This window comes from Kitasatospora sp. NBC_00374 (genome assembly GCF_041434935.1).
Classification (GTDB): domain Bacteria; phylum Actinomycetota; class Actinomycetes; order Streptomycetales; family Streptomycetaceae; genus Kitasatospora.
In genome coordinates this window covers 6939654-7054385 of record NZ_CP107964.1, presented here as the reverse complement: position 1 = coordinate 7054385, position 114732 = coordinate 6939654, and the positions used below count along the sequence as shown (strand labels likewise).

102 protein-coding genes, 8 tRNA genes and 2 pseudogenes (2 of these 112 running past the window's edge) are annotated in these 114732 nt (G+C 73.6%); 41 read left to right on the top strand and 71 right to left on the bottom strand.

The features are described 5' to 3' along the window. Positions 1-551, top strand: the final stretch of a protein-coding gene (locus tag OG871_RS31350; protein WP_371501366.1) for an elongation factor G-like protein EF-G2. The gene continues 1492 nt to the left of window position 1, outside the view; the window shows 551 of its 2043 coding nt (coding positions 1493-2043); the start codon falls outside the window, past its left edge; the stop codon is at positions 549-551. A 21-nt stretch (positions 552-572) separates the two neighbouring features. Here the strand turns inward: OG871_RS31350 and OG871_RS31345 are convergent, their stop codons facing one another. Continuing rightward, positions 573-1007 carry a thiol-disulfide oxidoreductase DCC family protein gene (locus tag OG871_RS31345; RefSeq protein WP_371501364.1) on the bottom strand — a complete coding sequence of 145 codons (435 nt, stop codon included), beginning with the start codon at positions 1005-1007 and terminating at the stop codon, positions 573-575. 193 nt (positions 1008-1200) lie between these two features. On the opposite strand from OG871_RS31345, the gene OG871_RS31340 reads away from it, so the two are divergent. Further along, positions 1201-2841 carry a hypothetical protein gene (locus tag OG871_RS31340; protein WP_371501362.1) on the top strand — a complete coding sequence of 547 codons (1641 nt, stop codon included), beginning with the start codon at positions 1201-1203 and terminating at the stop codon, positions 2839-2841. 72 nt (positions 2842-2913) lie between these two features. On the opposite strand, the gene OG871_RS31335 is transcribed toward OG871_RS31340, so the two are convergent. Both OG871_RS31335 and thrS read right to left on the bottom strand, forming a co-directional pair. Next, on the bottom strand, positions 2914-3474 hold the full coding sequence (locus OG871_RS31335; RefSeq protein WP_371501361.1) for an HIT domain-containing protein: 561 nt from the start codon (positions 3472-3474) through the stop codon (positions 2914-2916). 78 nt (positions 3475-3552) lie between these two features. Then, entirely contained in the window at positions 3553-5529 is a 1977-nt protein-coding gene (gene thrS, locus OG871_RS31330) for a threonine--tRNA ligase (protein ID WP_371501360.1), read from the bottom strand. Between the two features lie 275 nt (positions 5530-5804). Between thrS and OG871_RS31325 the strand changes: the two genes are divergently transcribed. Further along, positions 5805-6578, top strand: coding sequence for an exonuclease domain-containing protein (locus OG871_RS31325; RefSeq protein WP_371501358.1), 774 nt, complete (start codon positions 5805-5807; stop codon positions 6576-6578). A gap of 65 nt (positions 6579-6643) precedes the next feature. On the opposite strand, the gene OG871_RS31320 is transcribed toward OG871_RS31325, so the two are convergent. The 3 genes from OG871_RS31320 to OG871_RS31310 all read right to left on the bottom strand — a co-directional run bounded on the left by OG871_RS31320 (position 6644) and on the right by OG871_RS31310 (position 7503). Further along, a tRNA-Val gene (locus OG871_RS31320) sits at positions 6644-6715 on the bottom strand. Between the two features lie 195 nt (positions 6716-6910). After that, a tRNA-Val gene (locus tag OG871_RS31315) sits at positions 6911-6982 on the bottom strand. A gap of 89 nt (positions 6983-7071) precedes the next feature. Beyond that, positions 7072-7503, bottom strand: coding sequence for a TIGR02611 family protein (locus OG871_RS31310; RefSeq protein WP_371501356.1), 432 nt, complete (start codon positions 7501-7503; stop codon positions 7072-7074). Between the two features lie 195 nt (positions 7504-7698). Between OG871_RS31310 and OG871_RS31305 the strand changes: the two genes are divergently transcribed. From OG871_RS31305 to OG871_RS31295, 3 genes are all read left to right on the top strand, one after another. Next, on the top strand, positions 7699-8112 hold the full coding sequence (locus OG871_RS31305) for an SsgA family sporulation/cell division regulator (protein WP_030056266.1): 414 nt from the start codon (positions 7699-7701) through the stop codon (positions 8110-8112). 359 nt (positions 8113-8471) lie between these two features. After that, positions 8472-9041, top strand: a complete 570-nt coding sequence (locus OG871_RS31300; protein ID WP_371501355.1) for a CGNR zinc finger domain-containing protein — start codon at positions 8472-8474, stop codon at positions 9039-9041. A 71-nt stretch (positions 9042-9112) separates the two neighbouring features. Further along, complete coding sequence (locus tag OG871_RS31295) at positions 9113-9613, top strand: DsbA family protein (protein ID WP_371501354.1); 501 nt, start codon at positions 9113-9115, stop codon at positions 9611-9613. Positions 9614-9625: 12 nt separating this feature from the next. On the opposite strand, the gene OG871_RS31290 is transcribed toward OG871_RS31295, so the two are convergent. The 3 genes from OG871_RS31290 to OG871_RS31280 all read right to left on the bottom strand — a co-directional run bounded on the left by OG871_RS31290 (position 9626) and on the right by OG871_RS31280 (position 12505). Then, positions 9626-10468 (bottom strand): GNAT family N-acetyltransferase, encoded by an 843-nt coding sequence (locus tag OG871_RS31290; protein WP_371501352.1) that lies wholly within the window; start codon positions 10466-10468, stop codon positions 9626-9628. Positions 10469-10521: 53 nt separating this feature from the next. Continuing rightward, the gene (locus OG871_RS31285) at positions 10522-11340 is read right to left on the bottom strand and encodes an aminotransferase class IV (protein ID WP_371501350.1); all 819 of its coding nucleotides are present in this window, start codon (positions 11338-11340) and stop codon (positions 10522-10524) included. Between the two features lie 109 nt (positions 11341-11449). Beyond that, positions 11450-12505: a chorismate-binding protein gene (locus tag OG871_RS31280; RefSeq protein ID WP_371501348.1), complete on the bottom strand. Its 1056-nt coding sequence runs from the start codon at positions 12503-12505 to the stop codon at positions 11450-11452. Positions 12506-12765: 260 nt separating this feature from the next. Here OG871_RS31280 and OG871_RS31275 point away from each other — a divergent pair. The 6 genes from OG871_RS31275 (at position 12766) to OG871_RS31250 (ending at position 13421) form a co-directional block, all read left to right on the top strand. Then, positions 12766-12838 (top strand) — tRNA-Gly (locus OG871_RS31275). Positions 12839-12878: 40 nt separating this feature from the next. Continuing rightward, a tRNA-Cys gene (locus OG871_RS31270) sits at positions 12879-12952 on the top strand. A gap of 31 nt (positions 12953-12983) precedes the next feature. Further along, a tRNA-Val gene (locus OG871_RS31265) sits at positions 12984-13055 on the top strand. A gap of 49 nt (positions 13056-13104) precedes the next feature. Beyond that, positions 13105-13176 (top strand) — tRNA-Val (locus OG871_RS31260). A gap of 49 nt (positions 13177-13225) precedes the next feature. After that, positions 13226-13297 (top strand) — tRNA-Val (locus OG871_RS31255). 52 nt (positions 13298-13349) lie between these two features. Beyond that, positions 13350-13421, top strand: a tRNA-Val gene (locus OG871_RS31250). Positions 13422-13657: 236 nt separating this feature from the next. On the opposite strand, the gene OG871_RS31245 is transcribed toward OG871_RS31250, so the two are convergent. Continuing rightward, entirely contained in the window at positions 13658-13849 is a 192-nt protein-coding gene (locus tag OG871_RS31245; RefSeq protein WP_371501347.1) for a hypothetical protein, read from the bottom strand. Positions 13850-14316: 467 nt separating this feature from the next. Here OG871_RS31245 and OG871_RS31240 point away from each other — a divergent pair. Next, positions 14317-15471, top strand: a pseudogene (locus tag OG871_RS31240) (serine/threonine-protein kinase); the annotation flags it as partial. Positions 15472-16114: 643 nt separating this feature from the next. Here the strand turns inward: OG871_RS31240 and OG871_RS31235 are convergent. Continuing rightward, complete coding sequence (locus tag OG871_RS31235; RefSeq protein WP_371501346.1) at positions 16115-16921, bottom strand: TrmH family RNA methyltransferase; 807 nt, start codon at positions 16919-16921, stop codon at positions 16115-16117. A gap of 149 nt (positions 16922-17070) precedes the next feature. On the opposite strand from OG871_RS31235, the gene OG871_RS31230 reads away from it, so the two are divergent. Next, positions 17071-17646 carry a hypothetical protein gene (locus tag OG871_RS31230; protein ID WP_371501345.1) on the top strand — a complete coding sequence of 192 codons (576 nt, stop codon included), beginning with the start codon at positions 17071-17073 and terminating at the stop codon, positions 17644-17646. Positions 17647-17668: 22 nt separating this feature from the next. On the opposite strand, the gene cobA is transcribed toward OG871_RS31230, so the two are convergent. The 19 genes and pseudogenes from cobA to OG871_RS31135 form a co-directional block, all read right to left on the bottom strand. Next, the gene (cobA, locus tag OG871_RS31225) at positions 17669-18901 is read right to left on the bottom strand and encodes a uroporphyrinogen-III C-methyltransferase (RefSeq protein ID WP_371501344.1); all 1233 of its coding nucleotides are present in this window, start codon (positions 18899-18901) and stop codon (positions 17669-17671) included. 94 nt (positions 18902-18995) lie between these two features. Then, a complete protein-coding gene (gene cobT, locus OG871_RS31220; RefSeq protein WP_371501343.1) occupies positions 18996-22664 on the bottom strand; it encodes a nicotinate-nucleotide--dimethylbenzimidazole phosphoribosyltransferase in 3669 nt (1222 codons plus the stop codon). 463 nt (positions 22665-23127) lie between these two features. Next, positions 23128-24390 carry a precorrin-6y C5,15-methyltransferase (decarboxylating) subunit CbiE gene (cbiE, locus tag OG871_RS31215; RefSeq protein ID WP_371501342.1) on the bottom strand — a complete coding sequence of 421 codons (1263 nt, stop codon included), beginning with the start codon at positions 24388-24390 and terminating at the stop codon, positions 23128-23130. A 228-nt stretch (positions 24391-24618) separates the two neighbouring features. Further along, complete coding sequence (locus OG871_RS31210; protein ID WP_371501341.1) at positions 24619-25263, bottom strand: GNAT family N-acetyltransferase; 645 nt, start codon at positions 25261-25263, stop codon at positions 24619-24621. Between the two features lie 218 nt (positions 25264-25481). Beyond that, on the bottom strand, positions 25482-26318 hold the full coding sequence (locus OG871_RS31205) for a MetQ/NlpA family ABC transporter substrate-binding protein (RefSeq protein ID WP_371501340.1): 837 nt from the start codon (positions 26316-26318) through the stop codon (positions 25482-25484). 98 nt (positions 26319-26416) lie between these two features. After that, on the bottom strand, positions 26417-27151 hold the full coding sequence (locus tag OG871_RS31200) for a methionine ABC transporter permease (RefSeq protein ID WP_371503480.1): 735 nt from the start codon (positions 27149-27151) through the stop codon (positions 26417-26419). Positions 27152-27159: 8 nt separating this feature from the next. Then, positions 27160-28185, bottom strand: coding sequence for a methionine ABC transporter ATP-binding protein (locus OG871_RS31195; protein WP_371501339.1), 1026 nt, complete (start codon positions 28183-28185; stop codon positions 27160-27162). Positions 28186-28654: 469 nt separating this feature from the next. Beyond that, positions 28655-29149 carry a GNAT family N-acetyltransferase gene (locus OG871_RS31190; RefSeq protein ID WP_371501338.1) on the bottom strand — a complete coding sequence of 165 codons (495 nt, stop codon included), beginning with the start codon at positions 29147-29149 and terminating at the stop codon, positions 28655-28657. Between the two features lie 271 nt (positions 29150-29420). Continuing rightward, positions 29421-29915 (bottom strand): RNA polymerase sigma factor, encoded by a 495-nt coding sequence (locus OG871_RS31185; protein WP_371501337.1) that lies wholly within the window; start codon positions 29913-29915, stop codon positions 29421-29423. A 257-nt stretch (positions 29916-30172) separates the two neighbouring features. Beyond that, a complete protein-coding gene (argH, locus tag OG871_RS31180) occupies positions 30173-31597 on the bottom strand; it encodes an argininosuccinate lyase (protein WP_371501336.1) in 1425 nt (474 codons plus the stop codon). Positions 31598-31669: 72 nt separating this feature from the next. Beyond that, positions 31670-32863 carry an argininosuccinate synthase gene (locus OG871_RS31175; RefSeq protein WP_371501335.1) on the bottom strand — a complete coding sequence of 398 codons (1194 nt, stop codon included), beginning with the start codon at positions 32861-32863 and terminating at the stop codon, positions 31670-31672. Between the two features lie 152 nt (positions 32864-33015). Further along, positions 33016-33564, bottom strand: a complete 549-nt coding sequence (locus OG871_RS31170; protein WP_350638527.1) for an arginine repressor — start codon at positions 33562-33564, stop codon at positions 33016-33018. Positions 33565-33587: 23 nt separating this feature from the next. Beyond that, positions 33588-34793, bottom strand: a complete 1206-nt coding sequence (locus OG871_RS31165; RefSeq protein WP_371501334.1) for an acetylornithine transaminase — start codon at positions 34791-34793, stop codon at positions 33588-33590. Next, entirely contained in the window at positions 34790-35722 is a 933-nt protein-coding gene (gene argB, locus OG871_RS31160) for an acetylglutamate kinase (RefSeq protein WP_371501333.1), read from the bottom strand. Before argB ends, OG871_RS31165 begins: the two co-directional genes overlap by 4 nt. A 13-nt stretch (positions 35723-35735) precedes the next feature. Further along, positions 35736-36908 (bottom strand): bifunctional glutamate N-acetyltransferase/amino-acid acetyltransferase ArgJ, encoded by a 1173-nt coding sequence (argJ, locus tag OG871_RS31155; protein ID WP_371501332.1) that lies wholly within the window; start codon positions 36906-36908, stop codon positions 35736-35738. Further along, the gene (argC, locus tag OG871_RS31150) at positions 36905-37933 is read right to left on the bottom strand and encodes an N-acetyl-gamma-glutamyl-phosphate reductase (protein WP_371501331.1); all 1029 of its coding nucleotides are present in this window, start codon (positions 37931-37933) and stop codon (positions 36905-36907) included. Before argC ends, argJ begins: the two co-directional genes overlap by 4 nt. Before the next feature lie 135 nt (positions 37934-38068). Further along, positions 38069-38464, bottom strand: a pseudogene (locus tag OG871_RS31145) (ADP-ribosylglycohydrolase family protein); the annotation flags it as partial. A gap of 56 nt (positions 38465-38520) precedes the next feature. Then, complete coding sequence (locus OG871_RS31140) at positions 38521-39678, bottom strand: methyltransferase (RefSeq protein WP_371501330.1); 1158 nt, start codon at positions 39676-39678, stop codon at positions 38521-38523. Positions 39679-39737: 59 nt separating this feature from the next. Beyond that, the gene (locus tag OG871_RS31135; protein WP_371501329.1) at positions 39738-40064 is read right to left on the bottom strand and encodes an antibiotic biosynthesis monooxygenase; all 327 of its coding nucleotides are present in this window, start codon (positions 40062-40064) and stop codon (positions 39738-39740) included. A 208-nt stretch (positions 40065-40272) separates the two neighbouring features. On the opposite strand from OG871_RS31135, the gene OG871_RS31130 reads away from it, so the two are divergent. Then, positions 40273-41238: a rhomboid family intramembrane serine protease gene (locus OG871_RS31130; protein WP_371501328.1), complete on the top strand. Its 966-nt coding sequence runs from the start codon at positions 40273-40275 to the stop codon at positions 41236-41238. A gap of 46 nt (positions 41239-41284) precedes the next feature. Further along, positions 41285-41806: a GNAT family N-acetyltransferase gene (locus OG871_RS31125; protein ID WP_371501327.1), complete on the top strand. Its 522-nt coding sequence runs from the start codon at positions 41285-41287 to the stop codon at positions 41804-41806. A 16-nt stretch (positions 41807-41822) separates the two neighbouring features. Here the strand turns inward: OG871_RS31125 and OG871_RS31120 are convergent, their stop codons facing one another. Next, complete coding sequence (locus tag OG871_RS31120) at positions 41823-43193, bottom strand: PLP-dependent aminotransferase family protein (RefSeq protein WP_371501326.1); 1371 nt, start codon at positions 43191-43193, stop codon at positions 41823-41825. 69 nt (positions 43194-43262) lie between these two features. On the opposite strand from OG871_RS31120, the gene OG871_RS31115 reads away from it, so the two are divergent. Beyond that, positions 43263-44204, top strand: coding sequence for an EamA family transporter (locus OG871_RS31115; RefSeq protein WP_371501325.1), 942 nt, complete (start codon positions 43263-43265; stop codon positions 44202-44204). A gap of 82 nt (positions 44205-44286) precedes the next feature. After that, entirely contained in the window at positions 44287-45786 is a 1500-nt protein-coding gene (locus OG871_RS31110; RefSeq protein ID WP_371501324.1) for an alpha/beta hydrolase, read from the top strand. 17 nt (positions 45787-45803) lie between these two features. On the opposite strand, the gene OG871_RS31105 is transcribed toward OG871_RS31110, so the two are convergent. Further along, complete coding sequence (locus tag OG871_RS31105) at positions 45804-46379, bottom strand: HD domain-containing protein (protein WP_371501323.1); 576 nt, start codon at positions 46377-46379, stop codon at positions 45804-45806. Between the two features lie 20 nt (positions 46380-46399). Here OG871_RS31105 and OG871_RS31100 point away from each other — a divergent pair, with 20 nt between their 5' ends. After that, complete coding sequence (locus OG871_RS31100) at positions 46400-47266, top strand: arylamine N-acetyltransferase (RefSeq protein WP_371501322.1); 867 nt, start codon at positions 46400-46402, stop codon at positions 47264-47266. Between the two features lie 316 nt (positions 47267-47582). Then, positions 47583-48416, top strand: coding sequence for a polysaccharide deacetylase family protein (locus OG871_RS31095; RefSeq protein WP_371501321.1), 834 nt, complete (start codon positions 47583-47585; stop codon positions 48414-48416). An 18-nt stretch (positions 48417-48434) separates the two neighbouring features. Here OG871_RS31095 and OG871_RS31090 read toward each other — a convergent pair whose 3' ends face one another. Then, positions 48435-49253, bottom strand: coding sequence for an SDR family NAD(P)-dependent oxidoreductase (locus OG871_RS31090; protein ID WP_371501320.1), 819 nt, complete (start codon positions 49251-49253; stop codon positions 48435-48437). A 252-nt stretch (positions 49254-49505) separates the two neighbouring features. Here OG871_RS31090 and OG871_RS31085 point away from each other — a divergent pair, with 252 nt between their 5' ends. Both OG871_RS31085 and OG871_RS31080 read left to right on the top strand, forming a co-directional pair. Then, positions 49506-50375 carry a 3-hydroxybutyryl-CoA dehydrogenase gene (locus OG871_RS31085; protein WP_371501319.1) on the top strand — a complete coding sequence of 290 codons (870 nt, stop codon included), beginning with the start codon at positions 49506-49508 and terminating at the stop codon, positions 50373-50375. A gap of 136 nt (positions 50376-50511) precedes the next feature. After that, positions 50512-51312: an SDR family oxidoreductase gene (locus OG871_RS31080; RefSeq protein WP_371501318.1), complete on the top strand. Its 801-nt coding sequence runs from the start codon at positions 50512-50514 to the stop codon at positions 51310-51312. Positions 51313-51725: 413 nt separating this feature from the next. Here OG871_RS31080 and OG871_RS31075 read toward each other — a convergent pair whose 3' ends face one another. The 12 genes from OG871_RS31075 to infC form a co-directional block, all read right to left on the bottom strand. Further along, a complete protein-coding gene (locus tag OG871_RS31075) occupies positions 51726-52457 on the bottom strand; it encodes a hypothetical protein (protein WP_371501317.1) in 732 nt (243 codons plus the stop codon). Between the two features lie 40 nt (positions 52458-52497). Beyond that, the gene (locus OG871_RS31070) at positions 52498-53610 is read right to left on the bottom strand and encodes a flavin-containing monooxygenase (protein WP_371501316.1); all 1113 of its coding nucleotides are present in this window, start codon (positions 53608-53610) and stop codon (positions 52498-52500) included. Next, entirely contained in the window at positions 53607-53807 is a 201-nt protein-coding gene (locus OG871_RS31065; RefSeq protein WP_371501315.1) for a hypothetical protein, read from the bottom strand. The genes OG871_RS31070 and OG871_RS31065 overlap by 4 nt, the downstream gene beginning before the upstream one ends. A gap of 122 nt (positions 53808-53929) precedes the next feature. Then, on the bottom strand, positions 53930-55588 hold the full coding sequence (locus tag OG871_RS31060) for a LuxR C-terminal-related transcriptional regulator (RefSeq protein ID WP_371501314.1): 1659 nt from the start codon (positions 55586-55588) through the stop codon (positions 53930-53932). Between the two features lie 114 nt (positions 55589-55702). After that, on the bottom strand, positions 55703-56536 hold the full coding sequence (locus OG871_RS31055; protein ID WP_371501313.1) for a chitosanase: 834 nt from the start codon (positions 56534-56536) through the stop codon (positions 55703-55705). 321 nt (positions 56537-56857) lie between these two features. Continuing rightward, entirely contained in the window at positions 56858-59371 is a 2514-nt protein-coding gene (gene pheT / locus OG871_RS31050; RefSeq protein ID WP_371501312.1) for a phenylalanine--tRNA ligase subunit beta, read from the bottom strand. Next, entirely contained in the window at positions 59371-60492 is a 1122-nt protein-coding gene (gene pheS / locus OG871_RS31045; protein ID WP_371501311.1) for a phenylalanine--tRNA ligase subunit alpha, read from the bottom strand. The genes pheT and pheS overlap by 1 nt, the downstream gene beginning before the upstream one ends. A gap of 268 nt (positions 60493-60760) precedes the next feature. Next, complete coding sequence (locus OG871_RS31040; RefSeq protein WP_371501310.1) at positions 60761-61864, bottom strand: ATP-binding protein; 1104 nt, start codon at positions 61862-61864, stop codon at positions 60761-60763. Positions 61865-61920: 56 nt separating this feature from the next. After that, entirely contained in the window at positions 61921-62787 is an 867-nt protein-coding gene (locus OG871_RS31035) for a TrmH family RNA methyltransferase (protein WP_371501309.1), read from the bottom strand. A 114-nt stretch (positions 62788-62901) separates the two neighbouring features. Then, positions 62902-63291, bottom strand: coding sequence for a 50S ribosomal protein L20 (gene rplT / locus OG871_RS31030; protein WP_371501308.1), 390 nt, complete (start codon positions 63289-63291; stop codon positions 62902-62904). 103 nt (positions 63292-63394) lie between these two features. After that, positions 63395-63589, bottom strand: coding sequence for a 50S ribosomal protein L35 (gene rpmI / locus OG871_RS31025; protein ID WP_371501307.1), 195 nt, complete (start codon positions 63587-63589; stop codon positions 63395-63397). 172 nt (positions 63590-63761) lie between these two features. Continuing rightward, a complete protein-coding gene (infC, locus tag OG871_RS31020) occupies positions 63762-64529 on the bottom strand; it encodes a translation initiation factor IF-3 (RefSeq protein WP_371503479.1) in 768 nt (255 codons plus the stop codon). Positions 64530-64978: 449 nt separating this feature from the next. Between infC and OG871_RS31015 the strand changes: the two genes are divergently transcribed. Then, positions 64979-65359: a DUF1844 domain-containing protein gene (locus tag OG871_RS31015; protein WP_371501306.1), complete on the top strand. Its 381-nt coding sequence runs from the start codon at positions 64979-64981 to the stop codon at positions 65357-65359. A 94-nt stretch (positions 65360-65453) separates the two neighbouring features. Here OG871_RS31015 and OG871_RS31010 read toward each other — a convergent pair whose 3' ends face one another. After that, positions 65454-66197: an SseB family protein gene (locus tag OG871_RS31010; protein ID WP_371501305.1), complete on the bottom strand. Its 744-nt coding sequence runs from the start codon at positions 66195-66197 to the stop codon at positions 65454-65456. A 94-nt stretch (positions 66198-66291) separates the two neighbouring features. On the opposite strand from OG871_RS31010, the gene OG871_RS31005 reads away from it, so the two are divergent. Genes OG871_RS31005 through OG871_RS30995 form a run of 3 tightly spaced genes read left to right on the top strand, consistent with a single transcriptional unit; the run spans position 66292 to position 68802 of the window. Continuing rightward, positions 66292-67089 carry a hypothetical protein gene (locus OG871_RS31005; RefSeq protein WP_371501304.1) on the top strand — a complete coding sequence of 266 codons (798 nt, stop codon included), beginning with the start codon at positions 66292-66294 and terminating at the stop codon, positions 67087-67089. Positions 67090-67111: 22 nt separating this feature from the next. Continuing rightward, a complete protein-coding gene (locus OG871_RS31000; protein ID WP_371501303.1) occupies positions 67112-68326 on the top strand; it encodes an amino acid deaminase/aldolase in 1215 nt (404 codons plus the stop codon). A gap of 59 nt (positions 68327-68385) precedes the next feature. Further along, on the top strand, positions 68386-68802 hold the full coding sequence (locus OG871_RS30995) for a hypothetical protein (protein ID WP_371501302.1): 417 nt from the start codon (positions 68386-68388) through the stop codon (positions 68800-68802). Between the two features lie 101 nt (positions 68803-68903). Here OG871_RS30995 and OG871_RS30990 read toward each other — a convergent pair whose 3' ends face one another. Next, complete coding sequence (locus tag OG871_RS30990; RefSeq protein WP_371501301.1) at positions 68904-69941, bottom strand: DUF2510 domain-containing protein; 1038 nt, start codon at positions 69939-69941, stop codon at positions 68904-68906. Between the two features lie 151 nt (positions 69942-70092). Here OG871_RS30990 and OG871_RS30985 point away from each other — a divergent pair, with 151 nt between their 5' ends. The 3 genes from OG871_RS30985 (at position 70093) to OG871_RS30975 (ending at position 72993) form a co-directional block, all read left to right on the top strand. Continuing rightward, positions 70093-70851, top strand: coding sequence for a gamma-glutamyl-gamma-aminobutyrate hydrolase family protein (locus tag OG871_RS30985; RefSeq protein WP_371501300.1), 759 nt, complete (start codon positions 70093-70095; stop codon positions 70849-70851). 160 nt (positions 70852-71011) lie between these two features. Further along, on the top strand, positions 71012-72034 hold the full coding sequence (locus tag OG871_RS30980) for a cation diffusion facilitator family transporter (RefSeq protein WP_371501299.1): 1023 nt from the start codon (positions 71012-71014) through the stop codon (positions 72032-72034). Between the two features lie 56 nt (positions 72035-72090). Next, positions 72091-72993 (top strand): 5'-3' exonuclease H3TH domain-containing protein, encoded by a 903-nt coding sequence (locus tag OG871_RS30975; RefSeq protein ID WP_371503478.1) that lies wholly within the window; start codon positions 72091-72093, stop codon positions 72991-72993. Positions 72994-73079: 86 nt separating this feature from the next. Here the strand turns inward: OG871_RS30975 and OG871_RS30970 are convergent, their stop codons facing one another. Further along, a complete protein-coding gene (locus tag OG871_RS30970; RefSeq protein WP_371501298.1) occupies positions 73080-75947 on the bottom strand; it encodes a DEAD/DEAH box helicase in 2868 nt (955 codons plus the stop codon). A gap of 676 nt (positions 75948-76623) precedes the next feature. Between OG871_RS30970 and OG871_RS30965 the strand changes: the two genes are divergently transcribed. Together OG871_RS30965 and OG871_RS30960 are read left to right on the top strand one after the other, a co-directional pair. After that, a complete protein-coding gene (locus OG871_RS30965) occupies positions 76624-76998 on the top strand; it encodes a hypothetical protein (protein WP_371501297.1) in 375 nt (124 codons plus the stop codon). 41 nt (positions 76999-77039) lie between these two features. Next, on the top strand, positions 77040-77369 hold the full coding sequence (locus tag OG871_RS30960; RefSeq protein ID WP_371501296.1) for an ArsR/SmtB family transcription factor: 330 nt from the start codon (positions 77040-77042) through the stop codon (positions 77367-77369). A gap of 12 nt (positions 77370-77381) precedes the next feature. On the opposite strand, the gene OG871_RS30955 is transcribed toward OG871_RS30960, so the two are convergent. Beyond that, complete coding sequence (locus tag OG871_RS30955) at positions 77382-78569, bottom strand: aminotransferase class V-fold PLP-dependent enzyme (RefSeq protein ID WP_371501295.1); 1188 nt, start codon at positions 78567-78569, stop codon at positions 77382-77384. A 55-nt stretch (positions 78570-78624) separates the two neighbouring features. Between OG871_RS30955 and OG871_RS30950 the strand changes: the two genes are divergently transcribed. Both OG871_RS30950 and OG871_RS30945 read left to right on the top strand, forming a co-directional pair. Continuing rightward, positions 78625-80712, top strand: a complete 2088-nt coding sequence (locus tag OG871_RS30950; RefSeq protein WP_371501294.1) for a prolyl oligopeptidase family serine peptidase — start codon at positions 78625-78627, stop codon at positions 80710-80712. A gap of 184 nt (positions 80713-80896) precedes the next feature. Beyond that, positions 80897-83215 (top strand): immune inhibitor A domain-containing protein, encoded by a 2319-nt coding sequence (locus OG871_RS30945; RefSeq protein ID WP_371501293.1) that lies wholly within the window; start codon positions 80897-80899, stop codon positions 83213-83215. A gap of 117 nt (positions 83216-83332) precedes the next feature. Here the strand turns inward: OG871_RS30945 and OG871_RS30940 are convergent, their stop codons facing one another. Next, the gene (locus tag OG871_RS30940; protein WP_371501292.1) at positions 83333-83971 is read right to left on the bottom strand and encodes a TetR family transcriptional regulator; all 639 of its coding nucleotides are present in this window, start codon (positions 83969-83971) and stop codon (positions 83333-83335) included. A 97-nt stretch (positions 83972-84068) separates the two neighbouring features. Between OG871_RS30940 and OG871_RS30935 the strand changes: the two genes are divergently transcribed. From OG871_RS30935 to OG871_RS30915, 5 genes are all read left to right on the top strand, one after another. After that, positions 84069-85571 (top strand): FAD-dependent monooxygenase, encoded by a 1503-nt coding sequence (locus OG871_RS30935; RefSeq protein ID WP_371501291.1) that lies wholly within the window; start codon positions 84069-84071, stop codon positions 85569-85571. A 421-nt stretch (positions 85572-85992) separates the two neighbouring features. Continuing rightward, positions 85993-86376 (top strand): hypothetical protein, encoded by a 384-nt coding sequence (locus OG871_RS30930; protein WP_371501290.1) that lies wholly within the window; start codon positions 85993-85995, stop codon positions 86374-86376. Continuing rightward, positions 86376-87302 (top strand): transcriptional regulator, encoded by a 927-nt coding sequence (locus OG871_RS30925; RefSeq protein ID WP_371501289.1) that lies wholly within the window; start codon positions 86376-86378, stop codon positions 87300-87302. Before OG871_RS30930 ends, OG871_RS30925 begins: the two co-directional genes overlap by 1 nt. Before the next feature lie 37 nt (positions 87303-87339). Then, entirely contained in the window at positions 87340-87795 is a 456-nt protein-coding gene (locus OG871_RS30920; RefSeq protein WP_371501288.1) for a roadblock/LC7 domain-containing protein, read from the top strand. A gap of 106 nt (positions 87796-87901) precedes the next feature. Beyond that, positions 87902-88276, top strand: coding sequence for a hypothetical protein (locus OG871_RS30915; protein WP_371501287.1), 375 nt, complete (start codon positions 87902-87904; stop codon positions 88274-88276). Positions 88277-88427: 151 nt separating this feature from the next. Here the strand turns inward: OG871_RS30915 and OG871_RS30910 are convergent, their stop codons facing one another. From OG871_RS30910 to OG871_RS30885, 6 genes are all read right to left on the bottom strand, one after another. Next, on the bottom strand, positions 88428-90809 hold the full coding sequence (locus OG871_RS30910; protein WP_371501286.1) for a collagenase: 2382 nt from the start codon (positions 90807-90809) through the stop codon (positions 88428-88430). A gap of 446 nt (positions 90810-91255) precedes the next feature. Further along, positions 91256-92233: an ABC transporter ATP-binding protein gene (locus tag OG871_RS30905; protein ID WP_371501285.1), complete on the bottom strand. Its 978-nt coding sequence runs from the start codon at positions 92231-92233 to the stop codon at positions 91256-91258. Then, complete coding sequence (locus OG871_RS30900; protein WP_371501284.1) at positions 92230-93246, bottom strand: ABC transporter ATP-binding protein; 1017 nt, start codon at positions 93244-93246, stop codon at positions 92230-92232. The genes OG871_RS30905 and OG871_RS30900 overlap by 4 nt, the downstream gene beginning before the upstream one ends. Further along, positions 93243-94232, bottom strand: a complete 990-nt coding sequence (locus OG871_RS30895) for an ABC transporter permease (protein WP_371501283.1) — start codon at positions 94230-94232, stop codon at positions 93243-93245. The genes OG871_RS30900 and OG871_RS30895 overlap by 4 nt, the downstream gene beginning before the upstream one ends. Continuing rightward, complete coding sequence (locus OG871_RS30890; RefSeq protein ID WP_371501282.1) at positions 94229-95206, bottom strand: ABC transporter permease; 978 nt, start codon at positions 95204-95206, stop codon at positions 94229-94231. Before OG871_RS30890 ends, OG871_RS30895 begins: the two co-directional genes overlap by 4 nt. A 16-nt stretch (positions 95207-95222) precedes the next feature. Beyond that, on the bottom strand, positions 95223-96962 hold the full coding sequence (locus tag OG871_RS30885) for an ABC transporter substrate-binding protein (protein ID WP_371501281.1): 1740 nt from the start codon (positions 96960-96962) through the stop codon (positions 95223-95225). A 235-nt stretch (positions 96963-97197) separates the two neighbouring features. Between OG871_RS30885 and OG871_RS30880 the strand changes: the two genes are divergently transcribed. Continuing rightward, positions 97198-98661 carry an aminopeptidase P family protein gene (locus OG871_RS30880; RefSeq protein ID WP_371501280.1) on the top strand — a complete coding sequence of 488 codons (1464 nt, stop codon included), beginning with the start codon at positions 97198-97200 and terminating at the stop codon, positions 98659-98661. An 18-nt stretch (positions 98662-98679) separates the two neighbouring features. Here the strand turns inward: OG871_RS30880 and OG871_RS30875 are convergent, their stop codons facing one another. From OG871_RS30875 to OG871_RS30860, 4 genes are all read right to left on the bottom strand, one after another. Continuing rightward, on the bottom strand, positions 98680-99705 hold the full coding sequence (locus OG871_RS30875) for a nitronate monooxygenase (protein WP_371501279.1): 1026 nt from the start codon (positions 99703-99705) through the stop codon (positions 98680-98682). Between the two features lie 304 nt (positions 99706-100009). After that, the gene (locus tag OG871_RS30870; RefSeq protein WP_371501278.1) at positions 100010-100774 is read right to left on the bottom strand and encodes an SDR family NAD(P)-dependent oxidoreductase; all 765 of its coding nucleotides are present in this window, start codon (positions 100772-100774) and stop codon (positions 100010-100012) included. A gap of 111 nt (positions 100775-100885) precedes the next feature. Then, entirely contained in the window at positions 100886-101518 is a 633-nt protein-coding gene (locus OG871_RS30865) for a response regulator (protein WP_371501277.1), read from the bottom strand. Beyond that, positions 101515-102723: a sensor histidine kinase gene (locus tag OG871_RS30860; RefSeq protein WP_371501276.1), complete on the bottom strand. Its 1209-nt coding sequence runs from the start codon at positions 102721-102723 to the stop codon at positions 101515-101517. Before OG871_RS30860 ends, OG871_RS30865 begins: the two co-directional genes overlap by 4 nt. A 181-nt stretch (positions 102724-102904) precedes the next feature. Here OG871_RS30860 and OG871_RS30855 point away from each other — a divergent pair, with 181 nt between their 5' ends. Next, entirely contained in the window at positions 102905-103975 is a 1071-nt protein-coding gene (locus tag OG871_RS30855; protein WP_371501275.1) for an FtsX-like permease family protein, read from the top strand. Continuing rightward, positions 103972-104667 carry an ABC transporter ATP-binding protein gene (locus OG871_RS30850; protein ID WP_371501274.1) on the top strand — a complete coding sequence of 232 codons (696 nt, stop codon included), beginning with the start codon at positions 103972-103974 and terminating at the stop codon, positions 104665-104667. The genes OG871_RS30855 and OG871_RS30850 overlap by 4 nt, the downstream gene beginning before the upstream one ends. 8 nt (positions 104668-104675) lie before the next feature. Here OG871_RS30850 and OG871_RS30845 read toward each other — a convergent pair whose 3' ends face one another. The 11 genes from OG871_RS30845 to tatC all read right to left on the bottom strand — a co-directional run. After that, positions 104676-105272: a Uma2 family endonuclease gene (locus OG871_RS30845; RefSeq protein ID WP_371501273.1), complete on the bottom strand. Its 597-nt coding sequence runs from the start codon at positions 105270-105272 to the stop codon at positions 104676-104678. A gap of 88 nt (positions 105273-105360) precedes the next feature. After that, a complete protein-coding gene (locus OG871_RS30840) occupies positions 105361-106071 on the bottom strand; it encodes a GntR family transcriptional regulator (RefSeq protein ID WP_371501272.1) in 711 nt (236 codons plus the stop codon). 65 nt (positions 106072-106136) lie between these two features. Then, complete coding sequence (locus OG871_RS30835; protein ID WP_371501271.1) at positions 106137-107060, bottom strand: ornithine cyclodeaminase family protein; 924 nt, start codon at positions 107058-107060, stop codon at positions 106137-106139. Continuing rightward, complete coding sequence (locus OG871_RS30830; RefSeq protein WP_371501270.1) at positions 107060-108079, bottom strand: proline racemase family protein; 1020 nt, start codon at positions 108077-108079, stop codon at positions 107060-107062. The genes OG871_RS30835 and OG871_RS30830 overlap by 1 nt, the downstream gene beginning before the upstream one ends. After that, positions 108076-109455 carry an aldehyde dehydrogenase gene (locus OG871_RS30825; protein WP_371501269.1) on the bottom strand — a complete coding sequence of 460 codons (1380 nt, stop codon included), beginning with the start codon at positions 109453-109455 and terminating at the stop codon, positions 108076-108078. Before OG871_RS30825 ends, OG871_RS30830 begins: the two co-directional genes overlap by 4 nt. A gap of 47 nt (positions 109456-109502) precedes the next feature. After that, positions 109503-110504, bottom strand: coding sequence for a proline racemase family protein (locus tag OG871_RS30820; RefSeq protein WP_371501268.1), 1002 nt, complete (start codon positions 110502-110504; stop codon positions 109503-109505). 106 nt (positions 110505-110610) lie between these two features. After that, complete coding sequence (locus OG871_RS30815) at positions 110611-111474, bottom strand: dihydrodipicolinate synthase family protein (protein ID WP_371503477.1); 864 nt, start codon at positions 111472-111474, stop codon at positions 110611-110613. Positions 111475-111599: 125 nt separating this feature from the next. Next, entirely contained in the window at positions 111600-112997 is a 1398-nt protein-coding gene (locus OG871_RS30810) for an FAD-dependent oxidoreductase (RefSeq protein WP_371501267.1), read from the bottom strand. Further along, complete coding sequence (locus tag OG871_RS30805; RefSeq protein ID WP_371501266.1) at positions 112978-113307, bottom strand: (2Fe-2S)-binding protein; 330 nt, start codon at positions 113305-113307, stop codon at positions 112978-112980. The genes OG871_RS30810 and OG871_RS30805 overlap by 20 nt, the downstream gene beginning before the upstream one ends. After that, positions 113304-114479, bottom strand: coding sequence for an NAD(P)/FAD-dependent oxidoreductase (locus tag OG871_RS30800; RefSeq protein WP_371501265.1), 1176 nt, complete (start codon positions 114477-114479; stop codon positions 113304-113306). Before OG871_RS30800 ends, OG871_RS30805 begins: the two co-directional genes overlap by 4 nt. 123 nt (positions 114480-114602) lie before the next feature. Then, positions 114603-114732, bottom strand: the 3' end of a protein-coding gene (gene tatC / locus OG871_RS30795; protein WP_371503476.1) for a twin-arginine translocase subunit TatC. Its footprint extends 764 nt past the window's final position; the window shows 130 of its 894 coding nt (coding positions 765-894); the start codon falls outside the window, past its right edge; it ends in the stop codon at positions 114603-114605.

The following is a 114732-nucleotide window of genomic DNA, read 5'->3' as shown; positions in this document are numbered from 1 at the left end:
TCTGCGACCTCACCGTCGAACCCCTGCCGGGCGGCGGCTTCGAGTTCGTCGACCACGTGGTCGGCGGGTCCGTGCCGCGCAACTTCATCCCCTCGGTCGAGAAGGGCATCCGCGCCCAACTCGCCCACGGCGTGCAGTCCGGCTACCCGGTCACCGACATCCGGGTCACCCTCACCGACGGCAAGGCGCACTCCGTCGACTCCTCCGACGCCGCCTTCCAGACCGCCGCCGCACTCGCCCTCAAGGAGGCCGCCGGCCACGCCAGGGTCCACCTGCTCGAACCCGTCGACGAGGTCCAGGTCCTGCTGCCCGACGAGTACCAGGGCGCCGTCCTCAGCGACCTCTCCGCCCGCCGCGGCCATGTGCTGGGCACCGAGCCCGGCGGGCCGGGCCTCAGCCTGGTCCGCGCCGAGGTCCCGGAGATCGAACTCACCCACTACCCGGTCGATCTGCGCTCGCTCTCGCACGGCACCGGCAGCTTCTCCCGCAGCTACCTGCGGCACTCCCCGATGCCCAGCGCGGTCGCGGCCCGCTACGAACGCGCCTCCTGAGCGCTCCCGGCCCGGACGGAATCAGGCCCGCGCGCGGCGCGGCAGCGCGCAGGCCGCCGTGCCGCCCGGCAGCTGGTGCCGGTGGCGCGCGACCAGGCGGTACCCGGCGGAGGCGAGCGGGCGCACCGGCGCGAGCGTCAGGAAGGCACCCAGGTAGGCCCACGGTCCGCCGGAGCGCAGCAGCAGCCGCGCCGCCGCCCGGGCGCCGCCGTGGACCGCCCCCGACGGGGTCACCCAGAGGATCTCCTGCTCGGCCCGCCCGACGGTGACCAGGCCCCGGCCGCCGGCCCTCGCGTCCAGCGCCGCCAGGTCGGCGAACTGGTACGGCACCGCGTCCCAGCCGCCCGAGGACAGACTCGCCCTCAGGTAGCGCTCCGCGAAGTTGACGCAGGTGGTGCAGAAACCGCAGTCGCCGTCGAAGACCAGAACCGGGTCCCGCTGGATGTCCTCAGCCATGCCCCGCATCCTGCCTCATCCGGGTACCCGCGGCAGACAACCGATCACCGGAGGATCGAAGCGCGCCGCGAACGGGCAGGATCCTGTCGACAGCGGCGGTGGCCGAGATGTGACAGCGGTTCAGACGATCATCCACGCGACCGGGCGGCGGCACGATAACCTGCCGCTGACAAGGGGAGGAGGGCCTGCCACAGTGAGCCAGCTCGACATGACCCCGGGTGCGCAGATACCCCGGACGGACGTCAGCACCCAGACCGCGGTCACCCAGGCCCTCTCCTCGGCCGCGTACCGCGACGCCGGCTACCAGGAGCTCGAGGCGCTGGCCGGGGTCAAGGTCAAGGGGGGCAAGTTCGCCCTCTTCCGGCCGAGCGCCGGCGAGGCCTTCAGCCGCGCCCTGCTCGACCGTACCCTGCCGCCCGCGCGCAACCCGCTGGTGCCCTCCTTCGGCACCGACGTCCGGATGGTGGTCGAGCACTGCCTCGCCGCCCAGGACCTGCGGGACGCCAGGGACCGGCAGCTCAGCACGGTCACCTTCCTGTGCGGCGGCCTGTTCCTGCCCGGCACCCTGATCTGGCTCGCCGCCTACCAGGTCCGCGCCCACTTCGCGAAGGCCGGCTCGGCCCGGGACGGCTTCTTCGGCACCCTGGCGCTGCTGGTGGCGGCCGGCCTGGCGGTGCTGTTCGCGCTGCGGCCCCCGGTGGGCGGGATCGGCGGGCTGTACGTCCGCGTGATGATGCTCGGCCCGGTCCTGGGCTGGTTCCTGGCCAAGCGGATCGCGCTGCGCTCCACGCTGGAGCTGCGGTCGCGCTGGGGCGGCCTGGTCGAGGGCAGCGCGGTGGCCGCGACGGTGCCCAAGGCGGTGCCCCGCGACCACCTCGACAAGAAGGCGACGGCGCTCAAGGGCGCCCTCGACCGTCTGACGGCCGAGCAGGAGACCAACGTCCACCACTACGCCGGCGGCAAGGGCATCCTCGGGGTCGGCGCCCGCTGGGCGAACTGGGACCTCTCCGAGGACCTGCGGCCGGCCGACGGACACGAGGACTTCCGGACGTTCCACATCTACGACCTCGCCCGGAAGATCGCCGACCGGCTCGGCTCACTGGCCACCAGCGAGATCCCGAACGGCGCGATGCCCCGCCCGGCCATCCACCAGTGGGTGGTGCAGGACATCCCCGAGGGCGCGGACGAGATCGGCCGCCCCGGCGGCAGCGAGATGGACGGTTTCCGGATGCGCGACTTCGCCGTCGGCGAAGTGGCCAACCGGCAGACCTACGGCAGCGACCTGCGGCACCGGGTCGCCGTCCAGTTCGTCCTGCACAAGGGCCAGCTGGTGGCGACCATGCTGGTCGACATCACCATGCTCCACAACCACCTGCGGGTCAGCGTGACCGGCCACGCGCTCGGCCCGATCGCGGGCTACTTCACGGCGAAGCCCAAGCCGAAGGAGAAGAACGTCCCCAAGACCGTGCGGTTCTGGGAGGAGCAGACCGTCCAGCTCGCCCTGGTGGACAACGACGAGGTGGTCCGGCAGGCGGTGCGTGCGCCGTTCATGCGGATCCCCACCCTGCTCACCTGGCTGGGCGGCTCGATCGGCCTGCCGGAGCCGCTCAGCCTGCGCGCGTCCTGGGCCGACAAGACCTGGCCGAGCCGGTTCAAGAGCGACGACGTGATCCAGGGCTCCACCCCGGTGGCCAACGTCATCCTCGCCGCCACCATGGACTTCCTCGCGGAGCACGACGTGAACGTCGAGCGCTTCACCAACCGCTCCAACATCATGAAGTCCGAGATGCAGGGCGCCCGTCCGTACCACGCCGACCGGTACGACGCGGGCTGACGGCGGCTCACAACGGCTCGCGACGGAGGGGCCCGGTCCCGACGGGACCGGGCCCCTCCGTCGACCTCGTTCTCAGCCCTTCGGCCAGAGGTCCGCGAGGATCTTCCGGGTGTCGGCGAGCAGTTGCGGCAGCACCTTGGTGTGGCCGACCACCGGCATGAAGTTGGTGTCTCCGCCCCAGCGCGGCACCACGTGCTGGTGCAGGTGGGCCGCGATCCCGGCACCGGCCGCCGCGCCCTGGTTCATCCCGATGTTGAAGCCGTGCGCGCCGGAGGCGGCCCGCAGCGCCGTCATGGCCCGCTTGGTGTAGTCGGCGAGCTCGACCGTCTCGGCCTCGTCCAGGTCGGTGTAGTCGGCGACGTGCCGGTACGGGACGACCATCAGGTGGCCGCCGTTGTACGGGTAGAGGTTGAGCACCGCGAAGACCGAACCGCCGCGGGCGATGATCAGCCCGTCCTCGTCGCTGAGCCCCGGGATCGAGCAGAACGGGCAGCCGTCGTCGGGGGCCGGCCCGGTGGGCTTGTTCTCACCCTGGATGTAGGCCATCCGGTGGGGTGTCCACAGACGCTGGAAGCCGTCCGGCTCCCCCACGCCCTGCTGCAGTTCCGGCTCGCTCGTCATGCAGATCAGCATATGCGCCGCGGCAGGCCGGGAAACCAGTGCGGGGCAGACTCGTCACGAGCCCGCCCCGCCCACGTCACACCGACCCGGTCAGACCTGGATCCGGCGCTGCACCGCGTCGACGATCTCCGCGACCGCGTCCGCCACCGGCACGCCGTTCTTCTGCTCGCCGCTGCGGTAGCGGAAGGACACCGCGCCGGCCTCGACGTCGTCGTTGCCCGCGATCAGCATGAACGGGACCTTCTGCTTCTGCGCGTTGCGGATCTTCTTCTGCATCCGGTCGTCCGAGGCGTCCACCTCGACCCGGATGCCGTGCTTCTTCAGCTCGGCCGCCACCTCGCGCAGGTACGGGATGTGCTCGTCGGTGATCGGGATGCCGACCACGGTGACCGGGGCGAGCCACGGCGGCATGGCGCCGGCGTAGTGCTCCAGCAGCACCGCGAAGAACCGCTCGATCGAGCCGAACAGCGCCCGGTGGATCATGACCGGCCGCTGGCGGTTGCCGTCCGAGCCCTGGAACTCCAGCTCGAAGCGCTGCGGCAGCTGGAAGTCGACCTGGATGGTCGACATCTGCCAGGTCCGGCCGATCGCGTCCCGCGCCTGCACCGAGATCTTCGGGCCGTAGAACGCCGCGCCCTCGGGGTCGTGGGTCAGCTCCAGGCCCTGCTTCTCGGCCGCGTCGGCGAGCGCCTGGGTGGCCTCCGCCCAGTCCTCGTCCGAGCCCACCGACTTCTCGGGGTCGCGGGTCGAGAGCTCCAGGTAGAAGTCGTTCAGGCCGTAGTCGCGCAGCAGGTCCAGGACGAAGGTGAGCAGCGAGTCCAGCTCGCCGGCCATCTGCTCCTTGGTGCAGTAGATGTGCGCGTCGTCCTGGGTGAAGCCCCGGGCGCGGGTCAGGCCGTGCACCACGCCGGACTTCTCGTAACGGTAGACCGTGCCGAACTCGAAGAGCCGCAGCGGGAGTTCACGGTACGACCGGCCGCGCGAGCGGAAGATCAGGTTGTGCATCGGGCAGTTCATCGGCTTGAGGTAGTAGTCGTGCTCGCCGTCGAGCTGCATGGGCGGGTACATCCCGTCGGCGTACCAGTCGAGGTGACCGGAGAGCTCGAACAGGGTGCCCTTGGTGGCGTGCGGGGTGTAGACGAACTCGTAGCCCGACTCCTCGTGCCGCTTGCGCGAGTAGTCCTCCATGGCCCGGCGCATCACGCCGCCCCTGGGGTGGAAGACGGCGAGACCGGAGCCGATCTCCTCCGGGATGGAGAAGAGGTCGAGCTCGCTGCCGAGCTTGCGGTGGTCGCGCTTGGCGGCCTCCTCCAGGAACTCCAGGTGCGCCTTCAGCTCGTCCTTGGTCGGCCAGGCGGTCCCGTACAGGCGCTGGAGCTGCGGGTTCTTCTCGCTGCCGCGCCAGTAGGCGGCGGCCGAGCGCATCAGCTTGAAGGCCGGGATGTTCCGGGTGGACGGCAGGTGCGGGCCGCGGCACAGGTCGCCCCAGCACACGTCGCCGGTCTTCGGGTCCACGTTGTCGTAGATGGTCAGCTCGCCGGCGCCGACCTCGACGGACGCGCCGTCCTCGACGGAGGCGCTGCCCTTGAGACCGATCAGCTCCAGCTTGAACGGCTCGGCGGCCAGCTCCTCGCGGGCGGCCTCGTCGGTGACCACCCGGCGGGAGAACCTCTGCCCGCGCTTGATGATCTCCTGCATCTTCTTCTCGATGGCCTTGATGTCATCGGGGTGGAAGGGCTTCTCGACGTCGAAGTCGTAGTAGAAGCCGTCCTTGATCGGCGGCCCGATGCCGAGCTTGGCCTCCGGGAAGATCTCCTGCACGGCCTGCGCCATCACGTGCGCGGTCGAGTGGCGCAGGATGTCCAGGCCGTCCTTGCTGCCGATCGCGACCGGCTCGACCTCGTCGCCCTCGCCCACCTGGTAGGCGAGGTCCTTGAGCGCCCCGCCGACACGGGCGGCGACGATCGAGCGGTCGTCGGCGAAGAGATCGGCGGCGGTAGTGCCCGTGGTCACCACGCGCTCTTCCCGATCGGGTTCGCGGTTGATGATGATCCGGACGTCGGTCACCGGTCTCTCCTGACATCTGTCTGCCACAGCACTCTGCTGCGCACCCCCGATGGTACCGATCCGTGACCGGCCGCCGCGCACCGATATCACCCCCGCGCCCCAGTGAGAACCTCCTCACCCTCTGTGACCCGCCCCCGTCGCACGGGGTGCGCGGAAGCATGGATTGAGGGGGCGTCAACTGCGGTATCACCACTGCGTAACGCCGCGCGGCGCGGCGCCCCACTGGTCCTCGGCGGGGCGCGGCGCCCCGCCCGGTGGCACCGTGAGGGGCAGTCATGCAGCAGTCTCGGCACTGGTACGAAGGTCCGCTCGCCTCATTCGACACCGAGACCACCGGCGTGGACGTCGAGTCCGACCGGATCGTCTCCGCCGCCCTGGTGCTCCAACCCGCCCCCGGCCTGCCCGCCCGGACCACCAGCTGGCTGGCCGACCCCGGGGTGCCGATCCCCGACGGCGCCCGCGCGGTGCACGGCATCAGCGACGAACACGTCCGCGCCCACGGCCGCCCCGCCCGTACGGTGGTCGGCGAGATCGCCCGCGCGCTGGCCGAACAGGCCGCCGCCGGCACCCCGGTGGTCGTGATGAACGCCCCGTACGACCTGACCCTGCTCGACCGCGAGCTGCGCCGGCACCGCGGCGGCTCGCTCGCCGACAGCCTGGCCGGCTCCGAGCTGCTGGTGCTGGACCCATGGGTGCTGGACAAGCACGTGGACCGCTACCGCAAGGGCCGTCGCACGCTGACCGACCTGTGCGCGCACTACGACGTGAGCCTGGTCGGCGCGCACGACGCCGGCGCGGACGCGGCCGCCGCCCTCCAGCTCGTCCGGGCCCTCGCCTCCCGCCACCCGGACCGGCTCGGTACGGTGACGCCGGGCGAGCTGCACCTGCGGCAGGCCGTCTGGCACGCGGCCCAGGCCCGGGGACTGCAACGCTGGTTCGACCGGTCGGGCACCCCGGAGCGGGTGGACTTCTCCTGGCCGCTGCGGCCGGCGCGCTGTGCCTGCGGCCACCGGCTGAGCGCCGACCACCGCTGCGAACTGGCCGCCTGAGGCCGGGGCCGGGCAGCAGTCAGGCCCCGACCAACATGCGGTCGGGGCCTGACTGTTGTGCTCGGTGGGCGATACTGGGATCGAACCAGTGACCCCTTCGGTGTGAACGAAGTGCTCTCCCGCTGAGCTAATCGCCCGGGCAACGAGAAGAAGACTAGCACTACTTGGCCGCAGGTCCGCAATCGCGTTCCGGCACTCCCCTCCCGACGCACCCCCAGATCCCCTTGCGCACCTGCCCGGTGAATAGGCATCAGGAGTTGCCGGGATATGGAAAAGCCGTAGGGCCCCGACCAATGAATGGTCGGGGCCCTACGACTTACTGTGCATTCCGGTGGGCGATACTGGGATCGAACCAGTGACCCCTTCGGTGTGAACGAAGTGCTCTCCCGCTGAGCTAATCGCCCGGGTGCAGGGAAAACATTACCGCATCTGCGGGGGTGCTCCGAACACTCCCGGACACCTCCCGGCGACCCGCCCCGGCGACCTGCCCCGGCTACCAGGGCAGCGCGAGCCCGTACCGCCAGAGGTACCAGCCGGCGGCGGCGGCGATCAGCACCAGCACGACCGCGGTGATCACCAGATTGCGCCGGCGGACCCTCGGGTCCATGGCCCGGTTGGCCGCCTCGGCGACCTTGCGCCTGGTCCAGCGCAGCACCCGCTGCGCCCACTCGAACTCGGTCGCCCAGATGCCCATGCCCAGGAAGATGACCACCCAGCCCGGTCCGGGCAGCGGCAGCATCACGATCCCCAGCCCGACCACGGCCAGCCCCACCAGGAAGACGATCACCCGCCAGCTCAGATGCAGGGCCGGCGAGCGGCGGATGAACAGCGGCGCCCGGGAGCCCATCGGCCGGCCCGCCGGCTCCGCACTCGCGGCGGCCTCGCCGGCCGACTCCAGCTCTTCCTTGTCACTTCGTACAGACATGCCGGGAAAAGTACCCGAGTTCCGGGCCCTGCGGGGCCGGGGACGCCCGCCGTGGCGATTCCGCAATGCGCCGGAAGGGGTACGACTCGCACCTGAATCGGGACAGACGGGTTTACAGCGGGCTTAGAGGTGGGATGGTCCGTTCGCCGACGTGCGATTCCCCGAGCGCACACTGAGCGAAAGGCCCTGGCGCTTATGAACACCACGGTCAGCTGCGAGCTGCACCTGCGCCTCATCGTGTCCAGCGAGTCCTCACTGCCCGTCCCCGCGGGCCTGCGCTACGACACCGCCGACCCCTATGCCGTGCACGCGACGTTCCACACCGGTGCCGACGAGACCGTTGAGTGGGTGTTCGCCCGTGACCTCCTCGCGGAGGGGCTGCACCGACCCACCGGCACCGGCGACGTGCGGGTGTGGCCCTCGCGCAGCCATGGACAGGGGGTGGTCTGCATCGCCCTCAGTTCTCCGGAAGGAGAAGCCCTGCTGGAGGCCCCGGCACGCGCGCTGGAGTCGTTTCTCAAGCGCACCGACGCCGCCGTGCCTCCCGGCACCGAACACCGTCACTTCGACCTCGACCGGGAGCTGTCACACATCCTCGCCGAGAGCTGACCCCGACCGAGGTGCCCGCCGCCCGCGTGCGGCGGGGCGAACCTCACTGCGTCCGTCCAACTCGGGGGCACGGACGCACTCCGGGCCGCCGTGCGCGGTCCCGGGGCCGGTCCAGAGCGAGGAGCCTGATCCGCATCACAGCATCATCGAACACGCGACAAGCAGCGCGCCCGGCGGCGCGGCCACCACCCCTGACCGGGTGGGGCCGCGCCGTCGGCGTGTCCGGGCGTCGGCCCGCCGGCCACCGGAGATGTCGCGTACGCGCCGGTTCACCGTCGGGTGACGGTGGCTGCCGGTAGAGTCACGGGTGATGACCGACGCGGGTGGCAGCAGGCCCCCGCCGCGTGAGGAGTCACCACGTGCTGATCACTCATGACACCGAGTGCGCGCTGAGCATTCTGGTCGAGTTGCTCAACACCGCGCCCGAAGCGTGCGGCGCCGAGCAGCTGCCGGACGTCGCGGCGCTGTCCGCGTTCGTGGTGCGGCAGGAGATCAGCGAGATCGACTCCCTCACCCCGGCCGACGTGGCCGCCGTCCAGGCCGTCCGCCGCCGGCTGCGCGAGGTGTTCTCGGCCGACTCCACGGACCGGGCCGCCGAGCTGGTCAACGCGGTGGTGGCGGCCGCCGGCACCACGCCCCGGCTGACCAACCACGACCACCACGGCTGGCACATCCACTACTTCGCCCCGCACGCGGCCATCGGGGACCACCTCGCGGCCGAGCTGGGGATGGCGCTGGCCTTCATCGTGATGGCCGGCGAGCGCGAACGGCTGCGCCGCTGCGAGGCGCCGGACTGCGCGCGGGTCTTCGTCGACCTCTCCCGCAACCGCTCCCGTCGCTACTGCGACAGCCGGACCTGCGGAAACCGCCTGCACGTCGCCGCCTACCGGGCCCGGCAGCGCTCGGCGGAGACCGTGGCCACGGGCTGAGCCCGTCGCCCGGGGCGGGGTGCCCCGGGGCCCGGCCGCCGGGTGAGAGACCGGGTGAGAGACTGGGCGCCATGACCGACGCTCCCCTCCCCCGCCTGGAACTCTGGTGCGAGCTCCAGTGCCCCGACTGCCGCACCGCCCTGGACGACGTACGGGCGCTGCGTGCGCAGTACGGCGACGCGCTGACCGTGGAGCTGCGGCACTTCCCGCTGGAGAAGCACAAGCACGCCTACGCGGCGGCCGAGGCCGCCCAGGAGGCCTTCGACCAGGGCCGCGGCTGGGAGTACGTGGAGGCCGTCCTGGGCCGGGTCGAGGAGCTGGAGCGGGGCGGGCAGGCGTTCCTGGTGTCCGTCGCGGAGGAGCTCGGACTGGACGCCGAGGAACTCGACCTGGCACTGATCGACGGCCGGCACATGCTGCTGGTCGACGCCGACCAGGCCGAGGGCAAGGCGATCGGCGTGAGCGGCACCCCCACCTACGTGATCGCCGGGCAGCGGCTGGACGGCGGCCGGAGCCAGGACGGGCTGCGCGAGCGGATCGTCGAGCTGATCGAGCGGCACCGGACGGCCTGACCCCCTGCCGCCTCAGTACAGCTGCTTCCCGAGCACCCGCAGGGTGGTCCGGTAGCCGAGCGAGGTGTAGAGCGCGATGGCCACCTCGTTGCGGCTGAACACGTTCAGGCCCAGGTCGTGGACGCCCGCCGCCAGGCACTCGCGCTCGGCCAGCAGCATCAGGCTGCGGCCGTACCCGAGCCCGCGGTGCTCCTCGTCCACCTGCACCACCATCACCCAGGCCAGCGGACGGCCGTCCGGCAGCGCGGCCTGTCTCAGGGCGACCCAGAGGCTGCCGAGCACGGCGCCGTCCGCCCCGCGCAGCTGCCGCAGAGCGACGCCCTCGGTGGCGTGCCGGTCCGGCAGCACCTGCTGGTGGTCCGCGTCGGACTTCGCCCTGGCCTGGGCCTCGGTCAGGCCGGAGTCGAGCAGGTCCGCCAGGTAGCCGGAGCGGGCCTCGGCCAGCCAGTCCTCGTACTCGGCCGCGCCGATCCGATGCGCCGTCAGGCCGGCGGGCAGCTCCGGCGGCGCACCGAGCCGCTTGACCATGTTGCGCATCCGCTCGGTGTACCCGAGGACCCCGGCCAGGGCCAGGGCGGCGTCGGCTCCCGCCGGCACCGGGACGTCCAGCCGCGAGCAGCCCCAGCCGCGCAGGACCTCCTCGGCGGCCAGGGCGCCGATGGTGGCCCGGCCGCGCCGCCGGCCCTCGGTGACCTCCAGCTCGGTGATCTCGCCCCACCACTGCTCACCGCGTGGCAGCGCCGTGGTGCGCAGGCCGCCGACCGGCCGGCCGTTGACACAGATCTGCCAGCGCCGGCTGCGGCCGCCGCCCGGCCAGGAGTGCTCGGCGCCCTCGGGGCGCAGGGTGGTGGTCATGGGGGCTCCCTTCCCGGTGGGAGCCCGGTTCTACCACGCCCCGCCGGGCCGGGTCAGGGGTCGAGGTCGTCGCCGCTGCGCTCGGCGAACTGGGCCATCGCCTTGAGGGTGGCCGGGCCCGGCGCGGGCAGCTCGTGGCCGTCGATCCGGGCCACCGCCTGGACGTCGCGCAGGGTGGAGGTGAGGAAGACCTCCTCGGCCTCGAACAGGGCCTCGAAGGGGAGGTCGCGCTCCTCGGCGCCGGTCCAGTCCACCGTCAGCTGCCGGGTGATACCGGCCAGACAGCCGGAGGCGAGGGTCGGCGTGAGCAGCTGCCCGTCGAGGACCAGGAAGACGTTGGAGCCGGTGCCCTCGCAGAGCAGTCCGGCGGTGTTGCCGAAGAGCGCCTCGGAGGCGCCGGCCCGGTGGGCGGCGGCGAGGGCGACCACGTTCTCGGCGTACGAGGTGGTCTTGAGTCCGGCGACGGCGCTGTGCTCGTTGCGGCGCCAGGGGACGGTCACCACCGCGGTGGTGTCCGGGCGGGGCTTGGCCGTGTCGAGGGCGACCACCAGGCTCGGGGGCAGATCGCCGCGCTCGGAGCCGAGCGGGCTGGTGCCGCCGGTGTAGGTGATGCGAAGCCGGCCGAGCGGCATCGGGTTGGCCACGAGGACCTGCTCGCAGGCCTCCCGGAGGACGGCGTGGTCCGGGTCGGGCAGACCGAGGCCGCGCGCGGAGCGGGTGAGGCGGTCGAGATGGCGGGTGAGCGCGAAGAGCCGGCCGTCGACCGCCTTCACGGTCTCGAACACGCCGTCGCCGACGGTGAGTCCGTGGTCGAGGACGGAGAGCGCCGCGGTGTCGCTCTCCGTCAGGGATCCGTTGACCCAGATCTTCATGTGGCGCTGCTCCTCGGAGCTCGGTGCAGGTGGCTCGGTACGGGATCGCCCGGTGCAGGTGGCCCAGTGCGGTTTGGACCAGTGCGGTTGGGCCGGTGCCCGGGGTCGCTCAGTACACGTGGGTGCCCGACGCTATCGCAACCAGGCGGGAGGCCTTGAGTTCGGTCTCGTCCCACTCCCGCTCGGGGTCGGAGCCCCAGGTGATGCCGGCGCCGGTGCCGAACCGCAGCACCGGCGGGCCGTCGGCCCGGTCGATCCAGAAGGTACGGATACCGACCGCCAGTTCGGCCTCGCCGCGGTCGGCGTCGACCCAGCCGACCGCGCCGCAGTAGGGGCCGCGCGGGGCGGTCTCCAGCGCGTCGATGATCCGCAGGGCGCTCGACTTGGGGGCGCCGGTGACGGAGCCGGGCGGGAAGGTGTCGGCGAGCAGCTCGCGCCAGCCCGCGTCGGGGCGCAGGGTGCCCTGGACGGTGGAGACCAGGTGGACGAGGCCGGGGTGCTTCTCGACCACGCAGAGGTCGGGGACGGTGACGCTGCCGGTCTCGCAGACCCGGCCGAGGTCGTTGCGGACCAGGTCGACGATCATCACGTTCTCGGCGTGGTCCTTCTCCAGCAGGTCGTGCTCGGTGCGGCCGGTGCCCTTGATCGGCCCGGACGAGACGGTGCGGCCGTCCCGGCGCAGGTAGAGCTCGGGCGAGGCGGTGGCGATCTCGACGCCGTGCGAGGGCAGCCGAATCGTTCCCGCGTACGGGGCCGGGTTTCCGTGGGCGAGCAGCCCGGTCAGGGCGTCGATGTCGGCGCGCTCCGGGTCGGGCAGCGGCGCGGACAGCACCCGGCAGAGGTTGGCCTGGTAGACCTCGCCGGCCGCGATGTGCTCCCGGATCCGGCGGACGCCCGCGGTGTAGGCGGCCCGGTCGAGCGAGCTGTGCCAGCTGTCCGGACGCGGGCCGAGCCAGCGCTCGGTGCGGGGCGGGGCGAGGTCGGGGCGGAGCTCGTCGAAACGGGCGCAGACCAGCCGGCCCTCGAAGTCGTGGGCGACCGCCCAGAAGCCGGCGGAGTCGAGTGCGGCCGGGTCGGAGGTCACCTCGCGCAGCCCGGTGGCGAGCAACCCGCCGAAGCGGGCCATCGGCTGGTCGGGGCTGAGGGGGGTGGTGCGGCCGGACACGGTTCTCCTGCGCGGATTCGGTACTGCCGGCCCGGGTGCGGGCGCGCGCGCCGGGGGTGGCCCCGGTGCCTGAAGTGTAGGTCGGCGCCTTCCGGGGTGCGGCTCCCGAGCTGCCGGGACGGCTGACGAACCGCCACCTCGGGGCCACCCCCGCGCCACGCTGCGGGAACGGATTTTTAGCTGGCCCGGGAATCCGCTAGAGTTCAACACGTCGCCGGGAAGCGGAGCCGAGGAAAGTCGGGGAAGCGGCCGGGAGACAGGCGGACGTGGCTCAGTTGGTAGAGCATCACCTTGCCAAGGTGAGGGTCGCGAGTTCGAATCTCGTCGTCCGCTCGATGAGGAACAGGGTAAGATCGTTCTTCAGAAGTTGCCTGGTGGAGTGGCCGAGAGGCGAGGCAACGGCCTGCAAAGCCGTGTACACGGGTTCAAATCCCGTCTCCACCTCCAAGAGGTTCCCCGGTTCACCGGGGGCCTCCCCGCGCGATTAGCTCAGCGGGAGAGCACTACCTTGACACGGTAGGGGTCACTGGTTCAATCCCAGTATCGCGCACTCGGATCCACCGGGTTCAACCCCGGGACGGCACGTGAGTGCTGGTCGAGCGCGATTAGCTCAGCGGGAGAGCACTACCTTGACACGGTAGGGGTCACTGGTTCAATCCCAGTATCGCGCACTCGGATCCACCGGGGTCAGCCCCAGGTCGGCACGTGAGTGCTGGTCGAGCGCGATTAGCTCAGCGGGAGAGCACTACCTTGACACGGTAGGGGTCACTGGTTCAATCCCAGTATCGCGCACTCGGATCTCCAAGATCCACAACAGTACGGCCGCGACTGTGACAGCGGTCGAGCGCGATTAGCTCAGCGGGAGAGCACTACCTTGACACGGTAGGGGTCACTGGTTCAATCCCAGTATCGCGCACCGCAGAACGAGAGCCGTGACCTCATCGAGGTCGCGGCTCTCGGCGTTTCGGGCCCGGACATGCGTGTTGCCGGGTACAGCGCTGCCCTCACCGACAACCTGTACCCGGCAACCACGCTCCGGGGTCGCTTGATGCGACCGCTGTGCTCCTCCGCCGCTCGCCCGTCCACGTGCCCTGCGGAGTAGGGGCGCCGCGCGGTGCGCGACCCCGGCCCCGACACCGACTTCCCCCGAAGTCAGCGTCCGATCAGATCGGCGACCGCCTGGGTCTGCGTCGCCAGTTGCTCCCACCCGCCGAAGAGCACGAGCAGCAGGACCGCGCACGGGACCGCGATGGCCAGGGCGACCGCCGGGTGCCTGGTCTCGGCCCCGGTGTGCGGGGCGTTCGGCCTCTGGCGGCGGCCGGCTCCGTTGAGCTGCATGGCCATGGTCTCTGCTCCTGCCGTCCTGCTCGGACCGGTTGGTCCCGTACGGTCTGTCCGGACGGGGTGGGACGTGGGCGCGGGGGCGGAATCTCGGGGGACGAGGGTCTCCGCCCGCCGCTGATAACCAAGGTATTCGGCGGCGCGGCGCATGACGTCATGCCCCCGTACCGTCTCCAGGCCTCCCCGAGGATGACCCCGCGCCGTGGCGTGTACTACTGGAGGCGGAGACAGGGCGGAACGGATCCCCGAGGGAACCCTGAGAACGGCCCCTAGAGCTTGCTCCGCGCCTGGTCAGAGGGGGTGCGTCGACCGGGTTCCGGGTCAGCGTGAGCGGTATCCGACAATCCGACCGGCGCCGGGGGTGTTGCGTATCAGCACACCGCAGCGGGCAGTCCGTAAGCTGTGGGCCGACAGGATCTGACGATCCCCCATCCGACGGGGGATCACCCCACAGGCTGACGGGAACGAGCATGGCGATGATGCGGCTGCGGCGTGAGGACCCCCGCATCGTCGGCCCCTACCGTCTGCACCGACGGCTCGGGGCCGGCGGGATGGGCGTGGTCTACCTCGGTTCGGACCGCAAGGGGCAGCGGGTCGCGCTCAAGCTGATCCGCGCGGAGCTGGCCGAGGACGCCGAGTTCCGTACCCGCTTCGCCCGGGAGATCGCCGCCGCCTCGCGGATCAGGGGCGGCTGTACGGCCCGGGTGGTCGGCTCGGACATCGAGACCGAGCGCCCCTGGCTGGCGACCGCGTACGTGCCCGGCCCCTCGCTGTACAAGCGGGTCGGCGAGGAGGGGCCGCTGCCCTGGCCGGAGGCGGCCCGGATCGGCGCCGCGCTGGCCGACGGCCTGGTCAAGGTGCACGAGGCGGGGGTGGTCCACCGTGACCTCAAGCCGTCCAACATCCTGCTCTCCCCCAAAGGCCCGCGGATCATCGACTTCGGCATCGCCTGGTCACGCGGCGCCAGCACGCTCACCCACGTCGGTACGGCGGTCGGCTCGCCCGGCTTCCTCGCGCCCGAGCAGGTGCGCGGCGCGGCCGTCACCCCGGCGACGGACGTCTTCGCCTTCGGCGCCACGCTGGCCTTCGCGCTCACCGGTGACACCCCGTTCGGCTCCGGCGCCTCCTCCGAGGTGATGCTCTACCGGGTGGTGCACGAGGAGCCCGAGCTGTCCGGCGTGCCCGCGCCGCTGGCGCCGCTGGTCCGCGCCTGCCTGGCCAAGGAGCCGGCCGAACGCCCGCCGGCCGCCGCGCTGCACGAGCGGCTCAGCGAACTGGCCGCGCGCGGGGCGGCGGCGGGGGCCGGCCGCGGCCGGGCCGCCGTACCGCAGCCTGCGGCGCCGGTCCGCCCGATGGCGGCGGCCCCGGCCGACCGACCGGTCCGGCGGCGGCCGGGCCAGCCCGCCACCGCACCGATGCCCCGGCCGCACCACGCGGAACAGGTACGGGAGCGCCAGCCGACGCCCGCCCCGGGCCGGCCGCCGGCCCCGAGGGACCGTCAGCACACCCCGCCGCCGGTCCGTCCGGCCGAGTCCCGGCGGCGGCTGCTGCGGCAGCGGGTGATCGTCTTCGTCACGGTGACGGTCGGCGTCGCGCTGGCGATCGCCGCCGCCCAGGGCTGCGAGAACCGCGGCGAGCAGGGGCTGCCCGCGCAGCAGCCCGCCGTGGTCGGTTCACCGCCCGCCGAGCAGCCGGCGCCCCTGTCGATCGACGGCGCCGGGGCCGCCGCACCGCTGGCCACCGCCGCACGCAGCGGCGGCGACGCCGGGCTCGGACCGGCGGTCGGCCAGCTGCCGAACGGCGACTGGCCGAACCGGCTGTACGCCGACCCGGCGGGCGGCCCGGCGATCCAGCTCCGGGACGGCCGCAGCACCGGCGAGGGTGCGCAGACCGTCCTGACCGCCGTGCTGCCCGCGCGGTACCGGGAGGCGCCGGCGATCGTGGTGGTGCTGCGGCGGTCCGAGGGTTCCGTCCCGGTCGACCTGGTGCAGCTCTTCGGCTTCAACGGCGACGTGGCGGTGGTGCGGGCCGCCCGGGCCTCCGCGGCCGACCCGCAGGCCGGTGCGGTCTGGCGGATCGAGAACGGCGCACTGCTGCGCGAGGAGCGGGTCTCGCAGACCGGCGCCGTCTCGACCACCCGCTACACCGTCCGGGGCGACGGCGGCCTGGAGGAGTCCTGGCCCGGCGCGGGCATCTCCGGCGGCGCCGCCGGGGGCACGCGCTGACGTACGGTCGCACGGGCGGCCCCCGGCCGGGCTCCGGCGGAGGTCAGCCCGCCGTGACGGCGTAGAACGCCACCGCGGCGGCGGCGCCCACGTTCAGCGAGTCGATGCCGTGGACCATCGGAATCCTGACGGCGCGGTCCGCGGCGGCCAGCGCGTGGCGGGTCAGCCCGTCGCCCTCGGCGCCGAGCATCAGCGCGGCGCGCTCCAGGCGGTGCGGGGCGGCCTCGGCGAGATCCACGGCGTGCTCGGCCGGGGTGAGCGCGAGGAGCTGGAATCCGGCCACGCGCACTGCGTCCAGGGCCGCGGGCCAGGGGTCGAGGCGGGCGTACGGGACGGCGAAGACGGCGCCCATCGAGGTCTTGACGGCCCGCCGGTAGAGCGGGTCCGCGCAGTCCGGGGAGAGCAGCACGGCGTCCATGCCGAGCGCCGCGGCGCTGCGGAAGATCGCGCCGAGGTTGGTGTGGTCGACCAGGCCCTCCAGGACGGCGACCCGGCGGGCGCCCGCGAGGATCTCGGCGGCCTCCGGCAGCGGCTTGCGCTCCATCGAGGCGAGCGCGCCGCGGTGCACGTGGTAGCCGGTCACCTGCTCGGCGAGGGCGGGTTCGACCAGGTGGACGGGGGCGTCCGCGGCCTCGATGACGTCGGCCATGACGCCGAGCCACTTGGCGGTCAGCAGCATCGAGCGCATCCGGTAGCCGGCCTCCAGGGCGCGGCGGATGACCTTCTCGCCCTCGGCGATGAAGAGTCCTTCGGCGGGTTCGCGGCGGCGGCGCAGCTCGACGTCGGTCAGGCCGGTGTAGTCGGCCAGACGGGGATCGGCGGGGTCGGTGACGGTGCTTGGTTCGGACACGGGCCCGATCCTGCCTGGTCGGCCGCGGCTAATCCAATCGGTCTCCGGGCCGGCCGGGGGCACCGGCCCCGACCGCCGACGGCGGCCGTGCGATCATCACAGCCTTACGGCGCGACGGGCGCCGGCAGCGGACGGACCGGGGGACAGCCGTGTGGAATCCGTGGCGGCGACGCCCTTCGGCGAGGGCGCGGCGGCTGCTCGACGCGACGGGCGTCGACCGACGGGAGCTCGACGACACCACCGACCCGGCGGTCTGCCGGGAGGCGGCGTTCCGGGCGGTCCGGGGCGGGGGCGCAGGACCCGGCCTGATGCTGGGCGCGATCGAGGAGCTGCTGGCCGACGAGGCGGACCACGAGTTCGCGGTGACCGCGCTGGAGTGTGTACAGAACCTGGTGTCCCACGGGCTGCCGGGCATCGTGCCGGCCCGGGACGCCGAGGCCGCGCTGGGGCCGCGCAGCGCGGTGTGCTGGCGGGCACTGGCGGACTTCTGGGCGGAGGTCGCCGCCTGGTGCGCGGACAGCGGGCGCCCGCCGAAGGCCGCCGACGAGCTGCTCCGCATCGAGCACCCGCAGCTGCGGCTGCTGCTGTGGACGTCGAACCGCTCGCTGGCGGACGGCCGCCGGATCGGCCTGGCCGACGCCGTCCACTTCGAGAAGGCGGTCGGCTCGGCCGTCCCGGGGTTCAGCCACCTCGCGCTCGCCCTGGAGGCCACCGGGCAGGGCTGACCCGCCCGGTGGCCCCGGCGGGTCAGTGGGCGAGGACGTTGACGACGTCGCCGATGACGATGACGGCGGGCGGGCGGACACCCTCCGCGGCCACCGTGGCGGCGACGGTGGCCAGGGTGGCGTCGATGCGGCGCTGCGCGGCGGTGGTGCCCTCCTGGACGACGGCGACCGGGGTGTCGGCGGGGCGCCCGCACTCGACCAGCTTGGCGGCGATGTCGCCGATCTTGTCGACGGCCATCAGCAGCACCAGGGTGCCGCTCATCCGGGCGACCGCGTCCCAGTTGGTGAGTGAGCGCTCACCGGGGCCGACGTGACCGGAGATGACGGTGAACTCGTGGGTCATCCCGCGGTGGGTGACCGGGATGCCGACAGCGGCCGGGACGCTGATCGAGCTGGAGATGCCGGGGACCACCGTCACCGGGATGCCGGCCTCGGCGCAGGCGAGCAGCTCCTCGCCGCCGCGCCCGAAGACGTACGGGTCGCCGCCCTTGAGCCGGACCACGAACTTCCCGGCCTTGGCATGGTCGATCAGGGTCTGGTTGATCGCCTCCTGGGCCATGAAACGGCCGTACGGGATCTTGGAGGCGTCGATGACCTCGACGTGCGGGGGCAGCTCGGCGAGCAGTTCGCGGGGGGCGAGCCGGTCGGCGACCACCACGTCCGCGTCCGCGAGCAGGCGGCGCCCGCGCACGGTGATCAGGTCCGGGTCGCCGGGGCCGCCGCCGACCAGGGCCACGCCGGGGATCCGCTCGCGGTACTGGCGGGCAGTCAGCGAGCCGTCCCGCAGGCTGTCCACGATGGCGTCCCGGAGCCCGGCGGAGTGGCGCGGGTCGCCGGTGAGCACGGCGACGGTGGCGCCGCCGTCCCGGCCGCTCGCCGGGGTCCAGGCGGTGGCGGCGGAGGCGTCGTCGCTGCGGGCGCAGAACACCCGCAGACGCCCGGCCTCGGCGGAGACCGCGGTGTTGACGGCCGGGTCGTCGGTGGCGACCAGCGCGTACCAGGTGTCGGCCAGGTCGCCGTCGGCGTAACCGCGCCGGTGCCAGGTCAGCTCGCCGGCGTCCGCCATGGCCTGCACGGCGGGGGTCGTGGTCGGCGATATCAGCTGGATGTCCGCACCTGCGGCGATCAGCGCGGGCAGCCGGCGCTGGGCGACCTGGCCGCCGCCGACCACGACCACACGGCGGCCGGCGAGCAGCAGACCGACGGGGTACGGGGTGAGGCCCTCGGTGCTGGGGTGGGGCTTGGGCGCGGTCATCGGCGGTGCTCCTGGGTGGGTGGAGGTTGGTACGGCGTACAGCGGTGCCCCGTACCGGCGCGCCCTCGGGCCGGTACGGGGACTGCGGGAGGCCTCAGGCCTTCTCGGTGACCCCGGCGGAGTCGAAGGTGGCTACATCGTGCATCGCGCGGGCCGCACTCTGCACCAGCGGCAGGGCCAGCAGGGCGCCGGTGCCCTCGCCGAGCCTCAGATCGAGGTCGATCAGCGGGCGCAGGCCGAGCTTGGCCAGCGCGGCCTGGTGGCCGGGCTCGGCGGAGCGGTGACCGGCGATGCAGGCGGCCAGTACCTCGGGGGCGATCGCCTTGGCGGCGAGCGCGGCGGAGCCCGCGATCACCCCGTCCAGCACCACCGGGGTGCGCAGCGAGGCGGCGCCGAGCAGGAAGCCGGCGATGGCCGCGTGCTCCAGGCCGCCGACGGCGGCCAGCACGCCGATCGGGTCGGCCGGATCGGGCTGGTGCAGGGTGAGGGCCCGGCGCACGACCTCGACCTTGCGGGCGTGGGTCTCGTCGTCGATACCGGTGCCACGGCCGGTGACCTCGGCCGGGTCGGTACCGGTGAAGACCGAGATCAGCGCGGCGGACGCGGTGGTGTTGGCGATGCCCATGTCGCCGGTGATCAGCACCTTGTTGCCGGCCGCGACCAGGTCGCGGGCGGTCTCGATGCCGATCTCGATCGCCTTGAGCGCCTCCTCGCGGGTCATCGCCGGGCCCTGGGTCATGTCGTCGGTGCCGGGCTTGACCTTGCGGGGCAGCAGACCGGTGGTGCGGCCCTGCTGGACGGGCTCCGGGAGATCGGCCTTGACGCCGACGTCGACCACGCAGACCTCCGCGCCGACCTGGGCGGCGAAGGCGTTGACCACCGCTCCCCCGGCCAGGAAGTTGGCCACCATCTGGCCGGTCACCTCCTGCGGCCAGGGGGTGACGCCCTGGGCGTGCACGCCGTGGTCACCGGCGAAGATCGCCACGCAGGCGGGCTCGGGGATCGGCGGCGGGCACTTGCGGGACAGGCCGCACAGCTGCGCGGCGATTATCTCCAGCATGCCGAGCGAGCCGGCCGGCTTGGTCATCCGCTTCTGCCGGTCCCAGGCCTCGCCGAGGGACTTGGCGTCCAGCGGGCGGATGCCGCGCAGGGTGTCGGAGAGCAGGCTGTGCGGCTCCTCGCCGGGCAGCGCGCGGTTGCCGTACTGCTCCTCGTGGACCACCCAGGCCAGCGGGCGCTTCTTCGCCCAGCCCTGCTGCTGCAGCTCGGGCTCGTCCGGGAAGGCGTCGACGTAGCCGACGCAGAGGTAGGCGACGACGTCCAGGTGCTCGGGCAGGCCGAGCTCGCGGATCATCTCCTCCTCGTCGAAGAAGCTCACCCAGCCGACACCGAGGCCCTCCGCGCGGGCGGCCAGCCAGAGGTTCTCGACGGCCAGCGCGGCGGAGTAGGGGGCCATCTGCGGCTGGGTGTGCCGGCCGAGGGTGTGCCGGCCGCCGCGGGTGCGGTCGGCGGTGACCACGATGTTCACCGGGGTCTCGAGGATGGCCTCGATCTTGATTTCCTTGAACTGCTTGGCCCGGGCCTTGGGCAGCGAGTCCGCGAAGGCCACCCGCTGGCGCTCCGCCAGCCGGTGCATCTTCTGGCGGGTCTTCGCGGAGCGGATGACCACGAAGTCCCACGGCTGGGAGTAGCCGACGCTGGGGGCGGTGTGGGCCGCCTCCAGAACGCGGATCAGCACCTCGTGCGGGATCGGGTCGGGGCGGAAACCGTTGCGGATGTCGCGGCGCTCGCGGATCACCTGGTGGACGGCCTCGCGGCCGGCCTCGTCGTAGCCGGGGGCGGCGGGGCCGCGCTCGACGGCGGGCTGCTCCTCTGCGGGGGCCTGCTCCTGCACGGGGGCCTGCTCCTCCGTGGGGGCGTGCTCGACGGCCTCGGCGGCGGCACCGTCCGCGGCCGCGGTCGGCTCGGTGTCGGCCGGCTCGACGGCCTCGGCCGGGGGCTGCTCGGCGGGCTGATCGGCCTGCGGCTCGGCGGGCTGCCCCACGGGCTCCGCCGGGGCGGAGCCGGGCTCGGCGGCCGCCGGGGTCTCGGCCGCCGGAGACTCGGCGGCGGGGGTCTCGGCGGCCGGCTCGGGCTGGGGTTGGGCGGGCTCGGGGGACGGCTCGGCCGCGGCGGGCTCGGGGCTCGGCTCGGGTACGGACTCGACGGCCACCGGCTCGGTCTCGGCCGCGACGGGCTGCGGCTGCGCCTCGGGGGCGGTCACGGCGGGGGCGACGGGCTCGGTGAGCAGGTCGCCGGTGCCGGCGGCCACCGGGGAAGCAAGGCCGGTGCCGTCCACCGGCGGCGCGGCCTCGACGACGGGCAGGCCGTGCGGCGCGGGGGCGGCCAGGAAGGCCGAGATCCTCCGGTGCTGGGGGGCGGACGGGGAGGCCTGCGCGGGGATCGTGGCCTGGACCGTCTCGACGGCGGGGGCCTCGGCCTGCTCGGCCGCGGCCGGCTGGGCCGGGGCCACGGGCTGGGACTCGGGGAGCGGCGCGGGGGTCGGCCCGCCCGCGCCGGCGAAGACCGGTTCGACGAAGACCGGGGCGACCGGCGCGACGGGCGCGAGCGGAATGGCGACGGGCGCCGGGGCCTCGGCGGCGGTCTCGGCCACCGCCTCCGGCAGCGCTTCGGTGACCGGCTCCGGCGCGACCGGTGCCAGGGGCTCGGGCCGGGGCTCGGCGACGGCCTCCACCGGCTGGTCGGCGGGGACCTCGGCGGGCGCCACCGGGGCTGCGGCCACCGGCTCCACGACCTGCGCGGCCGGCTCCTCGACGACCGGGGCCGCCACCGCGGGCACCTCGACGACGACGGGCACCTCGACGGCGGGCATCACGACGGCGGGCACCTCGACGGCGGGCACCTCGACAGCGGGCGCCGCGGCCATCGGGAGCTCGACCGCGACGGCCTCCGCCACCGGCTGGGCCGGCTGCACCGGCGCGGGCGGGGCGATCGGCTCGGCGACCGGCGGCGCCACCGCGACCGGGGTACCGAACGCCGGGGTGCCGCCCGGGTACGCCTGCGGGTCCGGGTTGCCGGAGGGACCGCGGTCGGCCAGTGAGCGGACCGGGACGTGGCCGGTCATCAGCGTCGGGTCCGGGATCGGCGGCCCGGCGTGCAGCGGCCGCCGGACGGGCTGAGCGGGCGTCATCGGTGCCTGGGCCTCGACGGCCGGCGCGGCCGGCGCGGCGGGTGCCTGGGCGGCGACCGGCTCCTGAGTCTGGGCCTGCACCTGCAGCTGCACCTGGGCCTGGTCGTACGCCTGCGGGACCACCGGTTCCGCGGCGACCGGCGGCGCCGGCGGCTCCGCGGCGAACACCTCGGCGACCGGCAGCGGCGGGTTCAGCGGCGGCCAGGACGGCTCGACCGGGACGCCCGCGGGCTGCGGCTCGGCGACCGTCCGCAGCGCCATGGTGTCGTGGACCGGCATCGCGGCCTGCGGCTGGACGGGCGTGACCACCGGGTGCTCCATCACGTTGACGGTCTCCACCGCGCCGATCAGCTGCTCGCCCCAGGAGCCCTGCGGGCCGGGCATCAGCAGCTCGTCCTCCTCCTCGTCCAACTGGTCGAGGAAGGTGTACGCGGGGCGGGGCTCGGCGGCCCAGGCCTGGCCGGGTGGCTGCGCACCGGGCATGGGGGTGCCCTCCGGCGAGCCGAGCGGGTCGGCACCGCCGTGCGGCTGCTCCGGTACTCCCGCGCTCGGGACGTGGCCGCCATCGGTCATGTCAAAGCTCCTTCCAGGCCGCTTTCGCGCCCTCGGCGGCACGGCCATGACCGCAGCGCCCAACTCCGCTGGGGCGGGACCGCGGACGGCCCGCCCCTCCACCTACTGGCGGCCGCCGCGCACACGGCGGCCGTCGGCTCCGGCGCGCTGCTCCACCCCTGGCGGCGCGACGGCCCTGCCGGGCTGGCGCACCGTCAGGAACAACGACGGCCCGGGGCAACCGGCACGATCTCACCGGAACCCTGCGACATTCTTCCGGCCCGGCCCGCATCGCGTCGAATGCGTCCAGGATGTGTCGATACAGGTTGCACCGCGTCAAATAGGTGTCAACCAGTCCGGATCGGACACGACCCACCCATGAGCACAGCCCGGACGCCACCCTACCGGCCGGGGCCGACGCTCTCCCGACCCGGCGTCCGGATGCGACGTGGATCACCGTCCGGGGCCGCGCTGCGGGGGCGGCTCATCCGGCTTTGCCCCAGAGCAGGAGGGTGTGGTCCGCCGGTCCGAAGGAGGGGCGGTCGCGGTCGGCACGCGCCGGTGCGAGCGGCGCGGACTGCAGCAGCGCGCCGTCCACCCGGTATCCGGCGGCCTCGGCGATCCGCCGGAGCTCACCGGCCTCGGCCAGGTTGCGGGCCACCGCGACCAGCCGCCCGGGCCGCCGGGCGACGACCGACCTGACCAGCTCGGCCCCACCGGACTCGACCAGGACTGCGTCGGGCTCCGGCAGTCCGCCCAGCGCCTCGGGCCCGTCGCCCTGGACGACCTCCACCTCGACCGCGTGGCGGCGGGCGGCGGCGGTGATCCGGGCGCAGACGGCCGGGTCGGCCTGGACCGCGACCACGGCCGCGCCGAAGTGCGCGATGTCGACGGCGAGCGCCCCACTGCTGCCGCCGACCGTCCAGACCAGGTCACCGGGCACGGCTCCGAGGCGGGCCAGCGCCAGCGCACGGACGTGCTCGGGCAGCGCGCGCTCCTCGTCCTGTGCGCCGTCCTCCGCGTCGGCCTGCGGCTCGGCGCCGGCGTACGCCGGGGCGGGCAGCGCCCAGCCGCGCTCCGGCGCGGGGAAACCGACCGGGCGACCGGCGAGCCAGCCGGCCGCCTCGGTGATGTTGTTCGGTACGTTGCCGCCGATCACCAGCACCACGCTCGGATCGCGCCAGTCGTGGTCCGGCACCCGGTCCGAGGTCAGGACGGTGACGTCCTCCTCCGGGGTGCCGAGCGCCTCGCAGACCACGAAGGTGCGGTGCACCCCGCGGAGCATCAGCGCGAGCTCCGCGGGGCCGGCGTCGGCGGTGGTGAGCACGGCGACCTTGGGGTGCGCCCGGCAGACGTTGGCGGCCCGGCGCAGCCGGCCGCCGTGGGCGGAGACCACCTGGGCGTCCTCCCAGGCCATCCCGGCCCGGGCGAAGGCGGTGGCCACCGAGGAGACCGCGGGCAGGACTTCGAGCTCCAGCCCGTACTCGGGGCGGCGCAGCGTGCGGACCACCCCGAAGAAACCGGGATCGCCCTCGGCCACCACCACGGCGGTACCGCGGTGCTCGGCGAGCCGGTGCGCGGCGGCGGCGATGCTGCCGAGCGCGATGCGCTCGGCGCCGGCCGGTACGGGCAACGCGTTGAGCTGGTACGGCGCCCCCGCCACCAGGGTCGCGCCGGCGAGCGCGGATGCCGCCGCCTCGGTGAGCGGGGTTCCGTCCCACCCGATGACCGTGATCCGGTCAGCCATCTGCGGCTGTTCTCCTCGCCTGGTCCGCCCCGTTGCAGGGCCCGGCTGCTGACAGTTCTCGGCGGAGCGACTCGACGCCCGGGAACCGTCCGTCCGGACCCTCGGGCGGCCGGTCTCGGCACGCCCCAGGAGAGGCTACCGGGTGCGCTCCCCCGCGCGCCGCAGGGCCGTACGGCCGTGCGCCCGGCGCACCCGCCGACCGGGCCCCTCGGCCGGTCGCCCGGCAGGTCAGTCGCTCAGCAGGTGGCGCGGCTCGGCCCAGTCCGGCTCCGGCACGTCCAGATCCTCCGGAAGCAGGCTCCAGAGGATCAGGTCGGTCCGGGACTCGCCGCCGCGGCGGGCCGTGCCCCGGTCGCCCTGGGTCCCGTCGTCCCGGACCGTCCAGGCGCTGCGCAGCACGCCCTCGCTGATGCAGCCGGTCTTCTGGGCGACCTGCTGGGCGGCGGTGTTCCCGGCGGCGGTCCGCAGTTCCAGGCGGTGGAAGCCACGGTCCTCGAACAGCCACTGCGCGACACCGAGGACGGCCTCGGGAGCGTAGCCCTCGCCGCGGGCCCAGGGCGCGGTGATGTAGGTGATCTCGGTGGAGCCCAGGCGCCAGTCGGTGCCACCGAGCTCGACCGTGCCGACCACCCGCTGGGTGAGGTGCTCGGTGACGACGAAGGCGATGCCCCGGCCCTCGGCCCGGCGGGCCGGTGACAGCTGCCGGATCCACTCCCATGCGTGCGCCTCGGTGAAGGGCTGCGGGACGGCCGTCCAGGCGTTCACCTGGTCGTCGGCCATCATCGACACCAGGCTGGCGGCGTCGGAGTCCGCGGGCGGGCGCAGCAGCAGCCGGTCGGTGCTGATGGCTGTCTCGGGGAAGCTCGCTGCCATTGCCGTCTCTCCTCGCCGGTCGTGGACACACGGTACGCCGCGCCCCTCCTCGGGCGTGCCAGGGTACCCGCTGTCCGTCGACGGCCCGTCAGGTACGCCGCCGTTGTGGCGACGGCTCGTCAGATTCGTCCCCGACCGCGCCGCGTCCCCTGCATACTGCACGACCGGGCCCCCGCCGGGTGTCGGCGGGGGCCCGGTCGTCAGGGTGTGCGGGCGGCTCAGAAGGCCGGGATGACGGAGCCCTGGAAGGTGTCGTCGATGTACTTCTTCACCTCGGCGGAGTGCAGCAGCTCGGCCAGCTTCTTGACCCGCGGGTCGGCCTCGTTGCCCTTCTTGACGGCCAGGATGTTGGCGTACGGGTTGCCCGCGGCCTTCTCCAGCAGGATGGCGTCGGTGGCGGGCTTGAGGCCGGAGTCGAGGGCGTAGTTGCCGTTGATGACGGCGGCGTCCAGGTCGTCCAGGGCGCGCGGCAGCTGGGCCGCCTCCAGCTCCTTGAACTTGAGGTTCTTGGGGTTGGTGGCGATGTCCTGGACGGTGGCGGCGGTGCCCGCGCCGGCCTTGAGGGTGATCACGTTGCTGTCGGCGAGCAGCTTGAGCGCCCGGCCCTCGTTGGTGGCGTCGTTCGGGACGCCGACCTGGGCGCCGTCCTTGAGGTCGCCGACGGCCTTGGCCTTCTTGGAGTAGACGCCGAGCGGCTCCAGGTGGACCGGCTCGACCGGGACGACGGTGGTGCCGTTCTTCTGGTTGAAGTCGTCCAGGTACGGCACGTGCTGGAAGTAGTTGGCGTCCGCGGAGCCGTCCTGGACCGCCGTGTTGGGGGTCACGTAGTCGCTGACCACCTTGATGTCCAGCTTGAGTCCCGCCTTCTGCGCCAGGTTGTCCTTCACGTACTGGAGGATCTGGGCGTGCGGGGTGGGGCTGGCGACGACGGTCAGCGCCTTGTTCGGGTCGGCCGAGGCGCCGGCCGGCGAGGAGCCGGAGCTGCCGCAGGCGGCGAGCGAGAGGGCGAGGCCGGCGGTGGCGATGACGGTGGTGGTCTTCAGGACGTTACGCACGAAAAGTGCCTTTCTGCGGGGTTGCGGTCGGCCGTCCGGGCCGTGGGTGACGGACGTGCGGCCTGGTTCTCGCCGGGCCCTGGGTCGGGCCGGCGGGGTCAGTGGGAGATGAGCTCGTCGTCGTCGGCGCTGCGGCGGCGGCGGCCGAAGAGCAGGCCGAGCGGGCTGGGGTACGAGCCGCGGTGGGAGAGGTGGCGGGCGATCCGGTCGCCGATCAGCTGGAGCACCGTCACGATGACGACCAGCTCGGCGACGATCACCCACATGAAGGTGGTCTGGAAACGCAGGTAGCCGTAGCGGTACGCCAGGTCGCCGAGGCCGCCGCCGCCGACCACGCCCGCCATCGCGGAGTAGCCGATCAGGGCGATCACCGTGGTGACGGCGGAGGCCACCAGCGCGGGCAGCGCCTCCGGCAGCAGGGTCTTGCGGACGATCGTCCAGGTCGAGCCGCCCATCGACTGGACGGCCTGGACCAGGCCGGGGTCGACCTCGCGGACGGAGGTCTCGACCAGGCGGGCGAAGAACGGGATGGCGCCGACCGTGAGCGGCACCGTCGCGGCCTGCCACCCGATGCTGGTGCCGGCGATCAGTTTGGTGAAGCTCGCCAGCGCGACGATCAGGATGATGAACGGTAGTGAGCGGCCGATGTTGACCACGGCGCCGAGCACCCGGTTCACCGGCAGGTTCTCCAACTGGCCGCCGCGGTCGGTCAGGACCAGCAGCAGGCCCACGGGCAGGCCGAGGATCACGGTGGCGACCGAGGCCACCCCGACCATCTGGAGCGTCTCCCAGGTGGCGGGCCACATCAGGTCCTGCATCTGGTCCCAGGTCAGGGTGTTGCTCATGCCACCGCTCCGTTCGCCCCAGCGAGCACGTCCACCTGCAGGCCCTGCTCGCGCAGGAAGCCGATCGGCACCACGTTGTCCTGGTGGCCGCCGGGCAGTTCGACCCGCATCCGGCCGACCATCCGGCCGGCGATGGTCTCGACCGCGGCACCCAGGATGTTGATGTCGATCTGGTAGGTGCGGGCCAGTTGGGAGATGAAGGGCTGGGCCGGGGTGTCGCCCTGGAAGGTGACCTCGACGACGGTGTGGCCGGGGTGGCCGGAGCCGAAGTCGCCGAGCGGGAAGAGTTCCCGGGCGAGCTCGGAGCCCTCGGAGGCGAGCAGGTCGGTCAGGGCGCCGGACTCGACCACCCGGCCGCCGCGCATCAGGGCGGCGGAGTCGCAGACGGACTTGATGACGTCCATCTCGTGGGTGATCAGGAGCACGGTGAGGCCGAGCTGCTGGTTGAGGTCGCGCAGCAGGGCGAGGATGGAGCGGGTGGTCTCCGGGTCGAGCGCCGAGGTGGCCTCGTCGGAGAGCAGCACCTTGGGGTCGCCGGCCAGGGCGCGGGCGATGCCGACGCGCTGCTTCTGGCCGCCGGAGAGCTGGCTCGGGTAGCTGCGCGCCTTGTCGGCGAGGCCGACCAGGTCGAGCAGCTCGGCGGCGCGGCGGCGGCGCTGGGTGCGGTCCTGGCCGATGATCTCCAGCGGCAGTTCGACGTTCTCCTGCACGGTGCGCGAGGAGAGCAGGTTGAAGTGCTGGAACACCATGCCGATCCGGCGGCGGGCCTCGCGCAGCTCGCGCCCGGCCCGGTGCTCGCTGCCGGAGAGCGCGGCGAGGTCGAGGCCGTCCACGGTGACGGTGCCGGAGCTGGGCCGCTCCAGCATGTTGACGCAGCGGATGAGGGTGGACTTGCCGGCGCCGCTGGTGCCGACGACGCCGTAGACCTCGCCCTGGCGGACGTGCAGGTCGACGCCGTCGAGAGCGGTGACCTCGCGGCCCCGGGAGCTGTAGACCTTTCTCAGGTCCTTGGTGGTGATCACAGCTGCTTCCGTTGTTCGTGGGCGGACGGCCTGGAAGGCGGCACGCCGATGGCGGTCAGCGGCATGCCGAGCACGCCGGTGCAGGTGAAAGGGGGTCAGCTTCTGTCGTACGCCGCCCGTGGCCGCCGAGCGGCGACAACGTGCGTGGAAAGGCCCCAACCGGTCATCGGTGACCGGTGGGCGGATACGCCTGGAACGGCGCGCGGGGGATTACTCGCTTCGGGGCGCGAGCGGGGGGACGGTGGCCCTCAGCAGTGACACATTCGACGGCACACGCATCGCTCGCCTGCCGGCGCGGTGCCGGTGGGGATGCATTTCGTCGTCGCAGTCATGGACGCAAGTAAATCAGACATAGGGACGCCGTCCCAATGATCAGGACTTGCTGTCCGGAATACGGACACGACCCTTGCGTACCAAGGCCGACGGCGCCCGGCCTCAGGAGAGGCGGGCGCCGTCGGCGGGGCGGAGGTCAGGCAGCGAGCGAGGTCGCGACCGGCTTCTCCAGGGTGACGATGCTGAGCCGGCGGGAGACCTCCCGCACGGCGGTCTGCCGGTATCCCTGGCGGGCGTACAGACGCAGGTTGGCGAGGCTGCGGTGACCGGTGAAGAGGGCGAACGCGCTGACCGCGTGCTCGGCGGTCAGCCGGCCCTCGACGGCGTCCAGCAGGCGGCGGCCCAGGCCGTGCCGCTGGATCCGCGGGTGCACCACCAGGCGGCCGATGTGCCCGACGCCCTGCTCGTCCACCCAGCCGCGCACCGTACCGACGACCTCGTCGCCGAGGCGCGCCACCAGGACGTGCCGCTCGGCGATCTCCTCGCGCATGCTGTCCAGGGTCTGGGTCAGCGGGTCGATCGACCAGTCCGAGTACAGCTCCGCCTCGCTCTGGTAGCCGAGGTACTGGAGCTTGAGGATCTGCTCCGCGTCCTGCTCGGTCGCTGCCGAGATGCTCACACTCATGCCCATGTGCGGGGCCTCCCCATGGATCGTGTCCGGCGCGACGAGTGAGGGTCTCGCACCGGCCGCCTGCCGAGGTGTGCCCGGACGGGGATCGGCCCGGCCCGGGGGAAAGCGCACGGACGCCCCTCCGGACGGCACAACCGCCCGCCGGGACCGGACCAGCACTCACGCTCAGTATCCGGAACCGGGGACGACCGTCAAGAGCGGCGTTCGCCACCGCTCTACCCAGCCGTCGACCGCTCTCAACCTCCCGGCTGCCCGACGTGGCGAGCGTCACTCACCCTTCACCCGGCCGCCACTCCTCCCGCCGGGCCGCCAGCAGCGCCCGCAGGCAGCCCAGGCAGCGGGATCTGGTGGGGCCCAGCGAGCCACGGGGCACGCCGAGCCGGGCGGCCAGCTGCCGGTACGTCAGCTCGGGCGACTCGGCCAGGGCCGCCAGCAGCTCCGGGCAACGGCCGGGCAGGGCGGCGAGCGCCCGTCGCACGGCGCGGCGGAGTTCGGCCCTGGCGAGCTGCAGCGCCGGATCGAGGTGACGCTGTGTCACCTTCGGGACGGGGATCTCCACCGCACCCGCGCGGGCGGCCAGGGCCTCCCGGACGGCCAGGCCGCGGAGCCAGGCGGCGGGGGCCGCCGGAAGCCGGCCGGCCGCGGCCCGTTCCAGGGCCCCGAGCCAGACCGACTGCTCCAGATCCTCGGGATCCGTCCCGCTGCCCCGGGCCAGCGCCGCCAGGAACGGCCGCAGCTCGCGGCGCAGCTCGGAGACAGGAATCACACCCGGTATGACCTCCCCCGCGGCCTGCCGGACACGGCCGGGGCCCGCCGACCACTCGCACGGGCACGCCCGGCGGCGGAGCGCCCCGGCCGGGAGCCGTCGGAGGTCCCGCCCGCCGGCGGATCGTCGGAACCCGGGCCGGGCGCGCGGGCGCGCCGAAACGCGCAGTTCCCCGCGCCCCTGGGGGCGCGGGGAACCTGACGGGTGGCCGCGGAGCGGCCGAGCCCGGCCGGGCGACGTCGGCGGCGTCCCGGGTGTCAGCCCTGGACCCACTCCTGCTGGGTTGCCAGGTCGGCCTTGATCTCGGCCAGTTGGACGGCGACGGCGCTGGGGGCGGTGCCGCCGCGGCCGTTGCGGGAGGCGATGGCGCCGTGGACGCTGAGGACGGAGCGGACCTCGGGGGTGAGGTGCTCGGAGATCTCGGCGAACTGCTGGTCCGTCAGGTCGGAGAGCTCGATGCCCCGGCCCTCGCAGACCTTGACGCAGGCACCGGCCACCTCGTGCGCCACCCGGAACGGGACACCCTGCTTGACCAGCCACTCGGCGATGTCGGTGGCCAGCGAGAAGCCTGCCGGGGCCAGCTCCTCCAGCCGCTCGCGGTGCACGGTGAGGGTGGCCATCATGCCGGTGAAGGCGGGCAGCAGGACCTCGAGGGTGTCGCAGGAGTCGAAGACCGGCTCCTTGTCCTCCTGCAGGTCGCGGTTGTACGCGAGCGGCAGGGCCTTGAGGGTGGCCAGCAGGCCGGTGAGGTTGCCGATCAGGCGGCCGGACTTGCCCCGGGCCAGCTCGGCGATGTCCGGGTTCTTCTTCTGGGGCATGATCGAGGAGCCCGTGGAGAAGGCGTCGTGCAGCGTGATGAAGCCGAACTCCTTGGTGTTCCAGATGATCACCTCCTCGGCGATCCGGGAGAGGTTGATCCCGATCATCGCCGTCACGAAGGCGAACTCGGCGACGAAGTCCCGCGAGGCGGTGCCGTCGATCGAGTTGCCGACCGAGCCGCCCTCGAAGCCCAGGTCGGCCGCGACGGCCTCCGGGTCGAGGCCGAGCGAGGAGCCGGCCAGCGCACCGGAGCCGTACGGGGAGACGGCGGTGCGGGTGTCCCACTGGCGCAGCCGCTCGGCGTCGCGGCCGAGGGCCTGCACGTGCGCGAGGACGTGGTGGGCGAACAGGACGGGCTGCGCGTGCTGCAGGTGGGTGCGGCCCGGCATCGCGGTGTCCGGGTGGGCCTCGGCCAGGCCGACCAGGGCGTGCTGGAGGTCCAGTACCAGGCCACCGATGATCTTCGCGTGGTCCCGCAGGTACATCCGGAAGAGTGTGGCGATCTGGTCGTTGCGCGAACGCCCGGCGCGCAGCTTGCCGCCGAGGTCCGGACCGAGCCGCTCCAGCAGACCGCGCTCCAGGGCGGTGTGCACGTCCTCGTCGGCGATGGTGCCGGTGAAGGTGCCGGCGTCGACGTCGGCGAGCAGCCGGTCGAGTCCGGCCAGCATGCCGGCCAGTTCCTCGTCGCTCAGCAGGCCGGCCTTGTGCAGGACCTTGGCGTGCGCCTTGGAACCCGCGATGTCGTACGGCGCGAGGCGCCAGTCGAAGTGCACCGAGGCGGAGAGCCTGGCCAGGGCCTCGGAGGGGCCGTCGGCGAAGCGCGCGCCCCAGAGTCGGACGTCTGCGGTCTGGTCGGACGACATCGCGTGGGCTCCTTGCCGGTGAGGGGGAGGTCCCGGCTGCCGGGGGGAGCAGCCGGGACCGGGAGGGGTTGGTCAGGACAGGTCGCGGCGGGCCGCGATCTTGGAGGAGAGACCGAAGATCTCGATGAAGCCCTTGGACATCGACTGGTCGAAGGTGTCGCCGGTGTCGTAGGTGGCCAGGTTGAAGTCGTACAGCGACTGGTCGGACTTGCGCCCGTTGACCACCGCGCGGCCGCCGTGCAGGACGAGCCGGATGTCGCCGGAGACGGACTGGTTGGCCTCGTTGACGAAGCCGTCCAGGGCGCGCTTGAGCGGGGAGAACCACAGACCGTCGTAGACCAGCTCGGCCCAGCGCTGCTCGACCTGCCGCTTGTAGCGGGCCAGCTCGCGCTCGACGGTGACGTTCTCCAGGGCCTGGTGGGCGGTGATCAGGGCGATCGCGCCGGGGGCCTCGTAGATCTCGCGGGACTTGATGCCGACCAGGCGGTCCTCGACCATGTCGAGGCGGCCGACGCCCTGGGCACCGGCCCGCTTGTTGAGCTCCTCGATGGCCTGGAGCACGGTGACCTTGCGGCCGTCGATCGCGACCGGGACGCCCGCCTCGAAGGTGATGATCACCTCGTCGGCCTCGCGCGGGGTGGCCGGGTCCTGGGTGTACTCGTAGACGTCCTCGATCGGGGCGTTCCAGATGTCCTCCAGGAAGCCGGTCTCGACGGCCCGCCCGAAGACGTTCTGGTCGATCGAGTACGGGGACTTCTTGGTGGTGGCGATCGGCAGGCCCTTGGCCTCGGCGAAGGCGATCGCCTTGTCCCGGGTCATCGCGTAGTCGCGGACCGGGGCGATGCACTTCAGGCCCGGCGCGAGCGAGTTGATGCCGACCTCGAAGCGGACCTGGTCGTTGCCCTTGCCCGTGCAGCCGTGGGCGACGGTGGTGGCGCCGTGCTTCTGCGCCGCGGCGACCAGGTGCTTGACGATGGTCGGCCGGGACAGCGCCGAGACCAGCGGGTACTGGCCCTGGTAGAGGGCGTTGGCCTTGATCGCCGGCAGGCAGTACTCGTCGGCGAACTCCTCACGGGCGTCCGCGACCTCGGCCTCGACCGCGCCGCAGTCCAGCGCGCGCTGGCGGATCTTCTCCAGGTCCTCGCCGCCCTGGCCGACGTCGACCGCGACGGCGATGACCTCGGCGCCGGTCTCCTCGGCGATCCAGCCGATGCAGACGGACGTGTCCAGACCGCCCGAGTAGGCGAGTACGACGCGCTCGGTCACGGCTTTCTCCTTCACAAAGGGTGCGTACAGGGCAGGGGAACGGCGCTGTGCGGGATCCCATGCGGCGTTAGGCATAAGTATGCATCACCGCGTATGAAACGCCAAACCCCGTTTCCGGCGGACGTGCCGCCCGGCCGGGCGGCCGGGCCGGGCTACTGGACCTTGGCCTGGGCCAGCTGCATCAGGTGGTCGGCCAGCGCCTGGCCGCCGGCCGGGTCGCGGCTGATCAGCAGCACCGTGTCGTCACCGGCGATGGTGCCGATGACCTCGTACACCTCGGCGGCATCGATCGCCGAGGCGAGGAACTGCGCCGCGCCCGGCGGGGTGCGCAGCACCACCAGGTTGCCGGAGGCGGTGGCGGAGACCATGAGCTCGCCCGCCAGCCGGGCCATCCGGCCCTCGCTGGCGGACTCGCCCATCGGCGCGCGCGGCGTGCGGTCGCCGCCCTCGGCCGGGACGGCGTAGATGAGCGCGCCGTCCCGGTTGCGGATCTTCACCGCGCCCAGCTCGTCCAGGTCCCGGGAGAGGGTGGCCTGGGTGACCACCAGTCCGTCGTCGGCCAGCAGCTTGGCCAGCTGGCTCTGCGAGCGGACGGGCTGACGGGTCAACAGGTCCACGATCCGCCGGTGGCGAGCGGTGCGGGTCTGCGGGACCTGCGACGTCGGCCCGGCGGCGGACTGGTCGGAGTGGGGAGCGGTCATACGATGATTCTCCTGGACTGCGCTCAGCTGTTCGCGTCGGGGGCGGACTCCCGCACCGACCGGAGGATCTCCGGCAGGGCGCTCAGGAAGCTGTCCGCCTCCTGTTCGGTCAGCACCAGGGGCGGCACCAGCCGTACGGCGTCCGGTACCGCCGCGTTCACCAGGAAGCCGGCCTGCTGCGCGACGGCCTGCACCTTGGCGGCCACCGGCTCGGTCAGCACGATGCCCAGCAGCAGGCCCGCGCCGCGGACGTGGGCGACCAGCGGGTCCCCGATCGCCTCGATACCGGCCCGCAGCCGCTCGCCGACCTTCCGCACGTGGTCCAGCAGGCCCTCGGACTCGATGGTGTCGAGCACCGCCAGGCCCGCCGCGGCGACCACCGGGTTTCCGCCGAAGGTGGTGCCGTGGTGGCCCGGGTGGAGCAGGTCCGCCGCCGGGCCGAAGGCGACCGTGGCGCCGATCGGCAGACCGCCGCCGAGGCCCTTGGCCAGGGTGACGACGTCCGGCTCGACGCCCTCGAAGGCCTGGTGGGCGAACCAGTGGCCGGTGCGGGCGATGCCGGTCTGGATCTCGTCCAGGACCAGCAGGGTGCCGGTGGCGCGGGTGATCTCGCGGGCCGCGCGGAGGTAGCCGTCGGGCAGCGGGATCGCCCCGTTCTCGCCCTGGATCGGCTCCAGGAAGACCGCGGCGGTCTCGGTGGTGACGGCGGCCCGTAGCGCCTCGACGTCACCGAAGGGCACGTGCAGGACGTCACCGGGCAGCGGGCGGAACGGGTCCTGCTTGGCGGGCTGGGCGGTGAGCGAGAGCGCGCCCATGGTCCGGCCGTGGAAGGCGCCCTGGACGGAGATCAGCTGTGTCCGGCCGGTCAGCCGGCTGATCTTGAACGCGGCCTCGTTGGCCTCCGCGCCGGAGTTGCAGAAGAACACCCGGCCCTCGCGGCCGAACAGCTGGAGCAGCCGCTCCGCGAGCCGGACGGTCGGCTCGGCGATGAACAGGTTGGACACATGGCCCAGGGTCGAGATCTGGCCGGTGACGGCCTCGACGATCGCCGGATGGGCGGTGCCGAGCGCGTTCACCGCGATGCCGCCGACCAGGTCCAGGTACTCCTTGCCGTCCGCGTCCCAGAACCGCGAGCCCGCGCCGCGCACCAGCGGCACCCGCGGGGTGCCGTAGTTGTCCATCAGCGCGCCCTGCCACCGCTCGGTGATCTCGGTGTTGCCGCCGGTCATGCCAGTCCCCCCAGTACGGGCGCCTCGTCGTCGGGGACGACCATGGTGCCGATGCCTTCGTCGGTGAAGATCTCCAGGAGCAGGCTGTGCTGCACCCGGCCGTCCAGCACGCGGGCCGTGCCCACGCCGGAGCGGACGGCGCGCAGGCAGCCCTCCATCTTCGGGAGCATGCCGCTGGCCAGGCCGGGCAGCATCTCGTCCAGCTCGGTGACGGAGAGCTTGCTGATCACGTCGTCCGAGTTCGGCCAGTCGCGGTACAGGCCCTCGACGTCGGTGAGGATCACCAGCATCTCGGCGCCGAGCGACACCGCCAGTGCGGCGGCGGCGGTGTCCGCGTTGATGTTGTAGACGTGGCCGTCGGCGCCGCGCGCGATCGAGGAGATCACCGGGATCCGGCCGTCCCCGATCAGCGCCTTCACCGCGCCGGGCTCGATGTGGACGATGTCGCCGACCAGCCCGATGTCGACCTGCTCGCCCTCCACCACGGCGTACCGCTTGACCGCGGTCATGGTGTGGGCGTCCTCGCCGGTCATGCCGACCGCGAACGGGCCGTGCCCGTTCAGCAGACCGACCAGCTCGCGCTGCACCTGGCCCGCCAGCACCATCCGCACCACGTCCATGGTCTCCGGCGTGGTGACCCGCAGACCCGCGGTGAAGGAGGACTCCAGTCCGAGCTTCTCCAGCTGGGCGCTGATCTGCGGGCCGCCGCCGTGGACGACGACGGGGTGCAGGCCGGCGTAGCGCAGGAAGACGACGTCCTGGGCGAAGGCCGCCTTCAGGTCCTCGTCCACCATGGCGTTGCCGCCGAACTTGATCACGATGGTCTTGCCGTGGAAGCGCTCCAGCCAGGGCAGCGCCTCGATCAACGTGCGGGCCTTGGGCAACGCGGTGTTGTTACGGGCCTGTTCGCCCTTGGGTGCGATCTGCACGGTGTCCCCCGGATCAGGTCGAGTAGGCGCTGTTCTCGTGCACGTAGTCGGCGGTCAGGTCGTTGGTCCAGACGCTGACCGCGGCCGGGCCGGCCTTGAGGTCCGCGGTGATGACCACCTCGCGGTCCTTCATCGAGACCAGGTTGCGGTCCTCGCCGACGCTACCGTCACGGCACACCCAGACGCCGTTGATCGCGACATCCAGCCGGTCGGGGTCGAAGGCCGCGGCGGTGGTGCCGATCGCGGCCAGCACCCGGCCCCAGTTCGGGTCCTCGCCGTGGATGGCGCACTTGAGGAGGTTGTTGCGGGCCACCGTACGGGCGACCTCGACGGCCTCCTCCTCAGTGGCGGCGTTCACGATGTCGATCCGGATGTCCTTGCTCGCGCCCTCGGCGTCGCCGATCAGCTGGCGGGCCAGGTCGGCCGAGACGGTCCGGACGGCCTCGGCGAACTCCGCCCCGTCCGGGACGACGCCGGAGGCGCCGGAGGCGAGCAGCAGCACGGTGTCGTTGGTCGACATGCAGCCGTCGGAGTCGATCCGGTCGAAGGTGGTGCGGGCACCGGCGCGCAGCGCGGCGTCCAGCGCCGGGGCCTCGACGGCAGCGTCCGTGGTGATCACCACCAGCATGGTGGCCAGGCCCGGGGCGAGCATGCCGGCGCCCTTGGCCATCCCGCCGACCGTCCAGCCCGCGGGGCTGGTGAACTCGGCGGTCTTGTGCACGGTGTCGGTGGTCTTGATGGCGATCGCGGCCGCCCGGCCGCCGTCCGCGTCGAGGGCCGCCACGGCCTGCTCGACGCCCGGCAGCAGGATGTCCATCGGCAGCCGCTCGCCGATCAGGCCGGTGGAGCAGACCGCCACCTCGCCGGCGCCGGTGTCCAGCTGCTCGGCGACCTTCTCGGCGGTGGCGTGGGTGTCCTGGAAGCCCAGCGGGCCGGTGCAGGCGTTGGCGCCACCGGAGTTGAGGACGACGGCGGTGAGCCGGCCGGCCTTCAGGACCTGCTCGGACCAGAGCACCGGTGCGGCCTTGACCCGGTTGGAGGTGAAGACACCGGCCGCGGCGAACGACGGGCCGTCGTTGACGACCAGGGCGAGGTCCGGGGTGCCGGAGGCCTTGATGCCGGCGGTGACACCGGCTGCTCGGAAGCCCTTCGCCGCCGTCACGCCTACGTTCTGACTGTCGGTCACGGTGCGACTCCGTTCAGCGGAAGGCCCAGCTCCTCGGGGAGGCCGAGGGCGATGTTCATGCTCTGCACCGCGCCGCCGGCGGTGCCCTTCACCAGGTTGTCGATCGCGCTGATCGCGATGATCCGCCCGGCGTGCTCGTCCAGGGCGACCTGGACCAGCGCGGCGTTGGAGCCGTAGACCGAGCTGGTCTGCGGCCACTGCCCCTCGGGCAGCAGGTGGACGAAGGTCTCGCCCGCGAACGCCTCGGCGTACGCGGCGCGCAGCGACGCGGCGGTGGTGCCGGGCCGGGCCTTGGCACTGCAGGTCGCCAGGATGCCGCGGGGCATCGGGGCGAGGGTCGGGGTGAAGGAGACGGTGATCTCCTCCCCCGCGATCGGGCCGAGGTTCTGCGCCATCTCCGGGGTGTGCCGGTGGCCGCCGCCGACGCCGTACGGGCTCATCGAGCCCATCACCTCGCTGCCGAGCAGGTGCGCCTTGACCGCCTTGCCCGCACCGGAGGTGCCGGAGGCCGCCACGATCACGGCCTCGGGCTCGGCGAGCCGGGCCGCGTACGCCGGGAAGAGCGCCAGGGACACGGCCGTCGGGTAGCAGCCCGGGACGGCGATCCGCTTGCTGCCCTTGAGCGCGGCCCGGTGGCCGGGGAGCTCCGGCAGGCCGTACGGCCAGGTGCCGGCGTGCGGGGAGCCGTAGAACCGCTCCCAGGTGGCGGCGTCCTTCAGCCGGAAGTCCGCGCCGCAGTCGACCACCAGCACGTTCTCGCCGAGCGCCTCGGCGACGGCGGCGGACTGGCCGTGCGGCAGGCCGAGGAAGACGATGTCGTGCCCGGCGAGCACCTCGGGGGTGGTCGGCTCCAGCACCCGGTCCGCCAGCGGGAGCAGATGCGGCTGCAGCCCGCCGAATCGCGCCCCGGCGTTGGAGCCTCCGGTCAGCGCCCCGATCTCGATCTCGGGGTGGCCGAGCAGCAGACGCAGCACCTCGCCACCCGCGTACCCACTGGCGCCGGCGACGGCGACTCGCAATGCCATGGCGTTCCTCTCTCGAACTTGGCATGAATATACGCAGCACGGAACATTCATGCAAGAACCCACATGTAAGGGTACCCTAAGTATGCACCTGGGGGTGGCTCCCGCGGACCGCTCGGAGGTCGACCGCCCGCCTGCTCAGGCCCGCTCCAGCCGGTCGGCCAGAGCCAGCAGCTCGGGCAGGCGCAGCACCCGGCCACCGGAGCCCGGCAGCGGGACGTGCAGCGGCTCGGTCCAGCGGGTGGGGACGGCGTCGAGCCCGTACACCGCACCCGCGAGGCCGCCGGCCACCGCGGCGACGGTGTCGGTGTCCCCGCCGAGGTCGATCGCCGCGCGCAGGGCGCCCTCGAAGGAGTCGGTGGTGCGCACGGCCCAGACGGCGGAGCCGAGGCACGGCCAGACCGCGCCGTTGAACTCGGTGGCCAGGCCCGGGTGCCAGTCGGGCGCGAGCACGGCCGCGTAGCGGTCACGGTGCTCGGGGTGGACGTCGTCGAGGACGGACGGCAGGGCCGCGAGCGGGTCGGCGCCGTCCAGCGCACCGCGCCGGCCGCGCGCAGGCTGCGGGTCACCGTGGCCTCCGTGGCCACCGGTCAGTTCCGCACGGCGCGCAGGACCACGAACTTCGGGTTGCTCGCCACGACTTCGCAGTTGCCGAAGAGGCGGCGCAGCTTCACGTGGTAGACCAGGTGCCGGTTGCCGACCACCCAGAGCTCGCCGCCGGGGCGCAGCGCGTCGCGGGCGCCGAGGAACATCCGCCAGGCGGTGGCGTCGGTGGTCGCCTGGTGGGTGTGGAAGGGCGGGTTGTTGAGCACCAGGTCGACCGAGCCCGGCGCGACGCCCGACAGACCGTCGCCGACCCGGAAGTCCGCCGCGGCGGCGGGGACGGTGTTGGCCCGGAAGGTGGCCTCGGCGGAGGCGACCGCCTGGTGCGACTCGTCGACGAACAGCAGCCGCGCCTCGGGGTTGGCGAGCGCGGCGGCCGTCCCGACCACGCCGTTGCCGCAGCCGAGGTCCACCACGTCCAGCGGGCCGCGGCGCTGCGGGAGGTGCTGCAGGAAGAACCTGGTCCCGATGTCGAGGCGCTCGGCGCAGAAGGTGCCCGCGTGGTTGGTGACGGTGCGTCCGGAGAGCGGGCCGATGCCGGCGGGCAGCGGGTAGCTGTGCGGCCAGGGGTTGGCGGTCGGAGCCGGCCGCGGGTCCGGTGTGCAGTGGATCAGCCGGGCCTTGCGGACCGCCAGCGAGGTGCGGGTCGGCCCGAGGATCCGTTCGAAGAGGGTGAGCGTGGAGGTGTGGATCTCGGTGACCATGCCGGTGCCGGCCACGACGGTGCCCGGGTGGACGGCCGGGGCCAGCCGGTGCAGCTGGTCCTCCAGCAGGGCCAGGCTCTTGGGCACCCGGATCAGCAGGACGTCGATCCGCTCGGGCACCTCGTCCCTGGTGGACAGCAGCCGGACGGCGTCCGGGTCGGCGCCGCTGCGCCGCAGGTTGGCGCGGGTGGCCTGCTGGCCGAGGTGGGAGTCGCTGATCTGTACCGGCCGGTGGGCGGCCAGCGCGGTGGCCAGCGCGCCCCAGCGGTCGCCGACCACGACGACGGTGCCGGTCAGGTCGGTGGGCGGTCCGTCGTCGATTCCGGCGAGGTGTCGCAGCAGGTAGTCGTCGGCGGCGTCCCAGGCGCGGAGCCGGTCGCGCGGGTCCTCGGGGAAGCGGGTGAGGTCGAGCTCGCCCCAGGGCGTCGTGAAACGGTTCATCGTGCCCTCAGGCTAGCCGAGCCCCGGGCCCGCCCGGCCCGCCGGACGGGGTCGGCGGTTCAGGGCCGGGGGACACCGTGGCCGAGCCCCGGGCCGTCCGGGACGACGCCGAGGCGGGTCTCGGTGCGGTAGTGGTCGCGGGTCCGTTCGGCGAGGCCGCGGTACTCCTCGCCGTGGGCCTCCTGGAACGCCCGGTACGCCGCCTCGTCGGCCCAGCGGTCCAGGACCAGGTAGCGGCCACCGCCGACCCGTTCGAACAGGTCGGTGCCGAGGTACCCGCGGCCGCGGCCGAACAGCCGGACCCACGCGCCCGAGGCGCCGTACACCTCCTCGAAGCGGGACCGCTGCTCCTCGGCCACCTCGTAGTCGTACACCAGGACGTACACCGCCACCTCCTCGCTCCGCTCCGCACGGTACGCCGTCCGGCACCCGATCCCGGCGGGGCGCGCGGGGGCGCGCGGGGGTGCCGGGCCGGACGGGCCGTCAGGCTGGCGCGGCAGTCCGCGAGACTCCCGCCGTTCGACGTCTTTCGCTAGTTTGTTCGCCGACACTCGCAGATCAGCCGCCCGAACACGACGGAGAGCACCGCCTTCCATGGACGCCACCCAGCCCGCCGACAGCCCGCAGACCCCCGAGGCCCGGCCGGACCCGGTCTGCTACCGGCACACCGCGCGGGAGTCCCACGTGCGGTGCACCCGGTGCGACCGCTACATCTGCCCGGACTGCATGCGCGAGGCCTCGGTCGGCTACCAGTGCCCGGAGTGCGTGAAGGCCGGCAACCAGGGCATGCGGCAGGTCCGGACGCAGTTCGGCGGCCGGGTGGGCGGCGCCCCCTACGTCACCTACGCGCTGATCGTCCTGAACGTGCTGGCCTACCTGGCGGAGCTGGCGAAGTCGACGGTGATCGACGACTTCGCCATGCGCGGGCTGGCGGTGGTCGGCCCCGACGGCGGCTACTACCTCTACCACGGCTTCGTCCTGCCGGCCGACTTCCACGCGGTGGGCGTCGCGGACGGCGAGTGGTACCGGCTGATCACCTCGGCCTTCCTGCACCAGCTGCCCACCGAGGGGCGGTTCGGGATCGCCCACATCCTGATGAACATGTTCTCGCTGTGGGTGATCGGCCGGGTCGTCGAGGAGCGCCTGGGCGCCGTCCGCTACCTGGCCGTCTACCTGCTGTCGGCGCTCGGCGGCTCGGCCCTGGTCTACCTGCTGCAGCCGACCGGCGCCGCCGTCGGCGCCTCCGGGGCGATCTTCGGCCTGACCTCCGCGTACTTCGTGCTGAGCCGGCGTCTGCACCACGATCCGCTGGGCGGCAACCGGCAGATGGTCAGCCTGGTGATCTGGCTGGTCGTCTCGGCGGGCATCACCTCGTGGCAGGGGCACCTGGGCGGGCTGCTGACCGGCCTCGCCACCGGCGCGGTACTGGCCTTCGCGCCGGCGAAGCAGCGCACCGCCGTGCAGGTGGCCGGGCTGACGGCCACCCTCGCGGTGCTGGTGGTGCTCGTGGTGCTCAAGACCGTCGACCTCGCCGACGCCAACCCCTGGCTGGCCGGCTAGGGCCGGCGGCGCCGTGGAGCCGGTGGGGCCGGGTAGCGTCGGGGACATGGACATCGTTCGGCCGACCCTGCGCGGCCACGCCGTGACCCTGCGGCCCGCCATCGAGGCGGACATCCCGGCGCTGGCCGCCGTCCGCGCCACGCCCGAGGTGTACGAGCGCTGGCGCGGCCGGCCCGACCTGGCCGCCGAGGTCGCCGAGGAGCTCGCCGACCCCGCCACCCCGACCCTCGCCGTCGAGTACGCCGGCCGGGTGGTCGGCGCGATCCAGTGGCACGCCGAGGAGGAGCCGGACTACCGGCACGCCGGTATCGACGTCTACCTCGACCCCGCGGTGCACGGCCGGGGCCTGGGCACCGACGCCGTCCGCACGCTCGCCCGGTACCTGCTCACCGACCTGGGCCACCACCGCCTGGTGATCGACCCGGCCGCCGACAACGCCGCGGCCATCGCGTGCTACCGGAAGGTCGGGTTCCGACCGGTCGGCGTGATGCGCCGCTACGAGCGCGGGGCGGACGGCAGCTGGCACGACGGCCTGCTGATGGACCTGCTGGCCGACGAGCTCACCTAGGGCGCCCGACCCGGCGTCAGGCTCCGTCGACCGCCCCCGCCAGCAGCTCGACCGCCCGCGCCAGCCGCCGCTCCGACAGCCCGCCGTAGCCGAGCGCCAGCGCCGCGGGGCCGGCGCTCAGCCGCATCGGCGCGACCGGCTCCACCCGCACGCCGCGGGCCAGCGCGCCGGCCACCACGTCCTCCTCCCGGCTGCCGGGCGGCAGTTCGAGGTACAGGTGCAGGCCGGCCGCGACCCCGCGCACCTCGGCGGCCGGCAGGTGGCCGCGCAGGGCGTTCACCAGGGCGTCCCGGCGCCGCCGGTAGCCGGCCCGGACGGTCCGCAGGTGCCGGTCGAAACCACCGCCGGACAGCAGTTCGGCGAAGGCGAGCTGCTCGATCACCCCGGTGCCCAGGTCGGCGTACCGTTTGGCCTCGACGAACTCCCCGGCCAGCCGGGCCGGCAGGACGGCCCAGCCGAGCCGCAGCCCCGGCGCGAGCGACTTGCTGAGCGAGCCGAGGTGCACCACGTGGTCCGGGGCCAGGCCCTGCAGGCAGCCGACCGGCTCACGGTCGTAGCGGAACTCGGCGTCGTAGTCGTCCTCGATCACCAGCGCGTCGTTCGACCGCGCCCAGCGGATCAGTTCGGCCCTGCGGCGGGGTGCCAGCACCACGCCCGTGGGGTACTGGTGGGCCGGCGTGACCAGGACCACCGTGGCGTCGGTGGCGGCCAGCGCCGCCACGTCCAGGCCGTCGCGGTCGACCGGGACGCCCACCGGGTCCACGCCGTACGCGCGCAGCAGGGCGAGCGTGCCCGGCGAGCAGGGGTCCTCGACGGCGTACCGGCGGTGCCCGTGCGCGGCCAGCACCCGGATCAGCAGCGCCAGGCCCTGGGCCACGCCGTCGACCACCACCGGCTCGCCCGGCCCGGCCGCCGCCGCGCGCACCCGCCCGAGGTGGCCCGCCAGTTCGGCCCGCAGCTCCGGCAGGCCCCCCGGGTCGCCGTAGCCGAGCCGGCCGTGCGGGGCCGCGGCGAGGGCGCGCCGGGTGGCGGCCAGCCAGGCCGCGCGGGGGAAGGCCGCCAGGTCGGGGGTGCCCGGCTTCAGGTCGTAGTCGGGCACCGGCTCCGGCGACCCGGCCGGCCGGGCCGGGGCGGACGCCGCGACCCCGGGCGCGACCCGGGTGCCGGATCCGTGCGCGCCCACCAGGTAGCCCTCGGCGACCAGCTGGGCGTACGCCTCGACCACCACCCCGCGCGAGAGCCCGAGTTGGGCCGCCAGAGCCCTGGTCGCCGGCACCCGGGCGCCGGCCGCCAACCGGCCGGCCCGGACGGCCGCGCGCAGCCCGCGGGTCAGCTGGCCGGTGAGGTCGCCCAGGGCATGGTCGACCGGGACGAGCAGCTCTGCCACAGTGGTCCTTTCCCCAGCATCACAAGTGGTCCTGTCCACCGGACCACTTTCGCTTCTAGCGTGCCAGACATGCCGCTCTCCCCCACCGCCTCCGGCGGAGTCCGCGCCGCCGCCGCCATGACCGTGCTCGGCTGCTCCACCGGCGCCACCGCCGGCCTGACCGACTACCCGCTGTACGGCGGGCAGACCCTGCGCTACCTGCTGGCCGCCGCCCTGCTGCTGCCGCTCGCCCGGCGCGGCGGCCCGCTGCGGCCACGGCCGAGCGGCGGCGAGCTCGCCCGGCTCGCGCTGCTGGCCGCCACCGGGCTGTTCGCCTTCAACGTGCTGCTGATCCAGGCACTGCGCCGGACCGACCCGGCGGCGGTCGGCAGCGTGGTCGGCTGCACCCCGCTGCTGCTGGCCGTGCTCGGACCGCTGCTGGCCCGCCGCCGCCCGCAGGCCAGGCTGCTCGCCGCCGCCGCGGTGGTGGTGGCGGGCGCCGCGGTGACCCAGGGCTTCGGGCCCGGCGACCCGCTCGGCTTCCTCCTCGCGCTCGGCACGCTGGCCTGCGAGGCCGCGTTCTCGCTGCTCGCGGTCGACCTGCTCCCCCGGCTGGGCCCGGTACGGGTGTCCGCGTACACCACGGCGCTCGCCGTGCCGATGTTCGGGCTGACCGGCCTGGCCCTGCAGGGCGGCCGGATGCTGCGGGTGCCGACCGCCGGGGAGGCGGCCGCGCTGCTGTACCTCGCGATCCTGCTGACCGTGGTCGCCTTCCTGCTCTGGTACACGGCGCTCGGCCGGCTCGGCCCGGAGCGGGCCGGACTGTTCGCCGGCCTGATCCCAGTCACGGCCGCGCTGTCCGGGGCCGCGCTGGGCACCGGGGGCCTGCACCCGGGCGAGCTGCTCGGCAGCGCACTGGTCGGGCTCGGGGTCTGCGCGGGACTGACGGTGCGTCAGCAGCCTTCGCCGGATGGGCCGGTGGCGGCAGAACACAAGGCGGCCGAGGCGGCGCAGGCACCGGCCGCCCGGTGATCCGACGGTGGGGAACTCCCCACCCCGGATCGGCCCGCTGGCCCGATGGGAACGGACCCCGGGCCCGAACAGACTTCTCCGCATGGGAATCATCAACCGCACGGCCGCCCTGATCGCCGCCGCCACCGCCGTCCTGACCGTCACCGCCCCCACCGCCTTCACCGCGCAGGCCGCGCAGGCCGCGCCCCGCGCCGAGCCGCTCGCCTGGGGCGGCTGCGCCGGCAACGCCGCGCAGCCGCAGCAGCAGTGCGCCACCGTCGCCGTCCCGCTCGACTACCGGCACCCCGACGGGCCACGGATCGACCTCGCGGTCTCCCGGATCGCGAGCGCCAGGCCCGAACTGCGCCGGGGCAGCCTGCTGCTGATCCCCGGCGGACCCGGCGGCACCGGGCTGAACACCCCGTCCGTGGTGCTCGGAAAGCTGCCGCAGGAGGTCCGCGACCGCTACGACCTGATCGGGTTCGACCCTCGCGGCGTCGGACGCAGCACGCCCGTCGACTGCGGGCTGGCGCACGAGGACCTGTCCATGGTGCGGCTGCGCCCGTGGCCCGCCGCCGACGGCTCGATCGACCGGAACACCGCCACCGCCCGCCGGATCGCCGAGGCCTGCCTGCGCAACGGCGGGCCGGTGCTGCGCTCGATCTCCACCGCCAACGAGGCCCGCGACCTCGACCGGATCCGGCAGGCACTCGGCGAGCGCCGGATCTCGGCCTGGGGCGTCTCGTACGGCACCTACGCCGGCGCGGTCTACGCGAGCATGTTCCCGCAGCACACCGACCGGATCCTGCTGGACAGCAACGACGACCCCGACCCGGCGAAGGTCGGCCGCGGCTGGCTGGCCGCGTACGGCACCGGTGTGGAGGACCGGTTCCCGGACTTCGCCGCCTGGGCCGCCGCACCCGGCAACCCGGACCGGCTCGCCGCCACCCCGGAGGAGGTCCGGCCGCTCTTCCTCGGCCTCGCCGCCCGGCTGGACCGTGAGCCGCTGCCCTGGCCCGGGGCCAATCCGGCCGTCCTGGACGGCAACGCGCTGCGCCAGACCATGGTCGAGAGCCTGTACGACGACGAGCGGTTCCCCGCCCTGGCCCGGCTGGTGCTGGGCGGTCTCGGCGCCCGCCCGCTGCCCGCCGTCCAGAGCCCGCCGGACGCCGTCCTGCAGAACACCGTCGCCGTCTCGGTCGGCACCCTGTGCAACGACGTGAGCTGGCCGCGCCCCACCGCCGACTACCCCCGGGCGGTCGCCGAGGAGCGCGCCGCGCACCCGCTGACGGCGGGCATGCCGGCCAACGTGATGCCCTGCGCCTTCTGGCCGCGGCCCACCGAGCCGCCGGTGGCGGTGACCTCCCACGGGCCGTCCAACGTCCTCCTGGTGCAGAACCTGCGCGACCCCGCCACCCCGTACTCCGGCGCGCTGAAGCTGCGGCAGGCCTTCGGCGACCGGGCCCGGATGGTGGCGGTCGACTCCGGTGGGCACGACGCCTACCTGGCCAACGGCAACGCCTGCGGCGACGCGCTGGTGACGGACTTCCTGGTCACCGGACGCCGCCCCGCCACGGACACGCGCTGCCCGGCGGCCGGCTGAGGCCTGTCCGGCAATCCCTACGCCCCGGTGCGTCCCGTGAGACCGAACGCCGACTGGTGGGCCAACCGCCGGTCGGCGTCGGCGCCGAGGGCGCCCAGCAGGTCGTCCAGGGGTAGGAAGACCTCCCACGGCTCCCGGCCGCAGGCCTCGGCCAGCCGGGCGACCACCAGATCCTCCAGGTCGGGCCGGCGGCTGTTCTTCCACACCTTGTCGGCCAGGCTGACCATCAGCTCCTCCAGGCTGATCCCCGGCAGCATCCAGGAGGCGTGGGTGCGGGCATAGCGCGCGTCCCGCTCCGGGACACCGAGTTCGAGCAGCAGCCGGTACCCGGCCTCCTCGTGGGCGTGCCCCGGACCGGTCAGCTCCTCGGGATGGCGGACCTTGCCGAGGTCGTGGGTGGCGGCGCCGAACAGCAGGCCCGCGCGGTCGAGGACCACCTGCGGCCAGTGGGCGCCGATGCCGTCGAGCAGCCGGACGGCCACGTCGTGGACCAGCTCCAGGTGGGCGCGCAGCCGCGGCTGCGCGCCCACCAGCATGAGGAGTTCGGCCGCACGTTCGGGGATCGGGAAAACGACCGGCGCACTGTCAGTCATAGCGGCTAGGGTGCCACGACGTGATCACCCGTGAGACCGTCGACCGCTATCTTCGCCACCTCGGCCTGCCGCACCCCGGTGCCCCCGGCCCGGCCGCCCTGCGGCGCCTGCACCGGGCCCATGTGGAGCGCGTGCCGTACGAGAACCTGGAGATCCAGCTCGGACGGCCGACCTCGATCGACCCCGAGGAGTCGATCGACCGGATCCTGCGCGGCCGCGGCGGGTACTGCTACCACCTCAACGGGGCGTTCGCGGCCCTGCTCGACGCCCTCGGCTACGAGGTCACCTGGCACCTGGCCGGGGTGCACACCCCGATCGACCCGCAGCCGCCGGGCGCCACCGGCAACCACCTGGCGCTGACCGTGCGCTGCGGCAGCGAGCACCTGCTGGTCGACGTCGCGCTCGGCGACGCGCTGTACGAGCCGCTGCCGCTGCGCGAAGGCACCTACCACCAGGCGCAGCTGGACCTCCGGATGGAACCCTCCGAGGCCGTACCGGGCGGCTGGCGGCTGCAGCACGACCCGCGCGGCTCGTTCCTCGGCATGGACTTCGCCCTCGAAGCCGCCGGACCGGCCGACTTCGCCGCCCAGCACGAGTGGCTCTCCACCTCGCCGGACTCGCCGTTCGTCCGTGCGGTGTGTGTCCAGCTCCGGACCGCCGACGGCTACCGCATGCTGCGCGGGCTGGTCCTGATCCGGCTGGACCCGACGGGCCGGCAGGTCCGTGAACTCGGCTCGGCCGACGAGTGGTTCGAGGTCCTGGACACCGAGTTCGGGCTGCCGCTCACCGAGGTCGGCCCGGCGGAACGGGCCGACCTGTGGTCCCGGGCGCACGCCGCCCACCAGGCCTGGAAGCAGGCGCAGGAGAGGGAGAAGGCCGATGCGTAGCACCCCGGTCACCCCGGCCGGCGACCGGATCCGCTGGATCGAACCACCCGGTACCGGCCCCGCCCGGATGTACCTGCACGGGCTGGGCGCGACCTCGCCCGCGAGCTGGTAGCGCACTCGATGGGCGGCGCCTGAGGATCCCCCGGACCTTCCTGTACCCGGCCGACGGCGAGCTGCCCGGGGCGGCCGGTCTGGTCGCGTCGGGCGTCACCGTGGTGGCCGTCCCCGACACCGGGCACACCATCATGCTGGACAACCCGGAGGCGTTCGCCGGTGCGGTCGCCGCATCGAGCGGCGCTGTCTAGGCTGGCGCGCGATGACACTCGACCGACGCACCGTGCTGCGGGCGACCGCCCGGCTGGCCGGGCTGACCGCGGGTTCGGCGATGCTCACCGCCTGCGGAGGCGAGCGCCTCGGACCGGGACCGGTCTCCCCCGCGGCCCGGCTCGGGCCCGCGCAGCCGCCTGCCACCGGCCCGCCCGAGGGCCCCACCGCCGGCCCCACCGCCGCGGCGAACCCGCTGCCCGCACTGCCGCCGCTGGCCGCCGGCACCCCGGCCGAGGTGGTGACCGGGCCGCGCACCCGCCCGCAGCTCGCGCTCACCTTCCACGGGCAGGGCGACCCCGCGATCGCCGAGGCGGTCCTGCGGACGGCCGAGCAGCACGGCACCCGGCTCACCGTGCTGGTGGTCGGCAGCTGGCTGGACGAGCAGCCTCAGATGGCCCGCCGGATCCTCGACGGCGGCCACGAACTGGGCAACCACACCCAGAACCACCGCAACATCTGCGCCCTGCCTGCCGCGCAGGCCCATACGGAGATAGCCGAGTGCGCGGACCGGCTGCTGCGGCTGACCGGCTCGATCGGCCGCTGGTTCCGGCCGTCCTCCGCGCAGTACACCACCGCGACCGTGCGCGAGCAGGCCCGGCTGGTCGGCTACGAGCACTGCCTGTCCTTCGACCTCGACCCGCGCGACTACGCCGACCCCGGGGCCGATCTGGTGCAGCGCCGGGTGCTGGGCGCCGTCAGGGCCGGCTCGGTGGTGGCCCTGCACCTCGGCCACCGGGGTACCGCCGACGCCCTCCCCGCGATCCTCGCGGGCCTCGACACCCGCGGTCTGACGGCGGTGACGGCCAGCCAGCTCTGCAGCTGACCTCCTCCCGCGGCCCGCTCAGCCGAGCGGGTCGTCGTCCCCGTACGGGCGCAGCCGCAGGGTCCGGGCGTCGGCCGCGCGGATCTCCTCGGCCCGGGCGACCAGCTGCTCCAGGTTGTCCCGGCCGGCATGGATGAACCGCCCGTGCAGCGCGTCGAACCGGCCGCGGGCGGCGTCGACCGTGACGGCCACCACGTACGGGACGGAGCCCCACTCCTTCATGCCCGCGAACATCGGCATCCCGGCCGTCATGTCGGTGGCCACCGCGCCGGGGCTGATGTCCAGCACCACCACGCCGTGCTCGCCGACCGAGTCGGCGATGTTGTCGGAGAGCCGGAGCAGCGCGCCCTTGGAGGTCGCGTACGCCGTGTAGCGGCCGTCCGGGCGCAGGGCGAAGCCCGAGTTGAGGTTGATCACCCGGCCGCGGCGGCGCGCCACCATCCCGGGCAGCACGCTGCGCAGCAGGTTGTACGGGCCGCGCAGGTTGGTCTCCACCACCTGCCACCACTGGGTGGGGTCGGTCTCCCAGAGCGGCACCTCGGCCGGGTCGACCTGGCCCGCGTTGTTGACCAGCAGGTCCACCGGGCCGAGGTCGCGTTCGACCGCGCGGACCGCCTCCCGGACGGCGCCCGGCCTGGTCACGTCGGCGGTGACGGCGACGCCCCGGGCGCCGTGCCGGGCGCACACCTTGAGGGTGTCGATCAACGCCTCGTGGCTGCGGCCGATCAGGCCCACCGACATGCCCTCGGCGGCCAGCCCGACGGAGATCTCCCGCCCGATCCCCCGCCCCGCCCCGGTGACCAGCGCGACCTGGCCGACCAGCGATCCCGTCGCCATCCCTGTGCCTCCTCGGTTGTCCGCATTCTCGCGCCGTCCGGACACCGTGCGGGGGAGCACGCCCGGGGCCGGGGGCGCACCACCCGGACGGCGCAGCGAGCCCGGTCCGCCGCCCGGGAGCGCCCGGAGGTGAACGTGCGTTAAGCGGGGTAGTACCGTCGTCCGGGCGGCACACCGGGCCACAACGCCAGGTGCTCCGTCCGCAGAGCAGCCGGCTGGGTCACCCCCAGCACCACCGTGAAGGGCAACTGAGTGAGTGACATCGCGCGCGTCGGAGTGATCGGCTGCGGCCTGATGGGGTCGGGCATCGCCGAGGTCTTCGCCCGCTCCGGCCTCGACGTCCTGGTCTCCGAGGCCAGTGGCGAGGCCCTGGAGTTCGGCCGTACCCGGCTGACCAACTCCCTGGAGACCGCGGTCAAGCGCGGCAAGCTGAGCGAGGAGCAGCGGGACGAGGCCCTGGCCCGGCTCTCCTTCACCACCGACCTCGCCGACTTCGCCGACCGCGACCTGGTGGTCGAGGCCGTCGCCGAGCGCGAGGACATCAAGGTCCAGATCTTCCAGACCCTGGACCAGGTGGTCCAGCGCCGGGACGCGATCCTGGCCTCGAACACCTCCTCCATCCCGATCGTGAAGCTGGCCGCCGCCACCTCCCGCCCGGAGCAGGTCATCGGCCTGCACTTCTTCAACCCGGCGCCGGTGCAGAAGCTGGTCGAGGTCATCCCGACCCTGACCACCTCCGCCGAGACCACCGCCCGGATCGAGGAGTTCGCCGTCCAGGTGCTGGGCAAGGAGCCGATCCGCGCCCGTGACCGGGCCGGTTTCGTGGTCAACGCCCTGCTGGTGCCGTACCTGCTCTCCGCGGTCCGGATGTTCGAGACCGGCGTCGCCACCGCCGCCGACATCGACAAGGGCATGGAGGCCGGCTGCGCCCACCCGATGGGCCCGCTGCGGCTGTGCGACCTGATCGGCCTCGACACCATCGTCTCGATCGCCGAGTCGATGTACGAGGAGTACAAGGAGCCGCTGTACGCCGCTCCCCCGCTGCTCTCCCGGATGGTCGACGCGGGCCTGCTGGGCCGCAAGTCCGGCCGCGGCTTCTACGACTACACCGCGACGGCCTGACCTCGCGCGCGGGGCGGCGGCCCGGCCCGGACCTCGGTCCGCGCCGGGCCGCCCGCTTCGGCCGCCGGGTCGACGCGGCCCTCGGGGTGGTGGGAGTCTCGTAGGGGGGCCGTCTCACCGGCTGGAGGTGGCGGCGATGGAGATCGTGCTGGTCACAGGCGGTACCGGGCATCTGGGCCGGGACGTGGTGGCCCGGCTGAAACCGAAGTGCCGGGTGCGGGTGCTGGCCAGGTCGCCGGGGGACGACGAAGGCGTGGAGTGGGTCCGGGGTGATCTCGCCACCGGGGTCGGGGTCGCCGAAGCGGTGTCGGGGGTGTCGTCCGTGGTGCACGCGGCGACGTACTCCCCCGCCGCGCAGCGCGGCTACCTGCGGCCGGCGGACCTCTGGCGCAGCCCGCCGGAGGTGGATGTGGACGGCACCCTACGGCTGCTGGAGGCGGCCGCCCGGGAAGGGGTCGGGCACCTCGCGTACATCTCGATCGTGGGTGTGGACCGGCCGCGCGGGCCGTACCTGCGGATGAAGCTCACGGCCGAGGAGCTGGTGCGGGAGTCCGGGGTGCCGTGGTCGATCCTGCGGGCCACGCAGTTCCACTGGCTGGTCGACCGGATGCTGGGCAAGGCGGCCAGGCTGCCGGTGCTGCCGCTGCCCACCCGGCTGCCGACCCAGCCGGCGGACTCGGGGGACTTCGCGGAGTACGTCGCCGAGTGCGTGGCCGGTGGCCCGGCGGGGCGGTGCGAGGACTTCGCCGGGCCCGAGGTGCTGACCCTGGGCGAGCTGGTCGACCAGTGGCAGTGGGCGCGCGGGCGGCCCCGCAGGGTGCTGAACCTTCCCGCGCCTGCCGGCCTGATGCGGGCCGGGTACATGATGACCGCGCCGCACGGGCGCCGCGGCACCACCAGCTGGTCCGCGTGGCTGGGCGCGCACGGGCCGCAGTGAGCGCGGCGGTGTCCGGGAACGTGACGGGACCCGGGAGCGGTATCCGGCTCCCGGGCCCCTGAGGTGCCACCCAATTGTTCGCGCCGGCACGTTTAAGAGCAGCGGATCATTTTCACAGTGCCGTGTTCTGCCTTTGAACTACCGTGCCAGGAGGAGAGGCACAGGCGGGACTTGAACCCGCATCCGACGCTTCGGTCCGCGCCCGGTCGATCCGGCGCTCGGTGACGAATACTGAGACTGGAGCGAGAGTCTGAGTTTCAAGGGGCTGCCTCTCCCGCTTGGGCCACCCCGGCCTGTGGTGCCGGGGGGAGGATTCGAACCTCCACCGTTACCCCTGTGTCAGCTTCAACATCAGTGTCAGCTTGCGCTGTTGCCAGCGCACCCCTTCGCTCGCACGAGGGGCGATCAGGAGACTACCCGAACAGGTAGCCGAAGACGGCGTCGCCGGCGCGCCGGTCGGTGACCTCGGCGCCGTTGGCCTCCTCACGGGCGAACTGCACGGCCTGCTGCAGCTTCTCGACCCGCTCGACCAGTTCGTTCACCCGTCGGGCCGGGAGCGCGCCGGAGAACTTCACCGTGGTCCAGTACCCCACCGGGACGTCCTCGTAGTACACCTCGACCTGGGCGGGGTGCTTCTCGGTCGCCTCGGCCTTGACGTGGTTGCGGGGCACCTTCTTGGTCCGGATGGTGCGGACGGCGTCGGTCTTCCAGGAGTCGGTGGACGGGTCGAGGTTCCAGGCCTCCGAGGCGTCCAGCACCGGCAGCTTGCGGACGAAGGTGTACAGGTCCGCGAGCTGCTTCTCCAGGAAGAGCAGGTAGGTGACCGGCACGTCCTTGATCAGCGGGCGCCCGTCGACGACCACGTCGGCCCGGGCCGAGCAGTTGGCCCAGTCCTTGGTGGCGGTGACGTCGAACAGCCGGGTGAGCGAGGTGGCGGTGGCCCGCAGGATGTCCTCGGCCTTGACCTGGACCCGGGTCGACTCCGGCGGGAGCTGCTCGCCCTCCTCGTCCTTGGGCTGGTACGTGCGGGAGATGCCCGCCAGCAGAGCCGGCTTCTGCAGACCGTGATGAGCCTGCGTCAGCTCCTGGAAGGACTTGGACTTGACGCCCTTTTCGACCGCGATGATCTGGTTGAGTTTCGCCACGTCCGAGAGGCTATCAGCGACCTGACGAACCGCAGTACGATTATCCGCTCGCGGCCATGGCCGCCGGATGGCCGGCCCGGTCCTCCGAGGCGGCGATGTGCCGGGCCACGATCTCCGCGTCCCTCCCCGCGCCGCCGACCAGCATCGAGCTGAACGCCCGCTGGAAGGCGAGCCCGGCGAAGTACAGCCCGGGCGAACCGGTGGCCACACCGTTGTGCTCCAGCGGCCAGCCGTCCGCGCCGACCACCGGCAGGTCGATCCAGCCGAAGTCCTGCCGGAACCCGGTGCACCAGACCACGTTGGCCACCTCCAGCACCCGGCCGCCGTCCAGCACCGGCAGCCCGTCCTGGACCCCGGCCATCCGTTCGGCGACCCGCTCCACGCCCGCGGCGGCGAGATCGGCGGCCTTGAACCGCAGCAGCGGGGCCCCGTGGGTGCGGATCTCCGGCCGCGCCGCGCGGCCGAGCGGGTTGCCGGTGGTGAGCAGCCTGCTCGCGACCTGCCAGAGCACCGGGAAGACCAAGCGCATGTACCGGGCTTCGAGCCGGAACGGCAGGTGCCCGGTGTCCCGCCCGCAGAGCACCGTGGGGTGCCGGGCGGCCACCTCGTACGCGATGTCCGCACCGGAGTGCGACGCGCCGACCACCAGCACCGGTCCGTCGCGCAGCTGGGCCTCGTTCTTGTACCGGCAGGAGTGCAGCTGGCGGATCTCCGGGCGGAGCTCGGCGGCGAACCCGGGGGTGTGCGGGGTGCGGCCGAAGGTGCCGGTGGCGACCACCACGTTGGCGGCCCGCAGATCGCCGTCGTCGGTGGTGACCAGGTACCCGGCGCCGTCCGCGGAGAGGCGGGAGACCCGGGTGCCGGTGCGGACCGGCAGCCGGAAGCGTTCGGCGTACGCGGCGAGGTAGTCGCTCACCTCGTCCTTGGTCGGGAAGGACCAGGCCGGTGCCGGGAAGGGCAGGCCGGGCAGGCCGTCGTAGCGGGCGGGGCTGTACAGACGCAGCGAGTCCCAGTGCGAGCGCCAGTTGTCACCGATCCGCGGGTTGGCGTCCAGGATCACGAACTTCCGTCCCCGCCGGGCCAGGTGGTAGCCGACGCTCAGTCCCGCCTGGCCGCCACCGATGATCACCGTGTCGTACGGTTCCGTGCTCATGACTCCTCCTGTCCTGCGGCTCCTGGGCGGTCTGGCGCAACCGGTCCGACGAGTGCGAGCACCCGCCGCAGCAGCCGTTCGGCCTCGCCGAGGCGGCCGCGGTCCGCGCACCGGGCGGCGGTCCGCAGGGCGGCCTCCGCCTCGCGGTACCCGTCGGCGCTCCGCGGGGCGGGCGCCGACGGACGGTCGGTCTCCATCACCGGCTCCCAGGCTCGATCTGTCCCGACTCCGACGTTACGCAGCGGCCCGGGGCCGCCGCATCGGCAGAACCACCCAGACCGGCCCGGCGCGGATGGGCAGTTGTGTGCAGCCGGGAGGGCTATGCCGCGGGGTGGCCGTGCGGGGGCTGGGCCAGCCCGTGGCCGAAGGCGTACGCCGCCGCCGCGGTGCGCGAGCCCACGTCGAGCTTGGCGAGGATGTTGCTGAGGTGCCGCGCGACGGTCTTCTCGCTGAGGTGCAGCTCCCGGGCGATCGCCTGGTTGGTCCGGCCCTCGGCGACCAGCCGCACCACCTCGACCTCGCGCGCGGTGAGCGGGGCGGACTCGGCCGGGCCGGCGGTGAGCCGCGCGACGAGGGCACGGTCGGGCACCGCGCCGAGCCGGTGGAAGGCCTCGGCGGCGGAGTCGAGCTCGACGGTGGCGGAGTCCTCGTCGCCCACCGACCGGCAGGCCCGGGCCACCAGCACCTGGGCGCGGGCCGCCTGGTAGGGGACGTCCAGCTCCCGCCACAGCCGCCAGGCCCGTCGGGCGGCGCCGAGTGCGGCCGGCGCGTCGCCCTCGGCCAGAGCGGTGGCGGCCCGGGCGTGGGCGGCGTGCGCGTGCAGGGCCGTCCGGTCGAGTGCCGCCGCGATGGCGGCCAGCTCGGCGGCGTCCTCCCGCGCGGTGTCGGTGTCGCCGGTGGCCAGCGCGATCTCGACGGCCGCGGGAAGCAGCCGGGCGCGGGCCGACCGCTCGACCGCCTCGGCGAGGGCCCGGCGGATACCGCCGACGGCGGGCTCGGGCCGGTGCTGGGCGAGGCGGAGCAGGGCGAGTCCCGGCTGGGCGTCGCAGCCGTACCGCCCGGCCCGGGTGTAGGTCTCGTCGGCGGCGTCCCACTCGCCGCGCAGCCGGTGTATCTCGCCGAGCTGGTAGTAGGCCGCGCCGGCCAGGAACTCTCCGAAGCCCTGGGTCAGCCGTTCGCAGGCGGTACGGGCCTGGAGGGCCGCATTCGGCCAGTCGCCGACCAGCTGCAGCAGTTCCGAGCGGTGCACCAGGCAGATGCCCGAGTAGCCGCCGGTGAACTGCGGCCGGGCGTCGGCCCAGCTGTCCAGCGCCGAGATCCACTCCTTGGCCCGCCGCAGTTCCTGCAGGTCCCGGCAGGCCGCGATCACCATGCAGTAGACCCAGCCGGTCATCCGGGGTGAGGTCTCGCCGGCCGTGACGGCGACCATCGCCTCGTCCAGCAGGGCGAGGCCCTCCTCGATCCGCTCCTGCCTGATCCGGGCCCGGCCCTGGATCTGGGCCGCGGCGGTGGCCAGGTCGCGGTCACCGGACCGGATCGCCGGCTCCAGCGCCCTGGCCGCGGTCGCGTAGGCGGCCGCGCAGTCGCCGCGGTCGAGCTGCCGGTCGGCCTCGGGGAGCAGCAGGTAACCCTCCTCCACGCACCCGGGCCGCTCCTCGGCGAGCCGGGCGGCCCGGGCCAGCCAGCCGCCGGCGTGGGCGTACTCGCCCCGCATGGTCAGTACCTCGTACAGCCAGAACGCGGACCGCAGGGCGTCGCCGACGTCGCCGGCGGCCGCCCGGGCGAGGTAGGCGCGGCGCAGCAGCTCGGTCGCCTCCGCGCCCCGGCCCAGGATGTGCGCGGCCTCGGCGTACGCGTCGAGGTCGGCGAGCTCCAGCGGGGCGAGCCGGTCGGCGGCGGCGAACCGCTCACAGGCGTCACCCCAGGCGTGCAGGCGGTGCGACCGCCTGGCGGCGGTGAGTGCGGTGGCCACGTCCATGGGTGCCTCCGGCCTGCGGAGCGCCGGCAGGGCCGGTGAAACGCCCTGTCGGCACCATTACACCGCGTCGCCCGGCCCCGCGTCGTGCGGGGCCGGGCGGCGCGGTGGCGGGGTTCAGCTGTTGATGCTGTAGGGGTCGCCGTAGACCTTCCACTTGAGCGGCGGGTTGAGGTCGAAGTTCCTGGCGTTGAGGAAGACCAGCTGCTCGGTGTCGACCCTGCTGGTGTCGGCGTGCGCCTCCTCCTTCTTCATGACCACCTTGCGGGCGTCCATGAAGGCCTTGAGGTAGGCGCTCTCGTCGCCGCCCTGGGCCGGGGACTTGGCCTTCTTGAGCGCGGCCTTGCGGATGCCGCCGAAGCTGTCGGAGTCGGTGCCGGGGCCGTGCATGACGATGGCGTCGTAGTAGACGAACTGGCCGAGCGCGCGCAGCCCGTCCGCCTTGGCCTGCTGGACGGCGGGGTTGAAGTAGACGCGGTCGCGCTCGTCGTTCTGGGCCTTCTGGAACACGGTGTCCTTGGCGGCGGTCGCCCAGTCCTTCTCGAAGGCGGAGCCGAGGCCGGAGTGCGACTCGGAGCCGTTGACCTTGCGCAGCGCGGGCAGGTACTTGGCGAGGATGTTGCCGGGCTTGAGGTCGGTGTAGTGCTCGACCAGGTCGAGCATGTCGCCGGTGCCGGAGCAGAAGCCGATGATGCCGGCCGTGTAGCCGCGCCCGTCGCCGATGTCCTCGATGTACTTGTACTGGGCCTTCCAGTCCAGTGAGGAGTTCTCCGCGCTGGACACCAGCTGCATCGCGATGTCCTTCTTGTGGGCGTCGTCCAGACCCACGCCCGCCACCGAGACCACCGAGGTCTCGGCGGCGTGTCCGACACCGGCGGTGGCGACCGCGAGCGGGACGGCGGCGAGGACGATCGCCAACGCGGTACGGGCGGTGCGGTGTTGAGATGCCATGTGACGCTCCGTCTGCCGGCTGCGGGCATGGAGGAACCCGCAGTTCGAGTTAGGAAACTTTCCTAACTGATTGAAGCGCTCCTGACACCCCACCCGCAAGACCCATACCGCAGAAAGGAGTTGATCGACATCCCGGCCCCCGCGCCGCCACCGTGCCGCCATGGGCCCCCGCACCACCGACCACCTGCACCGATGGCCCGTTCCATGCCGCCGCCGGGCCCTGCCGCCGCTCGGGCCCTGCTGCGGTTCGCCCGAAACGCCGCAGGGCCCCGCCCCCGGAACGAGTCCGGGGACGGGGCCCTGCCAGGCCGTCGGGCGCCGTCAGGCGCCGCGCAGCACCGCGCCGGTGCGCGTCCCCGCCGCCGCGACGGCGTTCGCGCGGGCGGCCGAGGCCTCGTCCGCGGTCAGCGTGCGGTCGGTGGCGCGGAACCGCAGCGAGTACGCCAGCGACTTCTTGCCCTCGCCCGCCTGCTCGCCGGTGAAGACGTCGAACAGCCGGATGGCCTCCAGGAGTTCGCCCGCACCGTCGCGCAGCGCGGACTCGACCTCGGCGGCCGGGACGGCGGCGTCGACGATCAGCGCGACGTCCTGGGTGGCCACCGGGTAGGAGGACACCGCCGGTCCGCCGACCCGCTGCCCGCCGTCGGCGAAGAGCAGGTCCACGTCGATCTCCATCGCCGCGGTGCGCTCGGGCAGGTGCAGCGCCTTGATCACCCGCGGGTGCAGCTCACCGGCGTGGCCGACCACGCGCTCGCCGACCAGCAGCTCGGCGCACCGGCCCGGGTGCCACGGGGCCCGCTGGGCCTGCCGGACGGTCAGCTCGACGTTGGCCGCGCGGGCCACCGTACGGGCCGCCTCGACGGCGTCCGCCCAGCTCGCGCCCGCGCCCTTGCCCCACCAGCCGGACGGCAGCCGCTCGCCCGCGAGGGCGACGGCGATCCGGCGCGGCTGGTCCGGCAGCGCGGCGTCCAGCTCGGCCAGCTCGGCCTCGGTCGGACGGCGGTCCACCGGCAGCCGCGGGGCCACCTTGAGCTCCGCCTTCGGCAGGAACACCGTGCCGGTCTCGAAGACCGCCAGGTCGGTGTTGCCGCGGCCGATGTTGCGGCGCAGGGCGCCGAGCAGCCCGGGCAGCAGCGTGGTGCGCAGGCCCGGCTCCTCGTCGTTGAGCGGGTTGACCAGCGTCACCGTCCGGCGGCGCTCGTCGTCCTGCTCGAAGCCGAGGGCGTCCAGCACGGCCTCGCCGATGAACGGGTAGTTGTTCACCTCGACGTAGCCAGCCCCGGCCAGCGCCACACCGGCCCGGCGGTGGAAGCGCTGGGCCTCGGTCAGCCCGCGGCCCGGCGGGACGGTGGGCATCCGGGCGGGGACGTTGTCGTAGCCCTCCAGCCGGATGACCTCCTCCGCGAGGTCGTACGGGTCGGTGAGGTCGGGCCGCCAGGTCGGCGGGGTGACCTCCAGGATGTCGGTGCCCACGACGGAGCAGCCGATCTCCTGCAGGCGCCGGGTGACGGTCTCGCGGCCGTACCCGGTGCCGGCGACCCGGTCCGGGAGGTCCGCGTCGATGGCGATGGTGCGCAGCGGGTGCGGGGCCGCGATGTCGGTGACCCCGGCCTCGGCGGTGCCGCCGGCGATCAGGACCAGCAGGTCGACGGCGCGCTGGGCGGCGGCGCGGGCGGCCTCCGGGTCGACACCGCGCTCGAAGCGCTTGGACGCCTCGGAGGGCAGCTTGTGCCGCTTCGCGGAACGGGCGATGCTGATCGGCTCGAAGTGCGCGGCCTCGATGATCACCTCGGTGGAGCCGCTGACCAGACCGGTCTCCGGGTCCAGGACCGGGTCGAGGATCTCGGTGGTGGAGCCGCCCATGACGCCGGCCAGGCCGATCGGGCCGCTGTTGTCGCAGATCAGCAGGTCCTCGGTGGACAGCTTGCGGGTGACCCCGTCCAGCGTGGTGAGGGTCTCCCCCTCGGCCGCGCGGCGGACCTGGATCGGGCCGTCCACCCGGTCGCGGTCGTAGGCGTGCAGCGGCTGGCCGACCTCCAGCATCACGTAGTTCGTGATGTCGACGGTCAGCGAGATCGGGCGGATGCCCGACTTCTGCAGCCGGCGCTGCAGCCAGATCGGGGACTTCGCGGCCGGGTCCACACCGGTGACGGTGCGGGCCACGAAGCGGTCGCAGCCGGCCGGGTCGGCGACCTTGACCAGGTGGCCGTAGGAGTTGGCCGGGGGGACGTCCAGCAGCGCCGGGTCGGCCAGCGGCAGCCCGTACGCGGCGGCGGCCTCGCGGGCCACACCGCGCATGGACAGGCAGTAGCCGCGGTCCGGGGTGACCGCGATGTCCAGCACCTCGTCGACCAGCTGGAGCAGCTCGATCGCGTCGGTGCCGGGCTCGTACTCGGGCGGCAGCACGATGATGCCGTCGTGGTCGTCGCCCATGCCCAGCTCGCGGGCGGAGCAGATCATGCCGGCCGAGGTGTGGCCGTAGGTCTGCCGCGCGGAGATCGGGAACGGGCCGGGCAGCACGGCGCCCGGCAGGACCACGACGACCTTGTCGCCGACGGCGAAGTTGGTCGCGCCGCAGACGATCTCCTGCGGCTCGCCGGTGCCGTTGGCGTCGCCGACGTTGACGAAGCAGTGCCGGATCGGCTTCTTGAACCCGGTCAGCGTCTCGATGGAGAGGACCTGGCCGACCACCAGCGGGCCCTTGAGGTCGGCGCCGAGCTGCTCGACGGTCTCGACCTCGAGGCCGGCCCGGACCAGGCGGGCCGCCACGTCGCGGCCGGTCTCACCCGCCGGAAGGTCGACGTACTCGCGCAGCCAGGAGAGCGGGACGCGCATCAGATCTCCATCCCGAACGGGAGGGTGAAGCGGACGTCACCCTCGACCATGTCGCGCATGTCGGCGACGTTGTGGCGGTTCATCAGGATTCGCTCCAGGCCCAGGCCGAAGGCGAACCCGCTGTAGCGGCTCGGGTCGACGCCGCAGGCGACCAGCACCCGCGGGTTGACGACGCCGCAGCCGCCGAGCTCGATCCAGCCCTCGGAGGAGCAGGTCCGGCACGGGCGGTCCGGGTTGCCGACGCTCTCGCCCCGGCAGACGAAGCACTGCAGGTCGATCTCGGCGCTCGGCTCGGTGAACGGGAAGTACGAGGGCCGCCAGCGCAGCTCCAGGCCGTCGCCGATGAGCTTGGACACCAGCTGCTCGATGGTGCCCTTGAGGTCGGCGAAGGTGATGCCCTCGTCCACCGCCAGGCCCTCGACCTGCCGGAAGACCGGGGTGTGGGTGGCGTCCAGCTCGTCGGTCCGGTAGACCCGGCCGGGGCAGACCACGTAGATGGGGGGCTCGCGGTCGAGCATGGTGCGGGCCTGGACCGGGGAGGTCTGGGTGCGCAGCACCACGCCGGAGTCCGGCGTGCCGTCCGGGGCCTGGACGAAGAAGGTGTCCTGCATCGAGCGGGCCGGGTGGTCCTGGTGCAGGTTGAGGGCGTCGAAGTTGAGCCACTCGGCCTCCACCTCGGGGCCCTCGGCGACCTCGTAGCCCATGGCCACGAAGGTGTCCTCGATCCGCTCGGCCAGCGTGGTCAGCGGGTGCCGGGCGCCGCGCGGGGCGCGGTCGTACGGCAGCGTGACGTCCACCGCCTCCTCGACCAGCACCCGGGCGTCCCGCTCCGCCTCCAGCTCGACCTGGCGCCGGGCCAGCGCCTGGTTGACGGCGCCGCGGGCCTGACCGATCAGCTTGCCGGCCGCCGCCTTGGCGTGCGGCGGCAGTGCGCCGATCTCACGGTTGGCCAGCGACAGCGGGGAGCGGTCGCCGGTGTGGGCGACCTTGGCGGCCTTGAGCTCGTCGAGGCTGCCGGCCGCGGCGAAGGCCGCGACCGCCTCGTCCCGGGCCTGCTCCACCACCTCGGGCTTGAGTGCCTCGACCTCTACCGGGTCGTACGACTTATTGGGTGCCGACATCTCTATCTTTCCCGTGCTCCTGCTGGTGAAGGGTCCTGATCGAACAGCTCGCCCTTGCGTCACGCCCGGCGTGGCCTGGTCGCGGGCAGCCGATCCCCGTAACCGGAGGAGGGGTGTCCGCGGCTCGGCCGCGCAGGGCGTACCACAACGCCAAAGGTCGAGTGTAGTCGTAGCGCGCGCAGGGCTGATCTCAGGCCGGGACGGCCCTCGCACGGCGAAGCCCGCCGGGCCGGCGGCTCCAGCGGCTCCCGGCGGCCCTCAGGGCCGCTCAGAGCATGAAGTCCGGCACTCCGGCGGGCAGGATAAATCGGAACTGGGCGCCGCCGCCGGGCGCGCGGCTGATCCTGATGGTGCCGCCGTGGGCCTCGACGATGCCCTTGACGATGTAGAGGCCCAGGCCCGTGCCGCCGCGCTTGGAGCCGCGCCAGAAGCGGGTGAAGACGCGCGGCATCGACTCCTCGGGGATGCCGCTGCCTTCGTCGCTCACGGTGACCGCTGTTCCTTCCAGGACCCGGGGCGGGGTGCCCGGAGGCTCCCAGCCGGCTGCTTCCACCACTTCCTTGGCGGACGCCACCTCGATGGTGACAGTCCCCTCGCCGTGCCGCACCGCATTTTCCAGCAGGTTGGCCAGTACCTGGTCGACCTTGTCCGGGTCGGCCCACAGCGGCCCGGAGAGCTCACCGATCCGGATGTGGAAGCGGTCCGCCGGGATGCCGGCCGCGACCTTGCCCTCGACGTGCCGACGGACCGCCGACGGCAGGTCGACCACCTGTTTGCGGACCTCCAGCCGGCCGGCGTCGATCCGGGAGATGTCGAGCAGTTCGGCGATCAGCCGGGTGACCCGGTCCGCGTCCGCGTCGACGGTCTCCAGCATCACCCGCTTCTGCCCGTCGTTGAACCGCTCCCACTTGGCCAGCAGGGTCGCCGTGAAGCCCTTCACACTGGTCAGCGGGGAGCGCAGCTCGTGCGCCACGGTCGCGATCAGCTCGGCGTGGCTGCGCTCGGTGCGCCGGCGGGCCTCGGTGCCGCGCAGCGAGACGACCACCCGCTCGACGCGGCCGCGCGGGTGCGCGCGCACGTACCGGGCCGAGGCCAGCACCTCACGGCCGCCGGGCAGCAGCAGGTTGCGCTCCGGCTGGCCCGTGCGGACGGCCAGGCCGCCGTAGGGATCGGTGAGCTGCCACCAGCGGCGGCCGTCGAGGTCCTCCAGCGGCAGGGCCTGCTCCAGCCGGGCGCCGAGCGCCGCGGCCGGGCTGATGCCGGTGATCCGGGCGGCGGCGCTGTTGAAGACGGTCACCAGGCCCCGGGCGTCGGCGACCACGAGCCCGTCCGGCAGTTCGTCCGGGTCGAGCTGTGCCGCACTGCCCACCATGGGTGTCCCTCCCGCTTACCCAGCGTGTTGCCGCCCCGAGGCTGACCCTAGCGCCCCTACCCCCGTGCGCGACAGCCTCCGGGCGAGCGCTGTGCGCGGGCGGAGGCGTAGAGGCACACGGCGGCGGCCGTGGCGAGGTTGAGGCTCTCGGCGTGTCCGTGGATGGGCACGCGCACCACCTCGTCGGCCAGTGCGCGGGTCTCCTCCGGCAGGCCCCAGGCCTCGTTGCCGAAGACCCAGGCCCCGGGCGCGCCCAGGGTGCCCTCGTCCAGCTCCTGGTCCAGGTCGCGCTCCCCCGCGCCGTCGGCGGCGAGCACCCGCACGCCGGCCTCGCGCAGCCGGGCGACGGCCTCCTCGATCGGCACGCCGGTGGCGAACGGCAGGTGGAACAGGCTGCCGACGGAGGCCCGGACGGCCTTCGGGTTGTAGAGGTCCACCGAGGCGTCGGTGAGGACGACGGCGTCCGCGCCGGCCGCGTCGGCGGTCCGCAGCACGGTGCCGGCGTTCCCGGGGTCGCGGACGTGCGCGAGCACGGCGACCAGCTGCGGGCGGGCGGCCAGCACCTCGTCGAAGGGCGTGTCGATGAAACGGCAGAGCGCGACGATGCCCTGCGGGGTGACGGTGTCGCAGATCTCCGCGATCACCTCGTCGGTGGCGGTGAGCACCGGCAGTCCGGCGGCCAGCGCGGCCTCGACGAGCTCGGAATGCCGCTCGGCCGCCTCGAAGGTGAGGTAGATCTCCACCACGGCGTGCTCGGCCGAGCCCGGCAGCTGCCCGAACGCCACGGCCTCCCGGACGGCCTGCGGCCCCTCGGCCAGGAAGCGGCGCTCCTTGCTGCGCTGGTTCCGCTTGGCGAGCCGGCGGGCGGCGATCACCCGCGGGGAGCGCAGGGAGGTGAGCAGGGGGGTGTCGGTGCTCTGCATGCTCTCGTTCTCTGGGTAGGGCCGGGGGTGCGCCGCCGGGGGTGCGCCAACGAATCGGACCCGCAGGCCGTGTGGCCTGCGGGTCCGGACAGCTCAGCTGTGATCCGCGCGGGATCAGGCAGCGGCGACCTTCGGCGCGTTCACGTCGGCCGGCAGCGCCTTGCGGGCAACCTCGACGAGCACGGCGAACGCACCCGCGTCGTGCACGGCCAGCTCGGCCAGCATCTTGCGGTCGATCTCGACGCCGGCGGCCTTCAGGCCCTGCACGAAGCGGTTGTAGGTGATGCCGTTGGCACGGGCCGCAGCGTTGATGCGCTGGATCCAGAGCTGGCGGAAGTCGCCCTTGCGCTTCTTGCGGTCGTTGAAGTTGTAGACGAGCGAGTGGGTGACCTGCTCCTTGGCCTTGCGGTACAGGCGCGACCGCTGGCCGCGGTAACCGCTGGCCCGCTCGAGGATGACCCGGCGCTTCTTGTGGGCGTTCACTGCCCGCTTGACGCGTGCCACTTGATTACTCCTTGGGTTGGACCGCGGACTGCTTCACGCGGTCCGTCATTCGATTGGGTCGGGAAGGATCAGCCGGTCCCACGGCGAGGCCGCGGGCGGGCGATCACTTGCCCAGAAGCTTCTTGATCTTCTTGGCGTCGGCCGGGGCCAACACGACGGTGCCGGCCAGCTTGCGGGTCAGCGTCGAGGGCTTGTGCTCCAGCAGGTGGCGACGGCCCGCACGCTCGCGCAGCACCTTCCCGGAGCCGGTGATCTTGAAGCGCTTGCTGGCGCCGCTGTGCGTCTTTTGCTTCGGCATGTCGCCGTCTCTCCTCATCGTCCGCCCCTTGGCCCCGCACACTGCTGTGCGGGCCCGGGGCACAGGCCCCTCCCCACCCGGGGTCGGGTCAGGAGGGCGGTTCTCGGTGACCGGGGCGGCTGCCCCGGTACCTGGTGGCCGGTCGCTCGGACGTTCCGTGAGCCGCTGGGGCTCAGGCGTCCTGGGCGGTCTCGGCCGGCTGCTCGACCTCGGCGGCCGGGGCCTCGACGGCCTCGTCGCCCTCGGTCTCGTCACCCTCGACGTCCTCGGCCTGGTCGAGGGCCTCGTCGGCCTCGATGTCGTCCTCGGTGTCGTCGGCGACCGAACCGGGGGTCCGGCCCTGGCGCTCGGCCTTGCGGGCGTCCGCAATGGCACGGGCCTCGGCCATGGCCTCGGTCTTCTTCTTGTGCGGGCCAAGAACCATGATCATGTTTCGGCCGTCCTGCTTGGCCGAGGACTCCACGAAGCCCAGGTCCTGGACGTCGTCCGCGAGCCGCTGCAGCAGTCGGAAGCCCAGCTCGGGGCGGGACTGCTCACGACCGCGGAACATGATCGTGATCTTGACCTTGTCGCCCTGCTTGAGGAACCGGACGACGTGACCCTTCTTGGTGTCGTAGTCGTGCGGGTCGATCTTCGGCCGGAGCTTCATCTCCTTGATGACCGTGTGCGCCTGGTTCTTGCGCGCCTCACGGGCCTTCATGGCCGACTCGTACTTGAACTTGCCGTAGTCCATGAGCTTGCAGACCGGCGGCCGCGCGGTGGCGGCTACCTCGACCAGGTCCAGGTCGTACTCCTGGGCAAGCTCCAGCGCCTTGGCGAGCGGGACGATGCCGACCTGCTCGCCGCTGGGACCGACGAGTCGCACCTCGGGGACGCGGATCCGGTCGTTGATGCGGGGCTCGGTGCTGATGGGGCCTCCTCGGTTGCACCTTTTTTCGATGCGGCCGTCGGACGGCGGTCGCACGTAGTGGCTTCGACCACTGGGCGGGGCTTCATTCATGCTGCGCTGCGAACAGCACCGCAAGCACGAAAAAAGCCCCGCACGGTGACAGGCGGGGCTCCACACAATCCTGGGCGCCGGGTGAGGGCGCCACTGGCGACCGGCAACCCTGGCGGGCGCCTGTCGCGGACCGTACCCGTCGACCGCGAGGACGAAGCGGGTGGGAGACTGTCGCGGCGGCCCTCTCGGGCCTCCTGGGTGGAGCCTCCACTTGCTGGCCACGAACCCATGCGGGAACCTGGCCGGTCAGTCTCGAAGCATACAGCCTTTCCCCCCGCACCGGTATTCCGCCCCTCCCGGGCCGGGCCCGCCGACCTGCGGCGCACCCGGCGCCCACCCCCTGGGTACGCTCGCTGTGTACCCAACCCGGCACGACGGAGTGAGCCATCTTGACCAGCCAGCCCGAGCACCACGAAGAGCACCCCGGCGACGGGGCCATCGGCTTCGACGACCTGACCCGCGACATCGCGGAGGTGCCGGCCGTCGAGGTGATCACCACCGTGGCGGTCCACCTGATGAGCGCCGCCGCCGTGAAGTGCGGGCTCGCCGAGGGCGGCGACAAGGACAAGGACCTGGACGAGGCCCGCAAGCTGATCACCGCGCTGGCCGGCCTGGTCACCGCCGGTGCCCCCGAGATCAGCAACTTCCACGCCGCCCCGCTGCGGGACGGCCTGCGCTCGCTCCAGCTGGCCTTCCGCGAGGCCTCGCTGGTGCCGGACGCCCCGGGCTCCGGCCCCGGCGAGAAGTTCACCGGGCCGGTCTACTCCTGAGCCCCGCACGCGCCGATGCCCCCGGATCCGTTCCGGGGGCATCGGCATGTCCGGCGGCCGCCGGTCCGGGCCGGCCGCGGTCGAGGGCGTCGGGTCAGCGGCGGTAGAGGGCGTCGGCGGGCAGCGCGGTGGTGGCCGGCACCAGAGCCAGCTGCAGGCCGCGGTCCAGCCTGACCCGGAGCACCGGATCGCCGGTCAGCCCGCCGGCCAGCCGCTCGACCGTCTCGCGGACCAGCCCGTCGGGCGTCCCCTCCGCCAGGGTCACCGCCAGCGTGCCGTCCACCCCCTGGCCGGGCGCCAGGTGGCCGGCCAGCACCGAGGGCTCGGCCGCGAGCAGCGCCCGGACCGCCTCGCGGACCTCCGGGTCCGCGACCGGCGGCAGATAGTGCCGGTTCTCCGCCACCGCGCGCAGCCGGGCGCCGGTGAGCTGGAAGGGGACCGGCCCGGCCGGGTCGAGCAGCAGGGTGTCGGCACGCTCGGAGTACGCCACCATGGCGGCCTGCGGGGCGGCCACCGGGGCCGGCCGGGCATCGGCGCGCCAGCGGGCCATGCTCTCCAGCGAGGTGAACGCCGGCAGCGCACGGCGCCCGTCCGGCGCCTCGACCACCGGGACGGCCATGTCGCTGGTCTTCTCGCGCCGGAGCCCGTCGGGGCCGGTCTCCACCTCGCCGAGCAGGGCGACGATCGGCACCATCAGCCGGCTCGCCGTCAGGGCGTCCAGCAGCTCGCCCTCCACCGTACGGTCGTCGGCCCAGGCCGCGAGGGCCGAGGCCAGCCGCGGGTCGGCGGTACCGTCGTCGTCCGAGAACCCGGGGTTCGGGATGTTCTTGCGCTCCACCCCGTGAGGGTATGCCACCTGACGGGCCGGTCTGCTCAGCCCGCGCTCACCCGCGGCTCAGCACCCGGCAAGGCGCGCGGCCGAGCATCGGGCCATGGCAGCAGGGCGGCGGGCCGCGCGCAGACGGCGGCGGCGGATCAGACGGACGGTGGTGGCGGCCGTGGTACTCGGCCTGACGGGCGGTGCACTGGCCGAGGCCCTCCGGGGCGTGGCCGAGGGGCACGCCGCGGTCGCCGTGCTGGACCTCGCCACCGGCACCGGCGCGAGCCACGGCGAGGACGCCTTCGTCACCGCCAGCATCGTCAAGGCGGACATCCTGGCCGCCCTGCTGCTCCGGGCCCCTGCCACCGGCCTCACCGCGGCGCAGGCCACGGCCGCCGAGCTGATGATCGAGCAGAGCGACAACGACGCCGCGAGCGAGCTCTACCGGCAGATCGGCGGCGCCGCCGGGCTGGACGAGGCCAACGCGGTCTTCGGGCTCACCGCGACCACGGCCGGTGCGGACGGCTACTGGGGGCTCACCAGCACCACCGCCGCCGACCAGCTGCGCCTGCTCCGGGTGGTCTTCGGCCCGGGCTCGCCGCTGGACGCCGATGCCCAGGCGTATCTGCAGCGGCTGATGGGCCGGATCAGCAGCGGCCAGGACTGGGGTGTCTCGGCCGCCGGGCCCGCACTGCTCAAGAACGGCTGGCTGCCGCGCGCCGACAGCGGGCTCTGGGTGGTCAACAGCATCGGCCGGGTGACGGTGAAACAGCGCCAACTGCTGGTGGCCGTGCTCTCCGACGGTTCGCCCGACCTGAGCCGGGGCATCGGCACGGTCGAGTCGCTGTCCGTCGCCGCCACGGCCTTCCTGACCGCCGAGATCTCCGGCTCGGACCCTACCCAGCGGTAGTCCCGTGTGGCAGTCTGCGCCCATGGCCATCCTGCAGCCCGCCCCGGGCCTCGCCTCGGACCGCGCCCGCTACGACCGGGCCACCGCACACCTCGACGCACCGCTGGCCATCGTCGATCTGGCGGCCTTCGACGCCAACGCCGCCGACCTGGCGCGGCGGGCGGCCGGGAAGCCGATCCGGGTGGCCAGCAAGTCGGTGCGCTGCCGGGCACTGCTGGAACGGGTGCTGGGCATGGACGGCTTCGCCGGGATCATGAGCTTCACGCTGGCCGAGTCGGTCTGGCTGGCCCGCTCCGGTTTCGAGGACATCCTGCTCGCCTACCCGTCCGCCGACCGGGCCGGCTACGCCGAAGTCACCTCCGACGCCAAACTGGCCGCCGCCGTCACCGTCCTGGTCGACGACCTGTCCCAGCTGGACCTGATCGACCGCGCCCGCGAGGGCTCGGAGGAGGTCCGGGTCTGCCTGGAACTGGACACCTCCCTGCGGCTGCTGGGCGGCCGGGTCCGGGTCGGCGCGCGGCGCGCCCCGATGCGGACGCCGGAGGAGCTCGGCGCCTTCGCCGAACTCGTACACACCCGGCCGGGGTTCAGGGTGGTCGGCCTGATGGCGTACGAGGGACACATCGCCGGTGTGGGCGACCGGATCCCCGGGCGGCCGCTGAGGTCGCGGGCGATCCAGGTGATGCAGGCCAGGGCCAGGACCGAGCTCGCCCAGCGGCGGGCCGCGGTGGTGCGGCGGCTGCGGCAGGTGGCCGAGCTGGAGTTCGTCAACGGCGGCGGCACCGGCAGCGTGGAGAGCACGGTGGCCGAGCGCGCGGTCACCGAGGTGGCCGCCGGGTCCGGGCTGTACGTGCCGCGGCTGTTCGACAACTACCGCTCGTTCCAGGGCCGTCCGGCCGCGCTGTTCGCCCAGCCGGTGGTGCGGCGGCCGGGGGTCGGCGTGGTCACGGTGCTCGGCGGCGGCTACCCGGCCTCCGGCGCGGCCGGGCCGGACCGCTCCCCCGTGCCGCACCTGCCCTCCGGACTGCGCTACGACCCCCAGGAGGGGGCCGGCGAGGTGCAGACCCCGCTGCTCGGCTCGGCCGCCGACGACCTGCTGATCGGCGACCGGGTCTGGTTCCGGCACGCCAAGGCGGGCGAACTGTGCGAGCGTTTCGCCGAGTTGCACCTGGTCGAGGGCGACCGGGTGACCGACACCGTGCCCACGTACCGCGGCGAGGGGAAAACCTTCCTCTGAACGTCGGTGGCCTGCCCTAGGCTGACGGCCAGTCGGATTGTCGATCGGAAGGGGCTGCCGTGGAGGCGGAGATCGTCGCACTGGCCACGTCGGGAGCGACCACACTGGTCTCGCTGATGGTGACCGAGCTGTGGTCGGAGGCGCGCGGCCGGTTCGCGTCGCTGTTCGGCCGCCGCAGCGAGGACGTCGGCGAGGACCTCGACCAGGCCCGGGCAGAACTCCTGGCCGCGGACGACCCGTCGGCCGTGGCGGCCGGTGCGGAGACCGAGTGGGGCAACCGGCTGCGGCGGGCGCTCGCGGCCGACCCGGAGGCCGCCGCCCGGCTCCGGGCGCTGCTCGACGAGCTCAGCCCGGCGGCGCAGGCGGCTCCCGGGCCGGCGCACACCACCGTCACCACCACCACCACCGTCAACGGCGAGTTCCGCGGCGTGTCGATCCAGGCCGGCAGCGTGGGCAGCGTGCACACCGGGCAGTGAGCGCCGGACAGTGAACGCCAGGAAGTGAGCACCGGGCAGCGAACGGCCCCGGTCCCCGGCGACGGCACCGGGGACCGGGGGGGTGCACCGCAGGCGCCGCGTCAGGTGCGGGTGCCGCCCGAACCGCCGTCCGGGCCGGGGCCGTTGTAGGCGGCGATGCCGGTGACGATGGTGTCCATCAGCTTCACGTCCGGCGCCTTGCCGTCGACGTCGAAGCCCAGGTGCACGGTGGTCAGCTGCTTGCCGTCGGCGGTGGGGAAGACCACCGTCTCGACGTAGCCGTCGTTGCCCTGCGGTGCGTCGACCTTCCAGCGGACCAGGTACCCGCCGTGGCCGGCCACGGTGACCGGCTCGGACTTCAGCTCCTCGTGCGACTTGATGTCGCCGTAGGAGTCCTTGGCCGCGGTCGCGATGTCGGCCAGGGCCGCCTGCTTGGCGTCGGTGCCGGCCAGCTTGCCGGTGACCACACCGCCCAGTGAACACGGGCTGGTGCCGTCGGCGCAGGTGTACGAGCCGACGGTGAGGGCCGCGAAGCCGTCCGAGGTGGTACCGCCCTTCCACCCGTCGGGGACGGGCAGGCTGATCCGGTTCACCGCGTCGACGGCGGGCCCGCCGGCCTTGCCGCCGCCGCCCCCACCCTGGCCCCCACCCTGGCCGCCGCCGCGGCCACCGCCGTTGCCGCCCCGGCCGCCGCCGTCCCCGTTGCCGCCGCTGGGACCGCCGTTGCCGCCCGGACCGCGCAGGTCCTGCGAGCCGGGGCCCGGGCCCTTACGGTCCACGGCCCGGCGGTCGCCGGAACGTCCGTCCATCACCAGGTACGTCACGCCGGAGCCGACCGCCAGGCCGATCAGCGCGGCCACCGAGGCGGCCAGCAGGACCACCCGGCCAGGGCCGGTCCGGGCCTTCGCCGGGGCCGCCGGGTCGGCGGCGAGCGGCAGCCCCGGGTAGTGGACGGTCGGGCCGGTGCCCAGGACGTGCCCCTCCAGCACCTGGTCCTCGGGGCCGCCCTCGGCGCCCTCGACCTGTGCGGGCCGGGTCGTGGTGGTCCATCCGGTGCCGTCCCACCAGCGCTCCGGCCGCGGGTCGGTGGTCGTGTCCTTCGGGTCCGGGTACCACCCGGCGGGAATCTGCTCGCTCACGCCAGAGAATCTAGGCGCATACGGGTAAACGCGGAATCAGCGCGACCTGAAAACGGCCTTTCCCCGATGAGATTCGGATGAGAAAGACACGCCCCTCACCCGGATCGCCCCAGCGGCCGCGCCGCGCCCCACGAGGCGGCAGAATTCCCGCATGACCCAACGGCCCGTCATCGGCATCAGCACCTACCTCACCACGGCGGCCTGGGGCCGCTTCGACCGCCGGCTCGCAGTCATGCTGCCCGAGCGCTATCCCGCCCTGGTCCGCGCCGCCGGCGGCCTGGCCGTCCTGCTCCCGCCGGACGCACCCGAGCACGCGCCCGGGGCCGTGGCCCGGCTGGACGCGCTGGTGATCGCGGGCGGCGAGGACGTCGATCCGGCCCTCTACGGCGAGCGGCCGCACCCGTGCACCGAGGCCGTCGCCCCCGAGCGCGACGCCTGGGAGGCCGCCCTGCTGCGCGCGGGTCTGGCGGCCGGGGTGCCGGTGCTCGGGATCTGCCGCGGGATGCAGCTGCTGAACGTGGTCCGCGGCGGTTCGCTGGTCCAGCACCTCCCCGACCGGGTGCATCACGAGGGCCATGCGGGTGGTGAGGGCAGCTACGGCCGGCACGCGGTCCGCCCGGTCGCCGGGACGCTGCTGGGCGGCCTGCTGCCGGAGGAGAGCGTGGTGGTGCCGACCTCGCACCACCAGGCGGTGGACCGGCTCGGCGAACGGCTGACGGTCTGCGCCCGGGCCGAGGACGGCACGGTCGAGGCGGTGGAGGACGCGACCGACGGCGGCTTCGTGCTGGGCGTGCAGTGGCACCCCGAGCAGGGCGAGGACCTGCGGGTGATGCAGGCCCTGGTCGGGGCGGCCACGGCGGTCCGCCCGGGTACGCCGGAACCGGTCGCGGTGCCCGTCCCGGTCGGCTGAACCGGACACCCGTACGAGCGCCCGCAGGACCGTCCGTACGCCCGTCCGACGGGAACGACAACGGTCACCAGTGCAGCCTTTGGATCTTCGTCTGATCTGGGGTTCACTTCGTGGACGGGCAGTTCGGCCCGGCGACCGAAGCGTGCGGGAGAGGATCTCGATGGGCGGCCACGACCACCAGCACGACCACCAGGGCCATGACGGTCACGGCGGCCACTCGCACGCGGTGGCGGCCGACGCCGACCGCCGCTGGCTGCTCGGCGCGCTGGCCCTGATCGTCGTCTTCATGGCCGGCGAGGTGGTGGTCGGCTACGCCGCCCAGTCGCTGGCCCTGATCTCGGACGCCGCGCACATGCTCACCGACGCGGCCTCGATCGTGCTGGCCCTGATCGCGATGCGGCTGTCCGCCCGGCCCGCCCGCGGCGGCTACACCTACGGCCTGAAGCGCGCGGAGATCCTCTCCGCCCAGGCCAACGGCGTCACCCTGCTGGTGCTGTCCGCCTGGCTCGGGTACGAGTCGGTCCAGCGGCTGATCCACCCGCCCGAGGTGACCGGCTCGCTGGTGCTGGTCACCGCGCTGGTCGGGATCGTCGTCAACATCGCGGCGGCCTGGTGCATGTCCAGGGCCAACCGCAGCTCGCTCAACGTCGAGGGCGCCTTCCAGCACGTGGTGACCGACCTGTACGCCTTCATCGCCACCGCCGTGGCCGGTGCGGTGATGCTCACCACCGGGTTCGTGCAGGCGGACGCGATCGCCTCGCTGATCGTGGTGGTACTGATGCTCAAGGCGGGCATCGGCCTGGTCCGGGACTCCGGACGGATCTTCCTGGAGGCGGCCCCGGCCGGCATCGACCCGGACGCCGTGGCCGACCAGATGGTGGCCGACCCGCTGGTCGAGGAGATCCACGACCTGCACATCTGGGAGATCACCTCCGGCCAGCCGGCCCTTTCGGCCCACATCCTGGTCACTCCCGGGGGTGACTGCCACGCCGTCCGCCGCCAGCTCCAGCGCCGGCTGCGCGAGGAGTACCGGATCAGCCACAGCACCCTCCAGGTCGACCACGTCGGCGAGGAGGAGACCGACGGGCTGCTGCAGATCACCGGCCCCACCGCCGCCGAACCCTGGGACCACTGCGCGGACGCCCACGGCCCCGTCCACCGCAGCGGCCCGCACGAGCACTGAACCGACGGTTCGTCACCGCCGTGCGGCATGATCTGAGGGTGACCGCACCCCGACTGATGCTGCTCGACACCGCGAGCCTCTACTTCCGCGCGTACTTCGGCGTGCCGGAGTCCGTGAAGTCCCCCGACGGGCAGCCGGTGAACGCCGTCCGCGGCCTGCTCGACTTCATCGCCCGGCTCGTCCAGGACCACCGCCCGGACCACCTGGTGGCCTGTATGGACGCCGACTGGCGCCCGCAGTGGCGGGTCGACCTGATCCCCTCCTACAAGACCCACCGGCTGGCCGCGGAGGCCACCGGGAACGAGGAGGAGATCCCGGACACCCTGTCGCCGCAGGTGCCGGTGATCGAGCGGGTGCTGGACGCGCTGGGCATCGCCCGGGTCGGCTGCCCCGGCTACGAGGCGGACGACGTGATCGGCACGCTGACCGCGCGGGCGGCCGGCCCGGTGCAGATCGTCACCGGCGACCGCGACCTGTTCCAGCTGGTCGACGACGACCGGGCGGTCACCGTGCTGTACCCGGTCAAGGGCGTCGGCCACCCGCAGGTCACCGACAACGCGCTGCTGCTGGAGAAGTACGGCGTGGACGGCGCCGCGTACGCGGACATGGCGGCCCTGCGCGGCGACGCCAGCGACGGGCTGCCGGGGGTGAAGGGCATCGGCGAGAAGACGGCGGCCCAGCTGCTCCAGACGTACGGCGACCTGGCCGGGGTCCGGGCGGCGGCGCTGGACCCGATGTCGAAGCTGACGCCGGCCCGGCGGCGCAACCTGGTCGAGGGGTCGGCGTACCTGGACGTCGCGCCGACCGTGGTGCGGGTCGCCGCCGACTGCCCGCTGCCCGCGTTCGACCCGGTGCTGCCGAGCGAGCCGCTGGACCCGATGACGCTGGAGGAGCTCGCCACTCGGTGGAACCTGGGGAGCTCGCTGGAGCGCGTCCTCGCCGCGCTGGCGCACCCGTAGGCACCACGCCGCGGGTCGACCCACAGGGGCGCGGGGAACCGCGCGCCCCTGTGGGTCGACCAGGTGCGGATGGATACCCGGCGGCCTCAGCCGACCGAGGAGTAGGCGATGATGCCCCGGCGGAGGCCGTCCACGGCCTTGCGGGCGGTGGAACGCAGGGCCGTGTCCTCGCCGGCCGCGTCCTGGATCTGGCCGAGCACGTCGATCAGCTGCTTGGTCCAGCGGACGAAGTCGCCAGCCGGCATGTCGGCGTCCCGCAGGACCGAGTCCAGGCTGTGGCCGAGCGCCCAGCGGTAGGCGGCCCAGGCGAAGCCGAGGTCGGGTTCGCGCTGGCCGACGCCCTCGGCGGTGGAGATCCGGTGCTGTTCCTCCAGCGCGTCCAGGTGGCCCCAGATCCGGACCATCTTGCCGAGTGCCTCCTTGGCCGCGCCTTCCGGCACCCGGGGGGCGGTGGCGTCGTCGGACTGCCGGGCCTCGAAGACCAGCGCCGAGGCGCAGGCGGCGAGTTCGGCGGCGGCCAGGTCGGACCAGACACCCTCGCGGATGCACTCCGAGGCGAGCAGGTCCAGCTCGCCGTAGAGCCGGCCGAGCCGCTTGCCGTCCTCGGTGACGGTGTCCCCGGTGAGGTAGCCGAGGTCGGTGAGCAGGCCGCAGACCCGGTCGAAGGTGCGGGCGATGGTGTGGGTGCGGGAGCGCATCCGGCGCTCCAGCAACTCCGTGTCGCGGTGCAGGCGGTGGTAGCGCTCGGCCCAGCGGGCGTGGTCCTCGCGCTCGTCGCAGCCGTGGCACGGGTGGCGGCGCAGCTCGGCGCGCAGCTCGGCGATCCGGTCGTCGTCGGCGGCGGCCGTCCGGCCCTTGCGGTAGCGCTCGGGCTCCAGGTGGCCGGCCTTGGTGCGCAGGGCGGAGGCCAGGTCGCGCCGGGACTGCGGGCTGCGCGGGTTGAAGGACTTCGGGATCTTGACCCGTTCCAGGGCCTGGACCGGGTGCGGGAAGTCGATCATCGCGAGCCGCTTGACCTGGCGCTCGGCGGTGAGCACCACCGGGCGCGGGCCGTCCTGGTAGTCGGGGTGGCGGCTGGTCCGCGGGGAGCGGCTGACCGGCGGCAGGCCCGGGTCGAGAACCAGGGCGAGACCGGCGAACTTGCCGGTCGGGACGTGGATCACGTCGCCGGGCTTGAGCTGCTCGATCGCCTCGACGGCGGCGGCCCGGCGCTGGGTGGAGCCCTCGCGGGCGAGCTCGTTCTCGCGGTCCTTGAGGGCCCGGCGCAGGCCCATGTACTCGTCGAAGTCGCCGAGGTGGCAGGTCATCGACTCGCGGTAGCCGTCCAGGCCCTCTTCGTTGCGCTGGACCTGGCGGGCGATGCCGACCACCGAGCGGTCGGCCTGGAACTGGGCGAAGGAGGTCTCCAGCAGCTCGCGGGAGCGGTGCCGCCCGAACTGGCCGACCAGGTTGACGGCCATGTTGTACGAGGGACGGAAGGAGGACCGCAGCGGGTAGGTGCGGGTGCCGGCGAGGCCGGCCAGGGCCTCCGGGTCGAGGCCGCGCTGCCAGAGCACCACGGCGTGGCCCTCGACGTCGATGCCGCGGCGGCCGGCCCGGCCGGTGAGCTGGGTGTACTCGCCGGGGGTGATGTCGGCGTGGGTCTCGCCGTTCCACTTGACCAGCTTCTCCATGACCACCGAGCGGGCGGGCATGTTGATGCCGAGCGCGAGGGTCTCGGTGGCGAAGACCGCCTTGACCAGGCCCTTGACGAAGAGCTCCTCGACGACCTCCTTGAACCTCGGCAGCATGCCGGCGTGGTGGGCGGCGATGCCGCGCTCCAGGCCGTCCAGCCACTCGAAGTACCCGAGGACGTGCAGGTCCTCGTCGGGGATGTCGGCGCAGCGCTGTTCGACGATCTTGCGGACCTTGGCCCGGTCGGCCTCCCGGTTGAGCCGCAGGCCGGAGGTGAGGCACTGCTGGACGGCGGCCTCGCAGCCGGCCCGGCTGAAGATGAAGGTGATCGCGGGGAGCAGGCCCTCGGCGTCCAGCCGTTCGATGACGTCGACCCGGCCGGGGGTCCAGATCCTGGTGGGGCGGCCGGTCGGCATGGAGCGGCCGCGGCCCTTGGCGAACCGGTCGCGGCCGCCGCGGTCCTGCTCGGAGCGGGCGAGTCGGACCAGTTCGGGGTTGACCGCCTTGGCGGGATTGCGCGGGGCGTCCTTGGGGCGGCCGTCCCGGTCGGGGCTGGCGAACAGGTCGTACATCCGGTTGCCGGCCATCACGTGCTGCCACAGCGGCACCGGGCGGTGCTCGGAGACGATCACCCTGGTGCCGCCGCGGACGGTGTCCAGCCAGTCGCCGAACTCCTCGGCGTTGGAGACGGTGGCGGACAGCGAGGCCAGCACGACCGACTCGGGGAGGTGGATGATGACCTCCTCCCAGACGGCGCCGCGGAAGCGGTCGGCCAGGTAGTGGACCTCGTCCATGACGACGTAGCCGAGGCCGTCGAGGGCCCGCGAACCCGCGTACAGCATGTTGCGCAGGACCTCGGTGGTCATCACGACCACGGGCGCGTCGCCGTTGACCGAGTTGTCCCCGGTGAGCAGACCGACCTTGTCGGCACCGTAGCGCTTGACCAGGTCGCCGAACTTCTGGTTCGACAGGGCCTTGATCGGGGTGGTGTAGAAGCACTTGCGGCCGCCGGCCAGGGCCAGGTGGACGGCGAACTCGCCCACGATGGTCTTGCCGGAACCGGTGGGGGCCGCGACCAGGACTCCCTCGCCGGCCTCCAGGGCCTCGCAGGCCTCGATCTGGAACGGGTCGAGGGGGAAGTCGTACAGCTGCTGGAAGCCGTAGAGGGCGGTGGCCTGCTCCTTGGCCCGGCGCCGGGCGGCCTGGTAGGCCTCGGCGGGGCTGAGCTGCTCCTGGCCGGTGAGCTGCTGGTCACTGCGGCCCGGCATGGCGCTGTTCATCGGCGTCACCTTTTCTTCCCGCGGGCGGACGGCCCCGAGGGGCGAGACGGGTGCGCAGACGGCGACGCCTGCGGCTGCGGGGCCGGGGCTTGGAAGGCCGTCGGGGCGCAGCGGATGTGGTGGGTGTTGTGGTGATCGAGCATCTCAGCCAGAGATTACCCGCCGGGACTGACATCGATAGCACCGATTTTTCGCGGGCCGGAGCCCGGGTGGCCCGCGGTGGGTCTTTGGCGCCTTGTCGACAGTAATTCGGCCGACCGTTCGGCAACCTGACGCAATCGAGCCTGTGCGGCCAGTCACAGGACTCCACGGCCGAGGTGCTCGACCCGTACGTGTCCAAGGACCCCTCGACACCGTCAGCCGGCCGGTGTACGGCGGGAATCCGAACGACAGGAACGAGTCCCGCCTCCGCGTGGGAGCGTGGCCAGCATGCCCGCAACCGGTCGCTGCGGCCGGCGGCGCGGCTGGCGGCCCAAGGGTGACGGTCATGCTTGATCAATCAGATTCGGATTTGCTGAAGTCTTCAACCCGCCTGAAATCCAACACCGATCGTTCATGATCAGTCCGGCTCGGATCAGTTCTGATCATCCCGCCGCACGCGGCCGCACCCGTCCCCCACAGTCGGAGCACTTGCCCCGCCACCGCGGCGGGACTCACCGGCTGGGAGGACCTCGCGATGGCGACTCTGGAAACCGCGCTCAAGGACGCCATGGTCATCGAGGGCGCCATCGGCGTCGCCGTGGTCGACTACGGCAGCGGCATGGCGCTCGGCACCCTCGGCGACAACACCGAGCTCGACCTCAACGTCGCGGCCGCGGGCAACACCGACGTGGTCCGGGCCAAGATGCGCACCATGGAGATGCTCAACCTCCACGACAACGAGATCGAGGACATCCTGATCTCACTGAGCAGTCAGTACCACCTGATCCGGCCGCTCACCACACAGACCGGGCGCGGCCTGTTCCTCTACCTCGCGCTCAACCGGTCCCGGGCCAACCTGGCGATGGCCCGGCACCAGCTGAAGCGGATCGAGGCCTCGATTGAGGTCTGACCCGCGACCGGCCGGCGGAGCCACGGAGAGAGGAGGCGCGGGTGCCCGTACCGCTGCACCAGGCGAAGGCCGAGTTCTTCCGCATGCTCGGTCACCCGATCCGGATCCGGGTGCTGGAGCTGCTGCAGGCCGGCCCGACGCCGGTCCGCGAGCTGCTAGCCGAGCTGGACATCGAGCCCTCCAACCTCTCCCAGCAGCTGGCCCAACTGCGCCGCGCCGGGCTGGTGACCGCCACCCGGGAGGGCTCGACCGTGGTGTACGCCCTGGCCGGCGCCGACGTCGCCGATCTGCTCCGGGCGGCCCGGCGCATTCTCACCGAACTCCTGGCCGACCAGGGCATGCTGCTCGCCGAGCTGCGCGCGGCGGACTGACCCCGGCCCGCGCTACCGGGCGATCAGCTCCCGCAGGCCGGTGGCGAGGTCGCGGTACTCCTGGGGCCGGTTGTAGAGCTGGGCGCTGATCCGCAGCACCCCGCCACCGGGCCACGGCCGCACCGCGATCCGGGCCTGCAACCGCCGGGCGACGGCCACCGCCAACGCCTTCGCGGCGTGCTCGCTCTCCGCGACCCCGGGCGGCAGCCGCAGCGCCCGCATCGCCGCGCCCGGCATGGCCGCCAGCGGGCGCAGGCCGGTCCGCTCCGCGAGCATCCGGGCACCGTACGCGGCGAGGGCCGCGTTGTGGCCGCGCACCCGGTCGACGCCGAGCTGTTCCAGCAGGGCGAACCCGGCCGGCGCGGCCAGCCAGGGTGTGTAGTCGTAGGTGCCGCGCCACTCGACCCGTCCGGGGAATCCCCGGTCGTGCTCCCAGGAGAGCGTCAGCGGTCGGATCCGGGGGCGCCAGGCCCCGCCGACGGCCAGTACGGCGGCGGCCCGGGGAGCCAGCGCCCACTTGTGCAGGTTGCCGATCCAGAAGTCCGCGCCGCCGGCCCCGTTGCCGAGCTGGACGGGGAGCATGCCCGGCGCGTGCGCGGCGTCCACCACGGTGGCGACGCCGCGGGCGGCGAGGTCGGCCAGCAGTGGTCCGCCGGCGATCTCCCGGGCGGTCGGCGAGGCGACCAGGTCGAGGACGGCGACCCTGGTCCGCTCCCCCACCGCGGCCAGCACCTGCGCCCGGACGGCCTCCGCGTCGGGGGTGTACAGGGAGAGCCGGATCCGGCGGACCACCGCACCGGTCTCCGCGGCGCGCCGTTCGGCCGCCGCCGAGACCACCCCGTAGCCGTGGTCGGTCACCAGGATCTCGTCGCCCGCTTCGAGCGGGAGGGAGTCCAGCACCACCGCGACGCCCTCGGTGACGTTGGTGAGCAGCGCGATCCGGTCGGGTTCGGCGCCCAGCGCGGTGGCGATCCGGGCCCGGGCCCGGGCGATCCGGTCGGGGAGGTCGGCGAAGAAGCCGTCCGGGTCCTGCTCCTGCTCGGCCCGCAGCCGGGCCTGGACCCGTTGCACGGGTGTGGGCACGGCGCCGTACGAGCCGTGGTTGAGGTGGGCCACCGCCGGGTCCAGGGTGAACAGTTCGCGGGTGCCCGGCAGCGGCTCGGGCGGGTGGCTCATCGACAGCTCATTGGTGTGTGACATTTCACACTGCATAGTTCTAGCCGAGTAGTGGTTCCCGGGGCAAGCATCGGTGCCCGTGACCCACACCGACCCCTTCCTCGCCCTCAGCACCCGCACCGGCCGGTTCAGCTACGGCTCGCCGCGCGCCGCCGCCTTCTCCGCCGACGGCACCCGCCTGCTCTTCCTGCGCTCCACCGGCCCGCAGGACCCGGTCGACCGACTCTGGCTGCTCGACCTGACGACCCGCCAGGAGACCATGGTGGCCGACCCGGTGGCGCTCGCCCCCCAGCGCACCGGCGCCCTGGCCGACCTGCCCGCGCCCGAACGGCGGCTGCGCGAGCGGCTGCGGCTGTGGGCTCCGGGGATCGGCTCCTTCGCCGCCACCGCCGACCTCTCGACCGCCGTCTTCACCCTCGACGGACGGCTCTTCCGTACCGACACCACCCACGGCACCACCACCGAACTGCCCACCGCCGCCCCCGCCTTCGACCCCCGGCCGGACGCCACCGGGCAGCGCGTCGCCTACGTCGCCGAGGGTGCCCTGCACCTCACCCCGGCCCCCGCGCTGCACCCCGGCGGGCCGCTCAGCCCGCGGGACGGCGCCACCTGGGGCATGGCCGAGTTCGCCGCCGCCGAGGAGCTGGGCCGCACCCGCGGCCACTGGTGGTCCCCCGACGGCAGCGCCGTCCTCGCCACCCGGGTGGACGAATCCGCCCTGCCGCTGCGCCACTTCGCCGACCCGGCGCACCCGGAGCTGGCCCCCGAGTCCTTCGCCTACCCGCAGGCCGGCGGCCCCAACGCCGACGTCCAGCTGTGGGTGCTCGGGCTGGACGGCCACCGGGTACGGCTGCACTGGGACGCCACCGCCTTCCCGTACCTGACCGCGGCCGGCTGGGAGGGCAACGGGGAGATCCTGCTCACCGTCGCCGACCGGCTGCAGCAGAACGTCCTGCTGCTGACCGCCGACCCCGTCACCGGCAGGACGGCCGAACTCTCCCGGACCACCGACGAGTTCTGGGTCGACGACGTACCCGGCACCCCGGCCCGGCTGGACGACGGCCGGCTGCTGACCGCCGCCGACACCCCGGACGGCCGGGCCCGCGGGGTGGCCCTGGACGGCCGGATCCTCAGCACCGAGCGGATCCAGGTCCGCCGGGTGGTGGGCCGGCTGCGCGGCCGGCTGCTGGTCGAGGCGAACGAGGAGGAGCCCGCCGACCAGCACGTCTACCTGCTCGACCCGGACGGCGGCGCACCCGAACGGCTCACCGCCGGCGCCGGCGTGCACTCCGCCACGGCGGGCGGCGAGACCCTGCTGCTGACCTCCGCCGACGCGGACGGCATCCGCCGCCGGATCCACTTCCGGGGGGAGGAGTTCCCGCTCGCCGACCACGCCGAACCCCTGCCGTACCGGGTCGTGCCGCAGCTCGCCCGGGTCACCGAACTCGGCCTGCCCACCGCGGTGGTGTACCCGCGCGGCCACCTGGCCGGGCAACGGCTGCCGGTGCTGCTGGACGTCTACGGCGGGCCCGGCGCGCAGGCCGTCGCCGCCGAGCCGCGGCGGTGGCAGCACCGACAGTGGTGGGCCGACCAGGGCTTCGCGGTGGTCACCACCGACAACCGCGGCACACCGTTCGTCTCGCCCGGCTTCACCCGGGCGATCTTCCGCCGCTTCTCCCGGGTCGCGCTCGACGACCAGGTGGCGGCCCTGCGGGCGCTCGGCGAACGCCACCCGGACCTCGACCTCGACCGGGTCGGGGTGCGCGGCTGGTCCTACGGCGGGTACTTCGCGGCGATGGCCGTGCTGCGCCGCCCGGACGTCTTCCACGCCGCCAGCGCCGGCGCGCCGCCGACCGACTTCCGGCTGTACGACACCGCCTACACCGAGCGGTACCTGGGCCTGCCGCAGGACAACCCCGAGGGCTACCGGGCCGACTGCCTGGTCGAGGACGCCCCGGCGCTGAGCCGGCCGCTGCTGCTGATCCACGGCCTGGCGGACGACAACGTGCACCCCTCGCACACCCTGCGGCTCTCCCAGGCGCTCACCCGGGCCGGCCGGCCGCACAGCCTGCTCGCGCTGCCCGGGGTCAGCCACCTGACGCCCAACGGGACGCACGAACAACTCGCCGCCCTGGAGCTGGACTTCCTGCGCGGCGCGCTGACCTGACCACACAGGGTCGACGGTCGCGCGCGACGAGTGACGGCCCGTCCAGGCTCTTCCATGTGACCGATGACATGTGAAATATTACGCCCGCTCACCCGACCACCCCCGTCCGGAAAGGACCGGTCAGTTGCGCAAAGCCTCCGCAGCCCTCGCGGCTGCACTGAGCACCAGTGCGATAGCAGTGACCATGCTGGGCACCCCCGCCCAGGCCCGCCCCGTCCCGCCCGTCACCGTCTCCGGCCACCAGGCCACCACGGGCGCGCCGGCCGCCGACGGCCAGGAGGGCCCGCAGCAGGACCTCGCACCGCAGGAGCGCAAGCGCCAGGCGCTGCGCGGCCTCGCCCTGGAGCAGGTCAACAGCGGCGCCGTGGCGAAGACCGCCGCGGGTACCACGCCGGCGAAGGTGAAGATCGGCAACGACTACGTCCAGCTCGCGCAGCAGCGCAAGGACAAGGTCTTCGTGATCCTCGCCCAGTTCGGCGACCAGGTCGACAACTCGACGCTCTACAACGGCCAGCCCCGCTACGGCGGCACCCCCGGGCCGCAGCACAACGCGATCCCCCAGCCGGGCAAGGACGACACCCACACCTTCTGGAAGAACGACTTCAGTCGTGACTACTACCAGCAGATGTTCTTCGACGCCTCGCCCGGCGCCAACTCGATGCGCAACTTCTACCGCACCCAGTCCTCCGGCCGGTACGACATCGAGGGCACCGTCAGCGACTGGGTGACCGTCCCGTACAACGAGGCCCGCTACGGCAGCAACAAGGGCCCGCAGGGCAGCGGCGCGTGGACCCAGGCGCAGGAGTTCGTCCGGGACGCGACCAAGGCCTGGTTCGACGGCGAGGTCGCCAAGGGCCGTACGCCGGCGAGCGTCCGCGCGGAGCTGGCCCAGTACGACACCCAGGACCGCTACGACCACGACAAGGACGGCGACTTCAACGAGCCGGACGGCTACCTCGACAACGTGATCGTGGTGCACGCCGGCGTCGACGAGACCTGGGGCGGCGGCGCCCAGGGCGCCGACGCGCTGTGGGCGCACCGCAGTTGGGACCTCCCGGACCCGACCGGCCAGACCGGCCCGGAGGGCAACCGGATCGGCGGCGCGCCGGTCGGCGACACCGGCCTGTACGTCTACGACTACCTCCAGGCGGGCGAGAACAGCGGCGTCGGCCTCTTCTCGCACGAGTTCGGCCACAACCTGGGCCTGCCCGACCTCTACCCGACCAGCGGCGGCGACAACGCCGTCAACTTCTGGTCGCTGATGTCCTCCGCCTCGTACCTGGGCAAGGGCAAGAACACCACCGGCGAGTTCCCCGGCGACCTCGACGCGTGGAGCAAGCTGCAGCTCGGCTGGCTCAACTACGACGAGGCGCAGGCCGCCACCCGCTCCAGCCACGCGCTGGGCGTCAGCGGCTACAACACCGACCAGGCGCAGGCCGTCCTGGTGCACCTGCCCCCGTCGCAGACCACCACCTCGCTGGCCACCCCGGCCGAGGGCGGCTCGCAGTGGTGGAGCGACACCGGCGACAACATGGACGCCTCGCTCACCCGCACCGTCGACCTGCGCGGCCGGTCGACCTCGGCGGCACTGGACGCCTCCGCCTGGTACGACATCGAGCAGGACTACGACTTCCTGTCGGTCGACGCCTCCACCGACGGCGGAAAGACCTGGACGCCACTGCACGGCACCGTCGACGGCGCACCGATCGGCAACACCACCTCGCTCACCCCGGGCCTGAGCGGCAGCTCCAACGCCTGGACCCGGCTGCACATCCCGCTGGACGCCTACCTCGGACAGCAGGTGCAGGTCCGCTTCCACGTCACCTCGGACGGCAACACCCACGGCCGGGGCGTGCTGATCGACGCCGTGAAGGTCGCCGCCGACGGGGTGGAGATCGTCAACGACGGTGCCGAGCAGGGCGGTCAGGGCTGGGCGCTGACCGGCTTCTCGGTGATCAAGGGCAAGGACGCGGTCAAGGACCACCCGCGCGCCTACCTGGTGGAGAACCGCCGCTACGTCGGCTACGGCGCCTACCTCAAGACCGGCCCGTACAACTTCGGGTACTCCGGCATCTACGGCAAGGCCGGCATCATCGACACCTACCCGTACCAGGAGGGCGTCCTGGTCTGGCTGTGGGACACCGCCTACGAGGACAACAACACCAAGGACCACCTGGGCGGCGGCCTGATCCTGCCGGTCGACGCGCACCCCGAGGTGAACTACTTCAACGGCGGCACCCCGGTCAACGGGCGGATGCAGAGCTACGACGCGCCGTTCTCGCTGAAGCCGACCACCGCGTTCCAGCTGCACAACGTCAGCGCGGTGACCAAGTTCCCGGCGAAGCCCGCGGTGCCGGTCTTCAACGACCGCACCGGCGGCTACTACAACCCCGCCGCCCCGCAGTTGGGCGTGCAGGTCCCGAACACCAACACCAGGATCGAGGTCGTCCGGGAGACCCAGGGCGGCAAGCTGACCACCATCAAGGTCGGCCCCGCCTCCTGAGCCGCCCGGCCGCCCGACCGGGCGGTCCGGCGACAGGAGCAGAGCCCCGGTCCCGCTTCGGCGGGGCCGGGGCTCCGGCGGGTCCGGGGCTCGGTGACGGCCGCCGTGTCCCGGGCGTCAGTAGCCGCGGGCTCCGGCGCCGCCGCGCAGCAGCGCGAAGGCCTCGGCCGTCTCGGCGACGGCGAGCCGGTGGGCCTCCTCGATCGGCGTGCCGGCGGAGAGGCGGCGCCAGTTGGCCAGGGCCAGCTCCTGACGGACCCCGATGAACTGGACGGCGATCAGCCGGGGCGCCAGGGCGCCGGTGTCGGGCCGCGCGTCGGCGAGGGCCGACGTCAGGGCGTCGGTGTCCTCGGCGATGTAGTCCCGCAGGTGCGAGGACAGGCTCGGGGTGTCGTAGACCAGCCGCATGAACGCGAGCACCTCGGGCGCGTCGTTCAGGCCGGTCACGGGGTCGTGTGCGGCCAGCCGCTCCAGCTCGTGCCGCTCCAGCGCGGCCAGCGGCGCGAGGCCCGCCGGCCGGTCGCGGACCACCCGGGCGGACTCGCCGAGGTGGTCGGCGAAGCGGTGCAGGACCAGCTCCTCCTTGGTGGCGAAGTACCGGAACAGCGTCGGCTTGGAGACCTCCGCGGCGGCGGCGATCTCGGCCACCGACACCTGGTCGAAGCCGTTGGTCAGGAACAGTCCGATCGCGGTGTCGGCGATCGCCCGGCGGGTCCGCTGCTTCTTCAGGGCCCGCAGGCCCTCCGGCTCACTCATACATCAATCATAACCCGGATACTTTTGTTACCCGGTTGCTTTTCTTACCGGGTTGCTGTTCTCTGGAACTCCGACACACCGACGACGGGAGAGTCAGATGGCAGCCGTGGTGATCGCGGGCGCAGGACCGACCGGGCTGACCCTGGCCTGCGACCTCGCCCGGCAGGGCATACCGGTCCGGGTGCTGGACCGCGCGGAGGAATTCCCGGCCGGCTCGCGCGGCAAGGCGCTCAACCCGCGCAGCCTGGAGATCCTGGCCGACCTCGGCCTGGCGCAGCGGCTGGCCGCCCACGGCCGCACCCACCTGCCGTTCCGCAAGTACTACGCGGGCGCGTTCGTGAACGACACCGACCCCTTCGCGGACGCCCGGCCCACCCCGGACGCCCCGTACGAGGCCGGCATGTTCCTGCCGCAGTGGCGGGTCGAGGAACTGCTCCGCGAAAAGCTCGCCGAGTACGGGGTGAAGGTCGAACTCGGCACCGAGCTGGCCGGGTTCGAGCAGGACGAGGCAGGCGTGACGGCGCTGCTCACCGGCGGCGGCCGGATCGCCGCCGACTACCTGGTCGCCTGCGACGGCGGCCGCAGCACCGTGCGCAAGCAGCTCGGCGTCCCGTTCGAGGGGAACAGCGAGCCGGAGTCCACGATGGTCTGCGGCGACGTCGAGGTCGAGGGGCTGGAACCCGACCGGTGGCACCAGTGGTTCAGCCCGGCCGGCGCCTTCATGCTCTGCCCGTTCCGGGACGAGCCCCGCTGGCAGTTGCAGTCCTCCCCCGAGCTGGACGCCGACGGCGCACCGGTGCCGCCCTCGCTGGAGAGTTTCCGGCGGCTGGCCGAACTGCACACCGGCCGCACCGACATCCGGCTCTCCAACGCGACCTGGCTCTCCACCTGGCGGATCAACGTCCGGATGGTGGACCGCTACCGGGTCGGGCGGGTGCTGCTCGCCGGGGACTGCGCCCACGTCCACCCGATCGCGGGCGGCCTGGGCATGAACACCGGCATCCAGGACGCCTGGAACCTGGGCTGGAAGCTCGGCCACGTCCTGCGCGGCCTGGCCGGCCCCGGCCTGCTGGACAGCTACCAGGAGGAGCGGCTGCCGGTCGCCGCCTGGACGCTCGGCATCACCCACGCAGGCATGGCCGCCGTCGCGGAGGGCACCAGGACCCCGGGGGTGGGTGTGGAGGCCGGGCGGGTCGGCGACCTCACCGGCCTCGCCATCGACTACCGCGGCGGCCCCCTGGCCGACGACCGGCTCGGCGGCCCGCTGCGGGCCGGCGACCGCGCGCCGGACGCACCCTGCACCGCCCCGGACGGAACACCGGTGCGACTCTTCGAGGCGTTCGCCGGGAGCCACTTCACCCTGCTCGGGTTCGGCCCCGGCGCACTGCCCGCACTGTCGGGCCTGCCCGCGCACGTCCGCCCGCTCGCCGTGGACGCGGGCCCCGCCGGCCTCGGCGACCCGGACGGCCACGCCCGCCGCGCGTACGGGGTCACCGGTGACGCGCTCGTGCTGGTCCGGCCCGACAACCACGTCGCCCTGACCGTGGCGGCCGGGCCGACGGCGGGCGACACCGCCCTGGCCTACCTGACATCCCTGTGAAGGGTTCGTTCTGGCCTCCGGAGCCTATCAGGCGGTCAACTACGGTGTCCGGCCGGTCGGTTCACTGCTCGACGGCACCCTGGGCAGCATCCTCGGACTGCGGCCGACCCTGTGGCCGGCGGCCGGCGGCGCGGTGCTGTCGTTCCTGTGGCTGCTCGGCTCGCCGATCCCCCGGCTGCGGGACCTTCCGACCGAAGGACCGGACGCCGACGAACCGCCCGGCCCGCCGACCGACCGTCAGAAGGTCCGCTCCGCGCGGCCGGTGACCCTAACAGATTCGGGCATATGCCCGACGAATATGTCGGATTCCGACCCCAGGTCGAACGTTCAGGGTTAGCGTTACGCTCCGAAGAGGTTACCGCCAGTGAGCGCGGTGCCGCGCGCGGGCCCCCCGTGGGCCCGCAGGAGGGGTGCGTATCGAGTGCCGGGGATCGATGACTGCCTTACCGAGGCGATGGGCGTGCCGGGCGCGCTCGGTGCGAGCCTGGTCGACTGGACCAGCGGGCTCGCACTGGGCACCGCCGGGGAAGGGCCGGGCGGCGACCACGAGGCCGGCGCCGCCGACGCGACCGAGCTGGCCAGAGCTGTGACCCAGAGCACCTCGTTCGCCGACCCGGCGTCCGGGACGGCCCCGGCCGAGGACGTGATCCTCAGTTCGGCCGGGGCCTACCACCTGGTCAGGTTCCTCGACACCGCCTTCGACAGCAACCTCATCCTGTACCTGCGGCTCGACCGGGAGCGGTCCAACCTCGCGATGGCCCGGCTCAGACTCGCCGCGATCGCCGAGCAGTTGGTGATCGACTGATGGCCGTCACACTGGACGCCCGCACCTTCGACGCGCCGGTCGCGCACGCCCCGCGGCTGCCCCGCCGGCGCCGCTCCGGCTGCTCGCCCGCCACCGTCTTCGAGACCGCACTCGCCGACCTGGCCGCGCAGCGCGCCACCGGCGCGATGGTCGGTGCCGCCGGCACCCTGCACCTGGTCGGCGGGTTCGTGGTGCACGCCGAGAGTCCCTCCGCCCCCGGCATCGAGGCGCTGCTCACCGGCTGCGGCCGGCTGACCGGCACCGACTGGGCCCGACACCTGGCGAGCGGCCTGCCGATGTCGGACGAACTGGTCCGCACCGGCCGGGTGAGCGCCGGCGAGCTGCAGCTCTGCCACCTGACCGCGCTGCTGGACGCGGCCTACTTCGCGCTCGGCCAGAACCAGGGCGAGATCCGCTTCGAGGCCGCCGCCCGGCCGCTGTTCACCCTGGCCCGTCCGATGGGCGTACGGGAGCTGCGCGCGGCGGTGGGCCGGCGGCGCGCGCTGCTGGACCGGGTCTGGCCGTGCCCGCAGCTGGACGGCGCGGTCGTCCGGCGCCGGCCGGTGGCGGTGCCGCGCGGCTGCACCAGACGGCGGCGCGCCGTCCTGGAGGCCGCGGACGGCCGCCGCACCCCGGCAGAGATCGCCCTCCTGCTGGGGCGCTCGGCGTTCGGGACCGTGCTGGACATCCGGCACCTCGCGGCGGGCGGTCTGATCGAGTCCACCCCGTCGCTCCCACCGCCCCCGGTGCCCCTGCAACCACTGCTGGCTCCGGTGCCGCCACCGCTGCCGCCGCCCGTCGAAGCGCAGCGGGTCGTGTTCCCCACCCGGACGCGGCCCGCCGCCACCACTCCGTCCTACGACCCGTCAGATCCGCACGTCGCCCTGCTGCTCAGGATCCGAGCCGGCCTGGAGGCCCGACTGTGAGTGTTCCGCCCGTCCTTACCCCCCGTCCCACCGAGTCATGAAGCGCACCTTGCGACAGTTCACCGCCCGACGGCCTCCCGTACTGCTCGACCCCGAGGTGCTCGCCGAGCCCGAGGTACTCACCGAGCTGCGCGGGCTACGAGCCCGCGTCCCCCATCTGACCGGCAGCCTGGTCGCGACCACCGACGGCCTGGTGGTCGCCCATGACACCACCGGCCTGGAGCCCTCCGGGGTGGCCGCGCTCACGGCGGCCGCCCTCGGAGTCGGCGCGCGGCTGGCCGAGGCGACCGGCCAGGGCGGCTTCCGCGAGCTCATGACCAGGGGCGAGTTCGGCTACACCGCCACCTACGCGGCCGGCGCCTTCGTGGTGCTGACCCTGCTGGCCGGGCCGGACGCCAACATCGGCCGACTGCACCTGGAGGCCCGCCGGGTCGGGCGCCGGATCGAGGCGCTCACCGAGGCCGCGCTGGAGCGCCAGGACCAGCGGGACTGACCCCGAGCCGCCTCCGTACCGACCCACCGACCGACCGACCATCCGCACCACAGCACGACACCCACAACAAACCAATCCGCGACGAAACATCACGAAAGAGGACACCATGGCCAGCACCGAGAGCGCACTCAAGGACATCATGAACTCGATCGACGGCACTATCGGTGTCGCTCTGGTCGACTACAACAGCGGAATGGCGCTCGGCACCCTCGGCGGTTCGCCCGATCTCGATCTCAATGTGGCCGCCGCGGGCAATACCGATGTGGTCCGCGCCAAGGTCAGGGCGATCGAACTGCTGGGTCTCAAGGAGGCGATCGAGGACATCCTGATCTCACTCAGCAGCCAGTACCACCTGATCCGGCCACTCACCAGCCGCTCCGGCAAGGGCCTGTTCCTCTACCTCGCCCTCGACAAGGGCCGTGCGAACCTGGCGATGGCGCGCCACCAGCTGAAGCGGATCGAGGCCGACCTGGAGGTCTGACGCCCGCCGGGGCACCGGCGGGCCCGCACGGGCCGGGCGCGGAAGCGGTCAGGACGTCCGGCCCGTGCGGGAGTCGGGGATGGTCGGTATGAGGCCCGGTCGGGCGCGGCCCGCTGTTACGGTTCCCCGCCGTCGCCCGACCGGGGGCTTGTCACCGGCGGAGCGGACCCTCGCAGGTGTAGTCGGCGGTGCCGGCCCGGCCGCCCGGCCAGATGTCGACCGCCCCGAAGGAGCAGTTCATGTCGTCGAGGTTGTTCGCGACGCCCTTCGTCCGCTCCAGGATGAAGTAGTCGACGGTGGACGACATGTCCTTGAACACGGCGTCGGCGCTGGTGGAGTCGGCGAGGTTGGCGGTGATCCGGCCGGTGCAGACGAAGCGCATCGGCTTGTTGTCCCAGTCACCGTTGTCCTTGCAGGACGGGGTGGACTGGGTGGCGCCGGCGAACGCCGCCTGCACCTCGGCGGGGTAGGCGAACTTCAGGTACCCGTTCGGGGTGAACGAGGTGTTCGGGACGTACAGGTCGGGGATGTTCGCGATCCGGGCGTCCAGGAAGGCGTTGTACTCGGTCTGCAGGCCCGCGTCGGCACCGACCCTGGTGCGCCAGGCGTCGAAGCCGGCCGGGTTGTCGGCCCGCAGGTAGCCGTACATCTCGCGCAGCTGCGAGGGGTGCTTGAGCCACAGGAACTCGAAGAACGTGCCCGCGTAGTTGTAGAAGTGGAACGCGGGGGTGTCGGTGTAGCGGGCGTGGATCAGCTCGTTGATGCTCATCCGCGGGATGCCGGCGGCCTCGTCCTGGGCGAGCCTGTTGACCAGCGACCTGCGGACCAGGATGCCCTGGTCCCGGGTGGCGCCGTCGAAGAACTCGGCGGTGCCCTCGTCCATCGCGGTGGTGAGGTCGTTGGCGTACCAGCGCGGCTCCCCGAAGGTGCCGGGGGTGGCCCAGCGACCGTTCAGGTAGTGGGTGTACTCGTGCCGGAACAGCTCCTCGAGCGTCAGGCTGGAGTCCTGCGGCACCCGGCGCTGATAGGTGTAGAAGGTGGCGCCGTTCTCGATGTAGATGCCGCCGTTGTTGGTCGCCATGCCGGTCAGTAGCGGGTGGTAGACCTCGTAGTCGGCGCGCGACGCGTACAGGTGGATGTGCAGCGTGGAGTTGACGTCGCCGGCCAGCGGTGCGTCGGTGCCCAGGACCCGGAAGAACTGCGTCTTCACCTGCTTGCTGGCGTAGTACATCTGGTCGACGGTCGCCCGGTCGAGGGCGGTGTGCACCTCCAGCGCGCCGTTGTCGTACCGGTAGGTGTAGGGGAAGAGGGCGGCCTCGATCTGGCTGGTGCAGACGCCGAACTGGGCGCAGACACCGTAGTAGTTGGCCCAGCCGACCGCCTTCACCCAGGGTGCCGAGAACTCCCCGAACACCGACTTGGTGGTGTCCAGCAGCGGGCCCAGGTCAGCGCTGACCGCGGCACGCAGCGAGGGAATCTGGCCGAAGCGGCCGTACTCGGCCACCGCGTCGCGGGCGACCCAGGCGTTGGCGGTGCCCTTGAGCTGTGCGGCCGAGGCGAAGGCGCGGAACACCGCGCGGTAGTCGGCGTCGGCGGCGACGGCCGCCATGAAGGCCGGGTCCTGGTTGTAGATGCCGAGGTAGTTGACGTTCAGCGCGGCGAGGCCTGCGTTGCCCCACTGGACGCTGCCGGCCACCCGGGTGCCGGGGCCGAACGCGGCGAGGATCCGCTTGACCAGCGGCAGGTTGTTCTGGCGCAGCCCGACGCTGCCGGCGGTGATGGTCATCTCGCGCAGGATCGCGGCGGCCTGGTCGGTGCTGTCGAAGGCGCGGGGGTTGGCCGAGTAGGCGTTGATCGCCTGCTGGATGGTGGCCAGGGTGGCGGCGTCGGTGACGTCGATCTGGTCGTGGTTGAAGTCGAAGTAGACCGTGGCGTGCAGGAACGTCCACAGCTCGTACAGGTGGGCACCGTTGGTGCCGTCGTGGCCGGCCGCGAGCTGGGTGATCCGGTTGGCGACGGCCTGGACATGGGCGTCGTCCATGGCGGTGGCGTACCGGGCGTCCCAGGTCCACAGGAAGCCGGCGAGACAGCCGTCGGCGGTGACCGCCGGGTCGGTGAGGAAGGCCACCAGCTGGGCCGGGTCGAGGCCGGCCATCCCGGCGGCGGTGCAGGGCACCCCGGCCGCGGTGGAGCCGGGGGCGCCGACGGGGGCGCTCGGCCCGGCGACCGGGGCGGGCGCGCCGACCCGGTCGGGCAGCCGGCCGGGGAGCAGCGAGTCGCCGAGCGAGCCGCCACCGGGCGCGGGGGCCGCGCCGCCCGCCTTGGCGGTGGCGGCGGCGAGGTGGTCGACCTCGTCGTAGGCGCTCGGGTTCGACGCGGGGGCCGGGGCCGGCGAGGCCGGGGACGTGCCGACGGGGGCCGCGGGAGCCGCGGCCGCGCCGATGGCCTGCGCGGTCTGGACGGCCGGCAGCGTGAGGGAGGCGGCCAGCGCGGCGGCGAGCAGGACTCGACGCGCAGTGCGGGGAGTTGACACCTGTGCTCCTGAACATGTGGGGGGAGAGAGTGGGGGGTGGGGGCGCCCTGGGGCGCACCCGGGGCCGCACCGCCGCCCGGCGCCCCTGGGGAGAGGGCGCCCGGAGGCGAGCGGGCGAGCGCCGGAGCGAGGAACGTCGGTATCGGATCGGGAGCGCCCGGAGGCGAGCGGGCGAGCAACACAGCCCCCGCCCCGAGCCGAAGGGCGCGCCGATGCCGAAAGCGACGAGTGACCAGCGAGCGCAGCGAGCGCCGGAGCGAGGAACGTCGGTATCGGATCGGGAGCGCCCGGAGGCGAGCGGGCGAGCAACACAGCCCCCGCCCCGAGCCGAAGGGCGCGCCGATGCCGAAAGCGACGAGTGACCAGCGAGCGCAGCGAGCGCCGGAGCGAGGAACGTCGGTATCGGATCGGGAGCGCCCGGAGGCGAGCGGGCGAGCAGCAGCGGGTCAGGCCTCGGGGAAGTGGCAGGCCGCCTTGCGGGCGGTGTCCGGGGCGGTGATCTGCAGGAGCGGTGCCTCGGTGCGGCAGATGTCCTGTGCCTTGGGGCACCTGGGGTGGAAGGTGCAGCCGGTGGGCGGGTTGGCGGGGCTCGGCGGGTCGCCGAGCAGCACGATCCGCTCGCGCCGGCGTTCGGCCAGCGGGTCGGGCAGCGGTACGGCGGAGAGCAGCGCCTTGGTGTAGGGGTGTGCGGGGTTGTCGTACACCTGGCGCTTGTCGCCGATCTCGACGATCCGGCCGAGGTACATCACCGCGACCCGGTGGCTGATGTGTTTCACCACGGCGAGGTCGTGGGCGATGAACACGTACGCGACGCCGAGTTCCCGCTGCAGGCGCTCCATCAGGCCGACGATCTGCGCCTGGATGGACACGTCGAGGGCGGAGACCGGCTCGTCGGCGACGACGAGTTCGGGGCGGGTGGCGAGCGCGCGGGCGATGCCGATCCGCTGGGCCTGGCCGCCGGAGAACTGGTGCGGGTAGCGCTCCAGGTGTTCGGGGGCGAGGCCGACCAGCCGGACGAGGTCGCGTACCTCGGCGGCGGTCCGTTTCGGTTCGGTGCCCTGGGCCCGCAGCGGGGCCGCGATGATTTGCTGGACGGTCTGCCGGGGGTTGAGCGAGGCGAACGGGTCCTGGAAGATCATCTGCAGCTTGCTGCGCAGCGGCCGCAGTTCGCGCTGGCCGGTGCGGGTGATGTCCTGCCCGCGGAAGCCGATCCGGCCGGCCGTCGGGTCGAGCAGTCGGACCAGCATCCGGCCGGTGGTGGACTTGCCGCAGCCGGACTCGCCGACCAGGCCGAGGGTTTCGCCGGGCCGGACGTCGAAGGAGACCCCGTCGACGGCCCGGACGCCGGGACGCCGGCGGAAGGTGCCGTTCGGGCCGGGAAAGGTCATGCCCAGGTCCTGCACGGTGAGCAGGGGGTCCGTCATGCGGTCGCCTCCTTCTGGGGGCCGCGGCCGTCGGACGGCGAGTCCAGCAGGCAGGCGGTGCGGTGGTGCTCGGCGACCAGGCGCAGCGGCGGGCGCTCGTCGGTGCAGGCCCGGCGGCCTTCCTCGGAGGCTGCCTCGTAGACCGCGCAGCGCGGGTGGAAGGGACAACCGGCCGGCGGGGCGAGCAGGGAGGGCGGGCTGCCGGGGATGGAGACCAGGGCGTCGCCGTCGGCGGCGTCCAGGCGGGGCAGCGAGTCCAGCAGGCCGCGGGTGTAGGGGTGCCGCGGTGCGGTGAACAGCGTTTCGGCGGGGGCCTGTTCGGCGGCCGAGCCGCCGTACATGACCAGCACCTCGTCGGCGACCCGGGCGATCACGCCGAGGTCGTGCGTGATCATGATGATGCCCAGCCCGCGGTCCTGCTGGAGCTTCATCAGCAGTTCCAGCACCTGGGCCTGGACGGTGACGTCCAGGGCCGTGGTCGGCTCGTCGGCGATGATCAGGTCGGGCTCGCAGGACAGCGCCAGCGCGATCATCGCCCGCTGCCGCATGCCGCCGGAGAACTGGTGCGGGTACTCCCCCGCCCGGCGGGCGGGCTCGGGGATGCCGACGTCGCCGAGCACCTCGACGGCGCGTGCCCAGGCCGTGCGGCGCTTGCCGCCGAAGTGGGCCTGGTAGGCCTCGGAGATCTGGTCGCCGATGGTGAAGTACGGGTGCAGCGAGGTGAGCGCGTCCTGGAAGACCATGGCCATCCGCCGGCCGCGCAGGGCTCGTACGGTCTCCTCGGGGGCGCCGATCAGTTCGGTGCCGTCGAAGCGGACCGATCCGGTGACCTCGGCGCCGCGGTGCAGGCCCATGACGGCCAGCGAGGTGACGGACTTTCCGGAGCCGGACTCGCCGACGATGCCCAGTGTCCGGCCGGCCTCGACGGTGAAGTCCACTCCCCGTACGGCTCGTACGGTTCCTTCCGCGGTGCTGAACTGCACCGCGAGGTCCTTGACTTCGAGCAGGGTCACGACAGCCTCGCCCTCGGGTCGATCCAGGCGTAGACCATGTCCACGATCAGGTTGGAGGTGACGATGAAGAAGGAGGCGAGCAGGGTGATGCCCATGATCACCGGCTGGTCGGCCTTGTTGAGCGAGTCGGCGAAGAGCTTGCCGACGCCCGGGAGGCCGAACAGCGACTCGGTGATCAGCGCTCCGGCCAGCAGGCCGCCGAGGTCCATGCCGAGCATGGTGGCCACCGGGGTGAGGGCGGGCCGCAGGCCGTGTTTGGCCACCACCCGGCGCTCCGGCAGGCCCTTCGCCCGGGCGGTGCGCACGAACGGCTCGGCCATCGTCTCGATGACGGAGTTGCGGGTCATCCGGGCGTAGATCGCGGCGGACATCAGGGCGAGCGTGATCCAGGGCAGGACCAGGTTCTCGATCCAGCCGAACGGGTCCTCGCCGAAGGCGATGTACCGGGGGTAGGGGATCAGGTCCATCACCGAGACGACGAAGTAGAGCAGGATCATCGCGGTGAAGTAGACCGGCAGGGCGGCGACCCCGATGGTGCCGACCATGACGGTGCGGTCGAGCCAGGTGTTGCGGCGCAGCGCGGAGACCACGCCGGCCGTGACGCCGAGCACCAGCCACAGGACGGCCGCGCCGACGGCCAGCGAGGCGCTGGCGGGGAGGCGGTCCATCATCAGGTCCCAGACCGGCTGGGCGCTCTGGTAGGAGTAGCCGAAGCAGGGGAAGTCGCACTGCACGGCGTAGCTGCCGCTGCCGAGGGTCTGGCCGGCGAAGATGCCGACCAGGTAGCGGCCGAACTGGACGATCAGCGGGTCGTCCAGGCCCATCTGCTGGCGGACCAGCAGGATCCGTTCCGCCGAGCAGTCCTTGCCGCAGAACTGGGCGGCCGGGTCGGTCGGCAGGAGGTAGAAGACGGCGAAGGTGATGGCGCAGATCACCACGAGGGTGAGGACGATGCCGATCAGCCGCCGGACCAGGAATCCGATCATGCCCGGCTGCCCTTCGGGTCGAGGGCGTCGCGCAGTGCGTCGCCCAGCAGGGTGAAGGCCAGCACGACCAGGAACAGGCAGACGCTGGGCAGGACGAAGAACATCGGGTCGACCTTGTAGTAGGGCACCGCGTCCGAGATCATCTGGCCCCAGGAGGGCGTCGGGGGCCGGACTCCGACGCCGAGGTAGGTCAGCGCGGCCTCGGCGCCGATCAGGCCGGGGATCGCCAGCGTGACGTACACGATGATGGTGCCGGTGAGGTTGGGCAGGATCTCGGTGAACAGGATCCGGGCGCTGGAGGTGCCGCAGGCGCGGGCGGCCTCGACGTACTCGCGGTGTTTGAGCGAGAGGGTCTGACCGCGGATCACCCGGGCGATGTAGGGCCAGCCGAACACGCTCATCACCGCGATCAGCAGCAGGATGCGGTTGGCGTCCCGGGCCACCGAGAGCAGCGCGATCATGAAGATCAGGCTGGGGAAGGACATCATGATGTCCATGAAGCGGCTGATCACGGTGTCGGTCCGGCCGCCGAAGTAGCCGGCGCTGATGCCCAGCAGCACGCCGATCACGGTGGTGATGAGTGCGGCGCTGAAGGCGACCAGCAGGCTGATCTGTCCGCCGTACAGGAGCCGGGCGAAGATGTCGCGGCCCAGGCCCGGTTCGACGCCCAGCCAGTGGTCGGGGCCGATGCCGCCGAGCGGTTCCTTGGGTACACCGCCGAGGTAGAGGTTGAGGGCCTTCTTGTCCGTGTCGGACGGGCCGTGGCCGCTGATCGCGGTGAGGACTGGGGCGAGCAGGGAGCACAGGACGAAGAAGACGATGATGCCGAGGCCGACCATGGCGGCCTTCTGGCTGCGGAGCCGGTGCCAGGTGAGGCGCCAGGGCGAGGCGGGAGGCGCTGCGGGAGCGGGGGCGGCGGGGCTGACCGCCGCCCCCGCTCCCCGGGCGGCTGCCTCGGAGAGCGGGGCGGTCATGGGGTCAGGCTCCTGACTACTTGACGGACTTCAGGCCGATGGCCGCGTAGTCGATCTGGCCGGACCACACCGGGTGGGCGTAGGCGCCGGCGATGTTGGAGCCGACCAGCAGCGGCTTCTTCTGCCAGGTCAGCGGCACGGCCGGCGACTTGTCCATGATCTTGGCGTCGAGGGCGAGCCAGGAGGTGTTGGCCTTCTGCAGGTCGTCGAGGCCGGCGATCCGGTCGAGCTCGGCGATGGTCTCCGGGTCGTTGAACCGGCTGTTGTTGCCGTTGTTGCTCTTGTCCTTGATCGAGCGGCCGTCGAAGATCATTGGCAGGAAGGTCGCGGCGGACGGGTAGTCGGGGCACCAGCCGCTCATCGACAGGCCGGGCTGCTTGTCCTTGTCGCCGACGATCGAGTTGACGGCGGTCGGGTCGACGGTGGTGACGGTGACCTCGACGCCGACCTTCTTCAGCGAGGCCTGGATCGACTCGGCCTGTGCCTTGGCACCGGTGGAGGTGACCAGCTCGGTCTGCAGCCCGTTGGCGAAACCGGCCTCGGCCATCAGCGACTTGGCCTTCTCCGGGTCACCGGCCGGCTTGATCATGAAGTGGTCGATCGGCGCACCGGCGGTCAGCACCGGCGGCAGGAAGGTGGTGGCGACGTCGTTGAACGCCGGACCGCCCACCGCGGCCGCGAAGGCCTCCTTGTCCACCGCGTACTGCAGGGCGAGGCGGAGCTTGGGGTTGTCGAACGGCGCCTTGCTGGTGTTCATCACCAGCATCGAGGTGCAGCCGGAGTTCTCGCTGATCAGACGCTTCTTCAGGTCCGGGTTGGTGAGCACCTCGCTGACCTTGGCGGAGACCAGGTCGACGTAGGAGATCGCGTTCTTGTCCTCGCCCTGGTCGGCGATCAGCCGGTCCGCGATGCCGGCGCCCTTCAGGGTCTGCTCGACCACGATCCGGTCCGGGTACGCCTTGCGGACCGGGTCGCTCTTCTCGTCCCAACTGGTGTTGCGGACCAGCACCATGCGCTTGCCGCGGTCGTACTCCTCGATCTTGTACGGGCCCGAGGAGACCGGGTGGTTGCTGTAGTTGGCACCGGTCTCCTTCGCCTTCGGCACCGGCGAGAAGGTCGGCAGGGTCACGGTGTAGCCGAACTCCGCGACCGGGCGCTTGAGGTGGAAGACGATGGTCTTCGCGTCCGGGACCTCGATGGCCTCCTTGCCCAGCCGCTCGCCCTTGAGCGGGCCCTGGTAGCCGTCGGGGGCGTTCAGGTAGCGCACGGCGTAGTCGGGGCCGCCGGCCAGCTCCGGCGAGAAGGAGCGCTCGACGTTGTACTTGACGTCGTCGGCGACGATCGGGGTGCCGTCCTCGTACTTGAGGCCGTCCTTCAGGTGGAAGGTCCAGGTCTTCGCGCCGTCGCTCGGGGTGCCGAGGTCGGTGGCCAGGTCGGGCTCGATCTTCAGGCCCTCGGCGCCCGGGGCCGCCTTGAACGTGGTCAGGGTGCGGTAGAGCATCCGGACGCCGACGTCCATCACCGGCATGGTCCAGTTGCGGGCCGGGTCGAGCTGGTCGAAGTCCTGGTTGGACAGGATGGTGAGGGTGCCGCCCTTGACCGGCGTCCCGCCGATGACGCCGTTGCCCTCGGTGGTGACGCCCGCCTGGTCACCGGCCCCGCCAGCGCTGCCGCCGTTGCTGCTGCACGCCCCGAGGCCGAGGGTGAGGGTTGCTGCGATCGTCGCCGCCAGGGCGACGTGGGTACGCCTGTTCATGGTGAACTCCGAGATGGGGGGCCACTGCTGAGGCCCAGTCCGCCCCGGGGCTGATCCGGGGCCACACCGGAGGGGCGACCAGGGGTCTAGCCCCTCCGGGATGTGACCCGTAACATAGTAATGTGAAATTGCACTGGCAAGAGCTGGTGCCGCCCGTTACCGAGCCGTGTCCTCCCCGGGCCCGGCCCGGCCGCCAGTCCCCGCAGTTCCACCCCAGGTCAGAGGAGTCGCAGCAGTGACCGCCGAGCCCACCCCCCGCCTCAACACCGGCAGCCACGATCTGCCCGTCTCGCCCGCCCTCGACGCGTTCATGGGCACCGCATGGGCCGCCACCCCGCTGCCCGCCGGCGAACGGGTGCCCGGACACGACGCCACCCCGGCCCGGCGCCGCCGGCTGGCCACCGCCTTCCCCGGTGAGCGACTGCTCGTCCCCGCCGGGCAGTTGAAGGTCCGCAGCAACGACTGCGACTACCGCTTCCGCCCGCACAGCGCCTACGCCTGGCTCACCGGCCTCACCGGCGAGGAGCAGGTCGGCCACGTCCTGGTGGTCGAGCCCGACGGCGAGCCGGTGCTCTACCTGCGCCCGCGCTCCCCGCGCGGCGGCGGCAGCCCGTACGGCTCGGAGTTCTACCGCGACCGCCGCTACGGGGAGTTCTGGGTCGGCCGCCGACCCGACCTGGCCGAGGCCGCGCAGCTCACCGGCGTCCGCACCGAGCACCTGGACGACCTGGCCAAGCTGTTCACCGGCCCGCAGCCCGTCACCCGGGTGCTCGCCGGCGTCGACCCCGCGCTGGACGCCCTCGCCGGCCGCCCCGACACGGCGGCCGACCCGCTGGACACCCGACTCGCCACCGCGCTCTCCGAACTGCGCCTGATCAAGGACGCCTGGGAGGTCGGACAGCTCCAGCTCTCGGTCGACCTCACCACCACCGGCTTCGAGGACGTGGTCCGCGCCCTGCCCGCCGCACTGCGCCACGGCCGGGGCGAGCGCTGGCTGGAGGGAACGTTCAACCTCCGCGCCCGCGCCGAGGGCAACGGCCCCGGCTACGACACCATCGTCGCCTCCGGCGCCCACGCCTGCGTCCTGCACTGGATCCGCAACGACGGCGCCCTCGACCCGAACAAGCTGCTGCTGCTCGACGCGGGCGTGGAGACCGACTCCCTCTACACCGCCGACATCACCCGCACCCTCCCGCTCTCCGGGACCTTCTCCCCCGTCCAGCGCCAGGTGTACGAACTGGTGCTGGCCGCCCAGGACGCCGCCATCGCCACGCTGCGCCCCGGCGCCAGCTTCCGGGACTTCCACCGGGCCGGCATGCGGGTGATCGCCGAGGGCCTGGCCGAGTGGGGCGTCCTGCGGATCTCCGCCGAGGAGGCCCTGCGCGAGGACAGCGGCCTCTTCCGCCGCTACACCCTCTGCAGCAGCGGCCACATGCTCGGCCTGGACGTCCACGACTGCGCGAAGGCCCGGTCCGAGACCTACCTCGACGGCGTGCTGGAGGAGGGCATGGTCCTCACCGTCGAGCCCGGCCTCTACCTGCAGCCCGACGACGAGACGCTGCCGCTCGAACTGCGCGGCATCGGCGTGCGGATCGAGGACGACCTGGTGATCACCGCCGACGGCGCCCGGCTGATGTCCGGCGCGCTGCCGCGCACCGTGGCCGGCATCGAGGAGTGGATGGGCACCCTGCTGGGCTGACCGGCGGCGGCGTCCGCGCTACCGCGTGCCCGCCGCGAACGCCCGGACGACGTCCGCCGCCGGGCCGGTGCGGGCGAGCCGGTGACCGGTGCCGGCCCAGAGGTGCATCGCCCCGAGGTCGCCGCGCCCGGCCGCCGCCGCGCGCAGCGGCTGGGTGAGGTGGTGCACCTCCGGATAGGCGGTCGGCGCGTACGGCTCGTACCGGTCGATGAAGGCGTTGCGCAGACCGCGTGCCGGCCGGCCGGTGAAGGTCCGGGTGACGGCCGTCTCGGTGAACCGCTCGTCCACCAGTGCGCCCTGATGCGCAGGCGAGGCGCCGGACTCCGTGCAGCGCAGGAAGGCGGTGCCGAGCTGGGCGGCCACCGCGCCGGCCCGCAGGACGGCGGCCAGGCCCGCGGCGTCCGCGATGCCGCCGGCGGCGATCAGCGGCAGGGCGACCTCGGCCCGGACCTCGGCCAGCAGGTCGGGCAGCGGCACCTCGCCGGGCGCCGCCCCGGCCCGGTGGGTGGCCCGGTGGCCGCCCGCCTCGGGGCCCTGCACCGTCAGCAGGTCCATGCCCGCCTCGGCCGCCGCCCGCGCCTCGGCGGGCGTGGTCACGGTACCGACCTGGGTGATCCCGGCCGCGCGCAGCGCCTCGGCCTCGGCCGGGGAGGGCAGACCGAAGGTGTACGAGACCAGCGGCACCGGGTCCGCCAGCAGCAACTCGATCTTGGCGTCCCAGTCGTCCCGGTCGGGGGCGATCGCGGTCGGCAGGTCGACGCCGTACCGCTCGGCCTCGGGGCGCAGCCGCTCCCGGTAGGCCGCCACGGCCGCGGGGTCGCCGGGCGCGGCCGGGACGAAGAGGTTGAGGCCGAACGGCCGGTCCGTCAGCTCCCGGGTGGCCCCGATCTGCTCGGCCACGGCGGCGGCCGTCCGGTAGCCGGCGGCCAGGAAGCCGAGCCCGCCCGCCGCGTTCACGGCCGCCACCAGCTGCGGCGTGGTGGCCCCGCCCGCCATCGGCGCGGCCACCACGGGCACGTCGAGGCCGATCGCATCCACCGTCATCCGCCACTCCCCTCGGGCCGGTTCGCCCCCACCCTAGCCGCTGTGCGCGGGCCGGCCGCGGCAGCCGTGTCAGGTCACCCGGGCGGGCACGGTTCGGCCGCGACCGGCGGCGTCGGCGCCTCCCGGCCCGTCCCGCGGGGATGACTTCGCGGACGAACGCGGGCGTCGAACCGCGCGGCCCGCGACCGTCCCCGATGGAGAGCCCGTGCGGATCCCCGCAACCCTGGCCGCGGCCCCGACGGCCGTCCCCGTCCGGTGAGCCCGCCGCGGGCGCGCTCCGTCAGGCCCCCCGGCGGCGGAGCGTCTACCGCCCCAGCACGGCACCGCCGTTGAGGCCGATCACCTGCCCGGTGAGGTAACCGGCCGCCGGAGAGGCGAGGTAGCCGACCGCGGCCGCCACGTCGGCCGGGGTGCCGGCCCGGCCGACCAGCGTGTCGGCGATCTTTCCGGCGTGGAAGTCGGCGGTCGCCCGGTCGCCGAAGATCGGGGTGTCGGCCACGTAGCCGGGCGCGAGCACGTTGACGGTGATGCCGTCCGGCCCCAACTGGCGGGCCAGACCGAAGGCCCAGCCGTGCAGGGCCGCCTTGGCCGCGGCGTACGAGCCCGCCGAGTGGGCGCCCGCGCCACCCCGCTGGGCCGCCGCCGAACTGATCAGGACGAGTCGGCCGCCGGGGCGGCGCAGCCGGTCGAGCAGCGCGCTGGTGAGCAGTACGGCCGTCAGCAGGTTGGTGTCCAGGTCCCGCCGCCAGGCCTCGGCGAGCGCGGCCAGGCTGTCGTCCGCCGGTGCGGTGACGATGGCGCCGGCGTTGTTCACCAGGACGTCGACCGGGCCCAGGGCCGCGATCGCCCCGGCCGCACGGGTGACCTGCTCCGGGTCGGTCAGGTCCACGGCGAGCGGGAGGACCCGGGGTGCGCCGACCTCCCGGTCGATCTCGGCCCGGGCCCGTTCGAGGATCTCGGGCCGTCGGCCGAGGATGACGACCCGGTCCCCGTCCGCCGCGAAGGCGTGGGCGATCGCCCGGCCGATCCCCGTACCGCCGCCGGACACCACCGTGAGCCGATCCGCCATGAGTCCCCCGTTCGCGCCCGGCGACAGTCGCCGGGCGCCACCCTACTGGCCGGTAGCCGGGTGGTGCAGACCTCCTGCCGCTGCCCGTCCGCCGCTCCGGCCGTCGGGCGGTCAGGCGGGCCGGATCAGCCCGGAGCCGAGCCCGGCCGCGATCGCGCCGGTGCGGCTGTCGACGCCGAGCTTGCCGTAGATGTGCACCAGGTGGGTCTTGACGGTCGCCTCGCTGATGAACAGCCGCTTGGAGATCTGCCGGTTCGCCAGGCCCTCGGCCAGCAGTTGCAGGATCTCGTGCTCGCGCGGCGACAGGGTCGGCCGGCCGGAGCGGACCCGGCCGAGCAGGCGGGCGGCGACCGGCGGCGCGAGTACCGTCTCGCCGCGGGCCGCGGCGTGCACGGCGGCCGCGACCTCCTCCGGCGGCGCGTCCTTGAGCAGGTAGCCGGTGGCACCGGCCTCGACGGCGGCGAGGATGTCCGCGTCGGTGCTGTAGGTGGTGAGGATGAGGACGGCCGGCGGGTCGGGCAGCGCGGTGATCCGGCGGGTCGCCTCGACGCCGTGCATCCCGGTGCCCATCTGCAGGTCCATCAGCACCACGTCCGGCCGCTGCGCCGGCTCGTCGAGCATGCGCAGCGCCTCGGCGCCGTCCGCGGCCTCGCCGACGGCCGTCACCTCGGGCAGGTCGTCGACCATGGCGCGCAGCCCGCGCCGGACCACCGGGTGGTCGTCGACGATCAGGACGCTGATCACCGGGCACCCGCCTCGGCGAGCACGGTCGCGCGCAGCGGCAGCGCCACGGCCACCACCGTGCCCTCGCCGGGGGCGGACTCCACGGTCAGGCCGCCGCCGAGGGCGGCGATCCGTTCCCGCATGCCGTGCAGCCCGAAGGTGCGGCGTTCGCCGCCCGCCGGGGCCTGCGGGTCGAAGCCGACGCCGTCGTCGAAGACGTCCAGGGTGACCTCGTCGTCGAGGTAGGTCAGGGTGACGGCGATCCGCTCGGCCCGGGCGTGCCGGACGGCGTTGGCGAGGGCCTCCTGGGTGAGGCGCAGCAGCGCGACCTCGGCCTCGACGGGCAGCGGGTAGGGCTCGCCGTCGAGGTGGAAGTCGGCCCGCGCACCGCCGGCCAGGCGGCGCAGCGCCTCGGTGAGCGTGGTGTCGTCGAGGGCGGGCGGGGTGAGCGCGTGGACGAAGCGGCGGGCCTCGTCGAGGTTGGCGGACGCGGTCCGGCCGACCTCGCGGATCCTGCTCGCGGCGGTCTCCGGGTCGACGGGCAGCGCGGCGTCGGCGGCCCGGGCGAGCAGCACGATCGAGGACAGGCCCTGGGCGAGGGTGTCGTGGATCTCCCGGGCCAGCCGCTGCCGCTCGGCGAGCCGCCCGGCCTCGCGCTGGGTGGCGGCGAGTTCGTCGCGGGTGCGGACCAGGTCGTCGATCAGCCGCTGCCGTTCGCGGCTCTCCCGGTAGAGGGCGGCGTAGCCGTACGCGGTGAGCAGGGCGACGGCCGCGCCCGCGACCGGGCCGAGGACCTTGGCGGTGGTGAGCCCGCCCTCGGTGCCGGCCTGCGCGGCGACGACGACGCCGGTGAGCGCGGCGACGGCGAGCACGGCGCGGCGGGTGGGCAGCAGGTGCAGGCAGACGAAGTGCAGCGGGAAGGCGAGGTAGCAGAACTCGGGGTGGAGCAGGGTCAGCGCGATCCAGATCAGCACCACCGCTCCGAGCCAGAGCCCGGCCCACTGCCGGGTGGTGCGGATCCGTTCCACCACCCCGCCGGCCGCGTACACGGCGGCGAGCAGGCCGGCCGCGGCCAGACCGCCGGGCCCGAGGCCGCCGCCGAGCACGCCGCGGACGGCCAGCACGCCGAGCAGGGCGAAGAACAGCCCGTGCAGGGCGAGGTTCATCAGCCGCAGGGCGGGGGTGTCGGCGGTGTGGCCCGGTGCGGGCGGTTCGGTACGGGTCACGCCTTCCGAGGGTACGGGGTGCCCCGGGCGGGGCCGAGCGGCCCGGCATCAACCGTTCGATGGATTTCGGTGTGCACCGCACGGCCGAGGGCGGTCCGGTTCCTCTCCACGATGGCAGCGGCGGCCCGCGCGGCCAGGGTGGTGGGTGGAATCGGAACGTCCCCTCCACCGGAAGGTCCCCGTGTTCGTCGCACTGCGTGACATCCGCTTCGCCAAGGGCCGGTTCGCGCTCATGGGCGCGGTCGTCACCCTGATCACCACACTGGTCGTCTTCCTGTACGGCCTGACCGGCGGCCTGGCCTCGGCCGCCTCCTCGACCGTCGCCGACCTGCCCGCCGACCTGGTCGTCTTCGGCGCACCGGCCGGCGCCGCCCCGACGGTCTCGTTCGCCAACTCCACCGTCTCGGCCGGGCAGCAGGCGGCCTTCGCGGCCGCCCCGGGGGTGACGGCCGTCCACCCGCTGGGTATCGCGATGACCAGGCTGACCGCCGCCGACGCGGCCGCCTCGGTCAGCGTGGTCGGCTCCCCGGCCGCGTTGCTGCCGCCGCTGCGCCGGGGCGCGGCCCCGCAGGACGGGCAGGTCGCGGTCGGTGCGGACCTCGCGGCCAGGTACCACCTGTCGCCGGGCGATCAGGTCCGGGTCGGTCCGAGCCCGCTCACCGTCGCCGGGATCACCGAGGACCGCTCGTACTCGCACGCGCCCGGGGTCTGGACGACCCTGGCCACCTGGGAGCAGCTCAGCGGCCAGGGCCGGCCGACGGCGCTGGCGCTGACCGGCTCGCCCGCGGGCCTGGCGGCGCTGGACGCGGCGCAGGGCACCGCGACGGTGGCGCTCGCCGACGCGCTGTCGGGGATCAACGGGTACGCGGCCGAGCAGGGCAGTCTGCAGCTGATCCAGGGCTTCCTGTTCGCGGTCAGCGCGCTGGTGGTGGGCGCCTTCTTCACGGTGTGGACGGTGCAGCGCCGCCCGGACATCGCGGTGCTCAAGGCGGTCGGTGCGAGCAGCGGCTACCTGGTGCGGGACGCGCTGGCGCAGGCCGCGGCGGTGCTGCTGGCCGGGGCGCTGCTCGGCGGGGCGGCCGGCGCTCTGGGCGGACTGCTCGCCTCCGCCTCGGTGCCCTTCGACGTCGGCCCGGCGACGGTCGCGGTCCCGGTGGCCGCGATGGTGCTGCTGGGCCTGGCCGGGGCCGCGCTCGCGGTCCGCCGTATCACCTCCGTCGACCCGCTGGCCGCGCTGGGAGCCTCCCGATGACCACGACCGTGCAGACCACCCGTACCGGCCTCGCCCTGCGCGGGGTGACCCTCAGCTACCCGGACGGCGAGAGCCGGCTGACCGCGCTGGACGACGTCTCGCTGACGGTCGCCCCGGGCGAGTTCGCCGCCGTGGTCGGGCCGTCCGGCTCGGGCAAGTCGAGCCTGCTGGCGGTCGCCGCCACCCTGCAGCGGCCGGACCGGGGCGAGGTGCTGGTCGACGGCCAGGACGCGGGCGCGCTGGGCGACCGGGCCCGGACGGCGCTGCGCCGGGAACGGCTGGGGATCGTCTTCCAGCAGTCCAACCTGCTGGCCTCGCTCACCGCCGTCGAGCAGTTGCTGGTGCTGGAGTCGGTCCGGGGTCGCCGTCCGGCGGCGGCGCGGGGCCGGGCCGAGGAGCTGCTGGCCTCGGTCGGGCTGGACGGGCCGAAGCAGCGGCGCCGTCCGCACCAGCTCTCGGGCGGCGAGCGCCAGCGGGTGAACATCGCCCGCGCGCTGTTCGGCCGGCCCTCGGTGCTGCTGGTGGACGAGCCGACGTCTGCGCTGGACCACGAGCGGGGGGCGCAGATCGTCACGCTGCTCGCCGAGATCACCCGCACCCACGGGACGGCGACGGTGATGGTCACTCACGACCGCGACCTGCTCGGCCGGGTGGACCGGGTGCTGGAGATGCAGGACGGCCGGCTCGGCTGACGCCGGGGCTACTTCTCCGGGCCGAGGACGGCGTCGACCTCCAGCGTGACCGCGGCCCCGATCGACGCGGGCAACACGAAGACCTGCCCGGGCCGGTGGACGGCGTGGACACGGTACTCACCGTCGCACGGCTCGGTGAGCACCAGGACCCTGCGGTTCCGCCGGTCGACGACCACGTAGACGGGGATCCCGGCGGAGGCGTATGCGGAGGGCTTCTTCTTGAGGTCGTCGCCGAGATTCGACGAGGTGACCTCCAGGACCAGCCGGAAGGCCGCCGGATCGTAGCAGTTGTACTCGATCACATGATCGTCGATGTCCGCGTCGGTGACCGAGAGGTCGGGAATCGCATAGGCCGACGGCCCGTCCGGAAGCCACACGCCCACAGCCTGGTGCACCTCGGAGCCGTCGCCCTGCAGGCCGGCCGCGATGAGTGCCGCCATGATGCGGGTCAGCGCTCGGCTGTGCGGGGCGTCGGCGGGCGGTGTCACGGTGATCTCGCTCCCGATGATCTCGACCCGGTGCCCTGGCAGTCGATCGGAGATCAGATCGGCCGCCTCGAGCAGCGTCGGCTGCTCGAACGGGTGCTCCACTGCTGCGGCGGACATGGATTCCTCCTGGCTGCCGATGTCGGGACCATCATCGTAGGCGCGGGCACCCGGAGCAGGCCGAGGACGGCCCGCTCACCCGGACGGGTCAGCGGGCGCCGAGGCGCAGGGCGGTGCGCTCCTCGACGGCGTTCTCGGCGCCGGAGGCCCAGAGCGAGCGGATGTGGCCGAGGTGACGGCCCATGCACTCCTCGGCCTCGTCGGCCCGGCCGGCGATCATCAGGTCGAGCAGCTCCAGGTGCTCCTCGGCGGAGGAGACCAGCTCGCCGCGCTGGTCGAGCCGGTTGAGGCCGTACAGGCGGGAGCGCTTGCGCAGGTCGCCGACGGTCTCGACCAGGCGGGCGTTGCCGGCCAGGCCGAGCAGGTCGAGGTGGAACTGCCGGTCGGCCTCCAGGTACCCGATCAGGTCGTGCTCGCGGGCCGCGACGACGATGGCCTGGGCCTCCGGGCGCAGCGCCTCCAGTTGGTCGCGGGTGGCGGTGCGGGCGACCCGGCCGACGGTGGGCACCTCGATCAGGGCGCGGATCTCGGTGTACTCGTCGAGGTCGCGCTCGCTGAGCTCGGTGACCCGGAAGCCCTTGTTGCGGACGGCCTCGACCAGCCCCTCGCGGGCGAGGTCGAGCATCGCCTCGCGGACGGGGGTGGCGGAGACCCCGAAGTCGGCGGCGAGGGCGGGCGCGGAGTAGACGACGCCGGGCCGCAGCTCACCCGAGATGAGCCCCGCGCGCAGTGCGTGCGCGACCTGGTCGCGCAGCCGCTCCTGAACCGAGATGAGGGTGCGGGGCTTTCGGTCCGCCATGGTGTTCCTCCGGAGGTTTGCAGGACACCATTGTACAATGTCACGTTACTCAAATTGTGGAAGATTCAAACGCAATCCGCACGGCATTCGTATTGCCTGGCAGCGACTGCCAGATCCTGCCACGCCATCCCGACGCTTTTGAAGAACCGCGGGCGGTCGAACGGAACAACTGCCCCATCGTTCACCAGTTCTGAGAGGTTCGCAAGGGCCGTCGGAAGCCCCGCCCCGACCTCCGAAAAGGCCATCACCAGATCGCCCGCCTCGCGCCGCGCGGTGGCCCTGGACTCGGTGAAAAGCGCGGACCGCCGCACCAGCGCACCGTCCACCTCCCGGGCGTCCGGCTCGTGCGAACCGACCGCCGCCACCGCCGCCCGGTCGGGCACCAGCCCGCCGTCGAACAGCGGCGTCCGGGCCGTGGTGCAGCACACCACCAGGTCGGCGTCGGCGACCGCGCCGGCCTCGCCGCGCGCGGCGGTGAGGCCCAGCGAGCGCGCCCGGTCGCACAGCCGCTCGGCGGGCCCGGCGCTGCGGCTCACCACGGTGACCCTGGTCAGCGGCCGGATCGCCGCCAGCGCGTCGAGGTGCCCGGCCGCCTGCGGTCCGGCGCCGAAGAGCACCAGGTGCTGCGCGTCCGGCACGGCCAGCCGGTCCAGCGCCAGCGCGGTGACCGCCGGGGTGCGCAGGGCGGTCAGCGCGGCGCCGTCGAACAGCGCGAGCGGGCGCAGCGTCGGACCGTCCAGCAGCAGGTAGCTGCCGGTGATCCGGGGCAGGCCCCGGCCGGGGTTGGCCGGCGCCACCCCGGCGATCTTCACCCCCACGTAGTCGGGGCCGGCGGCGGGCATCAGCAGCAGCTCGCCGGCCGGGACGGGGATGCTGGTGCGGGCCGGGCAGGCCTCCGGGTCGAGGCCGCCGATCAGCGCGCGCTCCAGGGCCTCGACGGCCTGCTTCGGCGTCAGGTCCAGCGCCGCGGTGGAAAGGCTGTCGGTCATCAGAGCAGGAAACCCGTCCCGAGAGTGTCGTACGGATCGAGCACGAAGCGGTGCTCGCCGGTGCGGTGAGCCGTGCCGGTGACCTCGGTGACCACCCCGTCGGGGTGGTCGGCGGCCACCCGGCCGGTGAATACCGTACCGATGACCGACTCGTGCCGCAGCTCGCGGCCGTCGCCGAGCCGGCCGTCGGCGGCCAGCAGGGCGAGCCGGGCGGAGGTGCCGGAGCCGCACGGCGAGCGGTCGATCTGGCCGTCGGCGAAGACGGTGACGTTGCGCTGGTTCGGGCCGGACGGGGTGTCGGGCAGTTCGTCGTACAGGATGACCCCGTAGACACCGGACAGCCTCGGGTCGGCCGGGTGGCGGGTGGCCGGCTCGTCGGCCAGCGCGGCGCGGATCTCCCGTCCGGCAGCGGTGAGTTCGGGCAGTTGCCCAGGCTCGACGGCGAGCCCGAGGTCGGCGGCGCGCACCGAGGCGTAGCAGGCGCCGGCGTGCGCGAGGTCCACGGTCACCGTCCCGCGTGCGGTCTCCACCGGCAGGCCGCGGGCCGCGATCCGGGTGGGGACGTTGCGGAAGGTGATCGCGGTGGTCCGGCCACCGGTGCGGTGGACGGCGGCCGAGACCCGGCCGGAGGGAACGTCGATGCGTACCCACGCGGTGCCGTCGGCCGGGGCGGCGACCAGCCCGGAGTCCACGGCCCAGGCGCCGAGCGCCATGGTGCCGTGGCCGCAGGCCGTCGAGTAGCCGTCCTTGTGCCAGAACAGCACGCCGAAGTGGGCCTCGCCGTCGTCGGCCGGCACCACGAAACCGCCGTACATTCCGGCGTGTCCGCGCGGTTCGCGGGTGAGCAGCCGGCGGATGTCGTCCAGCGCACCGGGGCGCGGTGCGGTGGCGGTGCCGCCGGCGCCGAGCGCCACCGCGCGGCGCTCGGCGACGGTGTCGCCCGGGACGGGCGGCAGGCCTGCGGTGACGATCCGGAACGGCTCGCCGGCGGTGTGGTAGTCGACGGTGACGACGGTCATCGCGGCGTCCCGGCGGGAAGCAGGGTGACGGTGCGGCTGGAGGTGTAGAAGTCCAGGGCGGCCCGGCCCTGTTCGCGGCTGCCGTAGCTGGCGGCCTTGGCGCCGGAGAACGGCAGGTGGAAGTCGACCCCGCTGGAGGGCGCGTTGACCCGGATCATCCCGGCGTCCAGCCGGTCGGCGGCGGCCAGCGCGGTGTCCAGGTCCCGGCTGTGCACCGAGGTGGCCAGGCTGTGCCGGGTGCCGTTGGCGAGGGCGATCGCCTCCTCCAGGTCGGCCGCGCGGACGAGCACCGCGAGCGGGCCGAAGAACTCCTCGGACAGCAGCGGGTGGCCGCCCGGGACGTCCTCCAGCAGGGTCGGCTCGACGAACCAGCCCCTGCGCTGCGGCCGGCTCCCGCCGGCGACCACGGTGGCGCCGGCCCGGACGGCCGAGTCGAGAGCACCGGTCAGGCGCAGTAGCGCGGCCTCGTTGATCACCGGCCCGCAGACGGTCGACGGCTCGCCGGGCTCGCCCGCGGCGGTGTCGGCGAGCGCCTTGGCGAGAGCCTCGCGCAAGGGCTCGTAGGCCGCGCCGACGGCGATCACCCGGCTGGTCGCGGTGCACTTCTGGCCCGCGTACCCGGCGATCGCGGCGGCCAGGTGGGCGGCGGCCTGGGTGATGTCGGCGTCCGGGAGGACCAGCGCCGCGTTCAGGCCGCCCATCTCGGCCTGGACCGGGACGCCGCGCGCCGCGGTGGCGGCGATCACCGCCCGGCCGACCCCGGTCGAGCCGGTGAACGACACCACGTCCACCGCGTCCACCAGGGCGGCGCCCTCCGCCACCCCGCCGGGGACGACGGTCAGCACGCCCTCGGGCAGCCCGGCGAGCTCGGCCAGCCGCAGCGCGCAGGCGGTCGCCTCGGGCGCGGGCTTGAGCACCGCGGTGTTGCCCACGGCGAGCGCCGGAGCGGCCTTCCAGGTCGGGATGGCCAGCGGGAAGTTCCACGGGGTGATCAGCCCGGCCACTCCGTACGGGCGCCGCCGGGTCATCAGCAGGCCCTGGCCGGCGGCGGGCTCGTGCAGCTCGCCGGACGGCGCGTACGGCGCCTGCGCGTAGTAGCGCCAGATCGCGGCGGTCCTGGCGACCTCGCCGCGCGCCTCGGCGATCGGCTTGCCCACCTCGCGGACCACCAGATCGGCCAGTTCCTCGGCGTGCGCCTCGACGGCCTCGGCGGCCCGGGTCAGCGCGGCCGAGCGGGCCGCGGCGCCCGCGCCGAGCCAGTCGGCCTGGGCGGCGCGGGCGCGCTCGACGGCGGCCGTGGTGCCGGCCGCGCCCGGGGCCTCGGCGGAGACCACCAGGTCGCTCGGGTCGGCCGGGTTGTACGAGTCGATGCTCACGGGTGAAAGCCTTTCAGGGGTTCGGGCACCGGGCCGGCGTCGCCGGGTCAGAGCAGGAAGCCCGCCGGGAACGGGTCCTCGGGGTCGAGGAAGTACTGCGCGGTGCCGGTGATCCAGGCCCGGCCGGTGACGGTCGGGACGACGGCGGGCAGCCCGGCCACCGTGGTCTCCTCCACCAGGCGCCCGGTGAACGTGGTGCCGATGAAGGAGTCGTTGCGGAAGTCCCGGTGCAGCGGGAGCTCGCCGCGGGCGTGCAGCTGGGCCATCCGGGCGGAGGTGCCGGTCCCGCAGGGCGAGCGGTCGAACCAGCCCGGGTGGATGGCCATCGCGTGCCGGGAGTGCTCCGCGGTGGAGCCCGGCGCGAGCAGCTGGACGTGGTGGCAGCTGTGGATCGACGGGTCCTCCGGGTGGACCGGGCGGTCGGCGGCGTTGATGGCGTCCATCACCGCCAGCCCGGCGTCCAGGATGTCCTGCTTGCGCTCGCGCTCGAACGGGAGCCCGAGGTCGGCGAGCGGCAGTACGGCGTAGAAGTTGCCGCCGTAGGCGAGGTCGTAGGTGACGGCGCCGAAGCCGGGCACCTCCACCTTGCGGTCCAGCGCGACCGAGTACGCGGGCACGTTGCGGATGGTGACCGCCTTCGCCGCGCCGTCCTCGACCCGCACCTCGGCGACCACCAGGCCGGCCGGGGTGTCCAGCCGCACGGTGGTGACCGGTTCGACCACCTCCACCATGCCGGTCTCGACCAGGACGGTGGCCACGCCGATGGTGCCGTGGCCGCACATCGGCAGCAGCCCGGAGACCTCGATGTAGAGCACCCCGAAGTCGGCGTCCGGCCGGGTCGGCGGCTGCAGGATCGCGCCGCTCATCGCCGCGTGGCCGCGCGGCTCGTACATCAGCAGGGTGCGGAAGTGGTCCAGGTGCTGCTGGAAGTGGACCCGGCGCTCGGCCATGGTGCTGCCGGGAATGGTGCCGAACCCGCCGGTGACGACCCGGGTCGGCATGCCCTCGGTGTGCGAGTCGACGGCGTGGAAGACGTGGCGGCTGCGCATGGGTTCGCGTACTCCCTCGGACGTGAACTGGGCCTGGAATGTGTTCGGGAACGTGCCCCGGCGGGGCGGGCCGGCTGTCCCCGCAGCCGGCCGCGCCGACGGCGCGCTACTTGAGGCCCTCGGCGAGTGCCTTCTCGGTGGCGGCCCGCACGGCGGCCTCGATCTCCGGGGAGAGCGGGGCGCGCGGCGGGCGGACCGGGCCGCCGGGGCGGCCGGCGATGTCCATCGAGAGCTTGATGGCCTGGACGAACTCGGTCTTGGAGTCCCAGCGCAGCAGCGAGTGCAGCGCCTTGTAGAGCGGCAGCGCGGTGGCCAGGTCCCCGGCGACGGCGGCGTGGTACAGCGTGGCGCAGGCCGCTGGCAGCGCGTTCGGGTAGCCGGCGATCCAGCCGACGGCGCCGGCCAGGGCCAGCTCCAGCAGCACGTCGTCGGCGCCGATCAACAGGTCGAGGCCGGGGGCCAGTTCGGCGATCTCGTACGCCCGGCGGACGTCGCCGCTGAACTCCTTGACCGCGACGATCGAGTCGGCCGTGTACAGCTGCGCGAGCAGCTCGGGGACGAGGTCGACCTTGGTGTCGATCGGGTTGTTGTAGGCGACGATCGGCACGCCGGCCCTGGCGACCTCGGCGTAGTGCGCCCGGACGGAGGCGGCATCGGCCCGGAAGGCGTTCGGCGGCAGCAGCAGCACGGAGCCGGCGCCGGCCTCGGCGGCCTGCTCGGCCCAGCGGCGGGACTCGGCGCTGCCGTAGGCGGCGACGCCGGGCATCACCCGCGCACCGTCGCCGGCCGCCTCGACGGCGACCTCGACGACGCGGGCGCGCTCCTCGTCGGTGAGGGTCTGGTACTCGCCGAGCGAGCCGTTCGGAACGACGCCGTCGCAGCCGTTGGCGATCAGCCAGCGGACGTGGTCGGCGTAGGCGTCGTAGTCGACGGAGAGGTCCGGGCGCAGCGGAAGCGTGGTGGCGACCATGATGCCGCGCCACGGACGGGTGGAGTCATGAGGTGCGAGGGACACGGGGTTCTCCCTGAGTGGTGAGGTGTGACATTTTATTAGATGAAGCGGGGTGGCCACAAGGGCTACTCGCCGCCGTCCGGTCAGATGCTCCGCTCGGCGAGCCGCTCCAGCTGCCCGAGCGGGACGGGACAGGCCAGCGGGCGGCTGTCCGCGCGGGCCTGCGGGTCGCCGGCCAGACAGGCGACCGCGGGGCCGCACATCCGGCCCTGGCACCAGCCCATCCCGGCCCGGGTGAGCAGCTTGACGGTCCTCGCGTCGCCCGCGCCGAGGTCGTCCACCGCCTCCCGGATCCTCCCGGCCGGGACTTCCTCGCAGCGGCAGACGTCGGTCTCCGGCGTCAGCCAGCCGGTCCAGCCCGGGCCGGGGTTGTGCGCGGCCGCCATCAGCTCGGCGAAGGCCCGGCGGCGGTCGCGGCGGCGTCGCACCCCGGCCGGTGCGGGCCGGCCGGAGACGGCGTGCGCGGCCAGCACGCCCTCGGCGACCGCCAGGTCGGCGCCGCCGACCCCGCAGGCCTCGCCGGCCGCCCACAGCCCGGGCAGGCTGGTGCGCTGCTCGCCGTCGACCGCGAGCGCCACGGCGCCGTCCGGGGTCACCCGGGTGTCCGCGCCGAGCTCGGTGGCCAGCTCGATCTGCGGGATCAGGCCGTGGCCGATCGCGACCGCGTCGCAGTCGATCCGCCGCGCGGTTCCGGGCAGCGGGCGCCAGTCCCGGTCGAGCCGGGCCACCGTCACCCCGGTCACCCGGTCCTCGCCGTGCGCCTCGACCACCGCGCTGGTCCGGCGCAGCCGGACGCCGTGGCGCAGCAGCGCGGCGCCGTGCCCGGCGCCCTCGGCCAGCTTGGCCGGGTTGCCGAGCAGGGTCGGCAACCCCCGGGCGTACCCGAGGTAGTCGGTGGCCTCGACGATCGCGGGCACCTCGGCGCCGGCCGCGACCAGCGAGGACGCGGCGGCGAGCAGCAGCGGGCCGCTGCCGGCCACCACGATCCGCCGGCCGGGCAGCACCAGGCCGGCCTTGAGCATGGCCTGCGCGCCGCCGGCCGTGACGACGCCGGGCAGCGTCCAGCCGGGGAACGGCAGCTGCCGCTCGTACGCGCCGGTGGCCAGCAGCACCGCCCGGGCCTCCACGACGGCCGCGTCCTCGGCGCCCGGGCCGACGGTGGCGTGCAGGCGCCAGTACTCGCCGGGCTCGGCCGTCCAGACGTGGTGGCCGGTCAGGTAGCCGATCCGGCGTTGGCCGGTGTGGGCCCGCAGGCGGGCGGAGAGGTCCGCGAAGACGGACCACCCGTGGTGCAGCCGCTCGGGGTGGGCCGCGCCGAGGCCCGGCGCGGGGTGGCGGTAGTACTGGCCGCCCGGGCGGGGCCCGGCGTCGATCAGGGCGACCGACAGGCCGTGGTCGGCGGCGGTGACGGCGGCGGCCAGGCCGCCGGGGCCCGCCCCGACGACCGCGAGGTCGTAGCGGTCAGACGGCGAGGTCAGCACGGCCGTGGCCCTCCTGGGTGGTGACGGTGTCCCCGGGCCGGGCCGGGATCAGGCAGGTGCGCTGGTTCGGCCGGCCGTTGACGGTGGCCAGGCAGTCGAAGCAGACGCCGATGCCGCAGAACGCGCCGCGCGGCCGGCCCCCGACCCGGGTGGTACGCCAGGCCAGGACGCCGTCGGCCCAGAGCGCGGCGGCGATGGTCCGGCCCGGCAGCACGGGCACCGGACGGCCGTCGAACTCGATGGTGTGGGCGGGGCCGGGCTCCGCGCCGACCAGCTCGACGGGCGTGCGCGGGGTGCGTCGGATGCTCATTCCACTCCTTCAGGGGCGTGCGGGCCCGCGAAGCGGTCGGGCCGGAACGGCGTCAGGTCGAGTTCCGGCTCGGCGCCGGTGAGCTGGGCCGCGATCAGCAGGCCGGTGGCCGGGGCGAGGCCGATGCCGGCTCCCTCGTGCCCGCAGGCGTGGTGGAGACCGGGGACCCTCAGGTCGGCGCCGATGGCCGGCAGGTGGTCCGGCAGGTACGGCCGGAAACCCCGGTAGGCGCGCTGGACGGCGACCGTGCGCAGCACCGGGAACATCGCCGCGGCGTTCGCGGCGAGCCGGCGCAGCACCTCGACCGACAGGGTGCGGTCGAAGCCGACGCGTTCGCGGCTGGCGCCGATCAGCACCGGGCCGCCGGGGGTGCCCTCGACCACGGCGGAGGTCTGCAGGGCGGCGGAGCCGCTGGCCACGTCGGCGACGTAGTCGGCGGCGTAGACCTTGTGCCGGACGATCCGCGGCAGCGGTTCGGTGACCAGGACGAAGCCGCGCCGGGGCAGCACCGGCAGCCCGACCCCGGCGAGCCGGGCGAGTTCGCCGCCCCAGGTGCCGGCGGCGTTGACCAGGGCCGGGGTGTCCAGCGTGCGGCGGTCGGTGGTGACGCCGAGCACCGAGCCGTCGGCGCGGGTGCGGACGGTGTGCACGGCCTCGCCGAGGAAGAGCTCGGCGCCGCGCTCGCGGGCGGCCCGCAGCAGGTGGGCGGCGGCCAGCGCGGGCTGGACCTGGGCGTCCTGCGAGTAGTGGAATCCGCCGGCCAGGCCGGGGGCGAGGTGCGGTTCCAGCTCGTGCAGTTCGTCGCTCTCGACCTCGGCGGCCCGCACCCCGGCAGCGGTCTGGGCCGCCGCGAAGGCGCGCAGCCCGGCCAGGCCCTGCGGGCCGGAGGCGACCACCAGGCCGCCCTTGGGCTCGTACTCGGCGGCGGCGCCGACGGTGTCGGCGAGGTCGCGCCAGAGCCGGGTGGAGAGCAGGGCGAGGTCGAGTTCGGGGCCGGGTTCCTTGTCGGAGACCAGCAGGTTGCCCTCGCCGGCGCCGGTGGTGCCGCCGGCCACCGGGCCGCGGTCGACGACGGCGACCCGGAGGCCGGCCAGGGTGGCGTAGTAGGCGCAGGCGGCGCCGACGACGCCGGCGCCGATCACCACGACGTCGTGGGGGGATCGCTTGGACACGGCAGTAATATGTCACATGGTTAAGGACCTGCCAAGACGGCCCGCCCGATCCGCGGGTCGCACGGCGAAGGCCCCGGCCCGCCGACGGCGGAACGGGGCCTCGATCGCCGGACCACCGGCCGGTCAGGTGATGTCGTCCATCTGCTCGTGCCGGGCGGCGGGCACCGGGGCGGAGGCCTCCGGCGCGGCCGAGGCGGCCACCGGGCTCGCGCCCTCCACCCCGTCCACCGTGAGGTCGACGTGCGAGGCCTCG

Bases quoted from the DNA above. Each gene is read 5' to 3' on its own strand.
- OG871_RS30985 (WP_371501300.1), top strand. From the start codon at position 70,093: ATGACCCAACGGCCCGTCATCGGCATCAGCACCTACCTCACCACGGCG.
- OG871_RS30975 (WP_371503478.1), top strand. From the start codon at position 72,091: ATGCTGCTCGACACCGCGAGCCTCTACTTCCGCGCGTACTTCGGCGTG.
- OG871_RS31115 (WP_371501325.1), top strand. From the start codon at position 43,263: ATGCCGCTCTCCCCCACCGCCTCCGGCGGAGTCCGCGCCGCCGCCGCC.
- cobT (WP_371501343.1), bottom strand. From the start codon at position 22,664: ATGACCGATGGCGGCCACGTCCCGAGCGCGGGAGTACCGGAGCAGCCG.
- OG871_RS30970 (WP_371501298.1), bottom strand. From the start codon at position 75,947: ATGAACAGCGCCATGCCGGGCCGCAGTGACCAGCAGCTCACCGGCCAG.
- OG871_RS31035 (WP_371501309.1), bottom strand. From the start codon at position 62,787: ATGCAGAGCACCGACACCCCCCTGCTCACCTCCCTGCGCTCCCCGCGG.
- OG871_RS30835 (WP_371501271.1), bottom strand. From the start codon at position 107,060: ATGACCGACAGCCTTTCCACCGCGGCGCTGGACCTGACGCCGAAGCAG.
- OG871_RS31290 (WP_371501352.1), bottom strand. From the start codon at position 10,468: ATGACCACCACCCTGCGCCCCGAGGGCGCCGAGCACTCCTGGCCGGGC.
- OG871_RS31125 (WP_371501327.1), top strand. From the start codon at position 41,285: ATGGACATCGTTCGGCCGACCCTGCGCGGCCACGCCGTGACCCTGCGG.
- OG871_RS30820 (WP_371501268.1), bottom strand. From the start codon at position 110,504: ATGCGCAGCCGCCACGTCTTCCACGCCGTCGACTCGCACACCGAGGGC.
- OG871_RS30955 (WP_371501295.1), bottom strand. From the start codon at position 78,569: ATGTCACACACCAATGAGCTGTCGATGAGCCACCCGCCCGAGCCGCTG.
- OG871_RS31110 (WP_371501324.1), top strand. From the start codon at position 44,287: ATGGGAATCATCAACCGCACGGCCGCCCTGATCGCCGCCGCCACCGCC.
- argC (WP_371501331.1), bottom strand. From the start codon at position 37,933: ATGGCATTGCGAGTCGCCGTCGCCGGCGCCAGTGGGTACGCGGGTGGC.
- OG871_RS31305 (WP_030056266.1), top strand. From the start codon at position 7,699: ATGAACACCACGGTCAGCTGCGAGCTGCACCTGCGCCTCATCGTGTCC.
- OG871_RS30850 (WP_371501274.1), top strand. From the start codon at position 103,972: ATGACCACGACCGTGCAGACCACCCGTACCGGCCTCGCCCTGCGCGGG.
- OG871_RS31000 (WP_371501303.1), top strand. From the start codon at position 67,112: ATGGCCATCCTGCAGCCCGCCCCGGGCCTCGCCTCGGACCGCGCCCGC.
- OG871_RS31285 (WP_371501350.1), bottom strand. From the start codon at position 11,340: ATGAAGATCTGGGTCAACGGATCCCTGACGGAGAGCGACACCGCGGCG.
- pheS (WP_371501311.1), bottom strand. From the start codon at position 60,492: ATGTCGGCACCCAATAAGTCGTACGACCCGGTAGAGGTCGAGGCACTC.
- OG871_RS31095 (WP_371501321.1), top strand. From the start codon at position 47,583: ATGACACTCGACCGACGCACCGTGCTGCGGGCGACCGCCCGGCTGGCC.
- pheT (WP_371501312.1), bottom strand. From the start codon at position 59,371: ATGCGCGTCCCGCTCTCCTGGCTGCGCGAGTACGTCGACCTTCCGGCG.
- OG871_RS30870 (WP_371501278.1), bottom strand. From the start codon at position 100,774: ATGGCGGATCGGCTCACGGTGGTGTCCGGCGGCGGTACGGGGATCGGC.
- OG871_RS31190 (WP_371501338.1), bottom strand. From the start codon at position 29,149: ATGGGCATGAGTGTGAGCATCTCGGCAGCGACCGAGCAGGACGCGGAG.
- OG871_RS31245 (WP_371501347.1), bottom strand. From the start codon at position 13,849: ATGGCCATGCAGCTCAACGGAGCCGGCCGCCGCCAGAGGCCGAACGCC.
- cobA (WP_371501344.1), bottom strand. From the start codon at position 18,901: ATGACCGCGCCCAAGCCCCACCCCAGCACCGAGGGCCTCACCCCGTAC.
- OG871_RS31345 (WP_371501364.1), bottom strand. From the start codon at position 1,007: ATGGCTGAGGACATCCAGCGGGACCCGGTTCTGGTCTTCGACGGCGAC.
- OG871_RS31140 (WP_371501330.1), bottom strand. From the start codon at position 39,678: ATGAACCGTTTCACGACGCCCTGGGGCGAGCTCGACCTCACCCGCTTC.
- rpmI (WP_371501307.1), bottom strand. From the start codon at position 63,589: ATGCCGAAGCAAAAGACGCACAGCGGCGCCAGCAAGCGCTTCAAGATC.
- OG871_RS30945 (WP_371501293.1), top strand. From the start codon at position 80,897: ATGCTGGGCACCCCCGCCCAGGCCCGCCCCGTCCCGCCCGTCACCGTC.
- OG871_RS31325 (WP_371501358.1), top strand. From the start codon at position 5,805: ATGCAGCAGTCTCGGCACTGGTACGAAGGTCCGCTCGCCTCATTCGAC.
- OG871_RS31335 (WP_371501361.1), bottom strand. From the start codon at position 3,474: ATGCTGATCTGCATGACGAGCGAGCCGGAACTGCAGCAGGGCGTGGGG.
- OG871_RS30840 (WP_371501272.1), bottom strand. From the start codon at position 106,071: ATGGCGGACCGAAAGCCCCGCACCCTCATCTCGGTTCAGGAGCGGCTG.
- OG871_RS30965 (WP_371501297.1), top strand. From the start codon at position 76,624: ATGGCGACTCTGGAAACCGCGCTCAAGGACGCCATGGTCATCGAGGGC.
- OG871_RS30920 (WP_371501288.1), top strand. From the start codon at position 87,340: ATGAAGCGCACCTTGCGACAGTTCACCGCCCGACGGCCTCCCGTACTG.
- OG871_RS30925 (WP_371501289.1), top strand. From the start codon at position 86,376: ATGGCCGTCACACTGGACGCCCGCACCTTCGACGCGCCGGTCGCGCAC.
- OG871_RS30915 (WP_371501287.1), top strand. From the start codon at position 87,902: ATGGCCAGCACCGAGAGCGCACTCAAGGACATCATGAACTCGATCGAC.
- OG871_RS31040 (WP_371501310.1), bottom strand. From the start codon at position 61,864: ATGGTGGGCAGTGCGGCACAGCTCGACCCGGACGAACTGCCGGACGGG.
- OG871_RS31295 (WP_371501354.1), top strand. From the start codon at position 9,113: ATGACCGACGCTCCCCTCCCCCGCCTGGAACTCTGGTGCGAGCTCCAG.
- cbiE (WP_371501342.1), bottom strand. From the start codon at position 24,390: ATGGCTGACCGGATCACGGTCATCGGGTGGGACGGAACCCCGCTCACC.
- argH (WP_371501336.1), bottom strand. From the start codon at position 31,597: ATGTCGTCCGACCAGACCGCAGACGTCCGACTCTGGGGCGCGCGCTTC.
- OG871_RS31080 (WP_371501318.1), top strand. From the start codon at position 50,512: ATGGAGATCGTGCTGGTCACAGGCGGTACCGGGCATCTGGGCCGGGAC.
- OG871_RS31170 (WP_350638527.1), bottom strand. From the start codon at position 33,564: ATGACCGCTCCCCACTCCGACCAGTCCGCCGCCGGGCCGACGTCGCAG.
- OG871_RS31310 (WP_371501356.1), bottom strand. From the start codon at position 7,503: ATGTCTGTACGAAGTGACAAGGAAGAGCTGGAGTCGGCCGGCGAGGCC.
- OG871_RS30895 (WP_371501283.1), bottom strand. From the start codon at position 94,232: ATGATCGGATTCCTGGTCCGGCGGCTGATCGGCATCGTCCTCACCCTC.
- OG871_RS30980 (WP_371501299.1), top strand. From the start codon at position 71,012: ATGGGCGGCCACGACCACCAGCACGACCACCAGGGCCATGACGGTCAC.
- OG871_RS30805 (WP_371501266.1), bottom strand. From the start codon at position 113,307: ATGAGCATCCGACGCACCCCGCGCACGCCCGTCGAGCTGGTCGGCGCG.
- OG871_RS30935 (WP_371501291.1), top strand. From the start codon at position 84,069: ATGGCAGCCGTGGTGATCGCGGGCGCAGGACCGACCGGGCTGACCCTG.
- OG871_RS31055 (WP_371501313.1), bottom strand. From the start codon at position 56,536: ATGGCATCTCAACACCGCACCGCCCGTACCGCGTTGGCGATCGTCCTC.
- OG871_RS30905 (WP_371501285.1), bottom strand. From the start codon at position 92,233: ATGACGGACCCCCTGCTCACCGTGCAGGACCTGGGCATGACCTTTCCC.
- OG871_RS31070 (WP_371501316.1), bottom strand. From the start codon at position 53,610: ATGAGCACGGAACCGTACGACACGGTGATCATCGGTGGCGGCCAGGCG.
- OG871_RS30875 (WP_371501279.1), bottom strand. From the start codon at position 99,705: ATGACGGTGGATGCGATCGGCCTCGACGTGCCCGTGGTGGCCGCGCCG.
- OG871_RS30845 (WP_371501273.1), bottom strand. From the start codon at position 105,272: ATGTCCGCCGCAGCAGTGGAGCACCCGTTCGAGCAGCCGACGCTGCTC.
- OG871_RS31130 (WP_371501328.1), top strand. From the start codon at position 40,273: ATGGACGCCACCCAGCCCGCCGACAGCCCGCAGACCCCCGAGGCCCGG.
- OG871_RS30815 (WP_371503477.1), bottom strand. From the start codon at position 111,474: ATGGTCGCCACCACGCTTCCGCTGCGCCCGGACCTCTCCGTCGACTAC.
- OG871_RS30890 (WP_371501282.1), bottom strand. From the start codon at position 95,206: ATGACCGCCCCGCTCTCCGAGGCAGCCGCCCGGGGAGCGGGGGCGGCG.
- OG871_RS30830 (WP_371501270.1), bottom strand. From the start codon at position 108,079: ATGACCGTCGTCACCGTCGACTACCACACCGCCGGCGAGCCGTTCCGG.
- OG871_RS31210 (WP_371501341.1), bottom strand. From the start codon at position 25,263: ATGGCAGCGAGCTTCCCCGAGACAGCCATCAGCACCGACCGGCTGCTG.
- OG871_RS31105 (WP_371501323.1), bottom strand. From the start codon at position 46,379: ATGACTGACAGTGCGCCGGTCGTTTTCCCGATCCCCGAACGTGCGGCC.
- OG871_RS31090 (WP_371501320.1), bottom strand. From the start codon at position 49,253: ATGGCGACGGGATCGCTGGTCGGCCAGGTCGCGCTGGTCACCGGGGCG.
- OG871_RS31165 (WP_371501334.1), bottom strand. From the start codon at position 34,793: ATGACCGGCGGCAACACCGAGATCACCGAGCGGTGGCAGGGCGCGCTG.
- OG871_RS30885 (WP_371501281.1), bottom strand. From the start codon at position 96,962: ATGAACAGGCGTACCCACGTCGCCCTGGCGGCGACGATCGCAGCAACC.
- OG871_RS31060 (WP_371501314.1), bottom strand. From the start codon at position 55,588: ATGGACGTGGCCACCGCACTCACCGCCGCCAGGCGGTCGCACCGCCTG.
- OG871_RS30940 (WP_371501292.1), bottom strand. From the start codon at position 83,971: ATGAGTGAGCCGGAGGGCCTGCGGGCCCTGAAGAAGCAGCGGACCCGC.
- OG871_RS31005 (WP_371501304.1), top strand. From the start codon at position 66,292: ATGGCAGCAGGGCGGCGGGCCGCGCGCAGACGGCGGCGGCGGATCAGA.
- OG871_RS31065 (WP_371501315.1), bottom strand. From the start codon at position 53,807: ATGGAGACCGACCGTCCGTCGGCGCCCGCCCCGCGGAGCGCCGACGGG.